Source organism: Nonomuraea bangladeshensis (assembly GCF_039529455.1).
GTDB lineage: Bacteria > Actinomycetota > Actinomycetes > Streptosporangiales > Streptosporangiaceae > Nonomuraea > Nonomuraea bangladeshensis.
This window is the reverse complement of the sequence record NZ_BAAAMV010000017.1, coordinates 1-111,997: the sequence shown is the minus strand read 5'-3', so window position 1 is coordinate 111,997 and position 111,997 is coordinate 1. Positions and strand designations below refer to the sequence as shown.

General features: G+C 72.9%; 109 protein-coding genes, 7 tRNA genes and 2 pseudogenes (1 of these 118 cut by a window edge). 60 read left to right on the top strand and 58 right to left on the bottom strand.

Annotated elements, in window-relative coordinates; genetic code table 11:
• The 7 genes in view from pcaDC to ABD292_RS43545 are tightly spaced (at most 6 nt apart) and all read right to left on the bottom strand, a layout consistent with a single transcriptional unit that may run on beyond the window.
• Positions 1-9, bottom strand: the 5' end (the start) of a protein-coding gene (pcaDC, locus tag ABD292_RS43575) for a bifunctional 3-oxoadipate enol-lactonase/4-carboxymuconolactone decarboxylase PcaDC (protein WP_344218304.1). It extends 1,089 nt beyond the left edge of the window; 9 of the gene's 1,098 nt are visible here — the first part of the coding sequence; its start codon is at positions 7-9; the stop codon falls past the left edge of the window.
• 2 nt (positions 10-11) lie between these two features.
• On the bottom strand, positions 12-1,265 hold the full coding sequence (locus ABD292_RS43570) for a lyase family protein (protein WP_344218302.1): 1,254 nt from the start codon (positions 1,263-1,265) through the stop codon (positions 12-14).
• Positions 1,252-1,782 (bottom strand): protocatechuate 3,4-dioxygenase subunit alpha, encoded by a 531-nt coding sequence (gene pcaG, locus ABD292_RS43565; protein WP_344218300.1) that lies wholly within the window; start codon positions 1,780-1,782, stop codon positions 1,252-1,254. Before pcaG ends, ABD292_RS43570 begins: the two co-directional genes overlap by 14 nt.
• Positions 1,779-2,531 carry a protocatechuate 3,4-dioxygenase subunit beta gene (gene pcaH / locus ABD292_RS43560; protein WP_344218298.1) on the bottom strand — a complete coding sequence of 251 codons (753 nt, stop codon included), beginning with the start codon at positions 2,529-2,531 and terminating at the stop codon, positions 1,779-1,781. Before pcaH ends, pcaG begins: the two co-directional genes overlap by 4 nt.
• 6 nt (positions 2,532-2,537) lie before the next feature.
• Positions 2,538-3,683 (bottom strand): thiolase family protein, encoded by a 1,146-nt coding sequence (locus tag ABD292_RS43555; RefSeq protein WP_344218296.1) that lies wholly within the window; start codon positions 3,681-3,683, stop codon positions 2,538-2,540.
• The gene (locus ABD292_RS43550; RefSeq protein ID WP_344218294.1) at positions 3,680-4,309 is read right to left on the bottom strand and encodes a CoA transferase subunit B; all 630 of its coding nucleotides are present in this window, start codon (positions 4,307-4,309) and stop codon (positions 3,680-3,682) included. Before ABD292_RS43550 ends, ABD292_RS43555 begins: the two co-directional genes overlap by 4 nt.
• On the bottom strand, positions 4,306-5,058 hold the full coding sequence (locus tag ABD292_RS43545; protein WP_364444911.1) for a CoA transferase subunit A: 753 nt from the start codon (positions 5,056-5,058) through the stop codon (positions 4,306-4,308). The genes ABD292_RS43550 and ABD292_RS43545 overlap by 4 nt, the downstream gene beginning before the upstream one ends.
• Positions 5,059-5,225: 167 nt before the next feature.
• On the opposite strand from ABD292_RS43545, the gene ABD292_RS43540 reads away from it, so the two are divergent.
• Positions 5,226-6,821 carry an IclR family transcriptional regulator domain-containing protein gene (locus ABD292_RS43540; protein ID WP_344218290.1) on the top strand — a complete coding sequence of 532 codons (1,596 nt, stop codon included), beginning with the start codon at positions 5,226-5,228 and terminating at the stop codon, positions 6,819-6,821.
• Positions 6,822-7,052: 231 nt separating this feature from the next.
• On the opposite strand, the pseudogene ABD292_RS49140 reads toward ABD292_RS43540, so the two are convergent.
• Positions 7,053-7,583 (bottom strand): annotated as a pseudogene (locus tag ABD292_RS49140) (Rv1733c family protein); the annotation flags it as partial.
• A gap of 251 nt (positions 7,584-7,834) precedes the next feature.
• Here ABD292_RS49140 and ABD292_RS43535 point away from each other — a divergent pair.
• Complete coding sequence (locus ABD292_RS43535; RefSeq protein WP_344218288.1) at positions 7,835-8,827, top strand: sporulation protein; 993 nt, start codon at positions 7,835-7,837, stop codon at positions 8,825-8,827.
• An 87-nt stretch (positions 8,828-8,914) separates the two neighbouring features.
• Here the strand turns inward: ABD292_RS43535 and ABD292_RS43530 are convergent, their stop codons facing one another.
• Positions 8,915-9,187 (bottom strand): GlsB/YeaQ/YmgE family stress response membrane protein, encoded by a 273-nt coding sequence (locus ABD292_RS43530; protein WP_344218286.1) that lies wholly within the window; start codon positions 9,185-9,187, stop codon positions 8,915-8,917.
• A 189-nt stretch (positions 9,188-9,376) separates the two neighbouring features.
• Here ABD292_RS43530 and ABD292_RS43525 point away from each other — a divergent pair, with 189 nt between their 5' ends.
• Entirely contained in the window at positions 9,377-11,494 is a 2,118-nt protein-coding gene (locus tag ABD292_RS43525; protein WP_344218284.1) for an alpha/beta hydrolase-fold protein, read from the top strand.
• 252 nt (positions 11,495-11,746) lie between these two features.
• On the top strand, positions 11,747-12,442 hold the full coding sequence (locus tag ABD292_RS43520) for a hypothetical protein (RefSeq protein ID WP_344218282.1): 696 nt from the start codon (positions 11,747-11,749) through the stop codon (positions 12,440-12,442).
• Positions 12,443-12,514: 72 nt separating this feature from the next.
• Here ABD292_RS43520 and glgC read toward each other — a convergent pair whose 3' ends face one another.
• Complete coding sequence (glgC, locus tag ABD292_RS43515; protein WP_329574602.1) at positions 12,515-13,750, bottom strand: glucose-1-phosphate adenylyltransferase; 1,236 nt, start codon at positions 13,748-13,750, stop codon at positions 12,515-12,517.
• A gap of 159 nt (positions 13,751-13,909) precedes the next feature.
• Between glgC and glgA the strand changes: the two genes are divergently transcribed.
• Positions 13,910-15,076 carry a glycogen synthase gene (gene glgA / locus ABD292_RS43510; RefSeq protein ID WP_344218279.1) on the top strand — a complete coding sequence of 389 codons (1,167 nt, stop codon included), beginning with the start codon at positions 13,910-13,912 and terminating at the stop codon, positions 15,074-15,076.
• 45 nt (positions 15,077-15,121) lie between these two features.
• On the opposite strand, the gene ABD292_RS43505 is transcribed toward glgA, so the two are convergent.
• Positions 15,122-15,523: a nitroreductase family deazaflavin-dependent oxidoreductase gene (locus ABD292_RS43505; protein ID WP_344218277.1), complete on the bottom strand. Its 402-nt coding sequence runs from the start codon at positions 15,521-15,523 to the stop codon at positions 15,122-15,124.
• Positions 15,524-15,652: 129 nt separating this feature from the next.
• On the opposite strand from ABD292_RS43505, the gene ABD292_RS43500 reads away from it, so the two are divergent.
• On the top strand, positions 15,653-22,372 hold the full coding sequence (locus tag ABD292_RS43500) for a CHAT domain-containing protein (protein WP_344218275.1): 6,720 nt from the start codon (positions 15,653-15,655) through the stop codon (positions 22,370-22,372).
• 173 nt (positions 22,373-22,545) lie between these two features.
• Here ABD292_RS43500 and ABD292_RS43495 read toward each other — a convergent pair whose 3' ends face one another.
• From ABD292_RS43495 to ABD292_RS43485, 3 genes are all read right to left on the bottom strand, one after another.
• Entirely contained in the window at positions 22,546-22,971 is a 426-nt protein-coding gene (locus ABD292_RS43495) for a hypothetical protein (protein WP_344218273.1), read from the bottom strand.
• Positions 22,972-23,115: 144 nt separating this feature from the next.
• The gene (locus ABD292_RS43490; protein WP_344218271.1) at positions 23,116-23,664 is read right to left on the bottom strand and encodes a GNAT family N-acetyltransferase; all 549 of its coding nucleotides are present in this window, start codon (positions 23,662-23,664) and stop codon (positions 23,116-23,118) included.
• A 43-nt stretch (positions 23,665-23,707) separates the two neighbouring features.
• Positions 23,708-24,415: a sirohydrochlorin chelatase gene (locus ABD292_RS43485; RefSeq protein WP_344218269.1), complete on the bottom strand. Its 708-nt coding sequence runs from the start codon at positions 24,413-24,415 to the stop codon at positions 23,708-23,710.
• A 219-nt stretch (positions 24,416-24,634) separates the two neighbouring features.
• On the opposite strand from ABD292_RS43485, the gene ABD292_RS43480 reads away from it, so the two are divergent.
• Positions 24,635-25,969, top strand: a complete 1,335-nt coding sequence (locus ABD292_RS43480) for an MFS transporter (RefSeq protein ID WP_344218267.1) — start codon at positions 24,635-24,637, stop codon at positions 25,967-25,969.
• A 92-nt stretch (positions 25,970-26,061) separates the two neighbouring features.
• Here the strand turns inward: ABD292_RS43480 and ABD292_RS43475 are convergent, their stop codons facing one another.
• The gene (locus ABD292_RS43475; RefSeq protein ID WP_344218265.1) at positions 26,062-27,381 is read right to left on the bottom strand and encodes an MFS transporter; all 1,320 of its coding nucleotides are present in this window, start codon (positions 27,379-27,381) and stop codon (positions 26,062-26,064) included.
• Between the two features lie 81 nt (positions 27,382-27,462).
• Here ABD292_RS43475 and ABD292_RS43470 point away from each other — a divergent pair, with 81 nt between their 5' ends.
• The 8 genes from ABD292_RS43470 (at position 27,463) to ABD292_RS43435 (ending at position 32,914) form a co-directional block, all read left to right on the top strand.
• Positions 27,463-28,149, top strand: coding sequence for a GntR family transcriptional regulator (locus tag ABD292_RS43470; protein ID WP_344218263.1), 687 nt, complete (start codon positions 27,463-27,465; stop codon positions 28,147-28,149).
• Between the two features lie 10 nt (positions 28,150-28,159).
• Complete coding sequence (locus ABD292_RS43465; RefSeq protein ID WP_344218261.1) at positions 28,160-28,519, top strand: DUF2203 domain-containing protein; 360 nt, start codon at positions 28,160-28,162, stop codon at positions 28,517-28,519.
• Positions 28,520-28,599: 80 nt separating this feature from the next.
• The gene (locus ABD292_RS43460; protein WP_344218259.1) at positions 28,600-29,352 is read left to right on the top strand and encodes an SDR family NAD(P)-dependent oxidoreductase; all 753 of its coding nucleotides are present in this window, start codon (positions 28,600-28,602) and stop codon (positions 29,350-29,352) included.
• Between the two features lie 51 nt (positions 29,353-29,403).
• Positions 29,404-29,745, top strand: a complete 342-nt coding sequence (locus ABD292_RS43455) for an ArsR/SmtB family transcription factor (RefSeq protein WP_329574625.1) — start codon at positions 29,404-29,406, stop codon at positions 29,743-29,745.
• Positions 29,738-30,211: an SRPBCC family protein gene (locus ABD292_RS43450; RefSeq protein ID WP_344218255.1), complete on the top strand. Its 474-nt coding sequence runs from the start codon at positions 29,738-29,740 to the stop codon at positions 30,209-30,211. Before ABD292_RS43455 ends, ABD292_RS43450 begins: the two co-directional genes overlap by 8 nt.
• An 81-nt stretch (positions 30,212-30,292) precedes the next feature.
• Entirely contained in the window at positions 30,293-31,297 is a 1,005-nt protein-coding gene (locus ABD292_RS43445) for a hypothetical protein (protein ID WP_344218253.1), read from the top strand.
• Between the two features lie 5 nt (positions 31,298-31,302).
• Positions 31,303-32,271 (top strand): hypothetical protein, encoded by a 969-nt coding sequence (locus ABD292_RS43440; protein ID WP_344218251.1) that lies wholly within the window; start codon positions 31,303-31,305, stop codon positions 32,269-32,271.
• Between the two features lie 88 nt (positions 32,272-32,359).
• Positions 32,360-32,914, top strand: a complete 555-nt coding sequence (locus ABD292_RS43435; RefSeq protein ID WP_344218249.1) for a CGNR zinc finger domain-containing protein — start codon at positions 32,360-32,362, stop codon at positions 32,912-32,914.
• Here ABD292_RS43435 and ABD292_RS43430 read toward each other — a convergent pair.
• Positions 32,897-34,057, bottom strand: a complete 1,161-nt coding sequence (locus ABD292_RS43430) for an MFS transporter (RefSeq protein WP_344218247.1) — start codon at positions 34,055-34,057, stop codon at positions 32,897-32,899. The genes ABD292_RS43435 and ABD292_RS43430 overlap by 18 nt on opposite strands.
• Positions 34,058-34,135: 78 nt before the next feature.
• Between ABD292_RS43430 and ABD292_RS43425 the strand changes: the two genes are divergently transcribed.
• Positions 34,136-34,765, top strand: a complete 630-nt coding sequence (locus tag ABD292_RS43425) for an alpha-ketoglutarate-dependent dioxygenase AlkB (RefSeq protein ID WP_344218245.1) — start codon at positions 34,136-34,138, stop codon at positions 34,763-34,765.
• 10 nt (positions 34,766-34,775) lie between these two features.
• Here the strand turns inward: ABD292_RS43425 and ABD292_RS43420 are convergent, their stop codons facing one another.
• The 5 genes from ABD292_RS43420 to ABD292_RS43400 form a co-directional block, all read right to left on the bottom strand.
• Positions 34,776-35,843: a WD40/YVTN/BNR-like repeat-containing protein gene (locus ABD292_RS43420; protein WP_344218243.1), complete on the bottom strand. Its 1,068-nt coding sequence runs from the start codon at positions 35,841-35,843 to the stop codon at positions 34,776-34,778.
• Between the two features lie 49 nt (positions 35,844-35,892).
• Complete coding sequence (locus ABD292_RS43415) at positions 35,893-36,786, bottom strand: D-alanyl-D-alanine carboxypeptidase family protein (RefSeq protein ID WP_344218241.1); 894 nt, start codon at positions 36,784-36,786, stop codon at positions 35,893-35,895.
• Positions 36,787-36,894: 108 nt separating this feature from the next.
• Positions 36,895-37,728: a carbohydrate ABC transporter permease gene (locus tag ABD292_RS43410; protein WP_344218239.1), complete on the bottom strand. Its 834-nt coding sequence runs from the start codon at positions 37,726-37,728 to the stop codon at positions 36,895-36,897.
• Positions 37,725-38,642 carry a carbohydrate ABC transporter permease gene (locus tag ABD292_RS43405; RefSeq protein WP_344218237.1) on the bottom strand — a complete coding sequence of 306 codons (918 nt, stop codon included), beginning with the start codon at positions 38,640-38,642 and terminating at the stop codon, positions 37,725-37,727. Before ABD292_RS43405 ends, ABD292_RS43410 begins: the two co-directional genes overlap by 4 nt.
• Positions 38,642-39,976 (bottom strand): extracellular solute-binding protein, encoded by a 1,335-nt coding sequence (locus tag ABD292_RS43400; RefSeq protein WP_344218235.1) that lies wholly within the window; start codon positions 39,974-39,976, stop codon positions 38,642-38,644. The genes ABD292_RS43405 and ABD292_RS43400 overlap by 1 nt, the downstream gene beginning before the upstream one ends.
• A 229-nt stretch (positions 39,977-40,205) precedes the next feature.
• Between ABD292_RS43400 and arfA the strand changes: the two genes are divergently transcribed.
• Positions 40,206-41,696 carry an arabinosylfuranosidase ArfA gene (gene arfA / locus ABD292_RS43395; RefSeq protein ID WP_344218233.1) on the top strand — a complete coding sequence of 497 codons (1,491 nt, stop codon included), beginning with the start codon at positions 40,206-40,208 and terminating at the stop codon, positions 41,694-41,696.
• Here the strand turns inward: arfA and ABD292_RS43390 are convergent.
• From ABD292_RS43390 to ABD292_RS43370, 5 genes are all read right to left on the bottom strand, one after another.
• The gene (locus ABD292_RS43390) at positions 41,683-42,711 is read right to left on the bottom strand and encodes a LacI family DNA-binding transcriptional regulator (protein WP_344218231.1); all 1,029 of its coding nucleotides are present in this window, start codon (positions 42,709-42,711) and stop codon (positions 41,683-41,685) included. The two genes, arfA and ABD292_RS43390, sit on opposite strands and share 14 nt — an antisense overlap.
• A gap of 141 nt (positions 42,712-42,852) precedes the next feature.
• A tRNA-Val gene (locus tag ABD292_RS43385) sits at positions 42,853-42,927 on the bottom strand.
• 5 nt (positions 42,928-42,932) lie between these two features.
• Positions 42,933-43,003 (bottom strand) — tRNA-Cys (locus ABD292_RS43380).
• 19 nt (positions 43,004-43,022) lie between these two features.
• A tRNA-Gly gene (locus tag ABD292_RS43375) sits at positions 43,023-43,094 on the bottom strand.
• A 42-nt stretch (positions 43,095-43,136) separates the two neighbouring features.
• Positions 43,137-43,772: an ACT domain-containing protein gene (locus ABD292_RS43370; RefSeq protein WP_344218229.1), complete on the bottom strand. Its 636-nt coding sequence runs from the start codon at positions 43,770-43,772 to the stop codon at positions 43,137-43,139.
• Positions 43,773-43,853: 81 nt separating this feature from the next.
• Here ABD292_RS43370 and dusB point away from each other — a divergent pair, with 81 nt between their 5' ends.
• Positions 43,854-44,963 carry a tRNA dihydrouridine synthase DusB gene (gene dusB / locus ABD292_RS43365; protein ID WP_344218227.1) on the top strand — a complete coding sequence of 370 codons (1,110 nt, stop codon included), beginning with the start codon at positions 43,854-43,856 and terminating at the stop codon, positions 44,961-44,963.
• 13 nt (positions 44,964-44,976) lie between these two features.
• Here dusB and ABD292_RS43360 read toward each other — a convergent pair whose 3' ends face one another.
• The gene (locus tag ABD292_RS43360; RefSeq protein ID WP_344218225.1) at positions 44,977-46,131 is read right to left on the bottom strand and encodes an ROK family transcriptional regulator; all 1,155 of its coding nucleotides are present in this window, start codon (positions 46,129-46,131) and stop codon (positions 44,977-44,979) included.
• A gap of 128 nt (positions 46,132-46,259) precedes the next feature.
• Here ABD292_RS43360 and ABD292_RS43355 point away from each other — a divergent pair, with 128 nt between their 5' ends.
• From ABD292_RS43355 to ABD292_RS43325, 7 genes are read left to right on the top strand one after another with little or no spacing between them, the layout of a single operon-like run.
• Positions 46,260-47,573, top strand: coding sequence for a glycoside hydrolase family 36 protein (locus ABD292_RS43355; protein ID WP_344218223.1), 1,314 nt, complete (start codon positions 46,260-46,262; stop codon positions 47,571-47,573).
• A complete protein-coding gene (locus ABD292_RS43350; protein ID WP_344218221.1) occupies positions 47,570-48,451 on the top strand; it encodes a carbohydrate ABC transporter permease in 882 nt (293 codons plus the stop codon). The genes ABD292_RS43355 and ABD292_RS43350 overlap by 4 nt, the downstream gene beginning before the upstream one ends.
• A gap of 6 nt (positions 48,452-48,457) precedes the next feature.
• Positions 48,458-49,267, top strand: coding sequence for a carbohydrate ABC transporter permease (locus tag ABD292_RS43345; RefSeq protein WP_344218219.1), 810 nt, complete (start codon positions 48,458-48,460; stop codon positions 49,265-49,267).
• A 25-nt stretch (positions 49,268-49,292) separates the two neighbouring features.
• Entirely contained in the window at positions 49,293-50,591 is a 1,299-nt protein-coding gene (locus tag ABD292_RS43340; RefSeq protein ID WP_344218217.1) for an ABC transporter substrate-binding protein, read from the top strand.
• Between the two features lie 9 nt (positions 50,592-50,600).
• Entirely contained in the window at positions 50,601-52,145 is a 1,545-nt protein-coding gene (locus ABD292_RS43335; RefSeq protein WP_344218215.1) for an alkaline phosphatase D family protein, read from the top strand.
• A gap of 12 nt (positions 52,146-52,157) precedes the next feature.
• Positions 52,158-54,098: an NPCBM/NEW2 domain-containing protein gene (locus tag ABD292_RS43330; RefSeq protein ID WP_344218213.1), complete on the top strand. Its 1,941-nt coding sequence runs from the start codon at positions 52,158-52,160 to the stop codon at positions 54,096-54,098.
• A gap of 14 nt (positions 54,099-54,112) precedes the next feature.
• A complete protein-coding gene (locus ABD292_RS43325; protein ID WP_344218211.1) occupies positions 54,113-55,720 on the top strand; it encodes a beta-N-acetylhexosaminidase in 1,608 nt (535 codons plus the stop codon).
• Here ABD292_RS43325 and ABD292_RS43320 read toward each other — a convergent pair.
• From ABD292_RS43320 to ABD292_RS43310, 3 genes are all read right to left on the bottom strand, one after another.
• On the bottom strand, positions 55,705-56,199 hold the full coding sequence (locus tag ABD292_RS43320; RefSeq protein ID WP_344218209.1) for a DUF2087 domain-containing protein: 495 nt from the start codon (positions 56,197-56,199) through the stop codon (positions 55,705-55,707). The genes ABD292_RS43325 and ABD292_RS43320 overlap by 16 nt on opposite strands.
• Before the next feature lie 142 nt (positions 56,200-56,341).
• On the bottom strand, positions 56,342-58,849 hold the full coding sequence (locus ABD292_RS43315; RefSeq protein WP_344218380.1) for a DEAD/DEAH box helicase: 2,508 nt from the start codon (positions 58,847-58,849) through the stop codon (positions 56,342-56,344).
• Between the two features lie 58 nt (positions 58,850-58,907).
• A complete protein-coding gene (locus tag ABD292_RS43310; RefSeq protein ID WP_344218207.1) occupies positions 58,908-60,191 on the bottom strand; it encodes an acyltransferase family protein in 1,284 nt (427 codons plus the stop codon).
• 198 nt (positions 60,192-60,389) lie between these two features.
• Between ABD292_RS43310 and ABD292_RS43305 the strand changes: the two genes are divergently transcribed.
• Together ABD292_RS43305 and ABD292_RS43300 are read left to right on the top strand one after the other, a co-directional pair.
• The gene (locus ABD292_RS43305) at positions 60,390-61,625 is read left to right on the top strand and encodes a sensor histidine kinase (protein ID WP_344218205.1); all 1,236 of its coding nucleotides are present in this window, start codon (positions 60,390-60,392) and stop codon (positions 61,623-61,625) included.
• Positions 61,616-62,263: a response regulator transcription factor gene (locus ABD292_RS43300; protein ID WP_091082631.1), complete on the top strand. Its 648-nt coding sequence runs from the start codon at positions 61,616-61,618 to the stop codon at positions 62,261-62,263. The genes ABD292_RS43305 and ABD292_RS43300 overlap by 10 nt, the downstream gene beginning before the upstream one ends.
• Positions 62,264-62,407: 144 nt before the next feature.
• On the opposite strand, the gene mihF is transcribed toward ABD292_RS43300, so the two are convergent.
• Both mihF and ABD292_RS43290 read right to left on the bottom strand, forming a co-directional pair.
• The gene (mihF, locus tag ABD292_RS43295) at positions 62,408-62,713 is read right to left on the bottom strand and encodes an integration host factor, actinobacterial type (RefSeq protein WP_020547234.1); all 306 of its coding nucleotides are present in this window, start codon (positions 62,711-62,713) and stop codon (positions 62,408-62,410) included.
• 621 nt (positions 62,714-63,334) lie between these two features.
• Complete coding sequence (locus tag ABD292_RS43290) at positions 63,335-64,522, bottom strand: ROK family protein (protein ID WP_344218201.1); 1,188 nt, start codon at positions 64,520-64,522, stop codon at positions 63,335-63,337.
• On the opposite strand from ABD292_RS43290, the gene ABD292_RS43285 reads away from it, so the two are divergent.
• The 13 genes from ABD292_RS43285 to ABD292_RS43225 all read left to right on the top strand — a co-directional run bounded on the left by ABD292_RS43285 (position 64,521) and on the right by ABD292_RS43225 (position 77,156).
• A complete protein-coding gene (locus tag ABD292_RS43285) occupies positions 64,521-66,002 on the top strand; it encodes an MFS transporter (protein ID WP_344218199.1) in 1,482 nt (493 codons plus the stop codon). The genes ABD292_RS43290 and ABD292_RS43285 overlap by 2 nt on opposite strands.
• Positions 66,003-66,040: 38 nt before the next feature.
• The gene (locus tag ABD292_RS43280) at positions 66,041-66,373 is read left to right on the top strand and encodes a PadR family transcriptional regulator (protein WP_344218197.1); all 333 of its coding nucleotides are present in this window, start codon (positions 66,041-66,043) and stop codon (positions 66,371-66,373) included.
• Positions 66,370-67,293, top strand: a complete 924-nt coding sequence (locus ABD292_RS43275; protein ID WP_344218195.1) for a hypothetical protein — start codon at positions 66,370-66,372, stop codon at positions 67,291-67,293. Before ABD292_RS43280 ends, ABD292_RS43275 begins: the two co-directional genes overlap by 4 nt.
• A gap of 149 nt (positions 67,294-67,442) precedes the next feature.
• Positions 67,443-68,534, top strand: a complete 1,092-nt coding sequence (locus ABD292_RS43270; protein ID WP_344218193.1) for a LacI family DNA-binding transcriptional regulator — start codon at positions 67,443-67,445, stop codon at positions 68,532-68,534.
• Complete coding sequence (locus ABD292_RS43265) at positions 68,531-69,445, top strand: carbohydrate ABC transporter permease (RefSeq protein ID WP_344218191.1); 915 nt, start codon at positions 68,531-68,533, stop codon at positions 69,443-69,445. Before ABD292_RS43270 ends, ABD292_RS43265 begins: the two co-directional genes overlap by 4 nt.
• Positions 69,442-70,260 carry a carbohydrate ABC transporter permease gene (locus tag ABD292_RS43260; RefSeq protein WP_344218189.1) on the top strand — a complete coding sequence of 273 codons (819 nt, stop codon included), beginning with the start codon at positions 69,442-69,444 and terminating at the stop codon, positions 70,258-70,260. Before ABD292_RS43265 ends, ABD292_RS43260 begins: the two co-directional genes overlap by 4 nt.
• 9 nt (positions 70,261-70,269) lie before the next feature.
• Positions 70,270-71,586: an ABC transporter substrate-binding protein gene (locus tag ABD292_RS43255; protein WP_344218187.1), complete on the top strand. Its 1,317-nt coding sequence runs from the start codon at positions 70,270-70,272 to the stop codon at positions 71,584-71,586.
• Entirely contained in the window at positions 71,583-72,569 is a 987-nt protein-coding gene (locus ABD292_RS43250) for an ADP-ribosylglycohydrolase family protein (RefSeq protein ID WP_344218185.1), read from the top strand. The genes ABD292_RS43255 and ABD292_RS43250 overlap by 4 nt, the downstream gene beginning before the upstream one ends.
• A gap of 5 nt (positions 72,570-72,574) precedes the next feature.
• The gene (locus ABD292_RS43245; RefSeq protein ID WP_344218183.1) at positions 72,575-73,540 is read left to right on the top strand and encodes an ADP-ribosylglycohydrolase family protein; all 966 of its coding nucleotides are present in this window, start codon (positions 72,575-72,577) and stop codon (positions 73,538-73,540) included.
• Entirely contained in the window at positions 73,537-74,676 is a 1,140-nt protein-coding gene (locus ABD292_RS43240) for an ADP-ribosylglycohydrolase family protein (RefSeq protein WP_344218181.1), read from the top strand. Before ABD292_RS43245 ends, ABD292_RS43240 begins: the two co-directional genes overlap by 4 nt.
• A complete protein-coding gene (locus ABD292_RS43235; RefSeq protein ID WP_344218179.1) occupies positions 74,673-76,010 on the top strand; it encodes an ADP-ribosylglycohydrolase family protein in 1,338 nt (445 codons plus the stop codon). The genes ABD292_RS43240 and ABD292_RS43235 overlap by 4 nt, the downstream gene beginning before the upstream one ends.
• Positions 76,007-76,891, top strand: a complete 885-nt coding sequence (gene rbsK, locus ABD292_RS43230) for a ribokinase (RefSeq protein ID WP_344218177.1) — start codon at positions 76,007-76,009, stop codon at positions 76,889-76,891. Before ABD292_RS43235 ends, rbsK begins: the two co-directional genes overlap by 4 nt.
• A gap of 52 nt (positions 76,892-76,943) precedes the next feature.
• Positions 76,944-77,156, top strand: a complete 213-nt coding sequence (locus tag ABD292_RS43225) for a hypothetical protein (protein WP_344218175.1) — start codon at positions 76,944-76,946, stop codon at positions 77,154-77,156.
• 16 nt (positions 77,157-77,172) lie between these two features.
• Here the strand turns inward: ABD292_RS43225 and ABD292_RS43220 are convergent, their stop codons facing one another.
• Complete coding sequence (locus ABD292_RS43220; protein ID WP_344218173.1) at positions 77,173-77,865, bottom strand: FadR/GntR family transcriptional regulator; 693 nt, start codon at positions 77,863-77,865, stop codon at positions 77,173-77,175.
• 181 nt (positions 77,866-78,046) lie between these two features.
• On the opposite strand from ABD292_RS43220, the gene leuA reads away from it, so the two are divergent.
• Positions 78,047-79,798: a 2-isopropylmalate synthase gene (gene leuA / locus ABD292_RS43215; RefSeq protein ID WP_344218171.1), complete on the top strand. Its 1,752-nt coding sequence runs from the start codon at positions 78,047-78,049 to the stop codon at positions 79,796-79,798.
• On the opposite strand, the gene ABD292_RS43210 is transcribed toward leuA, so the two are convergent.
• Both ABD292_RS43210 and pyrF read right to left on the bottom strand, forming a co-directional pair.
• Positions 79,758-80,189: an SRPBCC family protein gene (locus ABD292_RS43210; protein WP_344218169.1), complete on the bottom strand. Its 432-nt coding sequence runs from the start codon at positions 80,187-80,189 to the stop codon at positions 79,758-79,760. The two genes, leuA and ABD292_RS43210, sit on opposite strands and share 41 nt — an antisense overlap.
• Positions 80,186-81,010, bottom strand: coding sequence for an orotidine-5'-phosphate decarboxylase (gene pyrF, locus ABD292_RS43205; RefSeq protein WP_344218167.1), 825 nt, complete (start codon positions 81,008-81,010; stop codon positions 80,186-80,188). The genes ABD292_RS43210 and pyrF overlap by 4 nt, the downstream gene beginning before the upstream one ends.
• Before the next feature lie 121 nt (positions 81,011-81,131).
• Here pyrF and ABD292_RS43200 point away from each other — a divergent pair, with 121 nt between their 5' ends.
• Together ABD292_RS43200 and ABD292_RS43195 are read left to right on the top strand one after the other, a co-directional pair.
• Positions 81,132-81,608 (top strand): DUF2283 domain-containing protein, encoded by a 477-nt coding sequence (locus tag ABD292_RS43200; protein WP_344218165.1) that lies wholly within the window; start codon positions 81,132-81,134, stop codon positions 81,606-81,608.
• Between the two features lie 34 nt (positions 81,609-81,642).
• Positions 81,643-82,437 (top strand): HAD family hydrolase, encoded by a 795-nt coding sequence (locus ABD292_RS43195; RefSeq protein ID WP_344218163.1) that lies wholly within the window; start codon positions 81,643-81,645, stop codon positions 82,435-82,437.
• Positions 82,438-82,440: 3 nt separating this feature from the next.
• On the opposite strand, the gene ABD292_RS43190 is transcribed toward ABD292_RS43195, so the two are convergent.
• Positions 82,441-82,788 (bottom strand): winged helix-turn-helix transcriptional regulator, encoded by a 348-nt coding sequence (locus ABD292_RS43190; protein WP_344218161.1) that lies wholly within the window; start codon positions 82,786-82,788, stop codon positions 82,441-82,443.
• A 95-nt stretch (positions 82,789-82,883) separates the two neighbouring features.
• Here ABD292_RS43190 and ABD292_RS43185 point away from each other — a divergent pair, with 95 nt between their 5' ends.
• Both ABD292_RS43185 and ABD292_RS43180 read left to right on the top strand, forming a co-directional pair.
• Entirely contained in the window at positions 82,884-83,525 is a 642-nt protein-coding gene (locus ABD292_RS43185; RefSeq protein WP_344218159.1) for an NADPH-dependent F420 reductase, read from the top strand.
• Positions 83,526-83,615: 90 nt separating this feature from the next.
• Positions 83,616-83,990: a hypothetical protein gene (locus ABD292_RS43180; RefSeq protein ID WP_344218157.1), complete on the top strand. Its 375-nt coding sequence runs from the start codon at positions 83,616-83,618 to the stop codon at positions 83,988-83,990.
• Between the two features lie 8 nt (positions 83,991-83,998).
• Here the strand turns inward: ABD292_RS43180 and ABD292_RS43175 are convergent, their stop codons facing one another.
• On the bottom strand, positions 83,999-84,655 hold the full coding sequence (locus ABD292_RS43175; protein WP_344218155.1) for an endonuclease V: 657 nt from the start codon (positions 84,653-84,655) through the stop codon (positions 83,999-84,001).
• Between the two features lie 118 nt (positions 84,656-84,773).
• Here ABD292_RS43175 and ABD292_RS43170 point away from each other — a divergent pair, with 118 nt between their 5' ends.
• Positions 84,774-85,514, top strand: coding sequence for a sulfite exporter TauE/SafE family protein (locus ABD292_RS43170; protein ID WP_344218153.1), 741 nt, complete (start codon positions 84,774-84,776; stop codon positions 85,512-85,514).
• On the opposite strand, the gene ABD292_RS43165 is transcribed toward ABD292_RS43170, so the two are convergent.
• The 12 genes from ABD292_RS43165 to ABD292_RS43110 all read right to left on the bottom strand — a co-directional run bounded on the left by ABD292_RS43165 (position 85,483) and on the right by ABD292_RS43110 (position 93,367).
• Entirely contained in the window at positions 85,483-86,247 is a 765-nt protein-coding gene (locus ABD292_RS43165) for a type 1 glutamine amidotransferase (RefSeq protein WP_344218151.1), read from the bottom strand. The two genes, ABD292_RS43170 and ABD292_RS43165, sit on opposite strands and share 32 nt — an antisense overlap.
• Positions 86,248-86,277: 30 nt before the next feature.
• Positions 86,278-86,778 (bottom strand): hypothetical protein, encoded by a 501-nt coding sequence (locus ABD292_RS43160; protein WP_344218149.1) that lies wholly within the window; start codon positions 86,776-86,778, stop codon positions 86,278-86,280.
• Positions 86,779-86,852: 74 nt separating this feature from the next.
• Positions 86,853-87,617, bottom strand: a complete 765-nt coding sequence (locus ABD292_RS43155) for a chitosanase (protein ID WP_344218147.1) — start codon at positions 87,615-87,617, stop codon at positions 86,853-86,855.
• Between the two features lie 62 nt (positions 87,618-87,679).
• On the bottom strand, positions 87,680-88,306 hold the full coding sequence (locus ABD292_RS43150) for an FMN reductase (protein WP_344218145.1): 627 nt from the start codon (positions 88,304-88,306) through the stop codon (positions 87,680-87,682).
• A gap of 23 nt (positions 88,307-88,329) precedes the next feature.
• Positions 88,330-89,430, bottom strand: coding sequence for an LLM class flavin-dependent oxidoreductase (locus ABD292_RS43145; protein WP_344218143.1), 1,101 nt, complete (start codon positions 89,428-89,430; stop codon positions 88,330-88,332).
• Between the two features lie 80 nt (positions 89,431-89,510).
• Positions 89,511-90,161, bottom strand: a complete 651-nt coding sequence (locus ABD292_RS43140; RefSeq protein ID WP_344218141.1) for an NAD(P)H-binding protein — start codon at positions 90,159-90,161, stop codon at positions 89,511-89,513.
• A gap of 136 nt (positions 90,162-90,297) precedes the next feature.
• Entirely contained in the window at positions 90,298-91,044 is a 747-nt protein-coding gene (locus ABD292_RS43135) for an IclR family transcriptional regulator (RefSeq protein WP_344218139.1), read from the bottom strand.
• Positions 91,045-91,159: 115 nt separating this feature from the next.
• Entirely contained in the window at positions 91,160-91,594 is a 435-nt protein-coding gene (locus tag ABD292_RS43130) for a nuclear transport factor 2 family protein (RefSeq protein ID WP_344218137.1), read from the bottom strand.
• A 257-nt stretch (positions 91,595-91,851) separates the two neighbouring features.
• Positions 91,852-91,926: transfer RNA gene (locus ABD292_RS43125), tRNA-Val, on the bottom strand.
• A 5-nt stretch (positions 91,927-91,931) separates the two neighbouring features.
• Positions 91,932-92,002, bottom strand: a tRNA-Cys gene (locus tag ABD292_RS43120).
• Positions 92,003-92,017: 15 nt separating this feature from the next.
• Positions 92,018-92,089, bottom strand: a tRNA-Gly gene (locus tag ABD292_RS43115).
• A 96-nt stretch (positions 92,090-92,185) separates the two neighbouring features.
• A complete protein-coding gene (locus ABD292_RS43110) occupies positions 92,186-93,367 on the bottom strand; it encodes a hypothetical protein (RefSeq protein ID WP_344218135.1) in 1,182 nt (393 codons plus the stop codon).
• Positions 93,368-93,479: 112 nt separating this feature from the next.
• Between ABD292_RS43110 and ABD292_RS43105 the strand changes: the two genes are divergently transcribed.
• The 3 genes from ABD292_RS43105 to hutH all read left to right on the top strand — a co-directional run bounded on the left by ABD292_RS43105 (position 93,480) and on the right by hutH (position 96,398).
• Positions 93,480-94,031, top strand: coding sequence for a hemerythrin domain-containing protein (locus ABD292_RS43105; protein ID WP_344218133.1), 552 nt, complete (start codon positions 93,480-93,482; stop codon positions 94,029-94,031).
• A gap of 92 nt (positions 94,032-94,123) precedes the next feature.
• Positions 94,124-94,831, top strand: coding sequence for an ArsR/SmtB family transcription factor (locus tag ABD292_RS43100; protein WP_344218131.1), 708 nt, complete (start codon positions 94,124-94,126; stop codon positions 94,829-94,831).
• 16 nt (positions 94,832-94,847) lie between these two features.
• On the top strand, positions 94,848-96,398 hold the full coding sequence (gene hutH / locus ABD292_RS43095) for a histidine ammonia-lyase (protein WP_344218129.1): 1,551 nt from the start codon (positions 94,848-94,850) through the stop codon (positions 96,396-96,398).
• On the opposite strand, the gene ABD292_RS43090 is transcribed toward hutH, so the two are convergent.
• The gene (locus ABD292_RS43090; protein ID WP_344218127.1) at positions 96,379-97,569 is read right to left on the bottom strand and encodes an NAD(P)-binding domain-containing protein; all 1,191 of its coding nucleotides are present in this window, start codon (positions 97,567-97,569) and stop codon (positions 96,379-96,381) included. The genes hutH and ABD292_RS43090 overlap by 20 nt on opposite strands.
• Before the next feature lie 58 nt (positions 97,570-97,627).
• On the opposite strand from ABD292_RS43090, the gene ABD292_RS43085 reads away from it, so the two are divergent.
• The 3 genes from ABD292_RS43085 to ABD292_RS43075 are packed head-to-tail and all read left to right on the top strand — an operon-like array spanning position 97,628 to position 100,352.
• Positions 97,628-98,545 carry a LysR family transcriptional regulator gene (locus ABD292_RS43085; RefSeq protein WP_344218125.1) on the top strand — a complete coding sequence of 306 codons (918 nt, stop codon included), beginning with the start codon at positions 97,628-97,630 and terminating at the stop codon, positions 98,543-98,545.
• Positions 98,515-99,525, top strand: a complete 1,011-nt coding sequence (locus ABD292_RS43080) for a chorismate-binding protein (protein WP_344218123.1) — start codon at positions 98,515-98,517, stop codon at positions 99,523-99,525. Before ABD292_RS43085 ends, ABD292_RS43080 begins: the two co-directional genes overlap by 31 nt.
• Complete coding sequence (locus ABD292_RS43075) at positions 99,522-100,352, top strand: aminotransferase class IV (protein WP_344218121.1); 831 nt, start codon at positions 99,522-99,524, stop codon at positions 100,350-100,352. The genes ABD292_RS43080 and ABD292_RS43075 overlap by 4 nt, the downstream gene beginning before the upstream one ends.
• A gap of 56 nt (positions 100,353-100,408) precedes the next feature.
• Here ABD292_RS43075 and ABD292_RS43070 read toward each other — a convergent pair whose 3' ends face one another.
• Positions 100,409-101,797, bottom strand: a complete 1,389-nt coding sequence (locus ABD292_RS43070; RefSeq protein WP_344218119.1) for an LVIVD repeat-containing protein — start codon at positions 101,795-101,797, stop codon at positions 100,409-100,411.
• A 90-nt stretch (positions 101,798-101,887) separates the two neighbouring features.
• Here ABD292_RS43070 and ABD292_RS43065 point away from each other — a divergent pair, with 90 nt between their 5' ends.
• A complete protein-coding gene (locus tag ABD292_RS43065; RefSeq protein ID WP_344218117.1) occupies positions 101,888-102,520 on the top strand; it encodes a DUF305 domain-containing protein in 633 nt (210 codons plus the stop codon).
• Between the two features lie 68 nt (positions 102,521-102,588).
• Here ABD292_RS43065 and ABD292_RS43060 read toward each other — a convergent pair whose 3' ends face one another.
• On the bottom strand, positions 102,589-103,005 hold the full coding sequence (locus ABD292_RS43060; RefSeq protein ID WP_020547189.1) for an SsgA family sporulation/cell division regulator: 417 nt from the start codon (positions 103,003-103,005) through the stop codon (positions 102,589-102,591).
• A 484-nt stretch (positions 103,006-103,489) separates the two neighbouring features.
• On the opposite strand from ABD292_RS43060, the gene ABD292_RS43055 reads away from it, so the two are divergent.
• Positions 103,490-103,564: transfer RNA gene (locus ABD292_RS43055), tRNA-Val, on the top strand.
• 46 nt (positions 103,565-103,610) lie between these two features.
• Here the strand turns inward: ABD292_RS43055 and ABD292_RS49135 are convergent.
• Together ABD292_RS49135 and ABD292_RS43050 are read right to left on the bottom strand one after the other, a co-directional pair.
• Positions 103,611-103,841 (bottom strand): tyrosine-type recombinase/integrase, encoded by a 231-nt coding sequence (locus ABD292_RS49135; protein ID WP_425565247.1) that lies wholly within the window; start codon positions 103,839-103,841, stop codon positions 103,611-103,613.
• Positions 103,838-104,647: a hypothetical protein gene (locus ABD292_RS43050; protein WP_344218115.1), complete on the bottom strand. Its 810-nt coding sequence runs from the start codon at positions 104,645-104,647 to the stop codon at positions 103,838-103,840. The genes ABD292_RS49135 and ABD292_RS43050 overlap by 4 nt, the downstream gene beginning before the upstream one ends.
• Positions 104,648-105,514: 867 nt before the next feature.
• Here ABD292_RS43050 and ABD292_RS43045 point away from each other — a divergent pair.
• Positions 105,515-105,676 (top strand): hypothetical protein, encoded by a 162-nt coding sequence (locus ABD292_RS43045; protein ID WP_344218113.1) that lies wholly within the window; start codon positions 105,515-105,517, stop codon positions 105,674-105,676.
• Here the strand turns inward: ABD292_RS43045 and ABD292_RS43040 are convergent.
• Together ABD292_RS43040 and ABD292_RS43035 are read right to left on the bottom strand one after the other, a co-directional pair.
• Positions 105,673-105,924 carry a hypothetical protein gene (locus ABD292_RS43040; protein ID WP_344218111.1) on the bottom strand — a complete coding sequence of 84 codons (252 nt, stop codon included), beginning with the start codon at positions 105,922-105,924 and terminating at the stop codon, positions 105,673-105,675. The genes ABD292_RS43045 and ABD292_RS43040 overlap by 4 nt on opposite strands.
• A 1-nt stretch (position 105,925) precedes the next feature.
• The gene (locus ABD292_RS43035; protein WP_344218109.1) at positions 105,926-106,270 is read right to left on the bottom strand and encodes a hypothetical protein; all 345 of its coding nucleotides are present in this window, start codon (positions 106,268-106,270) and stop codon (positions 105,926-105,928) included.
• A 251-nt stretch (positions 106,271-106,521) separates the two neighbouring features.
• Here ABD292_RS43035 and ABD292_RS43030 point away from each other — a divergent pair.
• The 5 genes and pseudogenes from ABD292_RS43030 to ABD292_RS43015 form a co-directional block, all read left to right on the top strand.
• A pseudogene (locus ABD292_RS43030) lies at positions 106,522-107,354 on the top strand (IS5 family transposase); the annotation flags it as partial.
• A 52-nt stretch (positions 107,355-107,406) separates the two neighbouring features.
• Entirely contained in the window at positions 107,407-107,964 is a 558-nt protein-coding gene (locus tag ABD292_RS43025; protein ID WP_344218107.1) for an alpha/beta fold hydrolase, read from the top strand.
• Between the two features lie 154 nt (positions 107,965-108,118).
• The gene (locus tag ABD292_RS43020) at positions 108,119-108,259 is read left to right on the top strand and encodes a hypothetical protein (RefSeq protein WP_344218105.1); all 141 of its coding nucleotides are present in this window, start codon (positions 108,119-108,121) and stop codon (positions 108,257-108,259) included.
• Between the two features lie 150 nt (positions 108,260-108,409).
• Positions 108,410-108,820, top strand: a complete 411-nt coding sequence (locus ABD292_RS49130; RefSeq protein ID WP_425565246.1) for a DUF6166 domain-containing protein — start codon at positions 108,410-108,412, stop codon at positions 108,818-108,820.
• Between the two features lie 149 nt (positions 108,821-108,969).
• Positions 108,970-110,349 (top strand): hypothetical protein, encoded by a 1,380-nt coding sequence (locus ABD292_RS43015; protein WP_344218103.1) that lies wholly within the window; start codon positions 108,970-108,972, stop codon positions 110,347-110,349.
• A 245-nt stretch (positions 110,350-110,594) separates the two neighbouring features.
• On the opposite strand, the gene ABD292_RS43010 is transcribed toward ABD292_RS43015, so the two are convergent.
• Positions 110,595-111,674, bottom strand: a complete 1,080-nt coding sequence (locus tag ABD292_RS43010; protein ID WP_425565248.1) for an IS701 family transposase — start codon at positions 111,672-111,674, stop codon at positions 110,595-110,597.
• Positions 111,671-111,997 (bottom strand): integrase core domain-containing protein (locus tag ABD292_RS43005; RefSeq protein WP_344218099.1); only part of this gene is annotated, 327 nt, incomplete at its 5' end. The genes ABD292_RS43010 and ABD292_RS43005, both read right to left, overlap by 4 nt.

Here is a 111,997-nt window from a genome sequence, read left to right as displayed (position 1 = left end):
GTGCAACATCGTCAGTCCTCCTTGAGAGCCCGCTCCACCAGGGCGCGGGCGGAGCCCGTGGAGCCGGACAGGGTCAGGTTGGCGCGCATGCGCTCGGGGTGCACCCGCAGCCCGGCGACCAGCTCGGCCGCGTCGCGGGCCGCCCCGGCGACCAGGCGCAGGCACTCGCGCAGCGGCTGCCACTCGGCGTGCCAGGCGCCGGAGGGGCGTTCGTCCTCGGCGGCGAGCGAGCCGTACAGGACGGCGGCCTGCGCCGGGACCTGCCGCGCCGCTGCGGCGATCATGGTGGCGCGGACCGGGTTGTGCTTGTGCGGCATGGACGACGAGCCGCCGCCGACGCCCTCGGACAGCTCGCCCACCTCGGTGCGCGAGAGCACGAGCACGTCGGCCGCGAGCTTGCCGAGCGCGCCCGACGCGAACGCCAGCGCCCCGCCGAGGTCGGCCACCGGCGTGCGCAGCACGTGCCACGGCAGCACCGGCTCGGCCAGCCCCAGCTCGGCGGCGAACAGGGTGGCGAGCCGCAGCCCGGGGTCCCCGCCCGGCTCCGGCTCCGGCTCCGGTTGCTCGGGGTGGAAGGCGGCCTCGGCGGCCTCGGGGTGGAAGGCGGCCTCGGCGGCCTCGGCGGCCTCGGCGGCCTCAGGGTGGAAGGCGGCCAGCGTGCCCGCGGCCCCGCCGAGCTGCGCCGGCAGGGCGCCGCGAACGGCGCGCAGCCGGTCGCGGGCGTCCAGGACCAGCTTGCGCCAGCCCGCCGCCTTCAGCCCGAACGTCGTCGGCACCGCCTGCTGGGTGAGCGTCCGCGCGGCCATCACGGTGTCGCGGTGCGCGGCGGCCAGCCCGGCGAGGTCCCCGGCCACCCGGCCGAGGTCCGCCAGCACCGGGCCCAGCGTCCGATGGGCCACCAGCATGAGCGCGGTGTCCATGATGTCCTGGCTGGTCGCGCCCCGGTGCACGTGCGCGCCGTACGGCCCGGCCGCCGCGCGCAGGTCCTCCACGAGCGGGATCACCGGGTTGCCGCCGGAACGCGCCCGCGCCACGAGCCCCGGCAGGTCGAACGCGGCCACCCGTGCCGCCCCCGCCACCGCCTCGGCCGCCTCCCGCGGCGCCCGGCCGAGCGCCGCCTGGGCGCGGGTCAGCGCGACCTCGGCGTCCAGCAGGGCGCGCAGCACGGCGACGTCACCGGTCTCCTCGGCCGCGCCCCGCATGGGGGACAGCAGGCCGAGATCGGCGTCCGGGTCAGCCGAAGTCCCCGGGTCAGCCGAAGTCAAGGAAGACCGTCTCCTTCTCGCCCTGCAGATGGATGTCGAAGCGGTAGAAGTCCTCGCGCTCCGGCACGGCCAGCAGCGTCTCCCGCCGCTCGGCCGGCACCGTGTCCAGGAAGGCCGCGTCGCGGTCGAAGTAGACGCGGGTGAACAGGTGGTCCAGCAGGCCGCGGGCGAAGACGCACACGCTGATGTAGCCGTTACCCGGCATGAGCGTACGCAACCCGTAGCGGCCGTCGGCGTCGGTCGGCACCCGGCCGAAGCCGGTGAAGTCGAGCCCGTGCCGTCCGATGACGGCCCCGGTGACCGGGTCGCGGCGCAGCGAGCCCGGCCGGCCGCGCAGGTCGCCCGACGGGTCGGCCTGCCAGAACTCCAGCAGCGCGTCCGGCACCGGCGCGCCGGCGCCGTCGTAGACGTACCCCTGGACGGTGATCCCGCCGGTGGCGAGGTCGCCGCCGCCGGGGAACGGCAGCGCGTAGCCGTAGAACGGACCGATCGTCTGCGAAGGGGTCGGCTTCGTCATCGTCCCTCCTCCATCCAGGTCGCGGCCGGGCCGTCGAGGACGATGTCCCAGCGGTAGCCCAGCGAGAACTCGGGCACGGACAGGTCGTGGTCGTAGGCGGACACGAGCCGCTGCCGGGCCCGCTCGTCCGTCACCGACTGCAGCACCGGGTCGAACGGGAACAGCGGATCGCCCGGGAAGTACATCTGGGTGACCAGCCGCTGCGTGAACGCCGTGCCGAACACTGAGAAGTGGATGTGCGCCGGCCGCCAGGCGTTGACGTGGTTGCGCCACGGGTACGGCCCCGGCTTGATCGTGGTGAAGTGGTATCGGCCCTCGTCGTCGGTCAGGCAGCGCCCGACTCCGGAGAAGTTGGGGTCGAGCGGGGCGGGGTGGTCGTCCCGCTGGTGCGGGTAGCGGCCGGCGGCGTTGGCCTGCCACACCTCGACGAGCTGGCCGCGTACTGGCCGGCCGTCGCGGTCGAGCACCCGGCCCTGCACGGTGATCCGCTCGCCGAGCGGCTCGCCGAGGTGCTGCTTGGTCAGGTCGGAGTCGAGCGCGGTCACGTCGGAGACGCCGAACACGGGCCCGGCCAGCTCGGCCGCCTCGGGGTCCTTGACCGCGAGCGCCGGCAGCTTCGGGTGGCGGAGGATGCTGCTGCGGTAGGGGGCGAAGTCGCGCAGCGGCTGGTGCTGCTCCTCGCCGGCGTGCGCCTCGTGCAGCTCGGCGATCTCGCGGTCGATGTCGGCCTGCGAGGGGGGTGGGATCATGCGGGGCTACCTTTCCAGTACGACGGCCAGGCCCTGGCCGACGCCGATGCAGAGACAGGCCAGGCCGACGCCGGAGCCGGCCGCCGCGAGGCGGTGCGCCACGGCGCCGGTGACGCGGGCGCCGGACGCGCCGAGCGGGTGCCCGAGCGCGATCGCGCCGCCCTCGGGGTTGACCAGGGCGGGGTCGAGATCGGGCAGCTCGGCCAGGCAGCCGAGCGTCTGGGCGGCGAACGCCTCGTTCAGCTCGGCCGTGGTGAGGTCGGCGAAGGTGCGGCCGGCCTTGGCGAGCGCCCGCTTCGCGGCCTCGACCGGGCCGAGGCCGAAGTAGCGGGGTTCGAGAGCGCTGGCGGCGCCGGCGGTGATCCGCGCCAGGGGTTCGCGGCCGCCCAGCCCGTCCTCGTCGGTGAGCAGCAGCGCCGCCGCGCCGTCGTTGAGCGGGGAGGAGTTCCCCGCGGTGACCGTGCCCTCCTTGCGGAAGACCGGCTTGAGCCGGGCGAGCTTGTCCAGCGAGCTGTCCTCGCGGATGCCCTCGTCCCTGCTCACGTCCCCGACGGGGACGATCTCGCGCTCGAAGGACGCCTTGGCCGCCTTCTGGTGGCTGGCCAGGGCGTAGGCGTCCTGCTGCTCGCGGGTGATGCCGTGCTTGTCGGCGATCAGCTCGGCGCCCTCGCCGAGCGGCACCGTGTGCTCGGCGGGCATGTTCGGGTTGACCAGGCGCCAGCCGAGCGTCGTGGAGACCAGCTCCGTGCCGCCCGCGGGGAAGGCCCGCTCGGGCTTGGGCAGCACCCAGGGGGCACGGGTCATCGACTCGACGCCGCCCGCGATCACGGTGGAGGCGTCGCCGAGCGCGATCATCCGGTAAGCCTGGATGACCGCCTCCATGCCGGATCCGCACAGCCGGTTCACGGTCGCGCCCGGCGTGCTCACCGGCAGCCCGGCGAGCAGCGCGGCCATGCGGGCGACGTTGCGGTTCTCCTCGCCGGCGCCGTTGGCGTTGCCGAGGATCACCTCGTCGGGGGCCTCGACGCCGTTGCGCTCGGCGACCGCCCTGACCACGTGCGCGGCCAGGTCGTCGGGGCGGATCCCGGCCAGCGCGCCGTTGTGGCGGCCGAACGGGGTGCGGACGGCGTCCACGACGTAGACGGTCTTCATGCCAGGACCTCGGCTTCCGTACGCTCGCGCAGCTCCTCGACGCTCACGCCCGGCGCGGTCTCGACCAGCCGCAGCCCGTCCCCGGTGACGTCGAGCACGCCGAGGTCGGTGATGACGCGGTGGACGCACGCCTGCCCGGTGAGCGGCAGCGAACACCTGGTGACGATCTTCGGCGAGCCGTCCTTGGCCGTGTGATCCATGATCACGATGACCTTGCGCGCGCCGTGCACGAGGTCCATCGCCCCGCCCATGCCCTTGACCAGCTTGCCGGGCACCATCCAGTTGGCCAGGTCGCCCGTGGCCGACACCTGCATCGCGCCCAGCACCGCCACGTCGATGTGCCCGCCGCGGATCATCCCGAACGACAGCGAGGAGTCGAAGAACGACGCCCCCTCCCGTACGGTCACCGTCTCCTTGCCCGCGTTGATCAGGTCGGGGTCGACCTCGTGCTCGTACGGGTAGGGGCCGACGCCGAGCAGGCCGTTCTCCGAGTGGAGGATCACGTCCACGTCGTCGGGCAGGAACGACGGGATGCGGGTCGGCAGGCCGATGCCCAGGTTGACGTAGTCGCCGTCGCGCAGCTCGGCCGCCGCGCGCGCCACCATCTCGTCCCGCGTCCAGCTCATGATCGGGTGGTCCTCTTCTCGATGCCCTTGTCGGCGGCCTGCTCGGGGGTCAGCGCGACGACGCGCTGGACGAAGACGCCCGGCAGGTGGACCTCGTCGGGGTCCAGCTCGGTCAGCTCCTCGACCTCGGCGATCGTGACGCGCCCGGCCATCGCGGCCAGCGGGTTGAAGTTGCGCGCGGACTTGTTGAAGACGAGGTTGCCGTGGCGGTCGCCCTTGGCCGCGCGCACCAGCGCGAAGTCCGTCGTAATGCCGTGCTCCAGCACGTACGGGCGGCCGTCGAACTCGCGTACCTCCTTGGGCGGCGAGGCCACGGCGACGGAGCCGTCCGGGTTGTGGCGCAGCGGCAGCCCGCCGTCGGCGACCGGCGTGCCGACCCCGGCCGGGGTGTAGAAGGCGGGGATGCCGGCGCCGCCCGCGCGCAGCCGCTCGGCGAGGCTGCCCTGCGGGGTCAGCTCGACCTCCAGCTCGCCGCCGAGGTACTGGCGGGCGAACTCCTTGTTGTCGCCGATGTAGGAGGCGGTCACCCGCGCGATGCGGCCGGCGGCCAGCAGCACGCCGAGGCCGCCGCCGTCCACGCCGCAGTTGTTCGACACGACGGAAATGCCGGTCACGCCGGTGTTGTAGAGGGCCTGGATCAGCACGTTCGGGATGCCGCTCAGCCCGAACCCGCCGACCGCGAACGACGCGCCGTCCCGCACGTCGGCCAGCGCCTCCTCGGCCGAGGCCACCACCTTGTCTCTCCGCACGACGCTCCAATTCACCGGGAGTGTTCGCATAGTGAACTTTTGTCCACTATTGTGCTGTCGAGTATCCGTAAAGAGGGGTGGCCTGTCAAAGGAGCTCACTCGACCGGAGGAGTGACCGGATGGAAGCGCCCGGAAGTCCGGAACCCGGAACCCCGGAACCCGGAACCTTGGAACGCGGCCTCGCCGTGCTGCGCGTGCTGGCGGACGAGCCGGGACGGCCCATGGCCGCGACCGACCTCGTCCGCGCGACCGGGCTCGCGAGAAGCGCGGTGGACCGGGTGCTCGCCACCCTCACCCACCTCGGCTACCTGCGGCTCGACGGGCGGGAGGTACGGCTCGCGCCGCCGCTGATGGAGCTGGGGGAGGCGTACCTCGTGGGCGGCGGGCTCCGCGACGCCCTGTCGCCGGCGGCCCGGCGGCTGGCCGAGGAGCTCGACGAGTCGGTGTCGCTGGCCGTGCCGGACGGGGAAGGGGTGCGCTTCATCGCGCAGTTCACCCGGCGGCGCACCATGTCCGTGGCCTTCCGGGTCGGCGACCTGCTGCCCGCCGACCGGTGCGCGGCCGGGCTCGCGCTGCTCGACCCGGCCGCGCCGTGGGCCGTGGACGACCAGCTCGTGGAGCCGGGGCTGGTGGCCGTCGCGGTGCCGGTACGTGACCCGGACGGGCGGGCCGTGGGCGCGCTCAGCGTGGTCAGCCACACCAGCAGGCACACGGCGGACGGGCTGCGCGCGCACGCCCTGCCCCGGCTGCGCGCGACGGTGACCGAGATGGAGACGGCCCTCACCCGCCCGCCCGCGAACGGTGACCGGGACGGGGGCTCGGGCGTTTTGGGCGGGGCCTCGGACGGAGGCTCGGGTGGGGGCTCGGACGGAGGCTTGGGCGGAGGCTCGGGTGGGGGCTCGGGTGGGGGCTCGGGTGGGGGCTCGGCGGCAGGGGGCGTGGATCGGTCGCGGGCGGTCAAGCAGGAGCTCGGCGCCGGCTACCTGCAGTCGCTGGCCCGCGGCCTGGCCGTCATGGTCGCGCTCGGCCGGCCCGGCGGCGCCACCCTCGCCGACGCCTCCCGCACGACCGGCCAGCCCCGCGCGACCGTACGCCGCGCGGTCCAGACCCTGGAACGGCTCGGCTACGCCGCCGCCCGCGGCACCCGCTTCGTCCTGCTGCCGAAGGTGCTGGAGCTGGGCTACGCGCACCTGTCCGGCCTGCCCTTCCGCGCCGTCGTGCAGCCGCACCTCAACGACCTGGTCGCCCGGGTGCACGAGTCGGCGTCGGTCGCCGTGCTGTCCGGCGAGGACATCGTCTACCTGGCCCGCCGCCCGACCCGGCGGATCATGAGCGTGGACATCACGGTCGGCACCCGCTTCCCCGCCTACGCCACGTCCATGGGCCGGGTCCTGCTCGCCGACCTGCCGGAGGAGCGGCTGGACGCCATCGCGGTCAAGCCGCTGTCCAGCCACACCATCGCGACCACCGCCGAGCTGAAGGCGGTGGTGCGCCAGGTCGCCGCCGACGGGTACGCCCTGGTGGACCAGGAGCTGGAGGAGGGGGTGCGGTCGCTGGCGGTGCCCATCAGGGACGGCTCGGGGCGGGTGGTCGCGGCCGTCAACGTCGCCACGCACGCCAGCCGCGCCACCCCCGCCGACCTGGTGCGCGACGTCCTGCCCGAGCTGCGGGAGACGGCCGCGCGAATGGCGGCCGACCTGGCGTCCGTGCACGGCCCGGCCTGGAACGGCGACCTGCGCGAAGTGGTCCGCCTCGGCCGCTGATCCGCCCGGCCCGGGTCTGTGGGCCGTCCGGAGCCGAGGGCCGTCCGTAGCCGAGGGCCGCTGGGGCCGGGTCGGTGGGCCGTCCGTAGCCGAGGGCCGCTGGGGCCGGGTCGGTGGGCCGTCCGTAGCCGAGGCCCGTTGGGGCCGAGGGCCGGTCCGGGGCCGAGGGCCGGCGGGTCGGCTCAAGCCGCGCCGGTGGCCGTGGCCGCGCTTGTCGGCGATGGCCCAGGCGGCGTCCCACGAGCGGTAGCGGCGCCGGTCCAGCGCCCAGCGCGCGGCCGCGAAGCCCGTGACGGCGATCAGCACGGCCACCAGCACCACGAAGACCGCCATGCCCGCGCCCCGGATGACGATCTCCAGCGGCTTCTTCGGCGCGGTCGCCGGCCGCCCCTCGGCGTCGATCCAGATCCGCACCGCCGTGCCGCTCCTCGCCAGCCCCGGAGCCGCCACCTCACCGGTGCGCGCCGCTCCGTCCGGCCCCGTCCACCGCGCCGGCGTGCGCGGCAACTGCGGCGGCATCTCGCCGTACGTCGCCCTGGCCGGCGGCGCGTCCCGCAGCAGGGTGGCCGTCACCTGCTGCCGCCCGCCGGGCCCGACGCGGGTCTCGGCCATCCCGGCCCCGTACGTGGCCCTCCCCGCCAGCACCGCCGGCCAGACGCTCACGAGGACCAGCAGCACCGCCGCCACCACCAGCGCGGACTCCAGACGATCGGTACGGCGGCGCAGCGGGTTGCGATCCCATCGGTACCTGCGCGTCAACATCCTCAGGGAATCCAGTGCAGCTCTCACCGCGCACCTCCTCGACACCACAAGGGTGGGCTCCAACTGCCCGTACGGGGAGTGTCGTAAGCCTCACCGACCAGGGACCTTCGCCCTCTTCCGCATCCCGAACCACCCCATACCCCCAAAAACCCCCTGCACGCAGGGGTTTCAGGAACTCGGCCGGTACGCCGCTCGTTGTGCGGGCGCAAGTAGTGATCATCAACCGATCTTCGACAGGGAGAGCAACAGCCGTGGTCTTCAAACGCATGCTGGGCGCGTTCGGCGTCGGCGCGCCTTCGGTGGACACCGTCCTCGCCACGTCGCGCACGCGGCCGGGCGGCACGCTGGAGGGCGAGGTCCGGCTCAAGGGCGGCGACTTCGACGCCGAGATCGAGCACGTCACGCTCGGCCTGGTGGCGCGCGTGGAAATCGAGTACGGCGACTCCGAGGGCGCCGGCGTCACCGAGTTCGGCCGCCTCCAGGTCTCCGGGCCGTTCACGCTGCGCAAGGGCGAGGACCGCACGCTCGGCTTCACCATGCCCGTGCCGTGGGAGGCGCCCGTCAGCGAGATCGGCGGGCAGCCGCTGCGCGGCATGGTGCTCGGCGTGCGCACCGAGCTCGCCATCGCCAAGGCCGTCGACAAGGGCGACCTCGACCCGTTCGCGGTCGAGCCGCTGCCGTCGCAGCTGCGCATCCTGGACGCGTTCCTCGGCCTCGGCTTCTCGTTCAAGTCCGCGGACCTGGAGGCCGGGCGGCTGGTCGGCGTGGACCAGCGGCTGCCGTTCTACCAGGAGATCGAGTTCTACCCGCCGCCGCAGTACCAGGGCCTGATCAACGAGGTCGAGGTGACCTTCGTCGCCACTCCCGAGGGGCTGACCGTCGTCCTGGAGGCCGACAAGCGGTCCGGCCGCTACTCCTCCGGCGACGCCATCGACCACTTCACCGTCAGCCACGACGACGCCCTGCGCACCGACTGGCCCGGCGAGATCGGGCGCTGGCTCCAGCGCCTCTCCGAGTACGGCGGCCACCACGGCGCCCCGCACGGCTACCACGACCCGCACGGCTACCACGACCCGCACCACCAGCCGTACCACGACGACCACCACCACCAGCACAGGAGCGGGCCGGGCGTCGGCGCGGTGGTCGCCGCCGGCGCGGCCGGCGTCGTGGGCGGACTGGTGGCCGGCGAGATCATCGAAGAGGTCTTCGAGGACGACGACGAGGGCGGCGACGACGAGTGGTGATCCCGCGCCGGGCCTAGGCCAGGCCGAGGTCTGAGCGGAGTGGGACGGGCGGCCGCGGGGGGATGTGTCCCGCGGCCGCCCGTCGGCTCACTCGCGGCGGCGCTTGACGTACAGGCCGGCGGTGAGCGAGACGCCGAGCGCCGCCAGCGCCACCTGGATCAGCAGCTCGATCCAGTCGATGCCGCTGGTGTCGGCGACGCCGAGCGCGGCGGCGATGGCGGTCCCGATGAGGGCCGCCACCACGCCGATGAGGATGGTGAGCCAGATCGGGATGCGCTGGCGTCCGGGCACGACGAGCCGCCCGAGAGCGCCGATGACGATGCCGATGATCAGGCCGGAGATGATGCCGGTGATTTCCATGGTGCGACTCCAGAAGAGACGACGATCGACGGCCATCCCGACAACGAACGAGCCGGCGCTCCGGGTGCCCGCCACCGCGCCCCGTCCGCCCGGGAGCTGTTGACACGGCACCCCCCACCCCAGGAAACTCTCCCAACACACCGCAAGGTGCCTACTGTAAACGTTTACGGCTCCCCTCGGAAGTGCTCCATGCCCCTGCCTCGCTGGATCGGCGCCGCCGCGCTGGCCGCCCTCACCACGTTCACCCTCCTCGCCCCGCCGGGCGAGACGGAGACGCGGGCGGGCGGCACGCTCACCACCGGCTCGGCCCCCTCGCCGGCCCTCGGCGGGGAGGCCGTCGCCTACACCGCCTACCTGCCCGCCGGTTACGACCGGGGCGGCGCCCGCCACCCCGTCCTCTACCTGCTCCACGGCCGCGGCGACACCATGCAGGCGTGGACCCGCGTCAAGACCGTGCTCGACGACCTGATCAGGACCAAGCGCATCCCGCCGGTCATCGCCGTCATGCCGGACGCCCCGTGGAGCGAACGCGGAAGCTGGTACACCGACTCCCGCTACACCGGCTCCGACCTGCCCGGGCGCAAGGTGGAGACCGCGCTCGCGCACGACCTGGTCGCGCACGTGGACGCCACCTACCGCACCGCGCCGATCCGCGAGGCCCGGCTGGTCGGCGGCTACTCGATGGGCGGCGCGGGCGCGCTCCGCTTCGCCCTCGCCCACCAGGACGTCTTCAGCGCCGCCGCCGTCCTCAGCCCCGCCGTCTACACCCCGCTGCCGCCCGGCGACTCCTCCGCCCGGGACTACGGCGCGTTCGGCGAGGGCGCGGCGAAGTTCTCCGACGACGTCTACCGCGAGCTCAACTACCCGGCCCTGCTGCCGAAGCTGGACCCCGACCTGCCGGTACGGATGTTCGTGGCCGTCGGCGACGACGAGTACGCCAACCCCGACCCCGCCGACGCCCGCCACGACCTCGACTTCGAGTCCGCCGCGCTCTACAACGCCGCCCGCCGCTCGCCCGCCGTCTCCGCCCAGCTTCGCGTCCTGGACGGCGGCCACGACTGGACCGTCTGGACGCCCGCCTTCGAGCAGGCCATGGCCGAGCTGGGCCCGGGTCTCAGCGTGACGCCGCCCGCCGGGCTGCCCGCCCCGCTGCACGGCACCGCCGCCACCGACTGGGCCGGCGGCGTCGCCGCCCACGCCGACGGCTCACTCACGGTCGGGTACGCGGCCGGCGGGCCCGTCGCCGGCCAGCCGCACGCCGGCCGCTTCGACGCGGTCATCACCCGCACCGGCGCGAACGGCTGGACCCGGCAGCTCGGCACGGCCGCCGACGAGCGCCTGTACGGGGTCGCGGCGCTGCCCGACGGCGGCGTGCTGGCCGCCGGCTACACCAAGGGCGACCTCGACGGCCGGCATCCCGGCAACGCGGCCGACGACGCGTTCGTGGTCCGGCTCGGCCCGGACGGCGCGGTCCGCTGGATCACCCAGTTCGGCGCGCCGGACGCCGCCGACCGGCTCTACGGCCTGGCCGCCGCGCCCGACGGCGGCGCGTACGTGGCCGGCTACACCAAGGGCGACCTCGACGGCCGCAACGCCGGCGACAAGGACGCCCTCGTGGCCCGGCTCACCCCGTCGGGCGAGCTGGCCTGGCTGCGCCAGTATGGCGGCCCCGGCGAGGACAAGGCGTACGGGGTGGCCGCGGACGCCGCGAATCTGTACGTCACGGGCAGCGCCACCGCCGCCCTGCCCGGCACGAGCGCGCTCGGCGGCCTCGACGGCTGGCTGGCCGCGTTCGGGACCGCCGACGGGACCCGTAAGTGGGCCACGACCGCGGGCGGCGACGGCGACGACCGGCTGAACGCGGTGACCGTCACCACCGGCGGCCTGGCCGTCGCGACGGGCGCCGTGAACGGGGACGCCCACACTGCGGCCTACGACGCCCGCGGCAAGCGGCGCTGGACCCACACCCTCGCCACCCCGTCCGCCGACGAGGGGGCCGCCGTGGCCGCGCTGCCCGGCGGCGAGGTCGAGGTCGTGGGCCACACGCGGGGCCGGGTGGGCGTCCAGGCGGGCGGCGCCGACGTGCTGACCCTCCGGCTCGACGCCAAGGGCGGGCAGCGCGCCGCCGCCCAGTTCGGCTCGGCCAGGGACGACGCCGTGGACCCGTTCGCCGAGCCGAACCTGTACGCCGCGCCGACACCGTCCGGCCAGGTAGCGGTCTCCGGCCTCACCTACGGCGCCGCCGGTCCCGGCAACGGGGACGTCTTCCTCGCCACGGTCGCCCCGGAGACCGGCCTGCCGTCCTAGAAAGAGACAGTTGAGCACCAGGACGACGTAGTGCCACGGCCGGGTCCGCACCGGCCGTGGCACAAGGAGTACGACTCTCACGTCCGCACGTGGGGCGGGCGTTTCTGGTCCCTCTCCTATGACGCGGGCTCGACCGGCGGCGCGAACCTGGCCCAAATGGGTGATCACAGGTCACCGCGTGGCGTTACCCGCCGTATCACCCTTGACTACTTAGAGTGAACAAGCGATGTCACATCGTGATCACAGGGAGAAATGGTGAAAGGTAACCTCATAGCCGCCGGCGGCGTACTCGCCGCCGCCGTCGCGCTCGTCGGCATGGCCGGCCCGGCGAACGCCGACGACGAGCGCTGCGACCTCGGCTCCAGCGACAAGACCCACTCGTTCGGCATCGACGCCGAAGCTGAGCGCATCTGGTTCACGAGCCGGGAGTCCAAGTCCTGCCAGAACCACGACGACCGGCACCACCACGACGGCTGGGGCAGGTCCGACGACGATTCCGACTCTGACGACGACGAGGCCGACGACCGGTCCGACCGTGGGTCCCGCCACGAATCCGACCGTGGGTCCGACCGCAGGTCCGAGCACGAATCCGACCGTGAGTCCGGCCGCGACTCCGATGACGGGTTCCACCGCGGGTTCAAGGACCGGTTCGACGGCGGGTTCGACGACAAGTCCGACCGCGGGTTCGACCGCGGGTTCAAGGGCAGGTTCGACGGCGGGTTCGACGACAAGTCCGACCGCGGGTTCCACCGTGGGTTCAAGGGCGGGTCCGAGGGCGACGCCGACGACCGCGGGTTCGACGGCGACTTCAACAAGGCGTCCTACGGGGACGACAAGGACGGCCACGACCGGGGCCGCGGCTGGGGCTGGATCGAGCCCGACGACCACGGCCGCACCTGGGGCGCCAACGGTTACCGCTACGAGGCCGCCAAGCACGACCGTCACTAGAGACTTTCTGGAGCGGGCCGGTCCCGGGGCCGTATCAGCGCCCCCGGGACCTCTCCCTGTGCGACCCGCCGCTCAGCGGTCCACGATCTCGTTCTTGCCGATGACCACGACGCCGCCGCGCGTGAGGGCGAAACGCGTACGGTCGTAGTCGAGGTCGAACCCGATCCGCGCGCCGTCGGGGATCACCACGTTCTTGTCGATGATCGCCTTGCGCACGATCGCGCCCCGCCCGATCTTGACGTTCTCCATCAGCACGGAGTCCTCCACCAGCGAGTGCGAGTGGAGCACCACCTTCGGCGACAGGACCGACCGTACGGCGGTGCCGCCCGAGACGATCACGCCGGGCGAGACCAGCGAGTCGATGGCCCGCCCCACCCGGTCGCCCTCGTTGTGGACGAACTTGGCCGGCGGCAGCGGGTCGTGGCCGGTGAAGATCGGCCACTTGTCGTTGTACAGGTTGAACACCGGATGCGCCGAGATGAGGTCCATGTGGGCCTCGTAGTAGGCGTCCAGCGTCCCCACGTCGCGCCAGTAGCCGCGGTCGCGCTCGGTCGAGCCGGGGACGATGTTGTTCTTGAAGTCGTAGACGTCGGCGCCGCCCGACTTGACCAGCATCGGGATGATGTTGCCGCCCAGGTCGTGCTTGCTGGTCGGGTCGAGCGCGTCCTCGCGCAGCGCGTCGATCATCGACTGCGTCTTGAACACGTAGTTGCCCATCGAGGCGTAGACCTCGTCGGGGGAGTCGGCGAGCCCCACCGCGTCCTTCGGCTTCTCCCTGAACGCGACGATCCTGCGCCCCTCGGGGTCGGTCTCGATGACGCCGAACTGGTCGGCCAGTGCCAGCGGCTGCCGGATCGCGGCCACGGTCACGTCCGCGCCGGAGTCCTCGTGCTGCTCGACCATCTGCCGCGGATCCATCCGGTAGATGTGGTCCGCGCCGAACACGATCACGTGCTCGGGCATCTCGTCGTAGATGAGATTGAGGTTCTGGAACAGCGCGTCGGCCGAGCCGGAGAACCACCGCGGGCCGAGCCGCTGCTGCGCGGGCACGGGCGTCACGTAGTTGCCGAGCATCGCCGACAGCCGCCAGGTGCGCGAGACGTGCCGGTCGAGGCTGTGGTTCTTGTACTGGGTCAACACGACGATCTTCAGGAAGCCGCCGTTCGCCAGATTCGACAGCACGAAGTCTACGAGCCGATATATCCCCCCGAACGGCACCGCCGGTTTGGCCCGATCCGCCGTGAGCGGCATGAGCCTCTTACCCTCTCCACCTGCCAGCACGACCGCAAGCACCCTCCGGGACCTCATGCCCGAGACGCTACCCTCAAATGGCCGTTCTATCGACGAATCCCGGCGCGGCTAACTTCCCTCGTGTCCCGATTTGCCGTTTGCGGGCCCGGCGGGGGTCGCCGAGCCCGGGCTCGCCGGTTGTGTCCCCATGGTCGCGTTGATCGTAAGGTCGTCTCTATGCGTGTTGATCTACTCAGCCGGGAGTATCCGCCCGAGGTGTACGGCGGCGCCGGGGTGCACATGGAATACCTCGCCCGGGAGCTGCGTCCGCTGGCCGACGTACGGGTGCGCTGTTTCGGCGCGGACCGTGCCGAACCGGGCGTCTCGGCGTACCGGGTGCCGGGCGGGCTGGAGAAGGCCAACGCGGCCCTGCAGGTGCTCGGCGTCGACCTGGAGATGGCCGCGGCCTGCGAGGGAGCCGACATCGTCCACTCTCATACCTGGTACGCCAACTTCGCCGGGCATGTCGCGAAACTCCTGCACGGCGTCCCCCACGTCATCACCACGCACAGCCTGGAGCCGCTGCGGCCGTGGAAGGCCGAGCAGCTCGGCGGCGGCTACACGATCTCCTCCTGGGCCGAGCGCACCGCCCTGGCCGCCGCGGACGCCGTCATCGCGGTCTCGGCCGGCATGCGCCGCGACGTGCTGGCCGCCTACCCCGAGATCGCGCCGGAGAAGGTCACCGTCATCCACAACGGCATCGACACCGCCGAGTACGCCCCCGACCCCGGCACCGACGTCCTCGCCCGGCACGGCATCGACCCCGACCGCCCGTACGTGATCTTCGTCGGCCGCATCACCCGCCAGAAGGGCCTGGTCCACCTGCTGCACGCGGCGCGCTCGTTCGACCCCGACGCCCAGCTCGTGCTCTGCGCCGGCGCGCCCGACACCCCCGAGATCGCCGCCGAGGTGAGCGGGCTCGTCCGCGACCTCGACCGCGACGGCGTCCACTGGATCCAGGAGATGCTGCCGAAGCCGCAGGTCATCCAGCTCCTCACGCACGCCGCGGTGTTCGTGTGCCCGTCGGTCTACGAGCCCATGGGCATCGTCAACCTGGAGGCGATGGCCTGCGAGACCGCCGTCGTCGCGACGGCCACCGGCGGCATTCCCGAGGTCGTGGCCGACGGCGAGACCGGCCTGCTCGTGCCCATCTCCCAGGAGCGCGACGGCACCCCGCACGACCCCGACCGCTTCGCCGCCGACCTGGCCGAGCGGGTCAACACGCTGCTGCGCGACCCCGTACGGGCCCGTGCCATGGGTCTCGCGGGGCGGGCGCGGGCGGTCGAGCACTTCTCGTGGGAGCGCATCGCCCACCGCACCATGGAGCTCTACGCCACGCTGTGACGCGCGTCGCGGGCGGGGCGGTCCGCTCCCGCCCGCGAGGTCACCTCAGGCGCGTTCCAGGACGACGATCGGGATCTCCCGGTCGGTCTTCTCCTGGTACTCGTCGTACTGCGGCCACGTCGCCGTCATGACCCGCCACATCTCCGGCCTCTCCTCGGGCCGGGCCGGGCGGGCCCGCGCCGCGAACCTCTCGCCCTTCACCTGCACCTCGACCTCGGGGTCCGCCCGCAGGTTCTTGAACCACTGCGGGTCGTCGGGCGCGCCGCCGTAGGAGGCCACGACGAGGTAGACGTCGCCGTGGCGCTGGTAGATCAGCGGTGTGGTGTACGGCCGGCCCGAGTTGCGGCCCTTCGTGGTCAGCAGCAGGACGGTGGTGTTGTTCCAGTCGTGCCCCTCCGCGCCGTCGGTCTCCTGATAACGCCGGACATGTTCCTTGCCATAGAGCATGCCCGCGACCTACCCACCAGGAAGAACCCTGCACCGCCGCCCCCGGCGTCTGTACGAAGAGTTGCCCCCGCACAGCGCGGGCCCCGCCCCGAACTGTACGCACGGGCGCGCCGGTGAGAGCCTGTGCCCATGACCGATCCGGCCGAGACGCTGGCCGCCCGCATCGAGCGGTTCGAGCAGGCCGCGGATCCCGAGCTGATCTGGGATCCCGCGGCGCTGATCGAGGCCGAGCAGGCGATGCTGGCCTGCGCCGGCGACCGCTCCGACGCCGCCACCTGGCGGCTGATCGGCGTGCTCCACCTCGCCCGGTACCGCCTCGACCCGCGTACCAACCAGGACGCCGCCGTCGCGGGCGCCTTCTTCGCCGCCGTGGCCGTGCTCGACCCCGCGCGGCTGCCGGAGAAGCTGCGCGGGGCCCACGTGCCGTCCGCCGACGCGGCCGGCACCTGGGCGGGGCTGGTCGAGGAGGTGTTCAGGCACGTGGACCCGGCGGCGTACCGGCACGTCGGGCTGCTCGTGCACGCCCTCGTCGGGCGGGCCGCCGCCCAGCTCACCGCCGACGCCGCCGACCGGCTCGGCGAGCTGCTGCTCCAGCAGGCCATGCGCTCCGCCGACCCGTCCTGGGCGCCCGGCGCGCTGGCCCTGCTCGGCGGCGGGCTCGTCCGGCTGCACGGGCGGACGGGGGAGCGGGAGCTGCTCGACGACGCCGTGCACGTGCTGTTCCGGGCCGCGCTCGCCGCCCCCGGCGAGGCCGCCCACCTGGCGGAGCTGGCCGCCGCGCTCGCCCTGGCCGTGCCCGACGACGAGGACCTGGTACGGGCGTACCTGTCGGCCGCCGAGTCCGAGCCCGGCACCCGCGAACGCTCCCGCGCGCTGCTCAGCCTCGTCGGCCTCGCCCAGGCCCGCGCCGCCCGCTCCTGCCTGGACGACGACCTGCTCGCCTTCATCCGGGTGGGGCAGTGCGCGCTCGACTTCTGGCACGAGCGGTGGGCGCATCCCGGGGTGCTGGGGCCGTACGCGGTGGGGCTGGTCGAGTGGTACGTGGTGACGGGGGACGAACGGTCGCTGGAGGCCGGCCACGAGATGTTCCAGGCCCTCGGGCTCCCCGCTCCCGCTGCGGACTTCCCACCCGGCACCGCGACCTGGGACGGCCCCACCTCCTCGGCCGATCCCGACGCCACGGTCGGCCCCGACACCACAGGCGTGCCCGCCGCACCCGGTACTCCCGCCAAACGGGAGGCCGGCCAGGGCGGGGCGCTGCCGCCCATTGTCAGGGAAGCCGACCAGGACGGGGGCCTGCCGCCCGTCGCCGGGGACGTCCACCGAGGGGAGGCCCCGCAGCCTGTCATCCGGGACGCCGGCCAGGGCGGAGCCTTGCCGCCCGTCCCCTCATCGAACGCTTCTCCCGCGACCCCCCTACCCCTCACCGGCGAGCGGGTCGCCTACCGCGCCACCTTCGAGCTGGCCCGGCGGCTCTCCGCGGACCCGCTCGCCCGCCTCGCCCTGCTCGGTGAGCGGCGCCGGCGCCGCTACGAGGCGACCGGCGCGCAGCAGGACCTCGACGTCGCCGTCGAAACCCTCCGCGAGGCCACCCGGGAGGTCCCGCCCGGCCACCCCGACCGCCCGAGGCTCCTCACCGACCTCGCCGCCACCATCCTCGAACGCACCCTGACCACAGGCGGCGACCCCGCCGCCCCGGTCACCGCCGCCCGTACCGCCCTGGCCGCCCACGCCGTGGACGACCCGGCCCGCCCCGACGCGCTGCTCCTGCTCGCCCGCGCCCTGCGCCTCCGGCTCACCCCGTCCACCGCCGCCGAGGCGATCGCCGCCCTGCGCGAGTCCCTGGCCACCGGCGACCGGCTGACGGCGCGGCTGGAGGCGTACACGCTGCTCTCCGAGCTGCTCCGCTGGCGCGCCACCCACCAGGACACCGCGCCGCACCGTGCCGAGGACCTCGACGGCGCGGTGCTGACCGCCCGCCAGGCCGCCGAGCTGGCCGTGAAGAGCTCCCGCGACCAGACCCCCGCCCACCGCCTGCTCTCCCGAGCCCTGCTCGCCCGCTTCTCCCACGGCGGCGACCCGCGCGACCTCGGCGAGGCACTGGCCCTCGCCAGGGACGGCGACCCCGACCTGCTGGCGCAGCTCGACGTCCTGCTCACCGACCCCGCCCGGCTGCCCGTCGACGAACACCTCGCCAGGGCCGCCGCCGACCTCGCCGTTCAGACGTCCGACGAGTCCCTGACGCTCAAACTCCTCGCGTACGCCGAACGCCACCCCACGGCGAGTGCCCCCGGCCCGCACGGGGACGCCGGCCGTGGCGCGTTCCTCCTGGAGACCGGGCTCCGGCTGGCCGACGCCGGCCGCCGCCGCACCGCCGGCGCCGTGCTCGCCCGCGCCGCCGCCGCCTTCGACGAGGAGGGCGACCGGGCCCGTACCGCGCATGCCCTCTCCCTCCAGGGCGTCAACCACGACCACCTGAACGACCCCGCCCGCGCCGCCGAGGCGTTCGACCGCGCCGCCGCCGTCCACCGCACGCTCGGCGACCTCCCGGCCGAGGCGGAGCAACTGGGCCACCTGGGCGACGTCCTGCTGCGCGCGGGCGACCCCGAGGGGGCCGTCGAGCAGCACCTGCGGGCGATCGCCCTGTGCGCGGGAGCCGGGCTGAGCGCCGGCGAGGCGGCCCACCAGCTGCGCGCCGCCGAGGCGTACCTGGCCGCCGCGGACCCCGCCGCCGCCCTGGCCTGCGCGGCCCGCGCCCGGGAGCTGTACCTGGCGTTGGGGGAGCCGAGGGAGGCGGCCCTGGTGCTGGTCCCGGCCGCCCGCGCCGCCGTCGACCAGGGCGACCTCACCGCCGCCGGGGAACGCATCGCCGCCTGCGCCATCGAGCTGGAGGCGGCCGGCGCTTGGGAGGACGCCTGCCGCGCGCTGGACGCGCACGCCGTCCTGCTGTCCGTACGCGGCCACCACGAGCGGGCCGCCGCGTGCGAGGCCCGCCTGGTCGAGGTCGTACGACGCCGGGGCAGTCGGCGCGAGCCCGCCGACGAGTGGTACCGCATCGCCCAGCGCCGCCGCGCCACCGGCGACCCGGCGGCGGCGCGGGCGGCGTTCGAGCTGGCCGAGCAGGAGTACCAGGCGATCGGGCACCTCGACGGCTCGGCCGCCGTCCGCTACAACCTCGGCGCGCTCGCCTACGGGCAGGGGGAGGCCGGGCGGGCGCTGGAGGAGTTCGGGGCGGCGGCCGAGGCGTTCGCCCGGCTGCGCGCCCCCGGCAAGGAAGCCACCGCCCTGACCATGCGCGCCGCCGCCCTGTCCGCCCTCGACCTGCCCGAGGACGCGGCCACGGAGCTGGACCGCGCCCTCGACCTGGCCGCCGCCGACGGCGACCTGGGCGCCCTCTTCCTCGCCACCCTGCACCGGGCGGTCCTGGACGAACGCCTGGGGGAGTTCCTGGCCGCCGGGGAACGCCTGCGCGCCGCCCTCGGCCTGGCGGCCGCCGACCCGCTGAAGGAAGCCGTCGTACGGGACCGCCTGGCCTCGCTCGCCGCCCGCCTCGGCGACCTGCCCGCCCAGATCGACGCCCTGGAACAGGCGGTCACCGGCTTCCGCACCGCCGCCCAGCCCCGCCTCGCCGCCCTCGCCTCCCTCCGGCTCGGCTTCGCCTTGGAGGAACGCGGCGAACACCGCCGCGCCCGCACGGCCTTGGAATCCGGCCTCACCGCTCTCACCCCCTCTCTCCAACCCTCCTCCCGGTCGTCCTCCTCCGGGTCGTCTCCCGTCGGGTTGCCGGCCACCTGGCCGCCTACCACCGGGGCGTCCTCCGTCGGGTCGTCTCCCATTTGGCCGTCGTCCACTGGGTCGTCCTCCACCGGGGCGCCTTTCACCGGATCGCCTTTCGACCCGTCGCCTCCCGCGCCACCGCCTCTCCCTCCATCGCTGCCCAGACAGGAGCCCACCTCCCAGCCGTCTGCCTCATCGCCCTCGGGACAGGAGGCCCGGTGGGCGGGGGCGGCGCCGTTCGAGATCGTGGCGGCCCTGGCGGCGTCGGGCGGACTGGACGCGGACGTCCTCGCCCGGGTGGCCGCCGTCCAGCTCGCTCTCGGCGACCTCGCGCACGGCCGGGCCACCCTGGCCGAGGCCGTCACCACGCTCCGGGCCGGCCGCGACCGCGTGCAGGCGATCGGCCCGGCCGCCGCCGAACGCCTGGAGACGTGGCTGCGCCTGGAGGAGGCCGAGTCCACGGGCGATCTCCCGCTGGCCCGCGCCATGGCCGAGCAGGCCCTGGCCCAGGCCCGCCCCGAAGCTCCCGCCGAGGACCTCCGGCGGCATGAGGGCAGGCTGGGCCGCCCGCCCGGCTGGGGCGACGACGACTACGGTGCCGCCGCCCCGCTCCTTCCGCAGGATCGTTCCCACCTTCTCGCCAAGCTGTCCCCGTACTGCCTGGCTCTCGGCGACCTCACCGCCGCCTACAGTTACGCCGCCGAGGGCTGCGAGCTGCGCGACGCCCGTAGGATCGAGCACCTGCGCAACCTGGGGGCCGCCGCGCACGCCCTCGGCCGTCCCGACGAGGCCATCGGCCATCTGACCCGCGCCGTACAACTGGCCCGCGACGACGCCGGCCCGGCCCTCCCCGCGCCCCTGGTCCACGCCCTGACCGCGCTGGCCCGCGCCCTCGCCGACCAGGCCCGCTGGACGGACGCCGCCCGCGCGTACGACGAGGGTCTGACGCTCACGACGGCTCCGGTCTGGCGCGCCCTTCGCGCTCCTCTGTTGTCCGGCCGCGCCTCCCTGCACCTCGAGCTCGGCGAGCTGGACGCCGCAGCCGCCCGCTACCGGGACGCCATCACGCTCCGCGAGGAGCTGACCGAGCGGACGGGCCTCGGGGACGACTGCGCCGACCTGGCCCTCGTACACGTCCTGTGCGGCGAGCCGGCCCAGGCCGGTCCTCTGCTGGAACGCGCGCTGGCCGTCCACCGCGAGACGGGCGACGACCGGGGCAAGGTCCTGACCCTGATCGCCCTCGGCACCCTGCCGTCGGCGTCGGCGTCGTCCTCTGGTCCCGCTGCGGCGTCCTCACCGGCTGCCGCCGACCAGCTGGAGGAGGCGGCCGAGCTGGCGCGACGGATCGGGTTCGGCGGCGGGGAGGGGCTCGCGCTGGCCGCTCTCGGCGCGCTGGACCTCGCCGCCGGCGACCCGGGCCGGGCGCACGAGCGGCTGTCCCGGTCCGTCGGACTGCTGGAGGACCGGGGGCACGACCCGGCGTTGGTGTTCGCCCTCGAACGCCGAGCGGACGCGGCCACCCGGCTCGGCGACCTCGCCGCCGCCCTCACGGACGCCGAACACGCCTCCGACCTCGCCACCCTGACGCCCGTCAGCACTCACCTCGCCCCTTCCGCCGGCCCAGTCCCTGGCACGCCCGACCTGCTCCCCTTCAGTGGCTCGGTGCCTGCCACGCCCCACCCCGCCCCCGCCGCGACCCACTCCACCCCCTTCGGCGGCTCACCGCGTTCTGGTCGGGACGGGCAGAGGGGCGTGCTCGACCGTGCCGTCTCCCTCGCCGTACGCCTGGGTCGTGGCGGGGCGGCGTGGGCGCGGGCCGAGCAGGTCAAGGCCCGGTCGCTGGCCGTGCAACTGGGCGACGGGCGGTGGCCGGCGCCGCCCGGCGTCCCCCCGGAGTCGCTGGAGCGCGAGGAGCGTGACCTCGGCCGGGCCCGCGCCCTGATGGCGGCGGCCGGGCGTGTCCGGGACCCCGTCCGGGCCGCCGCGCTCGTGCGTCGCGCCCACGCCGTACGTGAGGAGCTGGAGACGACGTCGTGGCGGCACCTGGAGCCCCTCGCTCCCGGGCACGTGGCCGCGCGGCTGGCCGCCCCGCTGACGGGGGCCGAGCTGGACGCGCTGGTCGCGCGGGGCGAGCCGGCCGGGCTTCTCGGGTTCCACGTGGGCGCGGGCGGCGTCACCGTGCTCGCGCACCGCACCGGCTGGGCCGAGCCGCGCGCGTTCGGGTCCGCCGTCGAGGCGTCGCTGCTGGCCGAGTTCGTGGCCGGGATCGACGGCGGGCGTCCCGGGCTGCTCGACCTCGCCGCCCGCAGGCGCCGGCTCGACCTGTGGCGCCGCCTGGCGGATCTGCTGCTGGGGGACGCGCTCCGGGAGCTCGGCGACGACCTGTCGATGCTGCACCTGCTGCCGCACCGCGAGCTGCACCGCGTGCCGCTGCACGCCCTCGCCCCCGGCGGCGGCCCGCCGCTGATCGAGCGCTGCCCGGTGACGTACGCCCCTTCCGCCGCCGTCCTGGCCCGGCTGGCCCGCGACGTCCCGGTCCGCGCGGGCGGTCCGTCGTTGGTGATGGCTCACGGCACGGACGCGGACGCCGGGACCGCCGCCCTGCTCGGCGCCGAGCCGCGCACCGGCCGCGCCGCCACCTCCGCTCACCTTGCCGGAAGCTGGGACGTCGTGGACCTGGCCGCCGCCGTGGTGAGCGATCCGCGCGACCCGCTGGGCGCTGGTGTGCGGCTGGCCGACGGGGTGCTGACCGCCAGGCGGCTCATGAGCCTGCGTGTACGGGCCCGCCTCGTCGTCCTCACCGGCTGCGCGGGCGGCCCCGGCGCGGGCGACGGGCTTGCGGTGCTCGGGCAGGCGTTCCTGCACGCGGGCGCCCGCGCCGTGCTCCTCACTCTGTGGCCGCCCGCCGCCGAGATCACGCGAGCGCTCCTACGCGACCTGCACGCCCGTACGCGAGCGGGCGCCGACCCGGCCCAGGCGCTGCGTGATGGGGTGCTGGCGCTACGCGAACTGTACGGGGCCGCCGAGCCCGAGCTGTGGGCGCCGTACGTGCTGCTCGGTCTGCCCCACTGACGCGCACGCACCTGCTCCTGGCTGCCATGACGCGCGCAGTCGGCCTGTTGCCGGCCCGCATGCGACAGCGGGCTGCGTGACCTTCCCGCAGACGCCTCGGCACGACTCAGCCGGTGTCGACGCGCATGCGTGGCTCAGCCTGGGCTGACCCGTGGGCGCGTTGCCCGGCTCACCTACAGGTGGGAAAGCGTCGAGGTCGCAGTGTGGAGTGGGAGGGCGGTGTCGGGGGTGCGTTCGCGGACGTCCTGGTCGCGGATGGCGAAGACGGCCGGTGCGACGCCCACGTCACCGTAGCGGGCGGTCACGGCGGCGCCGACCGCGCGCCGGACGTCGCCGACCACCTCGCGCACGGTGTGGCCGGGCCCGGTGGCGGTGAGGTGGCCCAGCATGCCGGCGAAGCGGAGCTCGCCCTCGGCGGCGGGCCGCTGCTCGGGCAGCACGGGGCGGTCGAGCCAGAACACCCGGCCGGCGAGGGATCCCGGGTAGCCGTCGCCCAGCTCACGCACCGTCTCGGCGAGCAGCTCGCCGAACCCGGCCAGGTCGGCGTCAGGCGGCAGGTCCGTGGTGACGAACAACGGCACGATCAGCGAGTCGAGCATCAGGCCATCCCTCCGTGAGGAGGCTCATCGTAGGATGCCGCACCGACAATTCCGCGGGGACTTGACCGGTGCCGGGAAAGGGCCAGGGAATGGACGGGCCTTCCTTGACAGAACGCGAAACAACAGGCCGCTCTCGAAAAGCCGCTAGCGTTCGGTCCATTCGTCTTCCAGCACCGAGTGCACGACGGAATCCCGCCACCCGGCGGGCGTACGCATATGGTGCCGGATGCGGCCCTCCTCGACCATGCCGGCGGTCAGCATGGCGAGCTGCGCGGGCAGGTTCGAGGGGGAGCGGGCGCCCCAGATGCGGTGCAGCCCGAGCTGCTTGAACCCGAACGACAGCAGCAGCCGCACCAGGTCGGTGCCGATGCCGCGCCCCCACTGGTGCGGGTGGAGGCCGAAGCCGATCTCGGCGCTGTGCGGGTGCTCGGGCTCGATGCGCAGCCGGGCCACGCCGATCACGTCGCGGTGCTCGGCGTCCACCACGGCGAGCACGTACAGCAGGCGTGGCTCGGCGCGGGCGGCCTCCATCGCCTGCCCGACGAGATCGGCGACCTCCCGCGGCGAACGGGGCGCGAACGGCATGTGCTGGGTGGCGGCGGGGTCGCCGTAGACGGCGTGCAAGGCGGGGACGTCGGCCTCCGTGACATCACGAAGGCCGAGTCGCAAACCGTTGCATACCACGCGCCGCATGCGCAGACGGTAACGCGATTCCCGCGATCTTCACAAGCCCTTGTCAAGTGGCGAGTTGACTACCGTAAGCTCGGGCGACAAGTTCGGCGACCGCGCCGTGCGCGCCGAGCGGCTGGGCGTGCCCGGCGTCGATCTGCTCGGCGGCGCGTTCGACGATCCCGGCGGGCGCCTCGTGGCCGATCATGCAGGGGGCGATCGCCAGCCGCTCGGCGCCGGCCGCGCGCAGCCGCTGGGCGGCCACGCTCACGCCGGGCTCGGTGTCGAGCGAGGCGGCGACGACCGGGAGGGTGAGCCGGGAGGCCAGCAGCACCGCGGTGGCCTGCACGGCCCGCACCGCGCGCTCGCCGCCGACGGTGCCGAGGATGACGGCGTCGACGGGGCTGGAGATGTTGAGCAGGCGCACCCGGTCGGCGCGGGCGAGCCCGCGCTCGGCCAGCCGGATGTGCAGGGCCTCGGCCAGCAGCGGGTGGGGGCCGAGCGCGTCGGTCACCACGGCGCCGCTGCCGGTGGCGGCGACGGCCTTGCCGATCTCGGCCATGACGACGGGGTCTTCCCAGGTGAGCAGCGGCACCACGACGGCCTCGCGTCCGCCGGGTAGCGCGTCCGCCAGGTCGGCGACGCTCGTCAGCCGTACCTCGATCTGCGGGTTGTCGACGCGCACGACGGCGGCGATCTCCTCCGCCACGCCGGAGGTGTCGCCGGGGGTGGCGAGCACGAGCATGGGCGCGTCCGGCGGCAGGGACGTGGGCACGGGACGGCGGTGGCGACCGCCGCCCGGGCGAGGGGAACGTTCACGTACAGGCAGGCTCACAGGCGCGCAGTTTATGCCTATTCCATGCGCCGTGTTCCGTGAATAGATGGCGATTCCGTCACGACGCCGGGGCAGTGATCGAGATCACATCGTGATCGCGCCGCTCGTTGACTTGGGCGGGCGAAACGGAAGGCTGGAAACCACCGCCGGAGGCCGGGAATGAAGCCGTTCCGTGTCCGTCACAAGCCGTTCTACGTCCGCGAGCTGAGTGTCTATCCGGTGGGCCGCCGCCGGGTCTTCCTGCTGTCCGTCGCGGTGCTGGCGAGCCTGGTCGCCAACTTCGAGACGACGATCGCCACCATCCTGCCGCTGCTCATGCAGGACCTGGACATGTCGCTGACCGTCTACGGCCAGATCGCCGCGCTGTCGGTGCTGGTGGGCGGACTGTCGGCGGGGTTCGGCGGCATCCTGTCCGACCGGTGGGGCCGGGTCACGATCCTGGTGCCCACGCTGACGATCACGGCCGCGTGCAACTTCCTGCTCGCCACCGTTGACAGCGTCGCCGGGCTGTTCTGGGTGCGCTGCCTCATGCTGTTCATCGAGGGCGCGGGCATCACGATCACCGCCTCCCTGGTACGCGACTTCTCGCCCCGCATGGGACGGGCCCAGGCGTTCGCGTTCTGGACGTGGGGACCGGTCGGGGCGTCCTTCCTGGCCTCCGCCATCGCGGGGTTCACGCTCCCGCTGTTCGGCAACTCCTGGCGCTCGCAGGCCATCATCATGGGCGTCGTGTCGCTGAGCCTGTGCGCGGTCATCATCTGGAAGATCGCCGAGCCGTCGGCGGCGCTGCGGGCCGAGGTGATGCACCACGAGGCCCAGGTCAGAACCCAGGCCGAGGAGGGGGACCCCGCCTACCGCGCCCGCCTCGCCGAGTTGTTCCGCCATCCGCACCTGTGGGCGCACGTCCTCGGCAGCACCGGCTGGCAGGTCCTCTACTGGACGTTCGCGATCTTCGGGCAGACGATACTCAGCGGCGGCTTCGGCATGGACCCGGCCGCCGCCAACCGTGTCGTCGCGTTCGGCATCGTGCTCAACGCCGTCGCGGTGGTCGTCGTCGGCCGGCTGTCCGACCGGCTGCAGCTGCGTAAGCCGTTCATCGCCGCCGGGACCGTGCTGACCGTGGCGGCGCTCGGCTACTTCATCGCGCTGATCGGGCCCGGCGTCCCCGCCGGCCAGGTCACCGCCGTCTACGCGCTGCTCTACCTGTTCATGGGCATCGCGTACGTGCCGTGGATGGCCAACTTCTCCGAGAACGCCGAGGACGTCGAGTCCCGGCTGCAGGGCTCCGCGCTCGGCATCTGGGGCATGGTCGTCCGCGTCATGATCGTGGCGTTGCTGGTGGTCTCGCCGATGGTGGTCGAGGCGTCCGGCTGGCAGACCTGGCTCGGGGCGGCGCTCGCCGGGCAGGTGCTGTTCCTGGCGTCGATGGCGGCGTTCAAGGGACGGTGGCGGGCCCGCCGGCCGGTGGACGTGCCCGCCGTCCCGCCCCCGTAAGGGCTCCGCCCTGGCCGCCCGCGCGGGCGGCGTTGGCAGCCGCCGCCCGCGCTCTCGCGGCAGAAGGCAGAAGACAGAAGGAAGAAGGAAGGTCAGGCGAGCGGTCCCACCGGCCGGGAGCCGGGCTCCGGCGCGGCGGCGAGGTCCAGGTCGCGGGTCTCCGGCGCGATGGCCAGGCCCACGGCGGTGACCGCCAGGGCGGCGACCACGTACAGCGACACCGCCACCGTGCTCCCGTACGCCTCGAAGAGCTGCAGCGCGATGATCGGCGCCAGCGCGCCGCCGACGATCCCGGCCACCTGGTAGCCCATGGACGCACCGCTGTAGCGCAGCCGGGTGCTGAACAGCTCGGCGATGAAGGCCGCCTGCGGCCCGTACATGGCGGCGTGCGTCACCAGCGCCACCACCGCGGCCAGCGCGATCAGCGGGAACGATTTCGTGTCCAGCAGCGGGAAGAACGCGAAGGCCCACACCGCCGCCGCGACGACGCCCGCGAGGTACACCGGCCGCCGCCCCAGCCGGTCCGACAGCGCGCCGAACAGCGGGATCAGCGCGAGCTGCAGCGCCGAGCCGATGAGCACGGCGTTCAGCGCGTACGAGCGCGGCAGGCCGAGCTGCCCGGTCAGGTAGACGATGATGTACGCGGTGAAGGTGTAGAACGCCACGTCCACCCCGATGCGGGCGGTGAAGGCCGACAGCAGCGCGCGCGGGTGCGTGCGCAGCACCTCGACCAGCGGCATCCGCGCCTTGGCCCCGCTCTGCTCGACCTCGGCGAACAGCGGCGACTCGGTGACCTTCAGCCGCACCCACAGGCCGACGAACACCAGCGCCCCTGACAGCAGGAACGGCACCCGCCACCCCCACGACAGGAACGCCGCGTCCGACTGGACGAAGGACAGCAGCGTCAGCAGGCCGGTGGCGAGGACGTACCCGGCGGGGACGCCGACCTGCGGCCAGCTCGCGTTGAAGCCGCGCCGCCGCCCGTCGCCGTGCTCCAGCGACATGATCACCGCGCCGCCCCACTCGCCGCCGAGCCCGAGGCCCTGGACGAAGCGCAGCAGCGCCAGCAGGATCGGCGCCGCGATCCCCACGCTCGCGTACCCGGGGAGCACGCCGATGAGGAACGTCGAGACGCCCATCACCAGCAACGTCACGACCAGCACGGTCTTGCGGCCCACCCGGTCGCCGAAGTGACCGAAGACGACCCCGCCGAGCGGCCGGGCCACGAAGGCCACCGCGTTGGTGGTCAGCGAGGCCAGCGTCGCGTTGAACGGATCGAGGGACGGGAAGAACAGCTGCGGGAAGACCAGCGTCGCGGCCGTGGTGTAGAGGAAGAAGTCGTACCACTCCAGCGAGGTGCCGATGAGGCTGGCGAGGATCACCCGCCGGGTCTGTTGCGTGGAGCCTGCCATCCGTTGCTCCTTCATCAGGGGGATGATTTCAACGTAAGGATCGTTCAACAATTCGACAAGAGTTTTGTCCCATGATTTCCTGTGAAGGTGGACGACCTCGTCGCCGATCTCTCCCAGGACCGGCCGCGCCTCGGGCGCAGCAGCACGGCCGAGCGGGTGGCCGACATCCTGCGCGAGCGCATCAGCGAGGGCTTCTTCCAGCCGGGCCAGCGGCTCTCCGAGGAGGCCATCTCCGAGGCCCTGCGGGTCTCGCGCAACACGCTGCGCGAGGCGTTCCGGCTGCTCGGGCACGAGCGGCTGCTCGACCACCAGCTCAACCGCGGCGTGTTCGTCCGCCTCCCGTCCGTCGAGGACGTGCTCGACCTCTACCGGGTGCGGCGCGTGCTGGAGGGCTCGGCCGTGCGCCGGCCGCCGTCGCCGCAGACCCTCGGGCTGGTCAAGGAGGCCGTGCGCGACGCCGAGCGGGCCGCCGCCGAGGACGACTGGCAGCGGGTCGGCACCGCCAACATCCGCTTCCACCAGGCCCTCGTCTCGCTCAACGACAGCCCCAGGATCGACGAGCTCATGCGCCAGCTCCTGGCCGAGCTGCGGCTGGTCTTCCACGTGATGGACAACCCGCGGGCCTTCCACGAGCCGTTCGTCGAGCGCAACCGGGTGCTGCTCGGGCTCGTCGAGTCCGGGCGGCGCGAGGAGGCCGCCGCCTATCTCGACGACTACCTCGACCACGCGGAGAAGCTGCTCGTCCACGCCTACGAGCCCAACCGGTAACGTGGGCGCGATGAACCGCCTCTTCACCGTCGACGAGGCCCGCGCCCTGCTGCCGGAGATCATCGACGACGCCGGGCTGATCGTCGCCGCCCGCGCCGACCTCGCCGAGATCGCCCACGACCGGCAGACGCTCGGCCACTCCGCGCTCGGCGGCATCCCCGAGATCAAGGCGCTGGAGGCCCGCATCGAGGACGTCCTCGGCGGATGGGCCGAGCGGGGCATCGAGGTGAAGGGCGTCGCGCCCGTCCTGGTGGACTTCCCCGCGGTGCTCGACGGCGTGTCCGTACGCCTCTGCTGGATCGAGGGCGAGCCCGAGCTGGCCTGGTACCACCGCACCGACCTGGGGTTCGCCGGCCGCCGCCCGCTCTGATCTCCTGCCCGTCTTGACGGCGGCGCCGTGCGCGTGCCTATAGTCAACCTGACGGTTGATTAACCGAAAGGTTGAATACCATGCTCCTTCAGGACAAGACCGCGATCGTGTACGGCAGCGGCGGACCGATCGGCGGCGCCGCCGCCCGCGCCTTCGCCCGCGAGGGCGCGAGGGTCGTGCTGGCCGGCCGCACCCGGGCCGCGCTCGACCCGGTGGCCGCCGCCATCGGCGCAGCCGGCGGCACGGCGGAGGTCGCCGAGGTGGACGCGCTCGACGAGGCCGCCGTGGACGCGCTCGTGGACGGGGTCGCCGCCCGGCACGGCCGCGTCGACGTCTCGTTCAACGCCATCGGCGTCGGGGATGTGCAGAAGCCGCTGCTGGAGATCACCGCCGAGGAGTTCGCCCGCCCGATCGTCACCGCCGTACGGACGCAGTTCCTCACCATCAGGGCGGCCGTCCGGCACATGATCCCGCAGAGGTCCGGGGTGATCCTCATGTTCGGCGGGGGCGGGCCGCAGACGCTGCCGGGGCTCGGCGGGTTCAAGGTCGCGCTCGACGCCATGGAGGGCGTACGGAGGCAGTGGGCGTGCGAGGCCGGCCCGCACGGCGTCCGCGTGGTCACGATGGTGACCGGCGGCGTGCCCGAGAGCATCCCGGACGGCTTCGACCCCAAGGGGGAGATCACCGCGTCCCTCGTCGAGGCCACCCTGCTCGGGCGGGCGGCGACGCTCGCCGACGTGGGGGACGTGGCCGCGTTCGTCGCCTCCGACCGCGCCAGGACCATGACCTCGGCCACCGTGAACATCTCCTGCGGCGCGATCGTGGACCACTGACGCCGGGGATCACCGACACCGGGGACCATCGACACCGTGGATCATTGACTCGTGCCCGACGACCCGCTCAGCCTGACCTTCGCCGCCCTGGCCGACCCGACCCGGCGCGCCATCCTCGCCCGCCTGGCCGAGGGGGAGGCGACGGTCAACGAGCTCGCCGAGCCGTTCGACATGAGCCTCCAGGCCGTCTCCAAGCACCTCAAGGTGCTGGAGCGGGCCGGGCTGATCAGCCGGGGCCGCGACGCCCAGTGGCGTCCGTGCCGGCTGGAGACCGCGCCGCTGGACGGCGCATCGGAATGGATCCGCCGCTACCGCGACCGGTGGGACGACCGCTTCGACCGCCTCGACCGCGAGATCCGGCGCATGCGACCAGGGAGTGACACCGATGGGTGAGACCGCGTTCGTCATCGAGCCCGGACGGCACGACATCGTCATGATCCGCCACTTCGCCGCGCCCAGGGAGGTCGTCTTCCGCGCCGTCACCGATCCGGAGCTGGTGCCCCGGTGGTGGGGGCCGCACTCCCTGGCCACGCGGGTGGACCGCATGGAGGTCCGGCCCGGCGGCCACTGGCGCTACGTCAACATCGACGCCGAGGGCCGCGAGTACGCCTTCCGCGGCGTCTACCACGACGTGGTGACGCCCGAGCGGTACGTACGGACCTGGCAGTACGAGGGCACGCCTGAGGACGTCGCCCTGGAGACGGTCACGCTGACGGAGGCGGACGGCGGCACCCGCTACGTCGCCCAGTCCGTGCACCAGTCCGTCGAGGCCCGCGACGCCGTCGTGCGCGCCGACGCCGCGCGGGGCGGGCGCGAGTCCATGGACCGCCTCGCCGAGCTCCTGTCCGCCCTCCTGTGAACGGCCTGGTGCCGTGGCCGATCCGTGACGAACCCGCCGCCCTCCCGCACTGTCTAAGCGGGTGAGCGAAAGGACCACCCTATGAGGCACCCTTCGGCCACCGCCGCCCTCCTGACCGCGGCGGTCCTCGGCGGAGCGGGTCTCGCGCCCGCCGCCGCCCACGCCGGTGCCGGGCCGGCGCCCGTGCGCGCCGCCTGGCTCCCGTCCTGCGTCGATCGAAAACACGACAACGACGGAGATCCCTGCGGCCCCTGGCGGCTGCTCCTGCGCGACGGCAGGCGGCTGACCGTCCGCGACGCCGCCATCGGCAAGATCGACGCCGCGGGCGTCGAGAGCCGCGTCCAGAGCACGTTCGTCGTCAGCGCCGACGGCCGCGTGATCGCCTACGAACGCGCCCGCGACCACCGCCTCGTCGTCCGCCGCGTCGGCGGCCCGGCCACGGTGCTGCCCGCAGGGCTGCGGCCCAAGGGCGTCGGCACCGACGACCTGCAAATCGAGCTGTCGCCCACCGGCGACAAGCTGCTCATCGACTACGAGGACCAGCCTTCACGCCTGCCCACCAAGGTGGTCACCGTCGCGACCGGCGCGGTCGCCGAGCTGCCCGCCCGCGACGACGCGCTCGGCTTCAGCGGCGACGGCGGCGCGGTGCTGGCCTTCCGCTACCGCGCCGACCACACCACGGCGCTGCGGGCGTATTCGCTCGGCGGCGGGTCCCCGGTCGCCGGCACCCCGCCCCAGGCCGTCGCCAACGCCATGCTCCACGCCCTCGCCCCGGACGGCAGGACGGTCGCCTACCTCGTGACCGGCGACGAGACCGCGAAGCGGCCCGACCGGGTACGCCTGTACGACCTCGACACCGGCGACGTCTCCCCGGCCCTGGACCTGCCGCTGGCGCGCGGCGAGTCGCCGTACGCGCTCCACTACGTCCCCGACGGGACGCTGCGCGTGCTCACCCAGCGCGGCGACGACGGGAAACCGGCGGTGATACGGGTGCTGACCGCCGACCCGCGCGCCGGCGAGGCCCGGCAGATCGACCGCTACACCATCAGCAAGAACGCGTACGCCTACTTCGCGGCGGGGGAGTGACCGGCATGAGAACGACGATCCTCGCGGCCCTCACGGCGGCGGTCCTCGCCTGGCCCGCCGCCCTCCCTGCCCACGCGGCTCCCCACCACGGGGCCGACAGCATCAGGTACGCCTCCATCAAGAGCTGCGCCACCCGCGACGGGGAGGCCCGGCCGTGCGGCGACTGGCGGCTCGTCCTGCACAGCGGCAAGGTCACCACCCTGCCGGACGCCCAGGGGGTCGCCCGCGACGCCAAGGGCAGGGAGCTGACCTACTTCCCCGCCCCGATCGCGGTGAGCGGCGACGGCCGGAAGGTCGCGTACTTCACCAAGGCGAACCGGCTCGCCATACGCACCCTGGGCGGCGGCGTCCGGCTGCTGCCCGCCACGGCGCTGCCCCGCGTGCGCCAGGACGCGCTGCTGCTGCGGCTCTCGGACGACGGCGCCCGGCTGGCCGTCTCCATCGACGGCGACAAGCCGCGGAGCACCCGTGTCTTCGACACCGCCACCGGCGCCCGCGTCGGAACCGTCCCCGCCGGCCGGAACGTGCTCGGCTTCAGCTACGACGGCGACGAGCTGCTCGCGACCGCCGACGGCGAGGACAACGCCACCGACCTGGTCGTCCACGACGAGACCGGCGAGGAGCTGCTGCGCGCCACGCCGCCCCAGCTCGTCGCCGCGAACGGGCCGCAGGCGCTGGCCGCCGACGGGCGGACCGTCGCCGCCGTGGTGCAGGGCGGCAAGCCGGAGCTGGTGACGTACGACATGGAGACCGACCAGGTCGTCGAGCGCAGGCGGATCGGCCTGCCCCGGGCGCCCGTCCAGATGGTGGACTGGACGGGCGCCGCCCAGGTGACGGCACACCTGGCCGCCTCAGGCTCCAAGGGCACCACGATGACCATCGTCAGGATCGACACCGAGACGGGCGCGGTCACCGTCAGGGATCGCTACACCGTGCTGAAGGACAGCTTCGTCTTCGCCGCGTGCGGCGGTTGACCGGCTGAGCCGGACGGGCGGGTGGGTCTACGCTGCTGCTGTGCGGGCTGACTCGACCAAGGTTCACTCGGCCAAGGTTCACTCGACCGTGGTTCACTCGACCAGGGCGATGGCCGCGCGGGCCGTCGACCTCTGCGTGGCGCTGCTGCACCGGCAGGCGTCGGTCGAGTCCGTGTCGCGCGTCCTGCGCGAGCACGGCGAGACCGGAGACCTCGACCTCGGCGAGGCGGACGTCGCCGCCATGCGCGCGGCGGCGGCCCGCCTGCGCGAGGTGCTGGCCGCCCCCGACACCGGCCGGGCGGCCGCGCTGCTCAACCGGCTGCTCGCCGACGCGGCCCGCGCGCCCCGGCTGACCGACCACGGGGGCTCGACGAGCTGGCACGTGCACGTGGACGACGCCGACGACGCGCCCTGGGCCGAGTGGTTCCTGGCGTCGTCGGCGATGGCGTTCGCCGTGCTCCTGGCCGATCATCAGCGGGTGCCGGGCGGGCTGTGCGCGTCGGCGGGCTGCCGGCGGCCGTACCTCGACCTGGGCGGGGGCAGCCCGCGCCGCTTCTGCAGCGCCCGCTGCGCGACCCGCGAGCGCGTCGCCGCCCACCGCTCGCGCGCGGCCTCCTCAGAAACCTCAGACGTCCCGGACTGACCGCCGGCGGCCTGCCGTCAGCACGGCCACCGCCACCGCCTGGGCCGCCGCGCCCGCCAGAAGGGCCGCCACCACCGAGTACGCGGCCAGCGGCCCGGCCACCGCGGACCCGACCGCGAACGAGGTGATCTTCAGGCTGGCGCCCGTGGTGAACACCTGGGCGCGCAGCCGCGCGGGCGCTTCGCGGTGGCGTACCGAGAACAGGGCGGTGAGCTGCGGCCCTTCGCCCAGGCCCACGACGCCCGCCGCCACCACCGCGACCCAGTAGGCCCCGGACACCCCCGCTGCGGCGGCCAGCATCATCCCCACGCCCGCCACCGCCGTCCCCCATACCAGCAGGGCGTCCCAGTGTCGCGGCCCGCGCGCCCTGGCGACGAGCGCGTTCGCGGCCAGGCCGCACGCGGCGGTGACGGCGAGCAGCAGCGCGCCGGGGCCGGTCGAGCCGGTGAGCCGTTCGCCGAGGACCGGGGCCGACACGACCAGCATCGCCGTCCCCGCGCACGAGACCATCGACCCGGCCGTGGCCCGCAGCAGCACCGGGTTGCCCAGGATCGCGCCGAACCCCTCCCGCAACTCCTCGCCGACGCCGCGCCGCGCCTTCACCCCCGCCGAGGCGGGCAGAGTCCAGGCGGCGGGCAGTGCGGCGACCAGCAGGACGACGCAGACGAGGACGGCGACCGGCCCCCCGGCGATCACTCCCGCCAGCGCCGGCCCCGCCAACCCCGCCACGTTGTACGTCATCGCGTCCAGCGCGTTGGCCCGCCCCAGCCGGTCCGGGCCGGCGACGGCGGGGATCTGGGACGTCCAGCCGCCGGTCAGGGCGGGCCCCACGAGCCCGGCCGCGACCGCCACCGCGACCAGCGCGGCCTCCGGCAGCCGTCCCAGCCCGGAGACGATGACCAGCAGCCCGCCCGCGTACGCCACGAGGCACCCGGCGAGCAGCCGCCCCGGCCGCCGCGCCCGGTCCAGCAGCACCCCGAGCAGCGGCCCGCCCGCCGCGGCGGACACCGTCAGCCCGGCCAGCAGCCAGGACGCCACCACCGGCGACCCGGTCACGGCCAGCCCGGCGATCAGCAGCGCGGGGCCCGACATCTCGTCCGCGGTGCGGGCCGTCGCCGCCCCCGCCAGGTAACGCCATAACACGAAGGAGACGTTACACCGGAAACCGCACCCGCAAGATCACTCGAAAACGTGTTTGAAGGATCGCGTAGACTGGACAGCATGACAGTCGCGTTCCAAGCATCTTTGCTGGGCCTCGACGAGGAGCTGGGGCTCGGGCCGCTCGGCGCGTCGGTGCGCCGCACGCACCTCGACCACGGCGCCTGGATCGACCTCCTGCCCGGCTGGCTGACGGGCGCAGACACGCTGTTCGAGCGCCTGGCCGCCGAGGTGCCGTGGCGCGCCGAGCGGCGGCGCATGTACGACCGGTTCGTGGACGTCCCCCGCCTGCTGAAGTTCTACGGCGAGGACGAGCCGCTGCCCGACCCGATCCTCGACGAGGCCCGGCGCGCGCTCGACGCCCACTACGGCGCCGAGCTGGGCGAGCCGTTCCGCACGGCGGGCCTGTGCTTCTACCGCGACGGGCGCGACAGCGTGGCCTGGCACGGCGACACCATCGGCAGGGGCTCCACCGAGGACACCATGGTCGCCATCCTCTCGGTCGGCGACCCGCGCCCGCTGCTGCTCCGCCCCAGGGGCGGCGGGCCGTCGATCCGCCACGAGCTCGGGCACGGCGACCTCATCGTCATGGGCGGAAGCTGCCAGCGCACCTGGGAGCACGCCATCCCCAAGACGTCCCGGCCCGCGGGGCCGCGCATCAGCGTCCAGTTCCGCCCGCGCGGCGTCCGCTGACCCCTGTTCATCACTCCAGGCGCAGGCGGGCGAGGCGGCCCTGCTCGCCTGAGGCCCAGCAGGAGCCGTCCCGCGCGCACGACACCGTGTCGAACGAGCCGTCGTCGAACGTCCGCCACGTCCGCCCGCCGTTCCACGTCACGTCACTGCCGCCCGGCCCCACCGCGACCGCCGCGAGCGACGGGAACGGCAGCCACGTCACCCCTGACCGGTAGCCCGGCGGCGGCGTCGCGGCCGGCCGCCAGGTGACGCCGCCGTCCCTGGTGACCGCGGCGGCGCTGGGCGACCGCTGGTCCGGCCGGTAGTCGCCGCCGACCGCGAGGCCGTGCCGCGGATCACGGAAGGCGAGCCCGAACACGCCCCGCGCCGGGTCCCCGGCCGGCAGGGGCGTGTTGGCGACGGTCCACGTACGGCCGCGGTCGGCCGAGTGGAACACCCGCGCCCGTTCGGCCCCGCCGGCGGCCAGCCAGGCGTCCCGGCCGCCCGCCGTCACCAGGCACTGCCCGCTCGCCGCGAACCCGGCCTCGCCCGGCAGCGCCTCCGGCATGCCCTCGGCGGGCAGCACCCGCCAGCTCCGGCCGCCGTCCTGGGTGGCCAGAATGCGGAACCTGCCGTCCACGGGGTCGCTCATCGCCAGGCCGTGCCGGTCGTCGAAGAAGGCCAGGCAGTCGTAGAAGGCGCGCGGCTCGTCGTTCCTGAACGTCTCCGCCCACGTACGTCCGCCGTCCTCGGTGCGGTAGACGCGCGAGTCCGTGCCCTCGCCGATGGACAACGCCACCGCCTGGCGGGCGTCGAACGCCTCGATGTCGCGGAACTGCAGCTCGGACGTGCCGGGCGGGGGGACGTTCTGCCAGCTCCGGCCGCCGTCCGTGGTGCGCAGCACGGTGCCTTCCGAGCCGGACGCCCAGGCCACGTGGCGGCTGACGGGGGACAGGCCGCGCAGGCGCGCGCTCACCCCGGTCTCCTTCAGCTCCCAGCCGAGCCGCGGCATCTCGTCGGCCGCGGGGGAGAAGGAGGGGAAGCCCGTCGTGATGACGGTGGCCGCTGACAGCATGCCCAACGCGATGTGAAGCATCATGTCGGGAAAACTAATCCAAAAGGATCATCCAGTCCATGCGGCCTACAGGTCAGGCCGCGGTACGGTCAGCCCCCCAAGAGTGCCCCCAGGAGAGCAGGGATTCCGCGGTCGAGAAGCGCCGGGAGGAGACGGATTCGCCGAGGATCACGCCCACGAGCGTACGCCCGTCCCGCTCGCCCGCGAAGGCCAGGCAGTACCCGGCGGCGCGGGTGAAGCCCGTCTTCAGCCCGATCGCGCCCGGCGTGCCCAGCAGCCGGTTGGTGTTGCGCCAGCCGTACGCGCGGTGCTCGGCGGTGGCGTCCAGCTCGTGGTAGCGGGTGCCGGCGGCCTGCTTGATCAGCGGGTTGCGCAGCGCCTCGGCGGCCAGGACGGCCTGGTCGCGGGCCGTGGAGTAACCGTTGCCCCGGGGGCTGGGCAGGCCGTCGGCGTTGACGTACTCGGTGTCGTTCATGCCGAGCTCGCGGGCGGTCGCGTTCATCCTGGCGACGAAGCCGCGCACGCCCGGCCCGTACGTACGCGCCAGCGCGTGCGCCGCGTCGGCCCCGGACGGCAGCATGAGGCCGTAGAGCAGCTCGCCCACGGTGAGGCGGTCGCCGGCCCGCAGGTCGGCGGTGGTGCCGCCGCCGTCCTCCGCGTACGCGACGTCGGCACGCGTGATCTCGACCACGTCCGTCGGCTTGGCGAGCTTCAGCACCACGTAGGCGGTCATCGTCTTGGTGAGGCTGGCGACCGGCATCCGCTCCCCGCCGTGGTCGTCGAGGAGCGGCTTGCCGGTGGCGGCGTCGAGCAGGTACGCCGCGCGCCCGTACAGCACGGGAGCGTCGAGTGCCGCGTGCGCGGCGGTGAGAGGGGCGGGGACGGCCGCGTGCGCGGGCGCCACGACCCCCGTGGCCAGGGCCAGGGCGCCGGCCACGGCGGCCAGGCGGGCTTTCCGGTTACGCATTACCCCAGGTTGCCGCCTGCTTTGAGGTGAATTTGACAACGATTCGGACACGCAGTCCGGAACCGCCGACAGCGTCGGCGTTTCCGTACGGGTAGATCTTTCTCCCGGTCACTGCCCGGCGAGGCCGGTGTGCGCGACGCCGCGCACGATCTGCCGCTGGAACAGCACGAACACCACCAGCAGCGGCAGCCCCGCGAGCACCACCGACGCCATGATCTGCGCGTACCGGAGGCCGAAGGTGCCCTGCACCACGTTGGCGAGCCCCACGGGCAGCGTCATGGTGTTCGGGTCGGTGGAGACCAGGAAGGGCCACAGGAAGTTGTTCCACGTCGTGATGAAGGTGAAGATCGACACCGCGGCGAGCACCGGCCGCGACAGCGGCAGCACGATCGTGAAGAACACCCGCCAGCGCCCCGCCCCGTCCACGAACGCGGCCTGCTCCAGCTCCGGCGGCACGTCCTGGAAGAACTTGAACAGGACGTACACGATGAGCGGCGCGGCCACCTGCGGCAGGATGATCGCCCACCAGGTGTCCACCAGGCCGAGCGCCACCATCTCGGCGAACAGCGGCGCCATCAGCACCTGCGGCGGCACCATGATCCCGGCCAGGATCAGCGCCAGCAGCGCCCGCCGGCCGCGGAAGTGCGTGCGCGCGAAGCCGTAGGCGGCCATCGCCGACAGCAGCACGGTCAGGAACGTGACGAGCACCGCCGTGACCGTGGAGTTGATCGCCCAGGTGAGGATGTCGCCGGTGCCGAGCACCAGCCGGTAGGCGTCCAGCGTGAGCTCGCTGCCGAACCACTGGAGCGGCAGCTTGGTCGTCTCCGTCTCCGGCTTGAGCGAGGTCGCCACCGCCCAGGCGATGGGCGCGAGCCACAAGGCCGCCAGCACCAGCGCCACCAGCAGCAGCACGAGCTGACCGGGGCGGAACCGCTTGGTCATGAGTCCTCCGCGCGCTTGCGGAACAGCCGCAGCTGTGCCAGGGAGACGACGACGATGATGGCGAACAGGATGTACGAGACCGCCGAGGCGTAGCCGATCCGGTAGCCGGTGAAGCCGACGTCGTAGGCGTACTCGATGATGGGCCGGGTGGCGTCCTGGGGGCCGCCGGCGGTCATGAGGTAGATCTGGTCGAAGACCTTCAGCGAGGCCAGCAGCTGCAGCACCACGATGAGCGCGGTGGTGCGGCCGAGCATCGGCAGTGTGATCGAGCGCAGCCGGGCCCAGGCGCCGGCGCCGTCGAGGGCGGCGGCCTCGTACAGATGGTGGGGGATCGACTGGAGCGCGGCCAGGTAGAGCAGGAAGTTGAAGCCGACCGTCCACCAGACCGTGGTCAGCACCATGGACCACATGGCGACGGACGGATCGCCCAGCCACAGCACGTCGAGGCCGAGCGTGCCGTTGATCAGGCCGTAGTCCGGCGGGTAGATCATCTGCAGCCACAGCAGCGACACCACGGCCGACGGCAGCAGGAACGGCCCGAAGAACGACAGCCGCCACAGCCACTGCACGAACCGCAGGTGGTGCACCAGCAGCGCGAGGACCAGCCCGAGCAGCACCAGCGGCACCGTGCTGAGCGCGGTGAAGACGAGGGTGTTCCACAGCGAGCGCCACATGCGCGGGTCGCCGAACGCCTCGGCGTAGTTGGCGAAGCCGACGAAGGTGTCGTTGGTGCCGGCGATGTTGACGCTGGACAGGCTCATCCGCACGCCCAGCACCACGGGCCAGACCAGGAACGCCACATAGACGGCCAGGAAGGGCAGGACGAACAGCAGCCCGTGCTGCGTCCAGGCGTGCCTGACCTTGGCCTTGGCGGCGGGCGGGGCGGCCGCGGGGGCCGCGACGACGGTCGTCATCAGCGCTCCTGCCTGGGGAAGGGGTTCGGGGCGGCGAGCAGCCGGGTCAGCGACGCCTTGGCGGCGGCCAGGCCGTCCTCCGGCGAACGCTCCCCGCTGATCACCGGCGAGAACGCCTCGCCGAACTCGATCCACATCCGCGATGCCGAGCCGGCGAACCACACCTGCGGGTCGAGCGCGACCTCGGTGACGACGGAGCGGTACTCCGACTGCGGCTGCAGCGCGAGGTAGTCGGGCTGCTCCAGCGCCGGCAGGTACGCGGGCACGTGACCCGCCACCGCCCACTGGGCGCTGTTCTTCACGATGTGGGCGATGAAGCGGTAGGTGGCCCGCTCCACCTCGGGATCGCGGTCACGCTGGTGCGGCAGCACGAACGAGTGACAGTCGGCCTGCGCCGCGCCGGTGCCGAAGACGCTGGGGAAGCGGGACATGCTGAACGGCGTCCCGCGCTCCTTGAGCCCGGTCACCTCCCAGTCGCCGTTCCAGAGGAACGCGGCCTCGCCGTTGGTGAACTTCGCGACCGAGGCGCCGTAGTCGGTGCGCCAGTCGCACAGCCCTTCCTTGCCGAGCCGGGCCATGAGGCGCAGCGCGGCGAGGGCCTTGGCGTCGTCGATGGCGATGGCGGAGCCGTCGGGCGACAGCAGCGTGCCGCCCGACTGCGGGTAGAGCGACCCCCACACCCGCCAGGGGCCGACCGTGCCGAGGCCGAGCGCGTCGAAGGCGAGCGGCGGCCGGCCGCCCATCGCGTCCTTGGCCTTGCGCAGCATGGCGATCAGGCCGTCCTCGCCCTGGGTGGGCCGCAGCTTGCCGGCCGAGTCGAGCAGGCCGGCCTTGGCGCAGATGTCGGTGTTGTAGTACTGCACCATGGGGTGGGCGTCGAACGGGATCGCGTACAGCACGCCGTCGAGGTGGGCGCGCTCCCAGATCGGCGGGGAGAAGTCCGCGCCGCGCAGGCCCGCCTCCTCCAGCAGTCGCACGTTGATCGGGTCGAGGATGGCGCCCGCGCCGATGCCGGCCAGCCGGGCCAGGTGGAAGGTGGCGAGGTCGGGGGAGCGGCCGCCCGAGCCGGCCATCGCGACCTTCGTGTAGTACGGCTCGCCCCAGGCCAGCACGTTCTCCTCGACGAAGACGTCCGGGTTGGCCTGGCCGAACGCCTGGACCATCCGGTTCATGATGATGCCGTCACTGGCACCGAGGAAGTGCCAGTACTGGACGCGGGTGCGGGACGAGCCGAGCCCCACGGGGAGGGCACAGCTCGCGGCGGCGGCGCCGGCGAGCGCGAGGCTGCCGCCGAGCAGGCTCCGGCGGGTGAGGGGGGAGGGAGGACCTTGCACGGTGGCCTCTTCCTTCACCGGGCTGCCGCCCGGCGGTTGATCGAGGTCGTTCTAGGTGTTACGGCGGAGTTACCCGAGTGTTAGCGGTAACAACAAAGCGTGTCAAGGCCCATGTAGCAACCGTTTTCCACGGCCGGGCCCGCTCGCTCCGAGCCCTTGACCGGCCACCCTGATAGCGCTAACAATGCCTCCGTGACGTAACGCCCGCGAAACCTGAGGAGCCCCCTTCGTGCACCAGGCCGCACTCACGCTCGATCCCGCCTTCCGCGTGGCCCCGGTCCAGCGGCGCACCTTCGGCACGTTCGTCGAACACCTGGGCCGCTGCGTCTACACCGGCATCTACGAACCCGGCCATCCCACCGCCGACGAGGACGGCTTCCGGGCCGACGTCCTGGAGCTGACCCGCGAGCTCGGCGTCTCCACGGTGCGCTACCCCGGCGGCAACTTCGTCTCCGGCTACCGCTGGGAGGACGGCGTCGGCCCGAAGGAGCTCCGGCCGCGCCGGCTCGACCTGGCCTGGCACAGCACCGAGACCAACGAGGTCGGGGTGGACGAGTTCGTCCGCTGGTGCCGCAAGGCCGGGGTGGAGCCGATGATGGCGGTCAACCTCGGCACCCGTGGCATCGAGGCCGCGCTGGACCTGCTGGAGTACTGCAACCACCCCTCCGGCACCGCGCTCTCCGACCGGCGGATCGCGGGCGGGGCCAAGGAGCCGCACGACGTACGGATGTGGTGCCTGGGCAACGAGATGGACGGCCCCTGGCAGACCGGCCACAAGACCGCCGCCGAGTACGGCCGGCTGGCCGCCGAGACCGCCCGCGCCATGCGGATGATCGACCCCAAGCTGGAACTGGTCGCCTGCGGCAGCTCCAGCTCGTCGATGCCGACCTTCGGCGCGTGGGAGGCCGAGGTGCTCGCCCACACCTACGACGTCATCGACTACATCTCCTGCCACGCCTACTACGAGGAGAAGGACGGCGACCTCGGCAGCTTCCTCGCCTGCGCCACCGACATGGAGTTCTTCATCCGCTCGGTGGCCGCCACCGCCGACCACGTCGGCGCGAAGCTGAAGTCGCGCAAGCGGATCGACATCTCCTTCGACGAGTGGAACGTGTGGTACCTGTCCCGCTTCCAGAACGCCGACCCCCCGTCGGACTGGCCGGTCGCGCCGCGCCTGCTGGAGGACCACTACCACCTGGCCGACGCGGTCGCCGTGGGCGGCCTGCTGATCACGCTGCTGCGGCACAGCGACCGGGTGCGCGCCGCGTCGCTGGCGCAACTGGTCAACGTCATCGCCCCGATCATGACCGAGCCGGGCGGGCGGGCCTGGAAGCAGACCACGTTCCACCCGTTCGCCCAGGCCAGCAGGTACGCGAGCGGCGACGTGCTGCGCGTGGAGCCGGTCTGCCCGAGCTACGAGACGGCCGCGTACGGACAGGTGCCGCTGCTGCACGCGGTCGCCACCCACGACGAGCGCTCCACCACCGTCTTCGCCATCAACCGCGCCACCGACCGGCCGATGGAGCTGCGCATCGACGCCCGCGCCCTCGGCGGGGCGCGCGTCGTGGAGGCGAGCACGCTGAGCGGCCCGGACGTCTACGCCCGCAACACCGCCGACGACCCCGGCCGCGTCGCGCCCCGACCCAACCCGGACGTGCGGCACGACCCGGAGACCGTGGTGCTGCCCCCGGTCTCCTGGAACGTCATCAGGCTCGGTTGAGCCCCGGCGCGGCGCCGGTGCTCTCGCGGACGACCAGCTCCGGCTCCACCAGGCGCCGGGCCTCGGGCTCGGTGCCCGCCATGCGGTCGAGCAGCATGTGGAAGGCGTGCCGGCCCACCTCGCCGAAGTCCTGCCTGACGGTGGTGAGCGGCGGCCAGAAGTACGCGGCCTCGGGGATGTCGTCGAACCCGACCACGCTGACGTCCTCGGGCACCCGCCGCCCCGCTTCGCGCAGCGCCCGCAGCACCCCGAGCGCCATCTGGTCGTTGGCCACGAACACCGCGCTGACCTCGGGATCGGCGGCCAGCCGGCGGCCGAGCTGGTATCCCGAGCGCGAGCTCCAGTCACCGCGCAGCACGTCGGGCACCGGCCGCCCGGCGGCCTCCAGCACCCCGCGCCAGCCCTGGATGCGGCCGTTGGCGTCGAGCCAGTCGGCCGGGCCGCCGACGTGCCAGACGCTCTGATGGCCGAGGCTGAGCAGGTGGCGGGTGGCCCTGATGGCCCCGGCGCGCTGGTCGACCTTGGCCACCGGCACGGGGATGTCGTCACCGGCGTCCACCGCGACCACCGGCATCTCCGGCGGCAGGTGACGCAGCCCGTCGGCGGCCGACTCGTGCGGCGCCACGATGATCACCCCGTCCACCGCCTGCGCGCGCAGCCGCTCGACGCCCTCGCGGATGGAGGTGCGGTGCAGCGAGCTCAGGCTGGCGATGCTGACGTTGTAGCCGGCGTGCCTGGCGGCCTGCTCGACGCTGTAGAGCGTGGAGGCGGGACCGTAGAGCGTGGTGTCGATACTGACCACGCCGAGCACCCCGGACCGCCCGGTCACGAGCTGGCGCGCGGCGTGATTGGGCCGGTAGTCGAGCTCTTTGACGGCGGCGAGCACCCGTTCCCTGGTCTCGGCCCTGACTCGCTCGGGCGCGTTGAGCACCCGCGAGACGGTCATCGTGGAAACCCCCGCGAGAACGGCCACGTCCATGAGCACCGCAGGCCGCCCCGTCTTGGCTTTGACCACAGCTCACCCCCTGCCAGGTAAACGCTAACAGGCGAAAGGGGCAGACGCGCGCATCATTTCAGGGCAGATGTTCAGCACGGGCAGGGGCCGGAGGACGCGAAAAAGCCCCGGCCTGGGCGACCGGGGCTCTCGGCGGGGTGGTGGTGGACGATACTGGGATTGAACCAGTGACCTCTTCCGTGTCAGGGAAGCGCTCTCCCGCTGAGCTAATCGTCCTTGTGAGGTGGCGACGGGATTTGAACCCGTGTGGACGGCTTTGCAGGCCGCTGCCTCGCCTCTCGGCCACGCCACCGCGTCAACATCCCACTCCGAGCGGAAGACGGGATTCGAACCCGCGACCCTCACCTTGGCAAGGTGATGCTCTACCACTGAGCCACTTCCGCGTTGCTGCTTTCACAACTCTAGCGGGTTTTCGGCGTTGATGCTTACTTGCGGAGCTGCCGGGCCACGCTCCGCTCGGTCGCGGGCAGGCTGAGGAAGATCTCCAGGATGCGGGTGAGGCGGTGGACCTCGATGCGGTGGAAGGCCGGGCCCTCGGAGCGGGCCAGGACGAGGGTCAGCGCCAGCGGCGGCAGCGGGGCGTGGATGATGTGCAGCCCGTCGGCCAGGGTCGTGGCGGCCGGGCGGGACGGCGCCTCGGCCGGGAGGTCGAGCTCCTGCGGGGCCCGCCAGCTCGCGTAGACCACCCGGCCGGCCGCGGCCGTGGCCGCCCAGTCGGCGCTGAACAGCACCGGCAGCGAGTCGACGAGCGTGGTCAGCGCGCGGTCGCCCGCCGTGGTGATGTATTTGAGAATCTCCAGCTCCGGGTAGGTGCCGGGCGCCTCGCGGGTGGTCCAGATCGCCTCGACGGCGACGCCTTCGACGCCCTCCAGGCTGGTGACGAGGTCCTGGCGGGACGTGCTCTCCGGGCAGAAGATCGTCAGGTCGTCGAGTGCGCTGCCCTCGCCCCGGTCGAGGACGATCACCTGGGTGATGTCGGCCCCCGCCGCACCCAGGACCTTGGTGACCTGCGCCAGGGAGCCCGGCTTGTCGGGCAGCCGCACGCGTACGCGAAGAAGCATCCATCCCCCCTCACCGAGATGCCGATCACAGCCTATCGGCCGAATACCGGTCACAGGCTGACCTGCGCTACAACTGGGCGGATGAAGATTGGGCCTCTCGGAGTGTGGCCGCCGGTGGTGCTGGCGCCGATGGCGGGCATCACGAACGCGCCGTTCCGGGTGCTGTGCAGGGAGCAGGGCGCCGGGCTGTTCGTGTGCGAGATGATCACCACGCGCGGGCTGGTGGAGCGCAACCCCAAGACCATGCGGATGATCCGGTTCGACGACTCCGAGCGGCCGCGGAGCATCCAGCTCTACGGGGTGGACCCCGACATCGTGGGCCGGGCGGTCCGCATGATCGCCGAGGAGGATCTCGCCGATCACGTCGATCTCAACTTCGGCTGCCCGGTGCCCAAGGTGACCAGGCGCGGGGGCGGGTCGGCGCTGCCGTACAAACGGGGCCTGCTGCGCCGCATCCTGCGGGCCGCGGTCGCGAACGCCGGTGCGCTGCCCGTGACGATGAAGATGCGCAAGGGCATCGACGACGACCACCTGACCTACCTCGACGCGGGGCGCATCGCGGCCGAGGAGGGCGTCGCGGCGATCGCGCTGCACGCCCGCACGGCCCGGCAGCACTACGGCGGGGTCGCCGACTGGGCGGCCATCGCCCGGCTGAAGGAGGCCGTGCCGGAGATCCCCGTGCTGGGCAACGGCGACATCTGGTGCGCCGACGACGCGCTGCGCATGGTGGCCGAGACCGGCTGCGACGGCGTGGTGGTGGGGCGCGGCTGCCTGGGCCGCCCGTGGTTGTTCAAGGACCTGGAGAACGCCTTCAACGGCAGCCCCGAGCGGGTCCGCCCCACGCTCGGCGAGGTGGCCGGGATGATGATGCGGCACGCCGAGGGGCTGGCCGGCTGCTTCGACATCGAGCGCTACGCCGTCGCCGACTTCCGCAAGCACGTCGGCTGGTACCTGAAGGGCTTCACGGTCGGCGCCGAACTGCGGCGCGAGCTGGCCACCGCCGAGTCGCTCGACGGGCTGCGGGCCGGCCTCGCCAAGCTGGAGCACGACCAGCCGTGGCCGCCCCACACCGACACCCCGCGCGGCAAGTCGGGCGAGCGGGACAAGGTGCTCCTGCCGGACGGCTGGCTGGACGACCCGTGGGACGTGGCGGTGCCGCAGGACGCCGAGTCCGAGGTGTCCGGCGGCTGAGCCCGCGGGGAGGTCAGCGGGCGACCGGGAGCGGGCCGCGGTCCGGGGGGAAGAGCTGGTCGTCGAGGTGGGCGACGGCGTACTCGATGGCGCCCACCACCACGCACTCGTCCCCGAGCGTCGAGGCCCGCACCTCCGGCATCCGCATGCAGCGGGTCTCCAGCCGCCGCCGCAGCGGCTCCAGGAGCACGTCGGACGAGCGCGAGAACCCGCCGCCGAGCACCACCATCTGCGGGTCCAGGATGAGCACCATGGCGGCGGTGCCCACGGCGAGGTCGTCGACATAGCGCTCGACGCACTCCATCGCGACCGGGTCGCCGTTGCGGGCGGCGGCGAGGGTGTGGCCGGCCGCGTCCTCCGGCGCGACGCCCTCGGGCACGCACGCGCAGGTGTTGAGATGCTCGGGCGCGTCGAACCAGCGGGACTCGGGCAGCATCGCGACCTCCCCGGCCGCCGCGCCGAACCCCCGGTGCACCTTGCCGTCGATCACCAGGCCCGCGCCCATGCGCCGCCCGACGTGCAGGAACACCACGTCCCTGGCGCCCTGGGCCACGCCGCGCCTGGTCTCGGCCATGGCGGCCAGGCGGCTGTCGTTCTCGATGAGCACCGGGCAGGGGAACATCTCGCGCAGCCGTCCCGCGAGGTCGAGGTCGCGCCAGGCGGGGACGGCCGCCGAGTAGATGACCCGGCCCTCCACGTCGATGACGCCGATGGTGCCGACGGCGACCATCCAGAGGTCGGAGACGGAGGTGCGGCTCAGCGTCAGGCACCCCTCGACGGCCCGCTCGATCGCGGCGAGGCGCTCCTCCAGCGGGGCGTCGGGCAGCACCGGCTGCCGGGTCTCGGCCAGGATCTCCCCGTCCAGGTCGGACAGGGCGGCGCGGATGTTGTGACCCCCTATGTCGACGCCCACCAGGTAGCCGCTGTCGGCGCGGAAGCGGTAGCGGCGGGCGGGCCGGCCCATCGTGCCGGGGCTCGGCGGCACCTCCTCCACCCAGCCGAGCCCCATCAGCTCGTCGGCGACCTCCTTCATGGACGGCCGCGACAGGCCCGTACGCTCGGCGAGCGCCGACAGGGTGAGCGGGCCCGCCCGGCGCAGCGCGCGGATGGCGGTCAGCGAGTTGAGCTGGCGCAGCCGGGACAGGTCGCCGCCGCGTAGGTCCGCCATTCGCCGTGTCCTTAGGTAGGTCTCCTGTTTATGTCTCGCATTATGCCAGGGATGAGGGGGTGTACGAGCGCGACTCACCCGTGCTACTAATGAAGCGCTCCTTCGTAAGTAGACAGGAAAGAGGACTGATGTCGTTCGTTGACATCGGCGAGGTCGCGTACGTCCCCGGCTCGGCCCGGGTGTTCGAGCACGGCTGGCAGTCGTGGAGCCCCACGGGCGCCTATCGCCTGGACGAGACCCCGCCCCGCCCCGCGAGCGGGACGATACAGATCCTCTGCTACCGCCCCGGCACGCCGGTCCCCGAGCGCGCGTTCCAGGGGGAGGGCCTGCTCGCCGTCGAGACGGGCGAGGGCTCCGTGGAGCTGTGGTCCGCCGCCGGCCCCCACGAGGTGCCCTCGATCCGGGCCCGCGAGGAGGGCGGCCGCCTGGTGATCTCGGCCGACGCCTCGGCCCGCCACCACCGCGCCGAGGGCGACCTCGGCACGGCACTGCGCCGGTGGGCGGAGACGATGGCCGACGCCGCGTCAGCGCCGCGCACCTTCCCCGCCGTCCCGCCCATGTGGTGCACCTGGTACGGCTACTGGGACAAGGTCGTCGAGGCCGACGTCCTGGAGAACCTGGAGCTGGCCACCCGCCACGGCCTGCCCGCCGACATGTTCCTCATCGACGACGGCTACGAGGCCGGCATCGGCGACTGGCTGGACCCCCGTCCCGGCTTCGGCTCGCTCGCCCGCGCCGTGGACGCCGTCACCGGCACCGGCCGCCGCGCCGGCATCTGGACCGCCCCCTTCCTGGTCGGCCACGACAGTCGCCTGTACCGGGAGCACCCCGAGTGGCTGGTCGGCGGCGCGTACGCGGGCCGCATGTGGGATCAGGACCTCGCCGTCCTCGACGTCACCCACCCGGACGCCGCCGAGCACCTGACGAACGTCTTCCGCACGTTCGCCGGCATGGGGATCACCCACTTCAAGCTCGACTACCTGTACGCCGGCGCGCTCGCCGGCCGCCGCCACGAGGACCTCGACCCGATCGCCGCCTACCGGCGCGGCCTGGAGATCGTCCGACGGGGCGCCGGCGAGGAGGCCACGCTGCACGGCTGCGGCGCCCCGATGCTGCCCAGCATCGGCCTGGTGGACGTCATGCGGGTCAGCCCCGACATCGCGCTCACCCTGCGGCCGAGGTCCGGGGACATCAGCCAGCCCTCGCAGCTCGGCGCCCGCCTCACCGGCGCGGCCCGGGAGTTCCTGCACGCCCGGTGGTGGGTCAACGACCCGGACTGCATCGTCGTCCGCCCCGAGATGGAGGCGCGGGAGGAGTGGGCGGCGCACGTCGGCGCGACCGGCGGGCTGCGCGGCTCCAGCGACCCGATCGCCGCCCTGGACGCCTGGGGCATGGAGACGACCCGGCGGCTGCTGGTCCCCACCGCGACGGAACCGTCGTGAGCCGAGGCCGCAGGGGCGGCTGGCACGCCTACCTCTTCATCGGGCCCAGCCTCTTCGGCGTGGTGGCGTTCCTGCTGCTGCCGATGGTCATCGTGCTCGTGCTGAGCCTGTTCGACTGGGAGCTGCTGTCCGCACCCGAGTTCGCCGGCCTGGACAACTACCGCCGCCTGGCCGCCGACGGCGGCACCTGGCACTCCCTCCTCGTCACCGTCGGCTACGTCCTGCTGTCGATCCCGCTGCAGACCGTCCTCGCCCTCGCGCTGGCGGTGCTGCTCGACCGTCGGGTGAAGGGCCTGCGGCTCTACCGCTCGCTGTTCGTGGTGCCGTGGATGGCGACGCCGATCGTCCTCGGCCTCGTCTGGCAGTGGATCTTCGATCCGCGCGACGGCGCTTTGAACAGCGCGCTGGCCCTCGTCGGCGTGACCGGCCCCGACTGGCTGTCCGACCCGTCCTGGGCGCTGCCGGCCGTCGCGCTGGTCAGCGTCTGGCAGCACACCGGCTACAACATGCTGTTCTTCCTGGCGGGGCTGCAGGGCATCCCGCGCGAGCTGCACGACGCCGCCGCCGTGGACGGCGCGGGGCCGCGCGAGCGCTTCTGGCGGGTGACGCTGCCGCTGCTCAACCCCACGATGTTCTTCGTCACGGTCACCAACCTGATCGGCGCCTTCCAGGTGTTCGACACGGTGTACGCGATGACGGACGGCGGGCCGAGCCACAGCACCGAGGTGCTGAACTTCCGCATCTTCCAGACCGCGTTCAAGGAGTTCGACTTCGGCTACGCGGCCACGCTGTCGACGCTGCTGTTCGCGGTCATCTTCGCGGTGACGCTGGCGCAGGTCCGGTTCTTCGGCAAGCGCACCACCTACGACCTGAGCTGAGGAGCCATGGCCAAGCGCGTCCTCCTGTACGCCGTGCTCACGATCGGCGCTTTCGTGTCGGTGTTCCCGTACCTGCTGGTGGTGCTGACCGCGTTCAAGACGCAGGCGCAGCTCAGCTCGACCGAGCCGTGGCTGCCGGGGCTGCCGCCGACGGCGGGCAACCTCGCCACGATGCTGGCCGGCGACTTTCCCCGCTACGTGCTCAACACGGCGCTGATGACGGCGCTGATGACGGCCGGGCAGCTGGTGTTCACCACGTTCGCCGCCTACGCCTTCGCCCGGCTGCGCTTCCGCGGCAGGGACGTGCTGTTCTGGCTGTACGTGGCCACCATGATGGTGCCGAGCGCCGTCACCATGATCCCGCTCTTCCTCATCATGCGGGAGCTGGGCCTGGTCAACACCTGGTACGGCCTGCTCGCCCCCTACATCCTCGGCACGCCGTACGGGATCTTCCTGATGCGGCAGTTCTTCAAGAGCCTGCCCGCCGGGCTGGAGGAGGCGGCCCGCATCGACGGGGCCGGGCAGCTGACGATCCTGCTGCGCGTGCTGCTGCCGCTGTGCCGGCCCGCGCTCGGCACGCTCGCCATCATCACCGTCATCTCGTCGTGGAACAGCTTCCTGTGGCCGCTGATCATCACCAGCGGCGACGACACCCGCGTGATCACCGTCGCCATCGCCACGCTCAAGTCCGGCATCGGCGTCGACTACCACCTCATGATGGCCGGCAGCCTGATCGCCCTGGTGCCGATGGTGGCCGTCTTCATCTTCTTCCAGAAACACATCGTCAGGTCGGTGGTCCTCACCGGCCTCAAATGAGAACCCGAACAGAAGAGGTCAGCGAATGATGCCAACCCCCCGGATTCGCTGGGCCGGGGCGCTGCTCGGCGCCGCCATGCTCGTCCTGCCCGCCTGCTCCTCCTCAGGGGACTCCGGCAAGGTCACCCTGACCTACCGGCTCTGGGACGAGCAGCAGAAGGCCGGCTACGACCAGGTCATGGCGGCCTTCGAGAAGGCCAATCCCGGCATCGACGTCACCGTCGAGCTCCTGCCCTACGACCAGTACTGGACCAAGCTCACCGCCGACGCGGTCGCCGGCACCGCCCCGGACGTGTTCTGGATGACGCCCACCCAGTTCCCGGAGTTCGTCACCAAGGGCGTGCTCGCCCCCGTGCAGGTGGACGCCGCGAAATACCACAAGACCGTCGTCGGCTCCTTCACCTACAAGGACAAGCTGTACGGCGTGCCGAAGGACTGGGGCGTCGTCGGCCTGCTCTACAACAAGGACCTGTTCGCCAAGGCGGGCGTGGAGATGCCGGACAAGCTCACCTGGGCCGCCGACGGCAGCGGCACGCTGCTCGACACGGCGCGCAAGCTCACCGTGGACGAGGCCGGCAAGCACCCCGGCGAGTCCGGCTTCGACCCCGCCAAGGTCAAGACGTACGGCTTCGCCTCCTGGAACCACTACCAGACCCAGTGGATGAACTGGGTCGTCTCCAACGGCGGCAAGCTCGTCGACCAGCCCTTCGGCAAGTACGCCTTCAACGAGCCCGCCGCCGTCCAGGCCCTGCAGTTCGGCGTGGACCTGGTCAACAAGCACCACGTCTCGCCGCCCGCGACCCGGACCAACCCGCCCACCGGCAAGGTCACCGACATGTTCAAGGCCGGCGAGGTCGCGATGTTCCCCGCCAACAACGCGCTGCTGCCGTTCGTGGCGCCCGAGTCGACGTTCGAGGTCGGCGTCGCCCTCATGCCCGAGGGCCCGGCCGGGCGCGCGGTCAACCTCAACGGCCTGGCCGAGGCCGTCTACGCCAAGAGCGAGCACCCCGAGGAGGCCATGAAGCTGGCGCGGTATCTCGGCACGGCGGAGGCGCAGAAGATCATGGCCGACGGGGGCTACGCCTTCCCCGCGCTCGACGGCCTGTCGCAGGGCTACGTGGACTACTGGAAGTCGAAGAACGTGGACGTCTCGCCGTTCGTCGAGGAGGCGGCCGGCACCACCTTCCCGCTGCCGATCACGACCGGCTTCACCGGCTTCGAGACGAAGCTTAACCAGCTCTTCAACGAGATGTACCTCGGAAAACTCTCTCCGCAAGAGGCCGCCGACCAGGCTGTCGCAGAAGGCAACGCCACCGTCAAGTAAGGATCCCCCATGATCACCCGGCGTTCTCTGTTCGCCGGGGGCGCGAGCCTGGGCCTGACCGCCGCACTGGGCGTCCAACCCGTGCGCGCGGCGGCCCGCCGCGCCCCTCTCTCCGACCCCTTCCAGCTCGGGATCGCCTCCGGCGAGCCCGCCTCCGACGGCGTGGTCCTGTGGACGCGCCTCGCCATGGACCCGGTGGCGCTCGACGGGCTCGGCGGTATGCCGAACCGGGCCGTGCCCGTCCAGTGGGAGCTGGCCAAGGACGAGGGCTTCCGCCGCGTCGTGCGCCGCGGCACCGAGGTCGCCCGCCCCGAGGCGGCCCACAGCGTGCACGTCGAGCTCGACGGCCTCGACCCCGGCGCGGAGTACTTCTACCGCTTCCGCGCCGAGGGCGAGATCAGCCCGGCCGGCCGCACGCTGACCGCCCCCGCCGCCGGCAGCCGGAGCCGCGCGCTCAACCTGTCGTTCACCTCGTGCGCCGACTACCAGGCCGGCTGGTTCACGCCGTACCGGCGGATGGCCGAGGACCAGCCCGACCTCATCGCCTTCCTCGGCGACTACATCTACGAGTACGGCGACTACAAGTACCCCGTACGCGACCAGGCCGGCGGCGAATGCCTCGACCTGGCCGGCTACCGGCTGCGCCACGCCCAGCACAAGGCCGACCCCGAGTCGCAGCTCGCCCACGCCATCGCGCCCTGGGTCGTGGTGTGGGACGACCACGACATCGAGAACGCCTGGGCCGGCGACGTGCCCGAGCAGCCGGACCCGCCGTTCATGAAGCGCCGGGCCGACGCCTTCCAGGCGTACTACGAGAACATGCCGCTGCGCCGCGCCCAGAAGCCTGACGGGTCCTCGCTGCGCCTGCACCGCAGCATCCGCTGGGGCGAGGTGGCCAACCTGCACCTGCTCGACACCCGGCAGTACCGCGACCTGTACGCCTGCACCGGCAGGAGCGGCACCGTCGGCGCCGACTGCCTGGAGCGGTTCGAGCCCAACAGGACCATGCTCGGCCAGGAGCAGGAGGCGTGGCTCGACGCGCGGCTCAAGGGCTCGCGCGCCACCTGGGACCTGCTCGGCCAGCAGGTCTTCTTCATGGAGATGGACTGGACGAACGGCGCGGGCAAGGGCTACTCCAACGAGGGCTGGGACGGCTACGTCGCCTCCCGCAACCGGCTGACCGCCGCCATCGACGCCTACCGGCGCAACGCCGTCGTCCTCACCGGCGACGTGCACTCCCACTGGGCGGGCGAGGTCAAGCGTGACTACGCCGACCCCGAGTCGAAGTCCGTCGCCGTCGAGCTGGTCACCACCTCGGTCACCAGCGCGGGCAACGGCCTGGACGAGTACCCCGACACGCAGAACCTGCTGGCGGAGAACCCGCACGTGAAGTTCTTCAACGGCCGCCGCGGCTACGTCCGCACCCGGATCACCCAGCAGGAGATGAAGGTCGACTTCCGTTCCCTGTCCCGGGTCACCGAGCCCTACGCCCCGGCCTACACCTCCGGCTCCTTCGTCATCGAGCCGGGCCGCCCCCAGCTCAACCCCGCCTGACAGGAACCTCCCATGCGCACCTTCACGGCCGTCGCCGCGGCGGCCCTCCTCGCCCTGCCCCTCGTCCCGTTATCGTCCGCCGGCGCAGCCGACGTGGTACGCCCGCCGATGGGCTGGAGCAGCCGGACGCTCGGCTGCGCGGTCACCGAGGCGGCGGTGCTCAAGGCGGCCGACGCCCTCGCGCCGCTCGCCCCGCTCGGCTACCGGTACGTCATCATCGACGACTGCTGGCTCGCCCCGCAGCGGTCCGGCGGCGCCCTCGTCCCCGACCCGGCCCGCTTCCCCGGCGGCATCGCGGCCCTGGCCGACGGCCTGCACGCCAAGGGGCTGAAGCTGGGCCTCTCCCTGTCGGCGGGCACCAAGGCGTGCGCCGGCGGGGGCCCCGGCTCGTACAAGAGCGAGGCCGCCGACGCGGCCAGGCTCAAGGAGTGGGGGGTGGACCACGTCACGTACGCCTGGTGCAACATTCCCACCGCCGACTTCCCCGGCCAGAACGTCCAGCAGATCGCCCAGACCCTCTACCCGCGCATGCGCGAGGCCCTGGGCGACGGCGTCGTGTTCGCCATGAACAACGAGGACGGCAGCACCGTCCCGTGGCTGTGGGGCAAGGAGGCCAAGGCCACCACCTGGCGCACCAACGTCTACAACCGCCCCATCCCGGACGCCTACCCGAACATGGTCGACATCTGGGAGACCAACCAGCTCAGGGCCGAGTACGCGGGCGGCGGCAGCTACGCCGACCCCGACCTCATCCAGGCCGGCCGCGGCGGCATGACCGACACCGAGTACCGCGCCCAGTTCACGCTCTGGGCCATGGGCGCGGCCCCGCTCGTCCTCCAGGCCGACCCGGCCGCCGCGCCGCCCGCGATCGTCGCCGACCCCGAGGTGATCGCCGTGGACCAGGACGAGCTGGGCGCGCACGGCCGGCTCGTCAAGAGCGACGGCTGGTACCACGTGCTGGCCAAGCCGCTCGCGGGCGGCGACCGGGCGGTGGCGTTGTTCAACGAGAGCGACCGGGCCGCCACGATCTCCTGGTCGCTCGGCTCCGGCCGCTTCCGCGTCGAGGAGCTGTGGACCGGCGCGGTCGCGACCACGACGGGCGCGCTGTCGGCCCAGGTGCCCGCGCACGCCGCGCTGCTCTACCGGGTCAGCGCGCGCAACGATCCCGCGCCGCCGCTGGTGACGTTCGAGGCGGACCCGGCGAAGGTCCTCGGCGAGGACCGGCCCACCACGCTGGAGCCCGGCAGGACGGGCGAGATCGTCACCCGCGTCACCAACACCGGGGCCACCGCGCGGCTGCGCGACGTCGAGGTGACCGCCTCCGGGCCGCAGGGCTGGAAGGTCGCCGCCCGCACCCCGGTCAGGACCGGCCGGCTCGACGGCGGCGACGCCTTCGCCGTCACCTGGGCGGTCACCCCGCCGGAGGGGACCGCGCCGGGCACGTACGAGCTGGCCTTCGAGGCGGCCGGGCAGCGCGCGACCGCCGTCGTGGCCGTCGCCACCGGCCCCGGCGCGGGCCGCAGCTATCTCAGCGACCTCACCTGGACCCGGGCGGCCAACCACTTCGGGCCGGTCGAGAAGGACATGAGCAACGGCGAGCGCGCCGCGGGCGACGGCCGCCCGCTCACCATCGAGGGCGTGCGCTTCGCCAAGGGCCTCGGCGCGCACGCGCCCGCCGACATCGAGTTCTACGCCGGCGGGCGCTGCACGTCCGTCTCGTTCCAGGCCGGGATCGACGACGAGGTGGGCGCGGCCGGCTCCGCCGGGTTCGAGGTCTGGGCCGACGGCGGCCGGGTCGCCTCTTCCGGCCTGCTGACCGGCGCCATGCCGGCCCGCGCGGTCACCGCGGACGTCACCGGCGCCCGCCACGTCCGGCTGGTCGCGACCAACGGCGGCGACAACGCCACCTCCGACCACGTCGACTTCGCCGACGCCGTCATCACCTGCGAGTAGGGAGTCAGCTGTTCATGATCGTTCCCAAGCCCGTCACGTACGAGCCCAGGCCGGGCCCGTTCATCCTCGACGGCCGGACCTCGCTCACCGCCGATCCGGCGCTGTCCGGGCCGGCCGCCTGGCTGCGCGGCGAGCTCGCCCCCGTCACGGGCGGCGAGCTGCTGCCGGGGCCGGGCTCGGGAACGATCAGGCTCGGCCTCGGCGACCTGCCGGCGGAGGGCTACCGGCTGACCGTCGGCCCGGGTGAGGCCGAGATCGTGGCGGGCGGCCCCGCCGGGGCCTTCTACGGGGCGCAGACCTTCCGGCAGCTCCTGCCGCCCGCCGTCTTCCGCCGGGCCGCCGCCGGTCCCTTCGAGGCGCCCGGCGCGTACGTCGAGGACGCCCCCCGCTTCGCCTGGCGCGGCTGCCTGCTGGACGTCGCCCGGCACTTCATGACCAAGCACGAGGTGCTGCGCTTCATCGACCTGCTGGCCCTGCACAAGCTGAACGTGCTCCACCTGCACCTCACCGACGACCAGGGCTGGCGCGTCGAGATCCGCCGCCACCCCCGGCTCACCGAGACCGGCTCCTGGCGCAGGGAGAGCCAGAGCGGCTGGAACGGCGCCATGGACGGCCGCCCGCACGGCGGCTACTACACCCAGGACGACATCAGGGAGATCGTCGCCTACGCCGCCCGGCGGCACATCATGGTCGTCCCCGAGATCGACCTGCCCGGCCACACCCAGGCCGCCATCGCCGCCTACCCGGAGCTGGGCAACCTCGGCACGCCGCTGGAGGTGCGCACCACCTGGGGCGTCGGCGTGAACGTGCTCAACGCCGAGGAGTCCACCATCGCCTTCTTCCAGGAGGTGCTGGAGGAGGTGCTGGAGCTGTTCCCCGGCCCGTACGTGTCCATCGGCGGCGACGAGTGCCGCAAGGACCAGTGGCGGGAGAGCCCGTCGGCCCGCCGCCGCATGGAGGAGCTGGGGCTGCGCGACGAGGAGGAGCTGCAGAGCTGGATCGTCCACCGCTTCGACGAGTGGCTGAGCGCCCGCGGCCGCCGCCTGGTCGGCTGGGACGAGATCCTGGAGGGCGGACCGCCCTCCGGCGCGGTGGTCGCGTCCTGGCGGGGCGACCTCGGCGCGGTGATCGCCGCCGAACGCGGCCACGACGTCGTCAACTGCGCCAACACCAGCCTCTACCTGGACTACCGGCAGGCGGAGGGGGAGGAGGAGCCGGCCCCGTTCGGCCCCGTGCTGACGCTGGAGGACGTCTACGCCTTCGAGCCCGTGCCCGAGGCGCTGCGCGGCCGGCCCGCCGCCGACCGCGTGCTCGGCGCGCAGTGCGGGGTGTGGACCGAGCTGATCGACTCCGCCCGCCGCGTGGACTACATGGCCTTCCCGCGGCTCGCGGCCTTCGCCGAGACCGTGTGGAGCCCGGAGGGGCGCGACCTCGCCGACTTCAGTGAACGGCTGGCCGCCCACCTGCCGCGGCTGGACGCGATCGGCGTGGAGTACCGGCGGGCGGACGGGCCGTTGCCCTGGCAGCGGCGGCCCGGCGTGCCCGGCCGCCCCGAGGACGCCGAGCGGTGGCGGGCCAAGCTCGCCGCGTGGACCGCGAATCTGCCTCAGATCTCGACGTGACCGCCGCTGCGCCAGTAGACGTTGTCCTCCCGCGACAGCAGCCCCTCGTCCACCAGGTAGCGGCGCAGGGCCGCGTAGTCGTCGTGGAAGGCCCGCAGCGCGACGTTGACGTCCTTCTCCGTGTAACGCCTGCCCGGCTCGAAGACCATGGCGATGTACCGCAGCACGACCAGCCTCTTGTCGCGGCGCATCGCCAGGGTCGTCAGCCGCCCGTCGACCAGGAACGTGCGCAGCACCCGCTCCTCGTCGCTCAGCGCCTCGGCGGGCGCGGCCCGGTCCCGCAGCAGCTCCCTGAACCGCTCGGGCGCCGCCCGCCACTTCCCGCTCTCGTCGCGCGCGGCCAGCCCGCCCGCCTCCAGCCTGTGCAGCGTCTTCGGCGGCAGCCCGTCGCTCTCGCCGAGCACCAGGGAGGCGAAGGCGCGCAAGGTGTCGTCCTGGGAGAGCAGCCCGAGGACGCGTCTGATCTCTTCGTCACTCATCTGATCATTGTGTCGGGTGGAATGTCACGATCTTAAGACAGTGTCATGACACGACCCCTACGTCCTCCGTCAGACACTGAATCGACAGGCGTGTGCCGGGACGCCCTTGCCAGTCCGTTCCGGCACACGGCTTGTCATCTCCCTACAGCCGGTTGAGCCCCTGCACGTGCAGCACGGCCCGGCCCTCCTCGTCGGAGGCGGCGAGGTCCACCTGGGCGTCGATGCCCCAGTCGCCGTCGCCCGCCGGATCCTTGATCGTCTGGCGCACCTTCCAGAGCCCCTGCTCCTCCTCGATGCGCAGCAGCGCGGGCCCGCGCGCGTCGGCGTCGGTGCCGATCTCCTCGTGGTCGGCGTAGTAGGCGTCCAGCGCCGCGCCCCAGTCGACGTCGGGAGCCAGCTCCGCCAGCTCCTCCTCCTTCTCCAGCGCGCACAGCTCGACCAGCCGGAACATGGCGTTGCGGACCAGCACCCTGAAGGCCCTCGGGTTGCCGGTGACCGGCCGCACCCGCGCCTCCAGCTCCTGCTGCCGCTCCAGCGCCTCGGCCGGGTTGGCCAGCTTCTCCCACTCGTCGATGAGCGAGGAGTCGACCTGCCGGACCAGCTCGCCCAGCCACTCGATGAGGTCGACCAGGTCGTCGGTCTTGAGGTGCTCGGGCACCGTGCGCGACAGCGTGCGGTAGGCGTCGGCGAGGTAACGCAGCACCGTGCCCTCGGAGCGGGACAGCTCGTAGAACTGGATGTAGTCGCCGAAGGTCATCGCGCGCTCGAACATGTCGCGCACCACCGACTTCGGGCTCACCGTGTGGTCGGCGACCCACGGATGGCCGCGCCGGTAGGTCTCGTACGCGCCGAGCAGCAGGTCCTCCAGCGGCATCGGGTACATGACCTCGGTGAGGCGCTCCATGCGCTCTTCGTACTCGATGCCGTCGGCCTTCATCTGCGCGACGGCCTCGCCCTTCGCCTTCTTGAGCTGCGCCGACAGGATCTGGCGCGGGTCGTCGAGGATCGACTCGACGATCGAGACCAGGTCCAGCGCGTACGACGGCGACTCGCGGTCCAGCAGGTCGAAGGCCGCCAGCGCGAACGTCGACAGCGCCTGGTTGAGCGCGAAGTCCTCCTGCAGCTCGATGGTGAGCCGGGCCCGGCGGCCCTGCTCGTCCGGCTCGGCGAACTGCTCGACGATGCCGCCCGCGAGCAGCGAGCGGTAGATGGCGATGGCCTGGCTGATGTGCCGGCGCTGCCACTTGCGGTCCTCGTGGTTGTCGGTCAGCAGGTGCTTCATCGCCTGGAAGCAGTCGCCCGGCCGGTTGATGACGGCCAGCAGCATCGCGTTGGTGACCTTGAAACGCGACTGGAGCGGCTCGGGCTCGGCCTCCTGCAGCTTCTGGAAGGTCTCCTCGCTCCAGCCGACGAAGCCCTCCGGCGGCTTCTTGCGGGCGTAGCCGCGCCGCCGCTTGGGATCGTCGCCGATCTTGGCGAGCGCGCGGGCGTTGTCGATCTCGTGCTCGGGGGCCTGGCAGGCGACGTAGCCGATGGTGTCGAAGCCCGCCCGGCCGGCGCGGCCGGCGATCTGGTGGAACTCGCGGGCGCGCAGCCTGCGGACCTTGTTGCCGTCGTACTTCGACAGCGCGGTGAACAGCACCGTGCGGATCGGGACGTTGACGCCGACGCCGAGCGTGTCGGTGCCGCAGATGACCTTGAGCAGGCCCGCCTGCGCCAGGCGCTCGACCAGGCGGCGGTATTTCGGCAGCATGCCCGCGTGGTGCACGCCGATGCCGTGGCGCACCAGCCGCGACAGCGCCCGGCCGAAGCGGGTGGTGAAGCGGAAGCCGCCGATCATCGCGGCGATGGCCTCTTTCTCGGCCTTCGTCGCCATGTTGATCGACATCAGCGACTGCGCCCGCTCCATGGCCGCGGCCTGCGTGAAGTGCACGACGTAGACCGGCGCCTGGCCGGTCGAGAGCATCTCCTCCAGCGTCTCGTGCAGCGGCGTCATCCGGTAGGAGTAGATCAGCGGGACCGGCCGCTCGGCGTGCTTGACCACGGCCGTCGGCCGGCCGGTGCGCCGGGTGAGGTCGCGCTCGAACATCGTGACGTCACCGAGCGTCGCCGACATCAGCACGAACTGCACGTGCGGCAGCTCCAGCAGCGGCACCTGCCAGGCCCAGCCGCGGTCGGGCTCGGCGTAGAAGTGGAACTCGTCCATGACGACCTGGCCGATGTCGGCCTGAGCGCCGTCGCGCAGCGCCACGTTGGCCAGGATCTCGGCGGTGCAGCAGATGATCGGGGCGCCCGGGTTGACGCTGGCGTCGCCGGTCATCATGCCGACGTTCTCGGTGCCGAAGACGGCGCACAGGTCGAAGAACTTCTCCGACACCAGCGCCTTGATCGGCGCGGTGTAGAAGGTGCGCTGGTCGCGGGTCAGGGCCGTGAAGTGGGCCCCGGCGGCCACGAGCGACTTGCCCGAGCCCGTCGGCGTGGCCAGGATGAGGTTGCTGCCCGAGACGACCTCGATGAGCGCCTCTTCCTGGGCCGGATAGAGGGTGAGCCCACGTTCGGTGTTCCAGGCGGCGAACGCGTCGAAGATGGCGTCCGGCTCGGCGTCGATCTCTTCTGGCAGGCGGTCCACGAGTAGGCTCACAGCATCTATCCTGCCGAAGTTTGCCCGGTGCTCGAACCGCCCCCCGCCATCCGGGGTCGACCCCGGCCTAGGAGCGGGTCCGCGGCACGGTCACGAGCAGCCCGCCGAGGATCGCCAGCATCGCCAGGAACGCCCACGGGCCGGGCGCGAACCCGACGCAGGTCAGCGTGAGAACCCCGGCCCCGATCAGCGCCGCCGCGGCCGTCATCGCGCGCATGCCGGCCGTGCCGTACGGCAGCGCGGGCGGCGTCTCGAACCGGGCGAAGATCCGCGTCAGCGGCCACATCACCAGGCACAGCAGCCCGAACCAGAGCGGCCAGCCCGCCAGCCAGAACGCGCCACCCGGCGCCGGCGTGTCCACCCGCAGCAGCACCACGACCACGCCGGTGACCGCGAACAGCGCCGGCATGTGCCACAGGTACACCGTCATGATCCGCGGGCTCGCCCACGCCAGCACCCGGCCGAGCGGCAGCCGGACCAGCGCCGGGCGCAGCAGCACCGCCAGCCCGATCTGCCCGAGGCCCACGGCCAGCATGGCGAGCGTGGGCGGGGCCATGTTCGACACCTCGGCGCCGGGCAGGCCGATCATGCTGCCCGGGTAGGGGCCGAAGGCCACCAGCAGCGCCGCCGCGCCGAACCCGGCCGCCGCGAGCGCCCACGGCCGGCGCAGCCGCCCCTCGGCGTAGAAGAAGCCGAGCTGGTGCACCGCCAGCCAGACGAACACCACGTTGAGGTAGCCGAGGGCGTCGATGCCGGTCGTGAAGCGTACGAGGTCCGTGAGCACCGCCCCGGCCGCCAGCGCCGCCGGCACCGCCACGCCGAAGCGGGCGTGCAGGCGCAGCGCGTACGGGGTGACCACCACCGCGATGAGGTAGACCGCGAGGAACCACAGGAGCTGTCCCGTGAGCTGCGCCCCGACCCGGAGCGGCTGCTCGGGCACGCCGAGCGTGAGCAGCACCTGGGGGAGCGGGATCCACACCGCCGCCAGCGGCAGCAGCGGCCAGGCCAGCCGCCGCAGCCGCACCGCCAGCCAGCGCGGCGTCCCCTCACGGGAGCGGGCGAAGCCGATCGCGTTCGCCGCCCCGCCCGCGAAGAACACCAGCGGCATCACCTGGCTGAGCCACGTCACCACCCACACCCCGGGCGTGGCCAGCGCGTTGCCCGTGGTCAGCCGCGCGCCGTCGTACGACAGCACAGGGATCGTCCAGTGCTGGAACACGATCAGCGCCATGCCGAGCACCCGCAGCAGATCGACGAACGGGTCCCGCCCCTTCGGAGGGCTCGCGGGAGCGCCCGCGGACGGGCGCGGTGGCGCGGCGGGGGCGGCCGGGCGGTCCAGCAGGACGGTCATGGGGAGCCTCGATTCAGGGGGGAGCCGTTGGCTCAAGGCTCCCGCCGCGGACCGGTCCGGCACATTGCCGCGAGCCGCCGTTCCCGGGTCGCGATCACACCACTGCCGGGGGTAGGGGCAGCCCTACCCCCTCACACCGGACCGCCTGCTCGTCACGCCCGTGCCCGAGGTTCTAGCGTGATGGACATGCGCTCCCTGATGAGGCGTGTCCTTCTGGACACCCGCTACACGTTTGTCGGCTTCCCCACGGCCGTCATCGGCTTCTGCCTCCTGATCGCCGGCTTCTCGGCCGGCGTCGGCACCGCGGTCGTGTGGGTCGGCGTGCCGCTGCTGGCCGGCACGCTGCTGATGGCGCGGGGTTTCGCCGACGCGGAGCGCGGCTGGCTGTCCGACGTGCTCGACCGCCCGCCGGTGCGGCCCCGGTACAAGCCCGCCCCGGCCGGCGCGGGCAGCTTCCGCCGCCTGGTCAACCCGCTCACCAGCGGGCAGTCCTGGCTGGACCTGCTGCACGGCGTGATCAACTTTCCGATCGCGATCGTGTCGTTCGTGCTGACCCTGGTGGCCTGGGCGGTGCCGCTGGCCGCGCTGACGTACCCGATCTACGGGGTCGTCACCTCGCGCATCCCCGGCAACGTCGAGCTGCCCGAGCTGCTCGGCCTCGGCGACGGCTACCTCGTCAACTCGGCCTTCTACGTCGTGCTCGGCCTGGCCTTCGCGATGCTCACGCCCGTCCTCGTGCGCGGCGCCGCGCTGCTGCGGGCCTCGCTCGGCCGGGCGCTGCTGACCGGCGTGGCCGAGCTGCAGGAGCGCATCAGCGACCTCACCGAGGGCCGCGCCGCCGCCGTCTCCGCCGAGGCGAACGCCCTGCGCAAGCTGGAGCGCGACATCCACGACGGGCCGCAGCAGCGGCTGGTCTCGCTGGCCATGGAGCTGTCGCGGGCCCAGCGCCAGCTCGCCAGGGACCCGGAGGCGGCCTCGGCCACCATCACGTCCGCGATCTCCGCCACCCGCGAGACGCTGGACGAGCTGCGCGCGCTCTCGCGCGGCATCGCCCCGCCCATCCTGTCCGACCGGGGCCTCGCGCCCGCGCTCGCCGCCCTCGCCGGGCGCGCCACCCTGCCCGTGGACCTCGACGTGCAGGTGGTCGAGCGCTACCCGGCGGCCATCGAGAACGCCCTCTACTTCGTCTGCGCGGAGAGCCTCACCAACGTGGCCAAGCACAGCCGCGCCACCGTCTGCACGATCCAGCTCCAGCGCCTCGGCGACGCCCTCATGCTCACGATCGGGGATGATGGGGTCGGCGGCGCGAACGTCGCCAAGGGACACGGTCTCGCCGGGCTGGCCGACCGGCTCCGCGCCGTAGACGGGGAGCTGACCGTACAGTCGCCGGACGGCGGGCCGACGTTGATCGTGGCGGAGGTGCCGTGCGGGTAGTCGTGGCCGATGACGCGGTTCTGATCAGGGAGGGCCTGGTCAGGCTGCTGGAGGAGTTCGGCTTCGAGGTGGTCGCCACCGTCGGTGACGGTGACACGCTGGTCGAGGCGATCGCCGAGCACAAGCCCGACGTGTCGGTGGTCGACGTGCGGATGCCGCCGTCGTTCACCGACGAGGGGCTGCGCGCGGCGGTCGAGGCACGACGCAGGGTGCCGGGCGCTCCCGTGCTCATCCTGTCGCAGTACGTCGAGGTCTCCTACGCGGACGACCTGCTCGCCGACGCCCGTGGCGCCGTCGGCTATCTGCTGAAGGACCGGGTCGTCGACGTGGACGAGTTTCTGGAGGGCCTGCGGCGGGTCGCCGCGGGCGGGACCGTGTTCGATCCACAGGTGGTGTCCCAGTTGATGGTACGCAGACGCAAGGACGACCCGCTGGCGCAGCTCACGCCCCGCGAGCGGGAGGTGCTCGGGCTGATGGCCGAGGGGAAGTCGAATCCGGCCATCGGGCGGCAGCTCGTCATCAGCGACGGGGCGGTGGAGAAGCACATCAGGAGCATCTTCAGCAAGCTCGGCCTCTACGCGGAGGACGCCGACCAGCACCGCCGGGTGCTCGCCGTCCTGGCTTACCTGCGCTCCTGACAGGCGTGCCGCCCGTCTCCGGCCCCTCGGCCGGCCCGCCGGTGAAGAGCGGGGCGGCTCGCCGCTCTTCCGGCCCCTCCGCGGCCTGGTCGAAGGGTCGTTGGCCGGTCCGCGCGACGCCCCGCGCGGACCTGGCCGCCCTACCTAGCCGAGCGCCTCGACCAGCTTCTTGCGCTGCTGGGCGCCCAGACCGCCGAGGCGGCGCTTCTCGTCGACGCCCGCCTCCTCCATGAGCGCGGTGGCCTTGGCCGGGCCGACGCCCTTGACGGCCCGCAGGGCCTGGGACACCTTGATCTTCTTCGCGATGTCGTCGTCACGCTCCAGGAGCTGGGAGAAGGTCAGCTCGCCGGCCTTGACCTTGGCCAGCAGGGCCGTACGGGCGGCGCGGGCCTCGGCGGCCTTCGCCAGAGCCGCCTGCCGCTGCTCGGGGGTGAGAGTGGGAAGTGCCATCTCTGTTCTCTCCTCGGGGAGTTTGGGTTCGGGTCTTTGTTACCCGTGGTGCAGTGGCTAATCATTGCGGATGCCGGGGGTTCTTGTTTGCGGAAAGCTCCCGCTCAGCGCCATCTTCGGGCTGTGTCGTCGCTCAGGAGGGGGCGCTGGGCGTCCGCTCCGGCCGCCCGGCCGCCCGCCGCGCGATCTTGCTCGCCGCCGCCCGTGCCCGGCCGGTGGCGGCCTCTCGCGGGGCTGCCGGGCTCGCCCGCCGGTGCGGGGGCGGAGAAGTCGCGGAACGGGGCGGCGAAGCGGGGGGCCTCGTCCGTCTCCCGGGATCTGGCCGTGGGCCCGTATGACCCCGATGACCTGCGAAGACGTGGCCGCTCGGTCGGCTGGTCCGGCTCGGCGGCGAGCGGCTGGGTTGGGCGCGGCCTCCGGCCCGGTGGCGGGGGAGCGGTGGCGCGATCGGCGGCGGCCGGAGCCCGGACCATGATTGTTCCGCTCCCCGGCCTTCTCCGGGCCGCGCCCGCTTCCCGCAAGATCACCTGATGGGGGCTGGAAGACGGGCCCTACGGTGTCTTTTCCGCCTTTGACGTGGAATTCATCACATTCGGCGGATCGGGCGTGTCGCAGGGCTGGTCAGGCTGGGCTCGCGCGCCACCCGCCGAGTCCTTCCGGCGTCAGGAAGGCGTCGAAGGCCGACTCCATCGCGCCGAGGAGCGCGCCGCGCCAGCCCAGGGCCGAGCTCTCGATGCGGGGCGGGGCCTCGCGGCGGATCGCCATCAGGTACGGCTCCGCCGCCGCCCGCAGCGTCTCGCCCGCCCGCTCGTACAGCTCGACGCCGTGGCCCGAGAGCGTGACGGCCTCGGGGTCGTGCGCGTTCACCAGGGCGGCGATGCCGCGGCCCAGGGCACGGGCGTTGGCGGCCACCGCCTTGCTGCTCGTCGCCAGCACCCGCTCGGCCTGCTCGCGGCCCCGTCCGCCGCCGTGGGCCAGGCCGGCGTGGCGCAGGAGCGCGTTCGCGCCGACCTCCGTGCTCCAGCAGCCGAGCGCGCCGCACGGGCAGGGCCGCTCGCCGCCCGTGAGCGGCATGTGGCCGAACTCCGCGCCGGAGCCCGCGGCACCGCCCAGCGGACGCCCGTCCACGACCAGCACGCCGCCCAGGTCGAAGTCCACATGCAGGTGCAGCCCCACCCGCACCCCCCGCAACCGCCCCCGCCGTGCCTCCGCCAACGCCGCGAACGCGGTGTCATTCCCCACGAACAACGGCATCCCCCGCCCCCCGCCCCCCGTGGGGTCGTGGCTACGGGCGAGGAGGTGGGGGACGTCGACGGCGTGCCAGGACAGGTGGGCGATGTCGACGAGGCCGCCGTGGCGGACGGGGCCGGCCAGGGCCACGCCTACTCCGACCACGCGGTGGCCGAGGCGCTGGCGTTCGGCGGCCAGGGCCTCGCCGAGGGTGCCGAGTGCGCCCTCCGGGGTGCCGTCGTGGGGCCGTACGGCGAGGACCGTGACTCGGCCGCCCAGTTCGCAGGCCGCCAGTTCCCAGGCGTCCTCGCGTACGTCGGCGGCCAGCGCCACGGGGCCGCGCGGATGGGGGCCCGGCACCTGGGTGGGGCGGCCCCTGGCGTGTTCCCTGGCGGGCTCCTCGTGCAGCAGCTCGTCCTCCAGCAGGCCGGCGACCAGCACGGACGCGGTTCCCCGGGCCAGGCCCAGGTCGCGGGTGAGCTGGGAGCGGGTCAGGGCGGCCCCGCCCTCGTGCACGGCCCGCAGCAGCCGGGCCCGGTTGTGGGCGCGCAGCTCACCGCTCGTCGTCGCCCCGTTCATGCCGTCGCCCCGTTCACGCCCTGGCTCCGTTCACGCGGTCGCCCGTCATGCTGCGGTCGCCCGTCATGCTGCGGTCGCCCGTCATGCCGCCGCCCGTCACGCCCTGGCCCCGTTCGTGTCGTCGCCCGTTGGCGCCGTGGCTTGGTTCGACCCTGGCTTCGGTCGTCTTGTGGCGGCGTTCATGGCGTGGCTCCGTTCGGCTGTGGCTTCGTTGACGGGGACAGTTTATGCTCTAGGCGTGAACAAAAGCCTCATTGATGCCAGGCGTGCTCGTATCGGAGTCTTCGGATTCTTCGTTTTCGCTGGATTTGTGATGGGCCTGTGGGCGGCCGGGCTGCCCTCGCTCAACGACCGGCTCGATCTCGGCCCGCGCCTGCTCGGCACCGTCCTGCTGCTGATCTCGGGCGGCGCGCTGGTGTCGATGCTGGCCGCCGGGCCGCTCGTCGACCGGTACGGCAGCCGCCGCGTCTGCTGGATCGCCGGCCCCCTGTCCGCCCTGGCGCTGCTCGGCCCCGCGCTGGCCCCGTCGTACGCGACCCTGGCGGCGCTCGCCGTGGTGTTCGGGATCGGGCTCGGCGCCTGCGAGGTCGCCATGAACGCCCATTCCGTCGAGGTCGAGCGCGCCTACGGGCGGCCGATCATCTCGGCCTTCCACGGCACGTGGAGCCTCGGCGGGGCCGCCGGAGGCGCGCTGACCGCGCTGTTCCTGCGGGCCGGGGTGGACCCGCAGCTCGTGCTGGTGGTCGCGGCCGTGGTCGTGGCGCTGCTGTACCTGCCGGCGGCGCGGCTGCTGCTGCCGTCCGCCCCGGCGAGCCCCGAACCGGCGGCTCCCGGCGAGGCGAAGGGCGGGACCGGCGGCTCGCTCACGTGGGGGCTCATCGCGCTGCTCGGTCTCGCCGCCTTCGCCGGCCACCTGAGCGAGGGGGCGGCCATCGACTGGGCCGCGCTGCACGCCCGCTGGGTCCTCGGCACCGACCCGGCGGCGGCGCCGCTGGCGTACACGATCTTCTCCGTCGCGATGACCACTGTGCGGCTGCTGGGCGACCCGATCCGGGCCAGGCTCGGCTCGGTGCGTACGATCCAGCTCGCGGGGCTCCTCGCCACCGCCGGGTACGCGCTCGTCCTGCTCTCCCCGCTCGTCCCGGAGGGCCTGCGGGTGGCGTGCGCGTGGACCGGCTGGGCGCTGGCCGGCGTCGGGCTGGCGACCGTGGTGCCGGTGCTGTTCAGCGCCGTCGGCGCGGCCGGGGAGCGGGTCGGGCGGGCGCTCGCCATGGTCACCGCCTTCGGCTACAGCGGCCTGCTGCTCGGGCCCGCCGTGCTGGGCTACGTGGCGGACGCGGCCTCGCTGCCGGTCGCGCTGATCATCCCGGCGGCGCTGGCCGCCGTCGTCACCCTCGCCGGCGCCCCGGCCATCCGCTCCCTCCTGCGCGTCTCGCCCCCGGCGTCCACCGCCCCCGTCCCGGAGCCCGCCCGGGACTGACGCCTCGGATATGTAGATGATCGGTATATATTGATCACATGCGACAGATGCAGGAGCCGACCTTCCTGATCCTCACCGCGTTGGCCGCCGGCCCCCAGCACGGGTACGGCGTCATCACCGACGTGGAACGCATCTCGGAAGGCCAGGTCCGGCTCCGCGCCGGCACCCTGTACGCCGCCTTCGACCGCCTCCAGGAGGAGGGCTTGATCGCCGAGGACCGGGAGGAGATCGTCGACGGCCGGGTGCGCCGCTACTACCGGCTGACCGGCGACGGCGCCACGAGGCTGGCGGCCGAGGCCGAGCGGATGCGCAGGCACGCCAGGGCGGCAACGGCGCGCCTGCGCGCGCTCGGGGCGGGAGGAACGGCATGAGCTCCCTCGAAAGCCGCTACCGCCGCCTCCTCGCCGCCTACCCCCGCGACCACCAGGCGCGGCACGAGGAGGAGATGCTCGGCGTGCTCCTCGCGGGGGCGCGGCCCGGCCAGACCCGTCCCCGTCCGGCCGACGTGGCCGACCTGCTCTGGGGTGCGCTGCGCGTCCACGCGCGGCGGGCCTTCGGCCCGGCCTCCGCGCCGGCCTGGCGCGGCGGGCCGGCGCTCGCCGTGGCGCTGTGGCCGTTCCTGATGCTGGCCGGCGCGCTGGCGACCAGGTTGCTCCAGACGGCCGAGAGTGTGGGCAACGTGGGGGTCGCCGCGGTGGCGCGGCCGTCCTGGGTCCTGCTCCTGGCCGAGCCGATCGTCGCCGCGGCGCTGCCGGCCCTGGCCGTGCTGCTCGGCCGGCGGTGGATCGCGGTGCTCGGCGTGGTCGCGTTCGTGCTGTACCAGGCCCGCCACCCCTACCTCCTGGAGCTGGACGCGCTGCTGTTCCCGAACCACGGCCCGGTCCTGCTGGCCCAGCTCGCGGCCGTCGCCATCGCGTTCGTGCCCGCCGCGCACCGCGCGATCGCGGTCGTCCCCTGGCGCGCGTTCCTGCTGTGGGGGCCGCTCGCCGTGGCGGGGCTGGCCATGAGCAAGGCGATCGTGCGCTGGGTGGACGTGATCGCCCATCACGACCTGGTGACCTGGAAGCCCGTGCCCTGGCTGGTCGTGGTGGGGCTGGCGGCGGGGTGGGCGTGCGGGTCGGCCGTGGGGCGGCGGGCGGCGCTGGTGCTGTTCCTGCCGGCGGCGGCCCTGGGGGACCTCGGGGACCTGCCGTCGGTGCCCGCCGCCACGGCGCTCGCCCAGATCGGGTGCGCGGCCCTGGCCTTCGCCGCCACGGCCGCCCTGGCCCTGAGGAGAGGGGCCGGTCGCTGAGCCGCCGCTCGGTTTGCGTTCCACCCCTCTGACCTGGTGTTATTCGATCGTGACTTGACCTGCGAGTTACGTACGGGTTTCATGTCCCCCACGCCGTAAACGTTTACAGAAGCAAGATCGTAAACGTTTACACCGATGGAAGGACTACCTTGGCCGACGGACCCACGATCAACACGATCGCCGCGCGCGCCGGTGTCTCGATCGCCTCCGTCTCGCGGGTGCTGAACGGCCTGCCGACCAGGCAGGAGACGGTGCGCAAGGTGATGGCGGCCGCCGACGAGCTGGGCTACGTGCGCAACGCCGTGGCCAGGTCGCTCAAGTCCCGCCGCACCCATCAGGTCGCCTTCGCCATGGCCGACGTCGGCAACCCCGCCTACCTGGCGATGCTGCGCGAGATCCAGCCCGTGCTGAAGGCCGCGGGCTACCGGCTCGTGCTGCACTCCACCGACGCCGTCGCCGCCGACGAGATCGACGTGCTGCGCAGCCTCGGCGAGCGGTACGTGGACGGCCTCATCATGAGCCCCCTGCGGGTCACCGACGCCCACCTGGAGACGCTGGCCGCCGCCCGCGCGCCGGTCGTGATCATCGGCCAGGTGCCCGACGGCACGCCCGTGGACAACGTACGGGCCGACTCCCGCACCGGCGTCCGGCTCGCGATCGACCACCTGCACGCGCTCGGCCGCCGCCGCGTCGCCATGGTCAACGGCCCGCTCGACACCGTGCCCGGCGCCGCCCGCGGGGCCGGCTACCGGGAGGCGCTGGAGGCGGTCGGCCTGCCGTACGACGAGGACTTGGTGCAGATCGCCGACTTCTACCGGCCCGAGGGGCGGCGCGCGGTCGCCGAGCTGCTGGCCCGCCGCCCCGACGTGGACGCGCTCATGTGCGCCAACGACCTCATCGCGCTCGGCGCGCTCGACGTGCTGCGCGACGCGGGCCGCCGGGTGCCGGAGGACGTGGCCGTGGCCGGCATGGACGACACCGACCTCGCCGCCGCCTCCTGGCCCTCGCTCACCAGCGTCTCTCTCGGCTCGGCCGAACGCGGCCGGGTCGCCGCCGAGCTGCTGCTGGAACGGCTGAACGGCGGCGAGCGCGAGCCCCGGCGGGTCACCGTGCCGCCCCGGCTCGTGGTGCGTGCCTCCACGGCGGGCGAAGGACACTGCGGCGAAGGACACAGCGGCGACGGACACAGCGGCGAGGGACACGGCACCGAGGGACACGGCACTGAGGGGAGCGGCGCGTGACCGCCACCGCGACCAGGCCCGCGCCGCCGCGCCGGCCGCACGCCCGCCCCCGCGGCCTGTCCCGCCAGACCCGCGAGATGTGGCTGCTCATGCTGCCCGCGCTGGTGCCGGTGCTGCTGTTCAGCGTCGGCCCGCTGCTGTACGGCATCGCGCTCGCCTTCACCGACGCCCGCAACACCCGCAACCACGAGACGAGCTTCGTCGGCCTGGAGAACCTGTTCGAGCTGCTGACCGCCGAGGACTTCTGGTCCTCCTTCAGGATCGGCGCGATCTGGTCCGTCTCGGTGACCGTGCTGCAGTTCCTGGCCGCGCTCGGCCTGGCGCTGCTGCTCAACGAGAACCTGCGCTTCCGCGGCGTGGCCAGGGTGCTGGCCGTGGTGCCGTGGGCGATGCCCCCGGTCGTCATCGGCCTGATGTGGAAGCTCGTCTACCACCCGGACGCCGGCATGCTCAACGCCCTGCTCGGCACGCACGTCAACTGGCTGGCCGACTTCTCGCTCGCGCTGCCGGCGATCATCGTGGTCGGCGTCTGGACCGGCATGCCGCAGACCACGGTCGTGCTGCTGGCCGGCCTCCAGGGCATCCCGCGCGAGCTGTACGAGGCCGGCGAGGTGGACGGCGCGAGCCGCTGGCGGCGCTTCTGGAACATCACGCTGCCGCAGCTCCGCCCGGTGATCGTGGCGATCACCTCGCTCGACTTCGTGTGGAACATCAACCAGTTCGGCCTGGTCTACGTGCTCACCCAGGGCGGGCCGGGCGGCCAGACGCGGCTGCCCATGCTGTTCGCCTACGAGGAGGCGTTCCGTTACCGCTTCGCCGGCTACGCCTCGATGCTCGGCCTGGCCATGGCGATCGTGGTGCTCGCGGTGCTCGGGCTGTACCTGTGGCGCCAGATGAGGGAGACCCGATGAGACGCTTCTCGCAGTACGCCGCGCTCGCCGCGTACGTCGTCTTCCTGGCCTTCCCGCTGCTCTGGCTGCTGTCGACGGCGCTGAAGACGCCGCAGGAGATGGCGCTGGCCGATCCCACGTGGATCCCGCGCGAGCCGACGCTGTCCAACTTCACCGACGCCTTCGGTGAGCAGGACCTGGTGGGCGCGGCGGTGCGCAGCCTCGGCGTGGCGCTGGCCGCCAGCGTCGTCACGGTGCTGATCTCGCTGCCGGCCGCCTACGCGATGGCCCGTTACCGCGGTCTGGTCAACAAGATCGCGATCGGCTGGGTGCTGGTCAGCCAGGTGTTCCCGTTCATCCTGATCATCATCCCGCTCTTCATGATCCTGCGGGACCTGGACCTGGTGAACACGCTGCCCGGCCTGGTGGTCGTGCACGTGACGTTCACGCTGCCGTTCGCGTTGTGGATGCTGCAGGGCTACGTCCGCGCGGTGCCGCGTGAGCTGGAGGAGGCCGCGGCCGTGGACGGCGCGAGCCGGCTGCGCTCGATCGCCTCGGTCGTCGCGCCGCTGCTCGCGCCGGGCGTGGTGGCCACGCTGCTGTTCGCGTTCATCTCGTCATGGAACGAGTTCATGTTCGCCCTCGTCATCCTGCAGAACCCCGACGTCATGACGCTTCCCCTCACGCTGGTGCGCTTCACCGGCCCCGAGGGGGTGGCCAGGCTCGGCCCGCTGGCCGCGGCGTCGCTCATGGCGACGATCCCGAGCTTGATCTTCTTCTCAATCATCCAGCGGCGACTGAAGTCCGGCCTGATGGCCGGCGCCGTGAAGGGCTAGGAGGCTCACATGCGTATCAGGTCCGCTCTGGCGGCGGCCGCCATCGTGGCGCTCGCCGGCGCGTGCGGCAGCGGAGGCGGCGACGGCGGCAGTTCCTCGTCGTCGTCCTCCTCCGGCGAGCCGGTCAAGATCAATTTCCTCAGCCTGGCCTGGCAGAAGGAATCCGTCGCCGCGAACAAGCAGATCGTGGACGAGTGGAACAAGGCCAACCCCAACATCCAGGTCACCTACGTCCAGGGCAGCTGGGACAACGTCAACGACCAGCTCGTCACCCAGTTCGCCGGCGGCACCGCGCCCGACGTCATCCACAACGACTCGCCCGCGCTGTCCGGGTTCGCCGCCGACGGCTACCTGCTCGACCTCAAGGACAAGGTGCCCGCCGAGCTGAAGAGCGACATCCCGCAGTCCGCCTGGGACACCGTCACCTTCGACGACGGCAAGGGCGGCCAGGGCGTGTACGGCGTGCCGTTCCTGCAGGAGTCGCAGGTCATCATCGCCAACAAGAAGCTGCTCGACGCGGCCAAGGTGCGCGTCCCCACCGCCGACAACCCGTGGACGTGGGACGAGTTCTCCGAGGCCGCCAAGAAGATGACCAAGGACGGCACCTTCGGCGTCGCCTGGGCCATGAAGTCGCCGGTCAACAAGACGCTCAACCTGGCGCTGAACTTCGGCGGCACGTTCTTCCAGACCGCCGACGGCAAGACCACGGTCAAGGTCGGCCCCGAGGAGCGCGAGGTGCTCCAGCGCATCCACGACCAGCTCCACAAGGACAAGTCCGCCGACCCCGCCGCGCTCGGCCAGGGCACCGCCGACCCGCTGCCCGCCTTCTACAAGGGCAAGTTCGCGCTGCTGCCGGCCGGCGTGTTCCTGCGCCAGCAAGTGGCCGAGCAGGCGCCCGACGGCTTCGAGTGGGTCACCCTGCCCGGCCCGAAGGGCACCACCGCCCAGCAGGGCGCGGTCTCGCAGACGCTGTCCATCGCCCAGGACAGCAAGCACCCCGAGGAGGCGATGAAGTTCATGGCCTTCTTCCTCAACGGCCCCAACCAGGCCAAGCTCGCCAAGGGGGACTGGCTGCTGCCGACCTCCCAGGCGGCCGCCTCCGACCCGGCGATCACCACCGAGGAGAACGGCTGGGACGTGGCCACCGCCTCCGTCAAGAACCTCGTCGTCGCGCCGTTCCTCAAGGTGAACGGCTTCGACGAGTGGAAGAGCAAGGTCGCCACGCCGGTGCTGCAGGAGTACTTCGCCGGCAAGATCACCCTCGACGACGCGGCCAAGCGGCTCGTGGACGAGGGCAACAAGGTCCTGGAGCGGTACCAGCGGTGACCTCCTACCGGGAACGGGCCCGGGGGTGTCTGCTCGGCCTCGCGGCCGGCGACGCCCTCGGGGCCCCCGCCGAGAACCTGACGCCGGCCGAGATCCGGCGGCGGTGGGGCCGGCTCACCGAGATCGAGGGCGGCGGCACCGACGACACCGAGTACGCCATCTTCGCCGCCTCGCTGCTCGGGCGGCACGGCCACGGGCTGACCCCCGAGCTGGTCGCGCGGGCGTACCGGGAAGAGATCATCCCCAGGGTGGACGGGCCGATGCGCGGCGCCGGGTTCTCGGAGCTGGGCACCGTCGAAGCGCTTCGACGCGGGCTGGAGCCGCCGCTCACCGGGCTGGTCCACTCGCACGGCTGGTCCGACGGGCTGGCCATGCGCGCGGCCCCGTACGGGATCTTCTGCCCCGGCGACCCGGCCGAGGCGGCCCGGCTGGTGGAGCAGGACGGGCTGGTGAGCGGGTCAGGCGAGGGCATCATCGGCGGCCGCGCGGTCGCGGGGGCCGTGGCCGCCGCGATGAGCGGCGCCGGGCCCGAGGACGTCGTGGACGCCGCGCTCGCGGTGATCCCCGGTGACTCGTGGACCGCCAGGAACATCCGCCGCGTCCGCGCGGTCCTTCGCGACGCGGCGCCCGATGATCTCGAAACGGCGCTGCACGAGGCCGTCGTCGTCCGGCACTACCCGTGGACCGACCTCGCCCCGGAGGCCGTCGCGCTCGCGCTGGCCGCCTTCCTGGCGGGCGGCGGCGAGGTGGAGGCGGCGGTGACGTTCGGGGTGAGCCTCGGACGGGACGCCGACACCATCGGGGCCATCGCCGGGGCCGTCAGCGGCGCGCGGCAGGGCGAGAGCGGCGTGCCCGCCCGCTGGGCGGCCAGGATCGGGCCGGTGACCGGCAAGTGCCTGCCCGTCGTGGCGGGACGGCACGTGCTGGACACCGCCGACGAACTCGCCGGTCTGCTGACCGGCGAATGCGCGGAAGGACGGTGACCGACATGTCGGGGGACAGGATCAGAGGAGCCGTCGCCGGGCTCGCCGTCGGTGACGCCGCGGGCTGGCCCGCGAGCCGGCACCGCGCGGCCCTGCACGCGCCCTGGAGCAGGCGGCTCCACCGGGAGCTCGACGCCTTCGCCGAGGAGCACCGGGTCACGACGCTGCCGGTGCCGTTCGCGCTCAACCAGCCGACCGCGCCGCTCGCCGTCGGCCCGTCCGACGACGCCGAATGGCTCGCCTGGACGCTGCTCACCGCCGACCGGCCGCGCGCCGCGGCCTTCCGCGAGCTGATCGGCAAGGACCTGCGGGCGCGCGTCTCGGTGCGGACCGCGCTCGACAACCTGGAGCGGGGCGTCGAGCCGCCCGCGTCCGGGCACGACAACCCGCACCACTTCGACGACGCCGCCGCGGTCCGGGCCGTCGCGTTCGGGGTCCTGGGGAGGGACCCGTCCGACGACGCCCAGGTCACCAACGCCGGGGACGGCGTGCTCGGCGCGCGGGCGATGGCCGCCGCCATGACCGCGGCCGTGGCCACCGGCGACGTGGCGCGGGCGGTGCGGGCGGCGCTGGACGTGCTGCCCGAGGGCACCGCGATCGGGCACAACGCCCGCCTCGCGCTGGGCGCCGCCGAGCGGGCGGGCGAGGCGTTCGCCGCCGTGCCCGCACTGGACGCGGCGCTGCTCGACCACGTCTACAGCTACGGCGTGGGCGCCGCGCAGACGGTGCCCGCGGCGCTGGCGCTGGCCGCGGCCTCCGGGGGCGACCTGACCAGGGCCGTGCCCGCGGCGGCGTGCCTGGCCGCGCTGGCCGACTCGGCGCCGGCGCTGACCGGCGCGCTCACGGGGGCCTGCGGCGGCTTCGAGGCGATCCCGGAGGGGTGGACCGCCTCGGCCCGTACGCTGGCAGGCTGTTGCCTGCCGGAACTGGCGGGCCAGGATCTGATGGAACTGACGAAAGGACTCGCATGACGCCGCTTGAGGACAGGGCGACCGGCTGCGTGGCGGGGGCGGCGGTCGGCGACGCGCTGGGCGGCGCCACCGAGGGCTGGACCCCCGAGCAGATCGTCGAGCGTTACGGCGGGCGCGTGGAGGGGATCGTGCCGCCGTACAACGACGACTGGCGCAACGCCCGGCCGATCGCGCCGTACCACAAGGGCGACGGCCACATCACCGACGACACCCTCATGACGCACGCGCTGATCCGCGTCTACGAGAAGGCCGGCCGCCACCTCGACGCCTACGCGATGGCCGAGCACCTGGTGCCCGAGCTGATGGGCGAGCGGCGCTGGATCCCCGAGCTGGAGGCCGAGGCGCTGCCGCTGCAGCGGATCTTCCTGGCCGAGAAGTGGATCGTGGCCCGGCTGCACTACGGCCACGCCGACCCGCGCGAGGCCGGCGTCGGCAACATCGTCAACTGCGGCGCCGCCATGTACGTCGCCCCCGTCGGCATCGTCAACGCCGCCGACCCCGACGCCGCCTACGCCGAGGCGATCGACCTCACCGGCGCCCACCAGTCCAGCTACGGCCGCGAGGCCGCGGGCGTCATGGCCGCCGCCGTGGCCGAGGCCATGCGGCCCGGCGCCACCGCCGACTCCGTGGTGTCCGCCTGCCTGCGCCTGGCCAAGGACGGCACCAGGGCCGCCATCGAGGCGGTCTGCGAGGCCGCCGCCGGGCTCGGGCACTGGGAGGGCTCGTTCGAGACGCTGCGGGCCGCCGTGCGCCCCTACGACACGGTCGCCGACACCTACCGCGACCAGGGCCTCGGCGCGCGGCGGCCGAGCCGCGTGCACAGCATCGAGGAGCTGCCGCTGGCGCTCGGCATGCTGGTGATCGCCAAGGGCGACTACCGCGAGACCGTGCTGGGCGGCGTCAACTACGGGCGCGACGCCGACTCCATCGCCTCCATGGGCGGCGCCATCGCGGGCGCGCTCGGCGGGCTCGCGGCGGTGCCGGCGGAGTGGGTGGAGCAGGTGGGGGCGGCGAGCCGTACGGACCTGGTGGCTCCCGGCCGCGCCATCGCGGCGGTCGCGCGCCGGGTGCGCGCGGGCGACCAGGAGCGGCGGCGGGCCGCCGAGGCCGCCTTCGCCGAGCTGGACCACCCGTGATCCGCCTCACCTGGGTGCAGCCGGAGGACCTGGTCGGGCACGAGCTGCGCCAGGCCGCCGAGGACGGCCGCGACCCCGCCCGGGTGCGCGCCGTCGCGGAACGCTGGCACGCGGCGGGCGGTCACGACGCCCCGCCGCGCGCCGGCGCGTCCGAGGCGGGCGCGGCGCGGCTGCGCGGCCTGGCCGAGGAGCTGCTGGACGAGCTGGCCGCGCTCCCGTCGCCGCTGGAGGAGCCGTCGGAGCTGGCGGACATCGCCGCCGCCTGCCCCGCCTGGCCGGACGCCCGCCCTGGCGGCACGGCCGACCCCCGGCGGGTGCTGGCGGCCTGGCAGGGCCGGGCGGCCGGGTGCGTGCTCGGCAAGCCCGTGGAGAAGATCCCGCGCGCGGGCATCAGGGAGATCGCCGAGGCCACCGGCAACTGGCCGATCCGCGGCTGGTTCACCGCCCGCGGCCTGCCGGAGGACGTCGCGCGCCGCTGGCCGTGGAACCGCCGCAGCGCCGTCAACTCCCTCGCCGAGAACATCGACGGCATCCCCGAGGACGACGACCTCAACTACCCGCTGCTCGCGCTGTCGGTGCTGGAGCGCCACGGCCGCGGCTTCACCACCGAGGACGTGGCCCGGCTGTGGCTGGACGAGCTGCCGGCCGGGCGCACGTTCACGGCTGAGCGGGTGGCGTACCGCAACCTGCTGGACGGCGTCGAGCCGCCCGCGACGGCCACCCGGCGCAACCCGTTCCGCGAGTGGATCGGCGCGTTCATCAGGACGGACGTCTACGGATGGGTCAACCCGGGTGATCCGGCCACGGCCGCCGAGTACGCCTGGCGCGACGCCCGACTCACCCACACCGCGAACGGGATCTACGGGGCGATGTTCGCCGCCGCGATGTGCGCGGCCTCGCTGACCGCCGGTTCGCCGGAGGAGGTCGTCGAGGCGGGCCTGTCCGTCGTGCCGCCGGGCTCGCGCCTGCACCGCGCCGTGCGCGAGGCCGTCGCGGACGCCGTCCGTGAGCCGGACTTCGAGCGCGTCGTGGACCGGCTGCACGAGCGGCACGGCGCGCTCCACTGGGTGCACACCATCCACAACGCGGCCCTGGTCGCCGCGACCCTCGTCCACGGGCGGGGCGACTTCACCGCCACGATCGCCGGAGCCGTCGCCGGCGGCTGGGACACCGACTCGGCGGGCGCCACCGCCGGCTCGATCTGCGGCGCGCTCGCCGGGGACGTCCCGGAGCGGTGGCGCATCCGCGACAGCCTGGCCAGCAGCCTGACCGGGTTCGACGGAGTGAGCCTCGGTGAGCTGGCCCGGCGTACTCAGGAGATGATGCAGGCATGATCTCGGTTTTCGGCAGCGCCAACATGGACCTCGTCGCCTACGTCGCCCAGGCCCCCGCCCGCGGCGAGACGGTCACCGGCCACCGCTTCCGCACCGTGCCCGGCGGCAAGGGCGCCAACCAGGCCGTCGCCGCCGCGCGGGCCGGGGCGGAGGTGGCCTTCCTCGGGGCGGTTGGCGACGACGGGTTCGGTGCCGAGATGCGCGCCGCGCTGGCCGCCGCCGGGGTGGACGTGCGCGGCCTGCGCCAGGTGCCGGGACCGAGCGGCATCGCGCACATCGTCGTGGACGACGACGGCGGCAACTCCATCATCGTGGTCCCGGGCGCGAACGGCACCGTCACCGGCCCCTCGGAGACCGACCTCGCGGCCATCGCCGGGTCGCGGGCGCTGCTGCTCCAGCTCGAACTGCCGCTGCCCGCCGTCGTGGCCGCCGCCGAGGCCGGGCGGGCCGCCGGCGTCCCGGTCGTCCTCACGCCCGCGCCCGCGCAGCCGCTGCCCGGCGAGCTGCTCGACGCGGTCACGCTGATCGTCCCGAACGAGCACGAGGCCGCCGCCATCACCGGCGCGAGCGGCCCGGACGCCGCCCTGGACGCCCTGCTGGAGCGGGTCGAGGAGGCCGTCATCACGCTCGGCGGCGCGGGCGCGCTCTACGGGTCGCGCTCGGGGGAGCGGCTGCGGGTGCCGGCCGCCGAGGTCAAGGCGGTGGACACCACGGCGGCAGGTGACACCTTCGTGGGGGCGCTGGCGGTGGCCCGCGCCGAAGGCCGGCCCATGGCCGACGCCCTCCGCTTCGCCACGGCGGCGGCGGCGCTGTCGGTGCTGCGCGAGGGCGCCAGCACCTCGATGCCGCACCGGCACGAGATCGAGGACTTCCTGGCCTGACGACGCGCCGCCGCGAAGCGGTGGAGCGGCGATACGGGGGAAGAGGAAGGGCATGAGCGAGATGCCCTATGAGCTGCCGGAAGCCGTCGGCGGCGTTGACGGGGAGAGCGACGTGGTGGCCGAACGCTCCGGCTGCGTCACCCGGCACAACCGCCGTCCGGTCTCCGCCGACATGCCCCAGGACCTCGATCCGCCGCATCCGTACGAGGAGCCGGAGGAGAACGAGGAGGACGTCACCCGGCCCGACATCGGCCCCACCGGCTGACCCGCTCCCAGCGGGCTCAGGCGCGGGCGCGCAGGTGGGCGAGCGTCCGCTCCAGCTCGGCCTGCAGGACGGCCTCGGCGGCGGGCCCGTCGCCGCGCCGGACGGCGTCCACCAGGGCGGCGTGCGAGTCGTGCCCGGGGTCGGGGTCGTGCTCGCGCAGGCCGAGCAGCTCCACCAGATCGATCAGCCGCTCCCGCAGCGCCGGGGCGAACTCCGCGAACAGGTCCGTCAGCACCGGGTTCCCCGCCGCCGCCACGACCGCCGCGTGCAACGCGATGTCGGCGTCCACGAACCCGGCGTCACTCCCGGTGGCGGCGGCGTGCCGGGCCGCGAGCGCGGCCTCCAGCGCCGCCACGTCCTCCTCGGTGCGCCGCTCGGCGGCCAGGCGCGCCGCGCGGGTCTCGACCATGACGCGGACCTCGTACACGTCGGTGATGGCGGCGCGGCGCAGCCGGGCCGGCCAGTCCTCGGCCGGCTCGGTGGCGATGACGTAGACCCCGGAGCCCTGCCGGGCCTGCACGAGGCCGGCGCCGGCGAGCGCCCGCAGCGCCTCCCTGACCGTGGAGCGGCCGACACCGAGCGCCTTGGCGAGGGCGTTCTCGCCGGGCAGGCGGGTGCCGACCGGCCATTCGCCCTGGGTGATCTGCTCCCGCAGGTGCTCGGTGGCCTGTTCGACGAGCGGGCTGGGGCGGAGCGAGCCGAGGGGCATCGGAAAGAACCTCTCAGGTTGTCTGAGGACCTGTGGTGTGGTTAGTCTAGCGCCCATGACGTCGTACGGTCTCCTCCTCGGCCGCCGCGGCGGGGCCTGACCGGACCGGCACCCCGTCGCGGTGGCCCGATCGTGCCGGTCTTCCCCCACCGAAGACGGACGACAAGGAACCCCGACCGCCATGTACCCATGGAACCGGCAGCGCCCCAGCGGCATGCCCTCCCACCGCTACCGTCCCGCCCACGAGCGCGTCGAGGTCCCCCTCGCCGCCGACCGCTCCTGGCCCGCCCGCCGCCTCACGCACGCCCCGCTCTGGGTGCCCGTCGACCTGCGCGACGGCAACCAGGCCCTGGCCGAGCCGATGGACCCGGCCCGCAAGCGCACGATGTTCGCGCTGCTGACGCGCATGGGGTTCAAGGAGATCGAGGTCGGCTACCCGTCCTCCAGCCGGCTCGACTTCGACTTCGTCCGCGAGCTGGCCGCGCCGGGCGCGCTGCCCGAGGACGTGACGCCCGTGGTGTTCACCGCGGCCCGCGCGGACCTCATCGAGCGAACCTTCGCCGCCATGGAGGGCCTGCCGCGCGCGGTCGTGCACCTCTACACCGCCACCGCGCCCACCTGGCGCGAGGTCGTGCTCGGCCACGACCGGCGCGAGCTGCGCGCCCTGATCATGGAGGCCGCCGGGCAGATCGCCCGGCTCGCCGACGGCCTGCCCGGCGTGCGCTTCGAGTTCTCGCCGGAGGTCTTCAACCTCACCGAGCCGGACTACGCGCTGGAGGTGTGCAACGACCTGACCGCCCTGTGGGACGCCTCGCCGGACCGCCCGGTGATCCACAACCTGCCGGCCACGGTCGAGATCTCCACCCCGAACGTGTACGCCGACCAGATCGAGCACATGCACCGCCACCTCGACCGCAGGGACGCGGTGATCCTCTCCGTGCACCCGCACAACGACCGCGGCACCGGCGTGGCCTGCGCCGAGCTGGCCATGCTGGCGGGGGCGCAGCGGGTGGAGGGCTGCCTGTTCGGCAACGGCGAGCGCACCGGCAACGTCGACCTGGTCACGCTCGCGCTCAACCTGCACACTCAGGGCGTCGACCCGATGATCGACTTCTCCGACCTCGACGGGATCAGGCGCGTGGTCGAGCACTGCAACCGCCTGCCGGTGCCCGACCGCCACCCGTACGCGGGCGACCTCGTCCACACCGCCTTCTCCGGCACCCACCAGGACGCCATCGGCAAGGGCCTGGCCCACCACGCCAAGCGCGCCGCCGAGCTGGGCGTGCCGCCGGAGCAGGCGCCGTGGGAGGTGCCGTACCTGCCGATCGACCCGGCCGACGTGGGCCGCGGCTACCAGGCGGTCATCCGGGTCAACAGCCAGTCGGGCAAGGGCGGCATCGCCTACCTGCTGCGCAGCAGGTACGGCCTGGAGCTGCCGCGCCGCCTGCAGATCGACTTCGCGGCCGTCGTGCAGCGGGCCACGGACGGCAGCGGCGAGGAGATCACCGCCGAGGAGCTGTGGGAGCTCTTCCGCGCCGCCTACGTCGCTCCGGGCGAGCCCGGCGCGCTCGCCGACTGGACCACGGCCCCGGCCGGGCCGGGCGAGCACGTCTTCACCGGCACGCTGCGCTCCGGCCGCCGCCTGCACGGCACCGGCAACGGCCCGCTGTCGGCCCTCACGGCCGCCCTGGCCGCCGACGGGCTCGACGTGGAGATCCTCCACTACGCCGAGCACGCGCTCGGGACGGACGCGGCCAGCGAGGCCGTGGCCTACGTCGAGGCGCGCGTCGCGGGCCGGACGCGCTGGGGCGTGGCGCTGGACACCTCGGTGCTGACCGCGTCGGTGCACGCGGTGCTGTCCGCGGTCAACGCCGCCCTGGCGGGCGACGGGGTCAGCCCGGAGGCTCCAGCTCGCAGCGGCGCTTCAGGCTGAGCGCCTCCGTACGGACGTAGCGGCGGGTGCGGGCGCCGGTCAGCAGGGCGAGGACCGGCGCCAGCAGCCCGCTGCGGCTGATCGACAGCTCGACGGCGGCCCCGCCGCGCGCGGCCGCCTCCACGACGTGCCCGGCCGCGATCGTCACGCCCGCGGCCACCGTCTCCCAGACGAACGAGCGGCCAGGGGTGAGCGCCGTCACCATCCAGTCGAGGGCCGGCATGCCGGGCTGCTCGATGCGCACCCGGCTGCCGGCGCCGAACGGCTCGTCGTCCAGCAGGCGCACGCTCGTCATCGTCGGCGTGAACTCCGGCCAGCGGGTCACGTCCGCCATCGTCCGCCACACCAGCTCGGCGGAGGCGTCCACGGCCACGCGGGTGCGGAAGGTCATCTCCTGCCCGCCGCCTCGGGCGTCAGGTGGGCCGCGCACTCGTCCCGGTAGTGCAGGACCCGGCCGCGCAGCCGCTTCGGGTCGGCCAGCACCGCACGCGAGACCGACGGCAGGACGGCGTGCCGCACCGGCGCGAACAGCCGCGCCACGTCGGCCGGACTCGCGCCCTGCGCGCCCACCCCGGGGACCAGGATCGGCCCGTTGAGGTCGGTCAGCGGATGCTCCACCTCGGTCAGCGTGGCGCCCATGACCAGCCCCACCGGCCCGAACGGCGTCGCCCCCGCGTTCGCCGCGGTCGCGCCCGCGACGACCTGCCCGGCCACCAGCCGCTGCAGCTCCGCCGACTCCGGGTTGGAGGTGCGGGCCAGCACGAACACGCCCGCGTCGTTGGCCACCGCCGAGGCGATCGCGCCCGTCAGCGAGCCGAACCCGAGGTAGGGGCTCAGCGTCACGGCGTCGGCGGCCAGCGGGCTGCCCCGGTCGAGGTACGCCTCGGCGTAGGCGGTCATCGTGCTCGCGATGTCGCCCCGCTTGACGTCCAGCAGCACGAGCGTGCCCGCCTCGCGGAGGTCGGCGATGGCGCGTTCCAGCACGGCGACGCCCCGGCTGCCCCATCGCTCGAAGAACGCCGACTGCGGCTTGACCACGGCCGCCACCTCCGCCACGGTCTCGACGACCGTCCGGCTGAAGCGTTCGAGCCCGGACGGCGAGTCGTCCAGCCCCCAGGCGTCCAGCAGGGCCGGGCTCGGATCGATGCCGACGCACAGCGGCCCGCACGCGTCGAGCCTGGCTCGCAGGCGTGCCCCGAACGACTCGTTCATGGTGAACCCCTTCGCACGGTTATGCGGCGACCCTACGGGACGGGCCGCTCGGGTGAACAGGAGACCGACCGTTCCCGTTCACCAGTCTTCCGCCGGCGGCGGCAGGGGTAAGGCAGCAAGCATGTACGAGATCGCCCACCGGGTGCTGGCGCTGCGCAGCGATCCGCCCCGTGACGTGGTCGTCACGGTAGGCATGCCGTACGAGGAGCCGACGGGGGAGTGGTCGTGCCCCTACCGCATCGACGGGCTCGACGGATGGGAGCACGAGAGGAAGGTCACGGGACCCGACTCGCTGGGCGCGGCCGAGCTGGCGCTGGCCATGGTGCGGGCCGCGGTCACCGGCTCCCACGAGGCCAGGGAAGGGCTGCTGAACTGGGACGACGTCTCGCCGGGGCCGCGGGCGCAGACCGTCTGGGTCACCTGGGACAAGGAGCACGACCTCGCCTACATCGCGATGAAACGCGAGATCCTGCCCGGCGAGGCCACCCGGCAGGTGGTGGCGGAGGACGCCGTGCTCGACTACGGGGAGAAGGGGCGGCTGATCGGCGTGGAGCTGATGAACGCCGCCGCCCGGCTGCCGTCGGAGATGCGCCTGTGAGCCGTCCTGATCAGGGGGGCTACGGTTACATGCCGTGAGCTCTCCCCGTATCGTCGCCACCGACCTCGACGGCACCCTGCTGACCTCCGACCGCACCGTCTCGCCCCGCACCAGGGACGCGCTCCGGCTGGCCCGCGAGGCCGGGGCCGTGATCGTCTTCGTCACCGCCAGGCCGCCGCGGGGCGTGCGCGAGATCGCCGAGCAGGCGGGGGTCACGGGCACGGCGATCTGCAGCAACGGGGCCATCGTCTACGACCTGGACACCGACGAGATCACCGAGAGCCTGCCCCTCGATCCCGGCGTCGCGAGGCGCGCCGCGCTCGCCCTGGCCGAGGCGCTGCCGGGCGTCGGGCTCGCCGTCGAGACGGGCCGGGGCGTGCTGGCCGAGGCCGCCTACACCCGGCGCGTCCCCGAGGACATGCCGTTCTACCGCGAGGTCGTCTCGGTCATGGAGGAGGCGGAGCCCTTCGTCAAGCTGCTCGCCCACTCGCCGGCGCACACCGCCGACGAGATGATCGCCGCCGTGCTGGCGACCATGAAGGGCCTGGCCGAGGTCACCCAGTCGGGCGACGGCGGGCTCGTCGAGGTCAGCGCGCCGGGGGTGACCAAGGCCGCCGCCCTGGACCGCGTCTGCCGGGCGCACGGCGTGCCGGCGGGCGAGGTGGTGGCCTTCGGCGACATGCCGAACGACCTGGCGGTCCTGACGTACGCGGGCCAGGGGTACGCGATGGCCAACGCGCACCGGACGGTGCTCGCGTCGGTGCCGCGCCGCACCCTCTCCAACGACGAGCACGGCGTCGCGGCGGTGCTGGAACGCCTGTACGGCTGACGCTCACGGGGGCGCGTCGCTCCAGCGGTCCTGGGCCCGCATGACCTCGTCGGCGTGCGCGAAGGCCCACTCGCCGACCGCCCCCACCGGGCCGAGCAGGCTGCGGCCGAGCTCGGTCAGCTCGTACTCGACGCGCGGCGGCGCCTCGGCGTAGGCGTGCCGGGTGACGAGACCGTTGTACTCCAGGCGGCGCAGCGTCTCGGTGAGCACCTTCGTGCTGATGCCGCCGATCTCCTCGCGCAGCCGTCCCGGGCGGCGCGGGCCGTGCCGCAGGGACCACAGCACGACGGCGTTCCAGGTGTTGCCGAGCAGGTCGAACGCCAGCCGGGCTTGGCAGTCGGCGAGGAACAACGCGGACCCTCCCGTCGTCAGGCACCGAACGGTGTGTATCGGGCTTTCTAGTGTGCTCCCACCGGAGGAAACCCTTTCACAGGAGGAGGACGTACGTGCGCATTGGGATCCTGGGCGCGGGTGGGATGGCGGACGCGCTCGGCACGCAGTGGGCCGGGGCGGGGCACGAGATCATGATCAGCGGCAGGGACGCGGCGGCGACCGCCGCCCGCGCCGCCCGGAGCGGGTTCCGGGCGGGGAGCTGGGCCGAGGCGGCCGCGTTCGGCGAGGTCGTGGTGGTGGCGGTGCGGGAGGCGGGGCTCGTGGACGTGCTGACCGCCTGCGGCGGCGCGCTGCGCGGCAAGCCGCTCGTCGACGTCACCAACGCGGCCGACCCGTCCGCCTACGACCCGGCCCGCTCGCCGGCCCTGCTCATCGGCAGGCTCAGCGGCGGCCACGTGGTCAAGGCGTTCAACCTGTGCAACGTGGACGTGTGGCGGATGACGCCGCCGGTGTTCGGCGGGCGGCCGCTCGCCGTGCCGCTGTGCGGGGACGACCCGGCGGCGCTGGCGGCGGCCCGCACGCTGGTGTCCGTCCTCGGCTGCACCCCGCTGGACGGCGGCGGCCTCGCCCGGGTGACGCAGCTCGAGGCCACGGCGGCGTTCATGATCGGGCTGTGGTTCGGCGGCGCGGACGCCCAGGCCGTGCTGCCCCCGCTGGAGCAGTCCGGCACCCACGGCGTACGCCCTGAGGCGTAGCGGTGACCACCACCCACGGCGGATGCCCGGCTGCTCTCCTCGGATGATCCTGGTGGTCACGTGTCGGCGGGAGTTCGAAGGAGAGTGTCCGTGGTGACCACGCAGGTGGCCGTGAGGAACGGGTACGTGACCGCGTTCCGGGCCGTGACGGTGCTGAACACGCTGGCCGTGCTCGCGCAGGGGGTGACGGCCGGGCAGCTCCTCAGCGGGGGCGGCGCGGGCCTGCACGCGTCGGGGGCGCTGGCCGTGCACGTGCTGGGCCTCGCCCAGCTCGTCGCCGCCGTGCTGCTGTGGCGGCCGGGACGCGGCGCGGGCCGGCCGGCCCTGGTGGCGCTGGGGGTGCTGCTGCTCGGGTTCGTGCAGTCGATGCTGGGCGGGACGGGGGCGGTGGCCGGGCACGTGCCGCTCGGGATGGCGCTGCTCGGCCTCAGCGTGTGGCTGCTCGTCGCCGCCTGGCGCCGCTGACCCGGAGTTCAGGGGTGGCGGGCGAGGTGGTCGGCGCGGCGGATCGGCTCGGGGAGGCGGTAGCGGGGGGCCAGGCGGAGGACCTGGGCGGTGACGGTGTCCAGGGAGACGCGGTGGCCCTGGGAGACGTACACCGGCTTGACGCCCGGCCGGGTGCGCAGGGCGCGGCCCACCACGGCGCCGTCGTAGGTGATCGGCGTCCAGTCGCCCCGCTCCGGCCCCGGCGGCTCGTGCGTCCCGACGAACGGCGTCTTGCCCACCCCCAGCGCGGGCAGCCCGGTCAGCACGCCGAGATGGCAGGCCAGCCCGAAGCCGCGCGGGTGCGCGAGGCCGTACCCGTCGCAGACCAGCAGGTCGGGCGTGACGGTGAGCCGTTCGAGTGCCTCGACGAGCGCGGGCAGCTCGCGGAAGGCGAACAGCCCCGGCACGTAAGGGAAGGCCGCCTTCCCGTGCGCCACCACCTGCTCGGCCACGGCGAGCGTGCCGGCGTCCATGACGACCACGGCGGCCGTCAGCTCGCTGTCGCCGTGGTAGTGCACGTCCAGGCCCGCCACCAGGTCGAAGGAGTCGGGCCCGGTCAGTTCGACGCGGGGGCGGAGCCGGTCCTGGACCGCCTCCGCCTCCTCGACGGTGTCCGGCCACGGATGGAGCTGCTGTACCTGCACCCGGCACAAGGTACGCCCTGACCGCGCCCCGGGCCTACTTCGCGGTGGCCAGCCCGCGTCCTGCCGGGCCGCAGGACCCGACGGCGCGGACAAAACGGACAAGCCATAGCATGACCGGGTGATCGTCGGAGATGTGCTGGGCCTGCTCGGCACCGGTGTCGCGGCCGGCGTGGTGAGCACGGTCGTCAGCCTCGCCTCGATCGTCTCCTACCCCGCCCTGCTCGCCTTCGGCCTGCCCCCGCTGACCGCGAACGTCACCAACACCGTCGCCCTCGTCTTCACCGCCGTCGGCGCCGCCGCGGGCTCCCGCCCGGAGCTCGCGGGGGAGAGCCGCCCGATGCTGCGCCTCGGCCCGGTCGCCGCGCTGGGCGGCGCGACCGGCGCGCTGCTGCTGCTGGTGACGCCGGGGAGGACGTTCGAGCTCATCGCGCCCTGGCTGATCGGGATGGCCTCGCTCCTGCTGGCCCGGCCGCCCTCGGGCAAGGCGCGCGGCGAGCACGGGGTGCTCGGGAAGCTCGCGCTGTTCGCCGTCACGATCTACGTCGGCTACTTCGGCGCGGCCGGCGGCATCCTGCTGTTCGCCGTGCTCTCCGCGATGTTCGCCCATCCCGCCGCGAAGCTGAACGCGATGAAGAACGTGCTGTCCGGCCTGGCGAACGCGGTCGCCGCCCTCGGGTTCGCGCTGTTCGGCCCGGTGGACTGGGCGGCGGCCGCGCCGCTGGCGGCGGGCTTCCTGATCGGCGGCTGGATCGGCCCCAAGATCGCCCGCCGGCTGCCGGGCCACAGCCTGCGCTACCTGGCCGCCGCCTGCGGGGTCGCCGTGGCGGTCAAGCTCGGCTGGGACTCCTACGCGGGGTAGCCGCCGCCCGCGCCGCCGCGTGCTCGGCGACCAGGGCCGCGAAACGCAGGGTCACCTGGTGCCAGATCGGGGTGGACACCGGCTCGTCGGCCACCGCCCGCGCGTGGACCTCGTCCGGGTCGAAGCCGTCGGCCTGCCACTCGCGGATGCGCGCGGGCAGCACCTCGGGATGGAACTGCACCCCCCAGGCCCGCTCGCCCACCCGGAACGCCTGGTAGGGGCAGGCCGCCGTCTCGGCCAGCCACACCGCGCCGGGCGGCAGCCCGGTGACCGCGTCCTTGTGGTGCTCGACGGCGGGCACCACCGGGGGCAGCCCGTGGAAGAGCGGGTCCGTCGCCGCCTCCGGCCGGATCGTGACGGGCAGGCTGCCGTTCTCGGGGGCTCCCGCGTCTCCGGTGACCTCGCCGCCCGCCACCTCGGCGATCATCTGGCCGCCCAGGCAGATGCCGAGCAGCGGGACGCTCTCCGTGAGCGCCTGCCCGACCAGCCGCCGGGCGCCGGCCAGCCAGGGGGCCCGGTCGTCGTCGCCCGGCAGGTAGCCGCCGCCGAGCATGATCATGGCGTCGTGCTCCAGCCGGTCGGGGAGCGGGGCGCCCTCGTGGGCGAGCACGACGTCCAGCTCGTGGCCGGCGTCCTCCAGCCAGCCGCCCACCCGGCTCGGACCGCCGCTCCTGCTGTTCTGTACCACCAGCACCCGGCCGGCCGGGAGGTCATGGATCTTCGTGTCGCGCATGGCCAAGCATTCTGCCAGGCCGCGCGCGGCCTACTCGCGGAACATCGGCCTCGTGGCGTCCTCCGGCAGGTACGGCGAGCTGCCCTGCCCGTACGCGGGGGAGACGGAAAGGGGCTCAGGGGCGGTGGCCCGCCACCGCGAGGGGAACAACGAGACGGCCAGCAGCAGCACCCCGACGAACAGCAGCATCCCCGAGTGGCCGAGGGCCAGGTAACCGTCGTTCACGCGCGCGGGCAGCCAGTCCTGCCTGAGCACCGGCCCGCCCGCGTACTCCAGGAGGGGCAGCAGGCCGAGCGCGGTGTAGGCGAGCCCGCCGATGAGCGAGGCGACGGGCGAGAGCCGCGAGCCGGCGAGGAAGGCCAGGACGATCGCGGCGGCGGCCAGCACGCCGACGGCGTGCCACGGCAGCTGGAACGTGGACCGCGACTGGACGAGGATCTCGCCGATGCCGTAGAGGAAGCCGGCGAGCGCCAGAGGAGGAAGGAGCAGCCCGGCGACCACTCCGAGGGCATGACGGGCACCATTTGACATGATCTAACCCCGTTTGTTGGCTTGGTGCCCAACCTACCCCGCCCGTCCCGCGAGTGCGGGCGTACCGTGACCGATCAGTTCTTGATCGTGTAGCTGTCGCCGTAGACCTTCCACTTCAGCGGCGGTTTGAGGTCGAGGTTGCCGTTCTTCAGGAAGACCCGCTGCATGGTGTCCACCCGGGTGGTGTCCTCGTGCGCCTCCTCGGCCTTCATCGCCGCCTTCCGCGCGTCGAGGAAGGCGTTGAGGTAGGCGACCTCGTTCCCGCCCTGCGCCGGGGTTTTGGCCTTGGCGAGCGCGGCCTTCCTGATGCCGCCGAAGCTGAGCCTGTCGGCGCCGGGGCCGTGCATGACCATCGCGTCGTAGTAGACGAACTGGCCGAGCGCCCGCAGCCCGTCCTTCTCGGCCCGGCGGACGGCCGGGTCGAAGTAGACGCGGTCGCGCTCGTCGTCCTGGGCCCGCTGGAAGACGGGGTCCTTGGCGGCGGCCTTCCAGTCCTTGGTGAAGGCGGGGCCGAGGCCGGCGTGGGAGTCGGTGCCGTTGACCTTGCGCAGGGCGGGCAGGTACTTCGCCAGGACGTTGCCGGGCTTGCGCTTGGTGTAGAGCTCGACCAGCTCCAGCATGTCGCCCGTGCCGGAGCAGAAGCCGATGATGCCCGCCGTGTAGCCGCGCTCGTCCTTGATGTCCTCGATGTAGCCGTACTGGGCCTTCCAGTCCAGCGAGGAGTTCTCCGCGCTGGACACGAGCCGCATGGCGATGTCCTTCTTGTGGGGATCGCTGAGGCCGGGCGCGGCGCTGCCGGTGACGGCGAGGGAGAGGGTCAGGAGGGTGGCTGTGAGCACGAAAGCTCCTGGTTCGTTAGGAAAGTTTCCGAACGGACCCTACTCCGGCGACGCGCCCGAAACTACCGCTTCGGGCGAAGTGCGGCGAGCTGTTCCTCGAACGGCACGACCTCCTCGGCGACCTCCTCGCCAGGGTCCGCCGGCGCGGGGGCGCGGTGCGTCAGCAGGCCGGCCAGCTCCCCGGCGGCGCGCTCCACGCGCTCGCCGAGCCCGTCGGTGAACGCGTCCTGCCCGCCGCCCCAGTCCTCCGCCGCCGCGTACACGGCGGTCGGGACGACCACCGCCCGCAGGTACGCGAACAGCGGCCGCAGCGCATGCTCCAGCGCCAGCGAGTGCCGCGCCGTGCCGCCGGTCGCCGCGATCAGCACCGGCTTGCCGGTCAGCGCCGTGTTGTCGAGCACGTCGAAGAACGACTTGAACAGCCCGCTGTAGGAGCCGCTGAAGATCGGCGTGACCGCGACGAGCCCGTCGGCCTCGGTGACCGCGTCCAGCGCCGCGCGCAGCCGCGCGTTGGGGAACCCGGTGACGAAGGCGTTGGCCACGTCGCCGGCCAGTTCGCGCAGCTCGATCACCCGCACGTCGGGCTCGTGCCCGGCCAGCCGCCGGACCGCCGCCTCGGCGAGGCGGTCGGCCAGCAGCCGGGTCGAGGACGGCTGGGTCAGTCCGGCCGTGACGACCGCGAGCTTCATGATGTCTCCTTCGTACGGGGGGGTCAGGCTTCCACGGGGGCGATCTCCGCCTCCTGCTTGGCGGCGAGCAGGGAGGCGTGCGTCGGAGCGTCCGGCACCTCGGCCGGCCGGTTCTTGGCGAACTCGGCGCGCAGCACCGGCACGACCTCCTCGCCCAGGAGGTCGAGCTGCTCCAGCACGGTCTTCAGCGGCAGGCCGGCGTGGTCCATGAGGAACAGCTGGCGCTGGTAGTCGCCGAAGTAGTCCCTGAACTCCAGCGTCCGCTCGATGACCTGCTGCGGGCTGCCGACGGTCAGCGGCGTCTCGGCCGTGAACTCCTCCAGCGAGGGGCCGTGGCCGTACACCGGGGCATTGTCGAAGTACGGACGGAACTCCCTGATCGCGTCCTGGGAGTTCTTGCGCATGAACACCTGCCCGCCGAGCCCGACGATCGCCTGCTCGGGGGTGCCGTGGCCGTAGTGGGCGTAGCGCCGCCGGTAGAGGGCGATGAGCCGCTGGAAGTGCTCCTTCGGCCAGAAGATGTTGTTGGCGAAGAAGCCGTCGCCGTAGTAGGCGGCCTGCTCGGCGATCTCGGGGCTGCGGATCGAGCCGTGCCAAACGAACGGCGGCACCCCGTCCAGCGGCCGCGGCGTCGAGGTGAAGCCCTGGAGCGGCGTGCGGAACTTGCCCTCCCAGTCGACCACGTCCTCGCGCCAGAGCCGGTGCAGCAGCGCGTAGTTCTCCACCGCGAGGGGGATGCCCTGGCGGATGTCCTGGCCGAACCACGGGTAGACCGGGCCGGTGTTGCCCCGGCCCATCATCACGTCCACGCGGCCCTCCGCCAGGTGCTGGAGCATCGCGAAGTCCTCGGCGATCTTCACCGGGTCGTTCGTGGTGATGAGGGTCGTGGAGGTCGACAGGATCAGCCGCTCGGTGCGTGCCGCGATGTAGCCGAGCATGGTGGTGGGGGAGGACGGCACGAACGGCGGGTTGTGGTGCTCGCCGGTCGCGAAGACGTCCAGGCCGACCTCCTCGGCCTTGAGCGCGATCGTCACCATGGCCTTGATCCGCTCATGCTCGGTCGGCGTCCTGCCCGTCGTGGGGTCCATGGTCACGTCGCCCACGGTGAAGATCCCGAACTGCACTTTAGTCACCATCCATGACTGTTGAAACTTTAACGGTTACGGTAGCGCTCAGGCCCTCGTGGTTATTCCATCATCGTCGTTCAGAGGGCGTTGATGCCCGCCGGGCCGAGCACCCGCTCGGGCGCCCCGTGCTCGGCCACGGCGATCATGGCCTTGCCGATCTGCTCGGTCGTCGTCATCGCCGGGCCGAACATCCGCCGCAGGAGCGGATAGACCGGGCGCGTGACGATGTAGCCGAGACGGTAGAGCCGGGTGCGCGAGGTGATGCCGTGCATGGGCTGGATGTAGCCGGGCCGGAACATGTAGGCCCGCAGGTCCATCGCCAGCAGCGCGTTCTCGGTCTCGCCCTTCACCCGCGCCCACATGGCGCGGCCGTGGGCGTCGGTGCCGGCGCCGGAGACGTAGACGAAGACCGAGCCGGGGCTGAGCCTGGCCAGGACGCGGCCGGCCGTCACCGTGTAGTCGTAGGTGACGTGCCGGTAGTCCTTCTCGTTCATGCCGGCCGAGGAGACGCCCAGGCAGAAGAAGCAGGCGTCGTACCCGGCCAGGCGGTCCTCGATCGGCGACAGGTCGGTCAGGTCGCCGTGGACGAGCTCGCGCAGCTTGGGGTGGGCGGCGCCGGTCGCCGTGCGCCCGACGGTGAGCACGTCCGTGACCCTGGCGTCGAGCAGGCACTCGCGCAGCACGCCCCGGCCCACCATGCCGGTCGCCCCGAAGATGATCACTTTCATGGCGGCCCGCCCCGATCGTCTCGCCGATGTCGTCAGGGGAAGGATAGGGCCGGGCGGCAGGGTGGGCGGCAGGGTGGGCGGCAGGGTGGGCGGCAGCGTGGGCGGCAGGGTGGGCGCGCGGGCGGGCGGGGGAGGGCTACGGGCCCCCGAGATCGCGGGCCGCCTCGGCCAGCAGGGCCACCGCCGGCGCCGGGAGCTCCAGCCCGCGGGTCGAGATCCCGATCGCCCACGCCGTGCCGGCGACCACGGCCCCCGCGCACGCCACCTGCTCGCGGAACTGCCCGTGCTCCTCCACCACCACCTGCCCCGGAGGCAGGCCCGCCAGCTCCTCCTCCACGTCCTCCAAGGTGGCCGGGGTGGCGGAGGTGAAGCGGGGCAGCCGGCCGTACCCGAGCAGGATCTCCCGCCGGTCCCGCGCCGGCAGCGCCCGCAGCAGCGCCTTGCCCAGCGCGGTCGCGTGCGGCGCGGTCTCCAGCCCCGACTGCAGGTCCTCCAGCCACGGCGAGCGCGGCCCCTGGACGACGTCCACCACCAGCAGCCGCCCGTCGGCGAGCTGCGCCAGGTACGCGGTGTGCCCCGTGACCTCCGTCAGATGCCGCAGCACGGAACGGGCGCGCGGCGGCCGCTCGAAGGCGTCCAGCATGTCGTGGAAGCGCTCGGCCACCTTCGAGCCCAGCAGGTAGTCGCCCTCGGGCCGCCGGTGCAGGTAGCCCTCGTAGCACAGGGTGCGGACCAGGTGGTACGACGTCGACAGGTTGAGCCCGCAGCGGCGGGCGATCACCTTGACCGGCAGGGGCCGATCGGCCCGCGCCACCTCCTCCAGCACGCGCAGGGCACGCGAGACACTGCGGATCAGATCGCTGGGCTGTGCGTCACCTGTCATCGCTCCAGCATCTTCGTCGGGTGGGATCGGCACGCCTGACCCGGCGGACATACCCGCCTGACGGTGAGGACAGGCCGGTGATATCGCAGTGCGCCAGTGGGGCGCGCGGGACAGGTCAGCGGGCGGTGCGCCAGCTCTGCTCCTCCACCAGCTCCACGCTGCGCCAGCCGTCCGGGGTGCGGCGCAGGCGGTGGTGGTACCAGCCGCCGCCGTGCAGGAAGCCCGCCGTCCCGGCCGCGACCATCTCCCGGCTCGGCGCGAGGGTGTCGGTGAACGGCGCGCTCACGCGGGCCTCCCCGTCACCGCTGAAGTCGATCACCGGTGCGCCGATCAGGTGCAGCCGGCCCGGCCAGTGCGCGAGCACCTCCGCGAGCCACGCCTTCACCTCCTCCCGCCCGCCCCTGACGCCGCCCGCCGAGCTGTAGTCGATGACGGCGTCCTCGGTGAACACCTCGTCGAGCCGCTCCCAGCGGCCCGAGTCGACGGCGCGGGTGTAGCGGGCCAGCAGGTCCGCGATCTCCAGGCGGTCGGCGAGCTCTCGTGCGTCCATGCGGTGATCGTCGCGCCGGGACGGCGTTCCCGCCAGACCCGGTGCACGCCGGCGCGTTCAGAGCAGCCAGTTGACCACCACGGTCAGCACGATCGACAGCAGGACCGACACGATGATCATCAGCAGGCAGCCCGTCCAGCCGCCCAGCGGCCGCACGTCCCAGTTCCCGAACCTCATGGTCCGCGCCTACCCCGGCCCGGGGGCCCCAGACAAGCACGAAGCCCCGGCCTGTCGGGACCGGGGCTGTGGCGTCGCGCTGGTGGACGATACTGGGATTGAACCAGTGACCTCTTCCGTGTCAGGGAAGCGCTCTCCCGCTGAGCTAATCGTCCTTGTGAGGTGGCGACGGGATTTGAACCCGTGTGGACGGCTTTGCAGGCCGCTGCCTCGCCTCTCGGCCACGCCACCGAGCCGGAAGCTCCGAGCGGAAGACGGGATTCGAACCCGCGACCCTCACCTTGGCAAGGTGATGCTCTACCACTGAGCCACTTCCGCATCCGCCCCGCTCGCGACCCGGGGCGACGAGAGAACTGTAGCGAATCTCGGCCGAGTACCCAAACTGGATAAGCCGCGCCCCTCGCCCCGCCGGGCTCAGGCTGGACGCGGGCCCGCCGTCTCCAGGCGGTAGTCCTGGCCGGAGACCCGCCGATTGTCGTCGATCACCTGCTCGGACGGAGGTTTCACCCCGTCCACGACCGCGGCCTGCCGCTGCTCGAACCGCTCGTGGGGGCCGGGCGCATAGCCGGTGCCCAGCGTGGTCCAGCCGGCCTGCGCGGCGAGTAGCTGCCGCAGGTACGCCTTGTTCGGTTCGAACGTCACCGGCGGCGGCAGCGCCGGGGCCAGCACCTGGTCCGGGTCGCGCCCGTCGAAGCGCCGGAACAGCTCGGCCGCCAGCCGCAGGTGCTCCAGCTCCATCCCCAGGTGCAGCTCCCAGAGGCGCTTCACCTGCGGGTCGGACTCGGTCTCCATGAAGGAGTAGTAGAGGTAGCACTCGTTGTACTCGTGGTTGAGCAGCCGCTCCCACCAGCTCTGCCCCGGGTCCACCAGGGACTCGTAGAGGGTGACGTGCTCCTCCTCCACCATGCCGATCTCCTGGTAGAGCCCGCGCGCGACCGGCTCCATCTGCTGGGGGCCGGCGTTGAGGTAGTAGTTCATGGTCTGCTGCTCGGTCGCCGCGATCGTCAGGGCGTGCAGGCGGGACAGCGGCTCGGTGCGGCCGCGGTCGTAGGCCTCGCGCACGTCGTCCACCGGATCGCGGTGCTGCAGGTGCGTCGGCCGCCCCGGCATGATCTCGGTCACGTCGCCGACGATCTTCTCCGCCTCGCGGTGCTCGAGCAGCTCGTACAGGTTGGCGTACCGGTAGAGGTGGTCGACCTCGTCCAGCACCCCGAACTCGTACGCCTGCCGCAGGTACGGGTCCGGCTCCATCCGCGCCACCCACGCCGTCAGGTCCACGGCGACCTGCTCGTAGGCGATGGTCGTCTCCAGCACCGACGACACCCCGGGCAGCAGCCAGTTCACCGCCTTCTGCTGCTGCGCCTCGACGGCGCGGACCTGGGCGAGCCGCCGTCTGAGCTCGGCGTCGGGGCAGTGCCGGGCCAGGTGGTGGCTGAACAGCACCGCCTCCACCTCGATGCCGTTCATCGTGATGATCCGGCAGCGGGTGTACGGGTCGGCGCGGTCGGGGTCGATGGGCGTGCGGTGCAGCTCGCGCCAGTCGCGCAGCTGCCTGTCCAGCGGGATGCCCCGCTCCTGCAGCGGATCGAAGGCCATGTCGCGGGCCGTACCCGGAGGCCGGGCGGGCAACCTCCGCGTTGGGTCCCCGGACGGCCCGCGTTCGGTAAGGAGGCGCGTGGCAGAGGGGAGGCCGGGTAGGCCGCCTGGCGTGGCTGAACACGATGTGATCGACCTGCTGGTGGCCCAGCACGGGAGGATCAGGGACCTGTTCGACGAGGTCGAGCAGGCGCCGCCGGACAAGGTGGAGGCGGCCTTCGCCCGCCTGACGCGGATGCTGTCCATGCACGAGACCGCCGAGGAGGAGATCGTCCATCCGTACGCGCGCAGGAAGCTCGACAACGGCCCCGGCGTCGTCGCCGACCGGCTGCGCGAGGAGAGCCTGACCAGGCGGCTGCTGCAGGATCTGCACCACGACGGCGTGGACCACCCCCGGTTCTGGGACCGCCTGGCCGAGCTGCGGGCCGCCGTCACCGCGCACGCGCGCGGCGAGGAACGCTACGAGTTCGCCCGGCTGCGCGCCCGTACGACGCCCGTCGAACGCCGGGCGATGGGCGCGGCGCTCCGGGCCGCCGAGGGCCTGGCGACGATCCGCCCGCACGCCGGCGCCGAGTCCGCCACCAGGAACCTGCTGGTGGGCACCCCGAGGGCGGTCGCGGAACGGGCCCGCGACGCGATCCGCAGAGCGCTCGGGAGAAGCTGAGCCTTCGGCAGGAGCTGAGCCTTCGGCAGGAGCTGGCCCTCGCGCGCACCCTTCGACGCGGGCCGAAATGTCCGCGTACTACCGTCGTGAGCATGGAACACATCGCCCGGGACGCCGACATCGCCCCCGTAGCCGCGCTCATCGCGGACCCGACCCGGGCGGCCATCCTCACGGCGCTCCTCGACGGCCGCGCGCTCGCGGCGGGGGAGCTGGCCAGGGTCGCCGGAGTGAGCGCCGCCACCGCGAGCGCCCACCTGGCGAAACTGCTCGACGGCCGGCTCGTGGACGTCGTCCGGCAGGGCCGCCACCGCTACTACCGCCTGTCCGGCCACGAGGTCGCCGAGGTCCTGGAGGTCCTCGCCAGGATCAGCGCCCGGCCGCCGGTCCGCTCGCTGCGCCAGTCCCGCCAGGCGCGGCTCCTGGAGGAGGCCCGCACCTGCTACGACCACCTCGCCGGACGCGCCGGCGTCGGACTGCTCGACGGCCTGCGCGCCGGCGGCTACTACGCCGGCGCCGACCTCACCGGCGAGGGCGAGCGGCTGCTGACCGGTCTCGGCGTGGACGTGGCGGGCGCGCGGGGCTCGCGGCGCAGGTTCGCCCCCGAGTGCCTGGACTGGACCGAGCGCCGCGCGCACCTCGGCGGGGCGCTCGGCGCGGCGGTCACGGACGCGCTGTTCGAGCGCGGCTGGTACCGCCGGGGCACCGTCCCACGTGCGGTGATCCTGACGGACGAGGGCAGGGAAGGGCTGGCCGCGTTGTTCCCGAGTAAGGAGCTAACATCGCACACACCAGTTACCTGACGAGGGAGTGCCCACCATGCGCGACAACGGAGTCGTGGCCGTAGGCCCGGAGCCGCTGAGCTTCCAGGACGTGATCGACGTGGCCCGCCACGGTGCCGCGGTCAGGCTCACCGACGACGCCGTGGCCGCCATGGCCGCCGCCCGCCAGCGGGTGGACGAGCTGGCCGAGAGCCCCGTCCCCGCGTACGGCGTCTCGACCGGGTTCGGCGCCCTCGCCACCCGGCACATCGACCCGGCGCTGCGCGCGCAGCTCCAGCGCTCCCTCGTCCGCTCGCACGCGGCCGGCAACGGCCCCGAGGTCGAGACCGAGGTCGTGCGCGCCCTCATGCTGCTGCGCCTGCACACCCTCGCCACCGGCCACACCGGCATCCGCCCGGTCACCGCCAAGACCCTGGCCGCCCTCATCAGCGCCGGCCTCACCCCGGTCGTGCACGAGTACGGCAGCCTCGGCTGCTCCGGCGACCTCGCCCCGCTCGCGCACGTCGCGCTCACGCTCATGGGCGAGGGCGTGGTCCGCGACCGCGACGGCGACCTCCGACCCGCCGCCGAGGCGCTGAAGCAGGCCCGCATCGAGCCCGTCGAGCTGGCCGCCAAGGAGGGCCTGGCGCTCATCAACGGCACCGACGGCATGCTCGGCATGCTCGTCCTCGCCGTCCACGACCTCACCCGCCTGGTCCGCACCGCCGACGTGAGCGCCGCCATGAGCGTGGAGGCGCTGCTCGGCACCGACCGCGTCTTCGCCCCGGAGCTGCAGGCCCTGCGCCCCCACCCCGGCCAGGCCAGCTCGGCCGCCAACATGGTGAAGGTGCTGCGCGAGTCGGACATCATGGCCAGCCACCGCGACCCGGAGGCGTGCACCCGCGTCCAGGACGCCTACTCGCTGCGCTGCGCCCCGCAGGTCGCCGGGGCGGTCCGCGACACGCTCGCGCACGCCGCCACCGTCGCCGAGCGGGAGCTGGCCAGCGCCGTGGACAACCCGGCCGTGCTGGCCGACGGCCGGGTGGAGTCCAACGGCAACTTCCACGGGGCGCCCCTCGCGTACGTGCTGGACTTCCTCGCCGTGGTGGCCGCCGACCTGGCGTCGATGTCGGAGCGGCGTACCGACCGGTTCCTCGACGTGGCGCGCAACCACGGGCTGCCCGCCTTCCTCGCCGACGACCCCGGCGTGGACTCCGGTCACATGATCGCCCAGTACACCCAGGCCGCGATCGTCTCCGAGCTGAAGCGCCTGGCCGTGCCCGCCAGCGTCGACTCGATCCCGAGCTCGGCCATGCAGGAGGACCATGTGTCCATGGGCTGGTCGGCGGCGCGCAAGCTGCGCAGGTCGATCGACGGGCTCACCCGCGTGCTGGCGATCGAGGTGCTGACCGCCGCCCGCGCGCTCGACCTGCGCGCGCCCCTGCGGCCCGCCCCCGCGACGGCCGCCGTGGTGCGGGCGCTGCGCGAGACCGTCCCCGCCCCCGGGCCCGACCGGTTCCTGGCGCCGGAGATCGACGCCGCCGTCCGCCTGGTCGCCGACGGCGGCGTGGTCGCCGCGGTGGAGCAGGTCACCGGCCCCCTGGCGTGACCCGCGAGGGCAGCGCCACGATCAGGTCCACCTCCAGCAGCAGGCCCGGCATGAACAGCCGCGACACCTCCACGGTCGTGCTGGCCGGGGGCGTGCCGGTGATGTACTTGCGGCGCACCGCGCCGTGCTCGGCGCGGGCGTCCATGTCCGTCAGGTACGTCCGGATGAACGCGATGTCGCCGAACCCCGCCCCCTGGTCGGCGAGAATGCGCTCGATGACCTGGTAGATGTGCTCGGACTGGGCCGTCATCGAGCCCTCGCCGACGATCCGGCCCTGCTCGTCGAAGGCCGCGACCCCCGAGACGTAGAGCGTGTCGCCGGCCCGCACCGCGTGGGAGTACATCCCGTTCGTGGCGGGGACCGTCGCCAGGTTGAGCGGCACCGCCCGCGTACCGGCCCGGTGGCCTCCCACGTGGGCGGCGATGGCGGTCAGGTCGCGCTCGCCCAGCCCGGCCGCCCGCGCCTCCTGCAGCCGGGCGCGGGCGGCCCCCGCCACGCTCGCGCCCTCCCACGCCCCCAGCTCCAGGTCCTTGGCGGCGTGCGCGAGGGAGTAGCGGGTCTCGGCGGCGGGCACGCGCAGCCGCTCGGCCAGCGCGCCCAGCGGGGTGGCCGCCAGCACGCCGAACAGCTCCTCGCGATCGACGCCGTGCGCCTCCCCGTACGCCAGCGTCTCGGCCAGCAGCACCTGGGCGGGCACCAGCGCGTTCATCACGGCCAGCTTCATGGCCGCGCCCGCGCCGAGCGGCCCGAGCTCGCGCACCGTGCCGAACACCGACAGCACCTCGCGGCAGCGCGCCAGGTCCGGGCCGTCGCCGCCGGCCAGCACGGTCAGTGAGCCCTCGGCCGCCGGGCCGACGCTGCCCAGCACCGGCGCGTCCACCAGGCCGACCCCGGCAGGCAGCAGCGCGCGCAGCTCCCGGACCGCCTCCGGGCCGATCGTGGACATCTCGACCACCGTCGTGCCCGGCCGCAGCCCCGGCAGCGCCGCGGTCAGCACCTCGCGGACCGCCGCCGGATCGCTCAGCATCGTGATGACCAGGTCCGCGCCCTCCACCGCCGCCGCGGCGGTGACGCCCGTGCCGCGCCGCCAGGTGGTCACGTCGTGCCCGGCCGCCGCCAGCCGCCGGGCCATGGGGACGCCCATGCGTCCCTGTCCGAGAAAAGCAATCATGCGGGCCAGTGAAGCGGTAAGTCCGGTATTCCACCACCGACTAGATTGCATGCCAGCCATGCCTGACACGAATGCCTTCGACGCCGCCACGCTCCGCCTCTTCGACGAGGTCGCGCGGAGCGGATCCTTCACGGCCGCCGCCGAGCTGCTCGGCTACACCCAGTCCGCGGTCTCGCGCCGCGTCGCCGCGCTCGAACGGGCCGCCGGCGGGCCGCTGTTCGAACGGCTGGCCCGCGGCGTCCGGCTCACCCCGGCGGGGGCCGCGCTGCACCGGCACGCCGTCGCCGTGCTCGACCGGCTGGAGCGGGCCGGGGAGGAGCTGGCCGCCCTGCACGCGGGCCGGGGCGGCACGCTGCGGCTCGGCGCGTTCGCCACGGCGAACGTGGACCTGGTGCCAGGCACGCTCAGGCGCTTCGCCGCCCGCCGCCCCGACGTCGAGCTGCGCCTGGTCGAAGGGCTGACCACCAAGCTGCTGGAGCGCCTGCGCGCCGGGGCGCTGGACGCCGCCGTCATCAGCGACTACCCGGCGGGGCTGCCCGCCGCGGACGCGGGCCGCCTGGTGCCGCTGCGTGAGGACCGGCTGCTGGTCGCCCTGCCCGCCGGGCACCGGCTGGCCGCCGAGGCCGAGGTGGACCTGCGCGACCTGGCGGGGGAGACGTGGATCGAGGCCGCCCCGCGCGGCCAGCCGACGCTGCTGCTCGCCGCGTGCGCCGCCGCCGGGTTCGCGCCGCGCGGCGGGCTGCGGGTGGCCGAGTGGACCGGCAAGTTCGGCTTCGTCGCCGCCGGGCTCGGCGTGACGCTCGTGCCCGAGCTGGCGGCCCGCGCCGTACCGGCCGGGCTGGTGCTGCGGCCCCTGCGCGGGCAGGCCCCCGCCCGCAGGGTGTACGCGGCCCTGCCGGACGACCCCCTCCCCGCCGCACTGGAATTCGTCCAACTCCTGGAAGAATGGGAAGCGTGTACGGATTCGCCCACTTAGGTCATATGTTGGCCACCGGGCTACGGGACGTGACCTCCGACCTCGCCGCGCTCGACGGCGAGGGCTGGTGGGCTGTCGTCGTGGACTACGAGGGCAAGGTGACGTGCGCCCGCTTCGACCAGGTGCGCCCTGCGCCGCTGCCCCGCCCCGCCGTTCCTTGGCACGGTCCAAAGCCGGATGAGTGGCGCAGTTCGCTCGACCGTGACGCCTACGAGAGCGGCGTGCGCGCCATCCGCGCCCTCATCGAGCGGGGCGAGGTCTACCAGGCCAACCTGTGCCGCGTGCTGACCGCTCCGCTGCCGTCCACCGCCGACCCGCTCGCCCTGGCCGTACGGCTCGCCGAGGGCAACCCCGCCCCGTACGGCGGCGTGGTCCGCGTCCCCGGCCTCAGCGTGGTGACCGCCTCGCCCGAGCTCTACCTCGCGCGCGACGGCGACGTCGTCGAGTCTCGGCCGATCAAGGGCACCGGCGTCACCGCCGCCGACCTGCTGCCGAAGGACCACGCCGAGAACGTGATGATCGTCGACCTGGTCCGCAACGACCTCGGCCAGGTGGCGGCCGTCGGCTCGGTCGAGGTCCCGGAGCTGTGCGTGGTCGAGGAGCACCCCGGACTGGTCCACCTCGTCTCGACCGTACGCGCCCGGCTCGCGCCCGGAGCCGGCTGGCCGGAGCTGTTCGCCGCGACGTTCCCGCCGGGCTCGGTCACGGGAGCCCCCAAATCGTCCGCGCTGCGCATCATCAACGAGCTCGAACCCGCACCTCGGGGCCCGTACTGTGGCACGGTGGGCTGGGTCGACGCCGACCGACGCAGGGCGGCGCTGGCCGTCGGCATCAGGACCTTCCAGATCTCGGCAGGCGAGATCCGGTTCGGCACGGGAGCGGGCATCACCTGGGGCAGCGATCCCCGGCGCGAATGGCTCGAGACCGAGCTCAAAGCAGCCAGGCTCATAGCCCTGGCATCCACAGGAGGAAACGCATGAACATCCCTGTCTGGGTCAACGGGGAGCTGATCGACCCCGCGCAGGCCACCGTCTCGGTCTTCGACCACGGGCTCATGGTCGGCGACGGCGTCTTCGAGACCATCAAGCTCGTGCACGGCCGGTCGTTCGCGCTCACCCGGCACCTCGACCGGCTCAGGCTCTCGGCCCAGCGCATGGACCTGCCCGAGCCGGACGTCGCCGCCATCGCCGACGGCATCGGCCGCCTCCTGGAGCACGCCCCCGACTGGGCGCTCGGCCGCATCCGCGTCACCTACACCAGCGGCCCCGGCCCCCTCGGCTCCGACCGCGGTAACGAGGGCACCACGACGGTCGTCATCGTGGACGAGCAGAAGCCGTTCCCCGCCACCGCGAACGTCACCGTCGTCCCCTGGCCGCGCAACGAGCGCGGCGCGCTCTCCGGCGTCAAGAGCACCTCCTACGGCGACAACGCCAAGGCCCTCCTCTACGCCAAGAAGCGCGGCGGTGGCGAGGCCGTCTTCGGCAACCTCGCCGGCAACCTGTGCGAGGGCACCGGTTCCAACGTCTTCCTCGTCCTCGACGGGCGCCTGGTCACCCCCACCCTGGAGGCCGGCTGCCTGGCCGGCGTGACCCGCGGGCTGGTGCTGGAGTGGTTCGGCGGCGAGGAGACCGACGTCCCGCTGTCGGCCCTGTACGAGGCCGAGGAGGCGTTCCTGACCTCCACCACGCGCGACGTGCAGCCGATCAAGCTCGTGGACGACACCGAGCTGCCGATCGCCCCCGGCCCGATCACCAGCAAGGCCATGCGGGTCTTCGCCGAGCGTTCGGCCTCCGACCTGGACCCGTGACCGGCGTACGCCTCTGACGAGCTCCGGCCGCGCGTCGGCGCGGCCGGAGCCGGAGCTCAGTAGCTCTTTTGGGTCTGGACGTTGAAGTCGTCCATCTTGACCTTCTTGGCGGGGTTCGTGAGCGGGTCGTCGATCTCCAGGACGTCCAGGCCCTCCATGATGTCGCTGGAGTAGATGTAGCCGTTGTAGTAGTAGGCCGACCAGGAGCCCGCGATGGTCGGCGGCTCGTGCGGGCCGCGCTCGAAGAAGCCGATCTCCTTCGGGGCGGAGGAGTCGGTGAAGTCCCAGACGGACACGCCGCCCTGATACCACGCCTGGACCATGACGTCCTTGCCCGGCACCGGGATCAGCGAGCCGTTGTGGGCCACGCAGTTCTCGTCCTGCTGCTGCTCACGGTCGATCTTGAAGTAGCCGCGCAGCTCCAGTTTGCCGTTCACCAGGTCGTACACCGCGTTCGCGCCCTTGGTGCGCGGCGTGTTGCGGTCGCAGGTGGCCTGGCCGCCGCCGCCGAGCTCGTCGCTGAAGACGACCTTGGTCGCGTCGTTGTTGAACGTCGCCGAGTGCCAGATCGAGAAGTTCTCGGTGTCGGTGAGCTGCTGGAGCACCTTCGGCCGTACCGGGTCGGCGATGTCGAGCAGCACGCCGTCGCCGAAGCAGGCGGCCGCGGCCAGCTTCTTCTCCGGGTAGGCGGTGATGTCGTGGCAGCCCGAGAGCATCTCGTCGTGCTGGCGCTCGGGGAAGATGTCGGGCTTGGCCACCACCCGCGCCGACTGCGGCGCCCCCATCGGGATCTCCACGATCTGGATCAGCTCGTGGGGCGGCGGGCAGGTCCGCGACTCCGGCTCGGGGCCGGGGGAGGAGACGTAGACGTACAACGTCTCGCCGGCGGGCACCATCGTGTGCGTGTGCGAGCCGCAGTCGGTCGCGACGGCGCCGACGTAGCGCGGGCTGGCCTTGTCGCTCACGTCGAAGATGCGCAGCCCTTCCCAGGCCGGCTCGTCGTCGTCCGCGTCGCACTCCGGGCCGGAGACCGGCTCGTCCACGGACAGGATCAGCAGGTTCCGGTAGATCGACACGTCGTTCTGCTGGCCCGGACAGGCCACCTGGGTGACGGTCTTGGGGTTCTTCGGATCGCTGATGTCATAGATGGCGAAACCGCCGAAGTTGCCCTGGAAGGCATAGTCGCCCTGGAAGGCGAGGTCGGTGTTGATGTCGTCCCGTCCGTCGAACGGGGCGGTCCTCGGCACCTGCGCGACCTGTTTGATGTTGTCGCTGGTCGTGACGCCGTCCCCGGACGGGGATCGGCCCCCTGGAGCGCTGGTCTCCTGCTGGGAGGTGTCCGAGCTCGCCGGCTCCCCTGAGGCCGACGGGCCGCCCGCGCACGCGGCGGTCAGCAGCAGCATCGCCGCGACAGACACCGCTCCGCGCAGCTTGGCAGAGATCAACGCGCATTCCCCTTTGTCTCGTAGCTCACTATGGAAGGTATGTCAGCAGGTTCGCGGCCGTGTACGGCATTCATCACAGTTAAGGAGCTTTTGGCGCTCGCCGCCTGCGCCCTCCTGGCCGTCTCCTGCGGGGCCGAGCCCGTACGGCAGCCGTCCGCGATCGGCACGGACGCGCCCGTCATCGTGCCCGGCAGCCCCGGCGCGCCCGCGCGGACCGCGACGCCGGGGGAGCGGGTGGGCCGGACGCCGCAGCCGACCGTGGCCGCCGACGTGCGCTTCGCGGAGGGGATGATCCCGCACCACCGGCAGGCGCTGGAGATGACCTCACTGGTCGAGGAGCGCACGACGACGAACGTCGTCCGCAGGGTGGCCCGCGCGATCACCGCCGCCCAGACCCCCGAGATCAGGGCGATGACGAGCTGGCTCGCGGACCTGGGCCGCCAGGCCCCCGCCGGGCACGACCACACCTCCACGGGCCCCGGCTACGGGATGGCCTCGGAAGAGGAGCTGAACGCGCTGCGGGCCGCCCGCGGCCACGTCTTCGACCGCCTGTTCCTCCAGCTCATGACCCGCCACCACGAGGGCGCCGTGAAGATGGCGGAGGAGGAGCTGGCCGGCGGCCGTGACCACCGCATGCGCCTGCTCGCCAAGGACGTCTACTCGGGACAGAGCATCGAGATCGCCCGCATGCGCGCGGCCATGAAGTCCCTGCCGCCCGCGTGAGCCGGCACGCGAAAGGGGCGGGCCCGTCAGGCGGGCCCGCCCCTTTCGCGGTTCTGTCGTCTAATGGCTCAGGACGGCCACAACATGTTGGTCAGCTCGGCGTCGAGGTCCATGAAGTCGGTCTCACGCCCCGCCGGCACCTTCTCGTAGGTGCGGTGCAGGAACTCCGTCAGCGGCGCCAGCGGCACCTCGAACAGGGCCTGGCCGAACGGCGACGTGAGGCTGATGTGAAGCGTGCGCTCACCGTCGGCCCGCGCGGGCCACACCTGCACGTCTCCGTCGCCGACACGTCTGACGATGCCCACGGTCAGCAACTCGCGGGCGAAGATCCACTCGACCGGTTCGTCATTCCCTACGTGGAAGGCCATGCGGATGGCGTAAGGGTCGTCGGCTGTGTAACTCAGTCCGGCGAGCAGGGGGACGGTTGTACGGTCGGGGACCACAAGCCGAAGGCCAAGCTCGGCGGAGACGGTGGTGCTGTTCATCGTCAGCCAAACCTTTTCGTCGTAGGTCCCCTCTTCGGGGCTTTCACTGCTCTGACGGACTTCGTCCTGAGCTATGACGCGGAACGAAGAAACCCGTAGGAAAGATTCCGCCCCAGGGGCCTTCTGTAACGCACATCACAGCTGGACATTCAGGCATCTACCAGGCTAAACGGCACCAATCAGGGTCGCATTTGCAAGGGTTTTGCGTGCTGTCGAGCCTGCCCCGGAACGGCCGACCATGAACGTTTCTCAAGAAAGATCGCGACCGCCCACTTCCGGGACACGACGATGGTATGTCACCGACCCCACTCGTCGGTGGGCAACCGCCGCCTTTCACCCTGAATCCCTCCGCCGCAACCGCCGGACACCCCCGCAACCCGCCTGACACCCGCCCCCCCGACCGCCCCCCGACCGCTTCGCTTCGCCAGCAGGTGCCGGAGTGCGGTATGGTTTTCCCCGTCGGCACCGCGAGGGACCGGCAGGAGGGCGATTAGCTCAGCGGGAGAGCGCTTCGTTCACACCGAAGAGGTCACTGGTTCGATCCCAGTATCGCCCACCAGGCGGAACACTCCCAGGGGAGATCATCTCCTGGGAGTTTTTGCCATCTAGGGGACATCGTGCGTTGCACGTGCGTGATCATTTCGAGCGGACCACGCACGCCGCACCGCGTCGTGCGCCCCCGGCATCAGATGGGCGTAACGCTGCGTAGTTCGCGGGTCCTCGTGACCCAGCAGCATCTGTACTTCGTAAAGGCTGACGCTGGCTTGCACCAACCACGACGCTGCGGTGTGTCGCATCACATGCGGCGGCCAGCGCGGGATCCTGTGCGCCTTCACATCGCAGTAGTCCGGCCGGCAGCCCGGCGGCTCGTCCGCCCACGGCGAATCCTGCGACGGCCGGTGCCCGCACGTGCGCGCCCGCTCCACCCCGGCGTACCAGACACGGTCCCGGAGTTGCCGTCGTCGATCGGGCCGCCCTCCGGCGCCGGGAACACCAGTCCGGGGCACGGCCCGCGGCCGGGCCGCACGGTGCCGTCCTGCAGCACGGTCGGGCAGGTGCACTCCGCCGTCCACGCTGTCGGCGACACCAGCGGCTCCAGATGGGCCATCACCGGCGGCGGCACCAGCACGATCCGATGGCTCATCTGGCTCTTGGGATACGGCCTCAGCCCGTGCCTGGTCATCGCGTGCACGACCGCGATCTGGTGCCGGATCACGTCCACCTGGTCGGCGTGCAGCCCGAAGATCTCGCCCTGCCGGAGCCCGACGTCCATGCCGAGCTCGACCAGCAGCCGCGACCGCGCCCCAGACCTGGCCTCCACTGCCGCGTAGAGGGCGTCGGCCTGACGGTGCTCGTAGAACTTGACTTCCCCCGGTTCGATCTTCGGGAGGGGGAGCTTCTCGAACGGGTTGTGGTCGACGAGCGGTGGCCGCTGCTCCATCGCCGCCTTGTAGAGGGCGGTCATGACGAACACGATGTCGTGGATGGTCCGCGGCGCCAGCAGCGGCGCCGGAGCGTCCCGCTTCCTGCTGGCGTTGCGGCGCCGCTTGGACCGCAACTGCTTGGCCCAAGCGACGGCTTCCTCCCGTTTGACCGCGTTCACCGGCCAGTCCCCCAGACGGGTTCGCAGTGCGTCGTCCACAGCGACGACTGCTTGTCCAGAGTGGACAGCTCGCCGCCGCCCAGGTTGACGCATTTGCGTACCAGTCCCGGATCGGGATCTCGCCGGCGCGCGGATCGTGGGCCTCGCCGCGCGCGTACTTGGCCTCCAACTCTTTGGCCCATGCCTGGACCACCGACTTGAGCTTGTTCGTCTTGGTGACGCGCTTGCCGTCGGGCTTGTAGACGGTGGCCTGCCAGGACCTCGAGGGAAGGCGCCGGTAGGAGGCCATCACGCGCCTCCAGGAGAGCATGTCGCGGCGGCATGCCGATGGCCAGTGTGGTGAACCATCAGGGGCTCCTATCGGCGCAGGAGGCACACGTCGACGCCGAGGCCGCCCAGCTTCACGTTCAGGTCGACGACGCCGCGGCAGTCGTTCGCCGCGGCGGTGGGCTGCCGCTCCGGCTCCGGTTCTGGTGCCCGGGTGGGTGGCGGGGTCGTGCGGGGCCGCTCCACTGTAGGGGTCGCGCGTGGCCGCTGGCTGGCCGTTGCCCTGCTTGTCTCGCGAGTGGCGGCGCTGCGGGCCGCCTCCCGAGCAAGTTCGCGTAAGGCCTCGCGCGTCTGCGGGCCGGCTGGCTGCTGGCTTGCGTGGGACGTCGGCGGGGGCGGCGTTCAGGCGTCGCTGACGGCCTCCGTGAACGCTCAGGGCCGCTGCCGTCCAGGGCGGGCCACTGCGTCCGGGAGGCTGCCTCTGGGCGGCTGCGAACCGCCTCCGCGGCGCCGTCCGGCTGCCGGATGCGGGTGGCAGCGGCCGGTGGTGGCGTGCCGCGGCCGTCCGGCGTCGTCGCCGGCGTAGTCGGGGGCATCGGAGAGAACGCGAGCGTGGTGGCGAAGGTAGGTGCCGAGTGCATGATTCCAACCGTGTGGGTGACGGTCACCATCGCCGCCGGGCGTCTGCCGCCGTCCTCAACCCCGCCGAACGCGAGCGCGGTCGCGATGCCGACCGCCGCCACGGTGCCGGCACCGGCGACCGCTGCTGTCGCCCTCGGCGAGTCCAGCGCGACATCCTAATTTTTGCTGGCGCCGCGATCGAACATGAGGGCCAGCAGCGGCACGGGGGCGAGTTCACGCAGGCCTTGCCGGAACGGTTCGAGCGCCTGGTGGATGGCGTCGTCGCGGGCTTGGCCGCGCAGCGCGGCATCAACCTCGACGATGATCGTGCGGTTGGGGTCGTCATCGGGTTCGTGGCGGGCGATGGCGGGCGCGGGCGCGTTGGTGATCCCCCGGACCTCGTAGGCCCGGATGCGGTGGCGTCCCATGTCAGTCCTCGCGTTTGCCGTAATGGCCGACGATGTTGCGCCACGTCTCGTACGGGTTGTCGAACCCTTCGGGTGGGGCGACGACGATGGGCCGTCCGCCGACGTCCATGAGGATGGGCCGCATGCCGCTGGAGGTGACGCTCATGGCGTGGATCACCTCGGGTGGCGGTGCGAGTGGCCGGCCGAGCTCGGCCTGGTAGGCGCGGGCCATGTCCATCAGGTGGCCGATGAGCTGCTCGGCTTTTTCAAGCTGGCCTTGGGCGTTTTCGAGTTCTTGCGCGACTTGCATGAGGCGGCGCCCCATGAAGTGGGGGTCGTTCCAGGCGGTTTCGGGGATGGCTCGCACGTTGTCGAGTTCGTAACGTAATGCCTGGATGGTCTCGTTGATCTGCGGGGTGTTTTCTGTTTTCTCCTTGTGGTTGACGTCGCCGTTGATCGCCGTTCACCCCCTGGTGCTGCCCGGTGCGCGCCCCAACCGCGTACGGGTTTGCCCTGTTGCTGTGCGTTTGTGAGGACCCCGCGCTCTAGAGCCTGTACGGAGTTGAGATCAGAGGGATTGCCTGCGGTATGGCCGGTGGCCCTGGTAGGCCGTCGAACATGGCGCGTGGGGATCTCACCGACGAAGAATGGTCCTTGATCGAGCATCACTTACCGCTGGGCGAGCGGGGCCCGATCCCGGATCTGCGACGGCTGTTCAACGCGGTGATGTGGCGGTTTCGTACCGGCAGCCCCTGGCGTGACCTGCCGGAGGAGTACGGGCCATGGTCCACCGCCTACGACCGGTTCCGCTCCTGGGCGCGGGACGGCGTGTTCGAGCAGCTGATGCAAGCCGTGATCAGCGAGGCCACAGCCCGGGGACAGGCCGACCTCGACCTGGTCAGCGTCGATTCCACCACCGCCCGCGCCCACCATCATGCCGCCGGGATGGTCTTGGACGGTGAGCTGAGCGCAGCCCTGGAAGAAGCCGTCGAGCAGGAAAGGGGGCTACGCCAAAGGGGCAAAACGCCCCCGACGGCAACCCCGGCGACGGGGAGAGCAGGGACAACGACAACGGGGACGACGAGAGGGACGAACGGCGACGGCTGCGACGCCGATACCGGTTCCGGCTGAAGGCCGCCAAGCTGGGCCGCTCCCGGGGCGGGTTGACCAGCAAGGTGCATCTGGCGGCCGATGGTCGATGCCGTCCGCTGTCCTTCGCTCTGACCGCCGGCCAGGCCGGAGACAGCCCACAGTTCCGCGCCGTGCTGGAGCGCATCAAGGTCCGACTACCGATCGGCCGTCCGCGCACCCGGCCGGGCGCGGTGGCCGCAGACAAGGCCTACTCTTCTCGAGGCAACCGCGCCTACCTGCGTCGACCCCGGATCAAGGCGGTCATCCCGGAGAAGGCCGACCAGGCGGCCAATCGCCCCTCGGCCTCGCCTCCGCCGCCTACCAAACCTGGGGGTCAGCCGCGACCGCCGCTGCTACCTAGCGCCCGGCCGCATGGTCGACATCGGCGACCGGCGCATCCACCTGTGGGTCGAAGGAGAAGGCCGGTCGCCCGTCGTACTCATACCGGCGCTCGGCGACTCCTCGACCGAACTCGCAGTGCTACTGCCGGAGCTCGCCGAGGAGGCCACGACCGTCGTCTTCGACCGTGCCGGCCTCGGCTGGAGCGACCTCGTGCGGAACCCGCTCGCGCACCTCAACGCTGCTCACGACCTGCACGAGGCGCTTCACCGCGCCGGCATCGCTCCGCCACACGTCCTCGCCGGCCACTCCCTGGGCGGGTTCGTCGTCTACAGGTTCGCCGCCGCCTACCGGGACGAGGTGGCCGGCGTCGTGCTGCTCGACGCCAGTCACCCCGAACAGCATCGTCGCCTGCCCGGCTACCATAACTACACGATCAGGAACGCGGCCCGTCGCCGCGTCCGGTGGTTCGGGCTGCGTCGCCTCGCCCGAGACGTCGGGCTCGCGGACATCTCGGTGGAGGGGGTGAGCCGATTGAGTGGGCGTCAGAAGGAACAACACCTTGAACGGTCACCAGTGCACCCGCTCTGACGCGGCAGGTGAGGAGCCGTGGCGCTGCCCCGACTGCGGCATGCTGTGGGAAGCACTCCCGCAACAACCGGCCGAGCACGCCGAGCCTCCGGCGCCTGCTCAGTGGGAGCCGGACTCCCCACCATGGGCAGAACAACCCTTACCCAAGGGCGGAGTGGCCGTCGCGGTCGCCCTCGTCAGCATCGTCGTCCTTCCACTATTCCTGCAAGACTGGCAGCCCGCCCTCGCCGCCGTGCTGGCCGTGCTGGGGCTGATAATCCTTGCCGGATGGTTCTGGCTGATCGTCCGAAAGTGAGACAATCGCGGACAGAACACGAACGCCTGCATGCGCGATACTCTCCGTGAACGCGAAAGCGGCCCTCCGCCGCCTACGGAGAGCCGCCCTCGACGGCCCGGAGACCGCTAGCATCCAGCTACAAGCGCCTGCTCGGTATGAGGAGGAAACGTGAAACTAGTCACGCCAGCCGACACAACCGAGCGGACCTACCGAGGGCGAACCAAAGTCGATGGACGAGGTGCAGCCGAGGTCATTGACGTCCTGCCAGGAAATCCCGAATGGCAAGACCTGAAAAATGCTCATCAGCAGCATCAGGTTCTACGCGAACTCTACCTGAATACGGTCTCTGCGGACCTACCTGCCGATACGTTCACGTGGGGGTACTCCGGAAACGGGCCTCTCGCGACCTCCGAAGCCATCCTCTCCGATGCGCTTGGTCAGGTGCCAGCACGGGACATGGTTCATGACTTCTGCCGAGAGGTCGTGTCTCAGCTAGGCATATATGGACGAGACCCATGGCTCCTGGACTGGCATCTGGTCGTCCGCTGGGCGCAAGCATGGCAGACGAAGCAGACATGATCCTTTTGGCGCTGGACGGACCGGAGGCCAGAGACCACGTCATCCAGTGCGCCGCATGTAAGCACCGGTGAAGTCACAAGTCGTGATCAAGGTTTGGCGTGGCGAAGTAGGAGTTCCCAGCTACTAGATCATGGCGGCAGGCCCAGTTAATGTGCGAACAAGCGTTCCAATTATCCTGGAGAGAGCCTATGCACCTGCCATCCATCAGCCGACGCCTGACCATCTTATGCGCCACCCTCCTGCTCACAGCCGGCCTCGCCGTCTCGCAAGCGACCACCGCCACAGCCGCCGACTCCATCACCGACCTCAACCTCGGTGACGTCCAGGGCTCCGGCGACACGGCCGCCGCCGGCGGCAAGGTCTTCATCGCCGTAGAGGACCGCATCGTCGTCGCCAGCAGCCAAGGCGTACCGACCGGCGCCATCACCGGCCTGGCCGAGCCGTGGGGGCTCGCCTCCAGCGCCGACGGCACCCGCCTTTACGCGGCTCTGCGCGGCTCACACGAACTGGCCGAGATCGACACCGCCACCCTCGCCATCACCCGGCGGATCGACCTCACCGCCTACCCGTGCCCGTCCCGGTTGGAACGATCAGCGGACCGGCTCTGGGTCTCCTACGGATGCCCGGCCGTGTGGGGCGGCGGCGTTCTCAGCCTCGACATGTCCGAGACAACACCCCAGCCGGTACCTCTGCCGATAAGCCAGACCTCGGGCGCCTCGGTGATCGCCGCCGCCGCCAACACGCTGCTCGTGGCGGAGAACACCCGCCCGCAGGTGTACGACCTCCAGAACGGCACCCCCGCCTTGCGCGGCGTCATCGACACCGACGACCTGGAGATCGCACACGGCTGGGAAGACCTCGCCATCACCGCAGACGGCACCAAGGTGTACGCAACGCCCGGCTCCATCAACGACTTTGAAGCGTGGGATCTGACCACCTTGTCCCTCATCCGCTCCTACGGGCGGGAAGAGGGCATCTACAACTACCGCGCGATTGCCGTCAGTCCGGATGGGACACGTGTCGCGGCCAGCCACGGCTTCGGCGGGGAGGAAAAGCCGGTGGCATTGTTCGACACCGCCACCGGGGCGAAGATCGAGACCTTTGCGGCATCACTTCACGACGTGCTCCGCGGAAGTTTCACCTTCTCGGGCACGGACTTGTTCGCCGTGACCGAGGCGTGGTCCGACGTCCGCCACTCCTACTTGTGGCGGATGCATGGCGCCCTCCTGCCGGTATGCAAGCTCACCCTGACCGGCCCGGCCGCGGCGAGAAAATACAGCACCGCCACGTTCACCGGTCGGCTGACCGAGCCCGACGGGTCAGATCCCACGGTCCGGCAGCTCGCCGTGAGCTTCCGCGAGATGGGGCAGGTTACGACACTGCCGGACGTCACCACGAACGCGGACGGCACGTTCACCTTCACCCACGTCCCGTACACCAGCGGGAACCTGACCTACATCGTCTACCGTGAGAACACGCCGGACACCCGAAGCTGCACAGCGTCCACCCGCGTGTCCGTCCGGAGCTAGTGACCGGCGGCTGAAACGTTGCTGATCGTCTAGCCCGAGACGCGAAAGCGGCTCTCCGCCCCAACGGAGAGCCGCTCCGACCCCACTTCAGACCCTCACCCACCACACGTTGCGACTAGTAGTACTTTGTTAGGTCTGCCGGTGACGATTGCGGCGTAGCGGTTGTAATCGTTGATGGCAGGTCGGGCATGCGCCGGTCCAGGTGGCGAGCAGCAACTGCAGCTCGTAGACGACCTTGTAGAGGGTCAGACCGGCGCAGCCGCTTTTGGGTCGCCTCGCAGCGTGGTCAGGAACAGGTGTGCGGCGGTGACGAGGGTGACGTGGCGGTGCCAGCCGGTCCAGGAGCGGCCTTCGAAGTGGTCCAGGCCGAGGCCGGTTTTCAGCTCGCGGTAGTCGTGTTCGATCCGCCATCGGATCTTGGCATAGCGGACCAGGTCGGCCAGGCCGGTGGTGGCGGGCAGGCTGGACAGCCAGTACTTGACCGCCTCAGGCTTACCTGCAGGCCACTGCGCGATCAGCCACCTTTCCGGCAGGGTGCCGTCCGCCTCGCGGGCGATGCGGTGCCCGGCCGGACGTACCCGCAGGAAGACGAACGCCGACGTCATCGCTCCTTTGGAGCCTTCTCGCCACGTGATCGGGACCGCAGCGGCGGGGCAGGCGGCCTGGATGTGCGCGGCCAGGCTGATGGGGGTGGCGAGATAGCGGGGCTCGGCCCGCCTCGGTGGCCGGCCTCGCCCCGACCAGGTCCGCGGCACCGGCCGCGCGTCCGGCAAGTGGGCCAGGGCATCACCTTTGACCTGCACGACATAGCCGATGCCGCGCTCGTCCAGTGCGCCGCGTAACGGGCTGCTGTCGCCGTAGCCAGCATCGGCGACCAGCAGCGGCGGCTGTAACCCCTGCCCAGCGAGCGCATCGAGCATCTCCACGGCCATCTGCCACTTCGAGCGATGACGCTCCCCATCCGGGATACCGCACCGTTCGCGCCGCGCCAGCACCTGTGCGCGCACCTCGCCCTCGGCGGCCTGCTCGTCCCACGACGACGGCACGAACAGGGCCCAATCCAGCGGGCAAGAGGCGGTGTCGGTGACGGCGTGCACGCTGACCCCGATCTGGCAGTTGGCCGCCTTGCCGAGCGTGCCGGAGTACTGCCGCGCTACGCACGGCGAACCCTTCCCGTCCTTGGGGAAGCCAGTATCGTCGATCACCCACGCCGTCGGCCGCACGACCTCCACCGCCCGCCGGGCCAGCCTGGCCCGCACCGCGCGTGTGTCCCAGGTCGAGGACGTCACGGGGGCTCGCCCCGAAGTGTGGACACCGGTCGTTATGCGGCGAGCAGCACCCTATCGACGGTCTGCTGCTCGTAGTCGATCGGACTGAGGTAGCCGAGGGCGGAGTGTCTCCTTCGGGTGTTGTAGCGGGTGATCCATCTGAAGACGGCCAGGCGGGCCTCACGTGGCGAGGACCAGCGCTTGGCTCCCTGCAGCGTCTCGCGTTTCAAGGTCGCGTTGAACGATTCCGCCGCGGCGCTGGTCCCGACGGCTCCCATGGATTGGCGCACCCCGAGTTCGGCGCAGACCCTGGCGAACTCGGCCGAGGTGTACTGGGCTCCATGATCGGCATGGAAGATCGCTCCGGCCAGGCTGCTGCG

Coding starts and splice junctions, on each gene's coding strand:
- pcaG (WP_344218300.1), bottom strand. CDS start 1,782: ATGACGAAGCCGACCCCTTCGCAGACGATCGGTCCGTTCTACGGCTAC.
- pcaH (WP_344218298.1), bottom strand. CDS start 2,531: ATGATCCCACCCCCCTCGCAGGCCGACATCGACCGCGAGATCGCCGAG.
- ABD292_RS43555 (WP_344218296.1), bottom strand. CDS start 3,683: ATGAAGACCGTCTACGTCGTGGACGCCGTCCGCACCCCGTTCGGCCGC.
- ABD292_RS43550 (WP_344218294.1), bottom strand. CDS start 4,309: ATGAGCTGGACGCGGGACGAGATGGTGGCGCGCGCGGCGGCCGAGCTG.
- ABD292_RS43530 (WP_344218286.1), bottom strand. CDS start 9,187: ATGGAAATCACCGGCATCATCTCCGGCCTGATCATCGGCATCGTCATC.
- ABD292_RS43525 (WP_344218284.1), top strand. CDS start 9,377: ATGCCCCTGCCTCGCTGGATCGGCGCCGCCGCGCTGGCCGCCCTCACC.
- ABD292_RS43520 (WP_344218282.1), top strand. CDS start 11,747: ATGGTGAAAGGTAACCTCATAGCCGCCGGCGGCGTACTCGCCGCCGCC.
- glgC (WP_329574602.1), bottom strand. CDS start 13,750: ATGAGGTCCCGGAGGGTGCTTGCGGTCGTGCTGGCAGGTGGAGAGGGT.
- glgA (WP_344218279.1), top strand. CDS start 13,910: ATGCGTGTTGATCTACTCAGCCGGGAGTATCCGCCCGAGGTGTACGGC.
- ABD292_RS43505 (WP_344218277.1), bottom strand. CDS start 15,523: ATGCTCTATGGCAAGGAACATGTCCGGCGTTATCAGGAGACCGACGGC.
- ABD292_RS43500 (WP_344218275.1), top strand. CDS start 15,653: ATGACCGATCCGGCCGAGACGCTGGCCGCCCGCATCGAGCGGTTCGAG.
- ABD292_RS43495 (WP_344218273.1), bottom strand. CDS start 22,971: ATGCTCGACTCGCTGATCGTGCCGTTGTTCGTCACCACGGACCTGCCG.
- ABD292_RS43490 (WP_344218271.1), bottom strand. CDS start 23,664: ATGCGGCGCGTGGTATGCAACGGTTTGCGACTCGGCCTTCGTGATGTC.
- ABD292_RS43480 (WP_344218267.1), top strand. CDS start 24,635: ATGAAGCCGTTCCGTGTCCGTCACAAGCCGTTCTACGTCCGCGAGCTG.
- ABD292_RS43475 (WP_344218265.1), bottom strand. CDS start 27,381: ATGGCAGGCTCCACGCAACAGACCCGGCGGGTGATCCTCGCCAGCCTC.
- ABD292_RS43465 (WP_344218261.1), top strand. CDS start 28,160: ATGAACCGCCTCTTCACCGTCGACGAGGCCCGCGCCCTGCTGCCGGAG.
- ABD292_RS43460 (WP_344218259.1), top strand. CDS start 28,600: ATGCTCCTTCAGGACAAGACCGCGATCGTGTACGGCAGCGGCGGACCG.
- ABD292_RS43450 (WP_344218255.1), top strand. CDS start 29,738: ATGGGTGAGACCGCGTTCGTCATCGAGCCCGGACGGCACGACATCGTC.
- ABD292_RS43445 (WP_344218253.1), top strand. CDS start 30,293: ATGAGGCACCCTTCGGCCACCGCCGCCCTCCTGACCGCGGCGGTCCTC.
- ABD292_RS43440 (WP_344218251.1), top strand. CDS start 31,303: ATGAGAACGACGATCCTCGCGGCCCTCACGGCGGCGGTCCTCGCCTGG.
- ABD292_RS43425 (WP_344218245.1), top strand. CDS start 34,136: ATGACAGTCGCGTTCCAAGCATCTTTGCTGGGCCTCGACGAGGAGCTG.
- ABD292_RS43420 (WP_344218243.1), bottom strand. CDS start 35,843: ATGATGCTTCACATCGCGTTGGGCATGCTGTCAGCGGCCACCGTCATC.
- ABD292_RS43415 (WP_344218241.1), bottom strand. CDS start 36,786: ATGCGTAACCGGAAAGCCCGCCTGGCCGCCGTGGCCGGCGCCCTGGCC.
- ABD292_RS43410 (WP_344218239.1), bottom strand. CDS start 37,728: ATGACCAAGCGGTTCCGCCCCGGTCAGCTCGTGCTGCTGCTGGTGGCG.
- ABD292_RS43405 (WP_344218237.1), bottom strand. CDS start 38,642: ATGACGACCGTCGTCGCGGCCCCCGCGGCCGCCCCGCCCGCCGCCAAG.
- ABD292_RS43370 (WP_344218229.1), bottom strand. CDS start 43,772: ATGCTTCTTCGCGTACGCGTGCGGCTGCCCGACAAGCCGGGCTCCCTG.
- dusB (WP_344218227.1), top strand. CDS start 43,854: ATGAAGATTGGGCCTCTCGGAGTGTGGCCGCCGGTGGTGCTGGCGCCG.
- ABD292_RS43360 (WP_344218225.1), bottom strand. CDS start 46,131: ATGGCGGACCTACGCGGCGGCGACCTGTCCCGGCTGCGCCAGCTCAAC.
- ABD292_RS43355 (WP_344218223.1), top strand. CDS start 46,260: ATGTCGTTCGTTGACATCGGCGAGGTCGCGTACGTCCCCGGCTCGGCC.
- ABD292_RS43345 (WP_344218219.1), top strand. CDS start 48,458: ATGGCCAAGCGCGTCCTCCTGTACGCCGTGCTCACGATCGGCGCTTTC.
- ABD292_RS43340 (WP_344218217.1), top strand. CDS start 49,293: ATGATGCCAACCCCCCGGATTCGCTGGGCCGGGGCGCTGCTCGGCGCC.
- ABD292_RS43335 (WP_344218215.1), top strand. CDS start 50,601: ATGATCACCCGGCGTTCTCTGTTCGCCGGGGGCGCGAGCCTGGGCCTG.
- ABD292_RS43330 (WP_344218213.1), top strand. CDS start 52,158: ATGCGCACCTTCACGGCCGTCGCCGCGGCGGCCCTCCTCGCCCTGCCC.
- ABD292_RS43325 (WP_344218211.1), top strand. CDS start 54,113: ATGATCGTTCCCAAGCCCGTCACGTACGAGCCCAGGCCGGGCCCGTTC.
- ABD292_RS43320 (WP_344218209.1), bottom strand. CDS start 56,199: ATGAGTGACGAAGAGATCAGACGCGTCCTCGGGCTGCTCTCCCAGGAC.
- ABD292_RS43310 (WP_344218207.1), bottom strand. CDS start 60,191: ATGACCGTCCTGCTGGACCGCCCGGCCGCCCCCGCCGCGCCACCGCGC.
- ABD292_RS43305 (WP_344218205.1), top strand. CDS start 60,390: ATGAGGCGTGTCCTTCTGGACACCCGCTACACGTTTGTCGGCTTCCCC.
- mihF (WP_020547234.1), bottom strand. CDS start 62,713: ATGGCACTTCCCACTCTCACCCCCGAGCAGCGGCAGGCGGCTCTGGCG.
- ABD292_RS43285 (WP_344218199.1), top strand. CDS start 64,521: ATGCCGTCGCCCCGTTCACGCCCTGGCTCCGTTCACGCGGTCGCCCGT.
- ABD292_RS43290 (WP_344218201.1), bottom strand. CDS start 64,522: ATGAACGGGGCGACGACGAGCGGTGAGCTGCGCGCCCACAACCGGGCC.
- ABD292_RS43280 (WP_344218197.1), top strand. CDS start 66,041: ATGCGACAGATGCAGGAGCCGACCTTCCTGATCCTCACCGCGTTGGCC.
- ABD292_RS43275 (WP_344218195.1), top strand. CDS start 66,370: ATGAGCTCCCTCGAAAGCCGCTACCGCCGCCTCCTCGCCGCCTACCCC.
- ABD292_RS43260 (WP_344218189.1), top strand. CDS start 69,442: ATGAGACGCTTCTCGCAGTACGCCGCGCTCGCCGCGTACGTCGTCTTC.
- ABD292_RS43255 (WP_344218187.1), top strand. CDS start 70,270: ATGCGTATCAGGTCCGCTCTGGCGGCGGCCGCCATCGTGGCGCTCGCC.
- ABD292_RS43245 (WP_344218183.1), top strand. CDS start 72,575: ATGTCGGGGGACAGGATCAGAGGAGCCGTCGCCGGGCTCGCCGTCGGT.
- ABD292_RS43240 (WP_344218181.1), top strand. CDS start 73,537: ATGACGCCGCTTGAGGACAGGGCGACCGGCTGCGTGGCGGGGGCGGCG.
- rbsK (WP_344218177.1), top strand. CDS start 76,007: ATGATCTCGGTTTTCGGCAGCGCCAACATGGACCTCGTCGCCTACGTC.
- ABD292_RS43225 (WP_344218175.1), top strand. CDS start 76,944: ATGAGCGAGATGCCCTATGAGCTGCCGGAAGCCGTCGGCGGCGTTGAC.
- ABD292_RS43220 (WP_344218173.1), bottom strand. CDS start 77,865: ATGCCCCTCGGCTCGCTCCGCCCCAGCCCGCTCGTCGAACAGGCCACC.
- leuA (WP_344218171.1), top strand. CDS start 78,047: ATGTACCCATGGAACCGGCAGCGCCCCAGCGGCATGCCCTCCCACCGC.
- ABD292_RS43210 (WP_344218169.1), bottom strand. CDS start 80,189: ATGACCTTCCGCACCCGCGTGGCCGTGGACGCCTCCGCCGAGCTGGTG.
- pyrF (WP_344218167.1), bottom strand. CDS start 81,010: ATGAACGAGTCGTTCGGGGCACGCCTGCGAGCCAGGCTCGACGCGTGC.
- ABD292_RS43200 (WP_344218165.1), top strand. CDS start 81,132: ATGTACGAGATCGCCCACCGGGTGCTGGCGCTGCGCAGCGATCCGCCC.
- ABD292_RS43165 (WP_344218151.1), bottom strand. CDS start 86,247: ATGCGCGACACGAAGATCCATGACCTCCCGGCCGGCCGGGTGCTGGTG.
- ABD292_RS43160 (WP_344218149.1), bottom strand. CDS start 86,778: ATGTCAAATGGTGCCCGTCATGCCCTCGGAGTGGTCGCCGGGCTGCTC.
- ABD292_RS43150 (WP_344218145.1), bottom strand. CDS start 88,306: ATGAAGCTCGCGGTCGTCACGGCCGGACTGACCCAGCCGTCCTCGACC.
- ABD292_RS43140 (WP_344218141.1), bottom strand. CDS start 90,161: ATGAAAGTGATCATCTTCGGGGCGACCGGCATGGTGGGCCGGGGCGTG.
- ABD292_RS43135 (WP_344218139.1), bottom strand. CDS start 91,044: ATGACAGGTGACGCACAGCCCAGCGATCTGATCCGCAGTGTCTCGCGT.
- ABD292_RS43130 (WP_344218137.1), bottom strand. CDS start 91,594: ATGGACGCACGAGAGCTCGCCGACCGCCTGGAGATCGCGGACCTGCTG.
- ABD292_RS43110 (WP_344218135.1), bottom strand. CDS start 93,367: ATGGCCTTCGATCCGCTGCAGGAGCGGGGCATCCCGCTGGACAGGCAG.
- ABD292_RS43100 (WP_344218131.1), top strand. CDS start 94,124: ATGGAACACATCGCCCGGGACGCCGACATCGCCCCCGTAGCCGCGCTC.
- hutH (WP_344218129.1), top strand. CDS start 94,848: ATGCGCGACAACGGAGTCGTGGCCGTAGGCCCGGAGCCGCTGAGCTTC.
- ABD292_RS43090 (WP_344218127.1), bottom strand. CDS start 97,569: ATGATTGCTTTTCTCGGACAGGGACGCATGGGCGTCCCCATGGCCCGG.
- ABD292_RS43085 (WP_344218125.1), top strand. CDS start 97,628: ATGCCTGACACGAATGCCTTCGACGCCGCCACGCTCCGCCTCTTCGAC.
- ABD292_RS43080 (WP_344218123.1), top strand. CDS start 98,515: ATGGGAAGCGTGTACGGATTCGCCCACTTAGGTCATATGTTGGCCACC.
- ABD292_RS43075 (WP_344218121.1), top strand. CDS start 99,522: ATGAACATCCCTGTCTGGGTCAACGGGGAGCTGATCGACCCCGCGCAG.
- ABD292_RS43060 (WP_020547189.1), bottom strand. CDS start 103,005: ATGAACAGCACCACCGTCTCCGCCGAGCTTGGCCTTCGGCTTGTGGTC.
- ABD292_RS43045 (WP_344218113.1), top strand. CDS start 105,515: ATGATTCCAACCGTGTGGGTGACGGTCACCATCGCCGCCGGGCGTCTG.
- ABD292_RS43040 (WP_344218111.1), bottom strand. CDS start 105,924: ATGGGACGCCACCGCATCCGGGCCTACGAGGTCCGGGGGATCACCAAC.
- ABD292_RS43025 (WP_344218107.1), top strand. CDS start 107,407: ATGGTCGACATCGGCGACCGGCGCATCCACCTGTGGGTCGAAGGAGAA.
- ABD292_RS43015 (WP_344218103.1), top strand. CDS start 108,970: ATGTGCGAACAAGCGTTCCAATTATCCTGGAGAGAGCCTATGCACCTG.